Source organism: Vibrio sp. HA2012 (genome assembly GCF_002812955.1).
Classification (GTDB): domain Bacteria; phylum Pseudomonadota; class Gammaproteobacteria; order Enterobacterales; family Vibrionaceae; genus Vibrio.
Window position 1 is genome coordinate 57672 of sequence record NZ_PFXK01000008.1, and the last position, 115343, is coordinate 173014.

Annotated in this window: 110 protein-coding genes and 1 tRNA gene (2 of these 111 cut by a window edge); 48 read left to right on the forward strand and 63 right to left on the reverse strand. The window is 47.1% G+C overall.

The features are described 5' to 3' along the window. From CSW98_RS14440 to CSW98_RS14460, 5 genes are all read left to right on the forward strand, one after another. Window positions 1-112, forward strand: partial view of a tetrathionate reductase family octaheme c-type cytochrome gene (locus tag CSW98_RS14440; protein ID WP_100801183.1) — the 3' end only. It extends 1469 nt beyond the left edge of the window; only the last 112 of its 1581 coding nucleotides appear in the window; its start codon lies off the left edge, out of view; the stop codon is at window positions 110-112. A 12-nt stretch (window positions 113-124) separates the two neighbouring features. After that, complete coding sequence (locus CSW98_RS14445; protein ID WP_198517345.1) at window positions 125-715, forward strand: cytochrome b/b6 domain-containing protein; 591 nt, start codon at window positions 125-127, stop codon at window positions 713-715. Window positions 716-886: 171 nt separating this feature from the next. Next, the gene (locus tag CSW98_RS14450) at window positions 887-1312 is read left to right on the forward strand and encodes an EF-hand domain-containing protein (protein WP_157810393.1); all 426 of its coding nucleotides are present in this window, start codon (window positions 887-889) and stop codon (window positions 1310-1312) included. Between the two features lie 74 nt (window positions 1313-1386). Then, complete coding sequence (locus CSW98_RS14455) at window positions 1387-2724, forward strand: efflux RND transporter periplasmic adaptor subunit (RefSeq protein WP_100801186.1); 1338 nt, start codon at window positions 1387-1389, stop codon at window positions 2722-2724. After that, complete coding sequence (locus CSW98_RS14460) at window positions 2724-5819, forward strand: efflux RND transporter permease subunit (protein WP_100801187.1); 3096 nt, start codon at window positions 2724-2726, stop codon at window positions 5817-5819. Before CSW98_RS14455 ends, CSW98_RS14460 begins: the two co-directional genes overlap by 1 nt. 22 nt (window positions 5820-5841) lie before the next feature. Here CSW98_RS14460 and CSW98_RS14465 read toward each other — a convergent pair whose 3' ends face one another. Beyond that, window positions 5842-7446, reverse strand: coding sequence for a methyl-accepting chemotaxis protein (locus tag CSW98_RS14465; protein WP_100801188.1), 1605 nt, complete (start codon window positions 7444-7446; stop codon window positions 5842-5844). Between the two features lie 119 nt (window positions 7447-7565). Beyond that, a complete protein-coding gene (locus tag CSW98_RS14470; protein WP_100801189.1) occupies window positions 7566-8588 on the reverse strand; it encodes an adenosine deaminase in 1023 nt (340 codons plus the stop codon). Window positions 8589-8687: 99 nt separating this feature from the next. Between CSW98_RS14470 and CSW98_RS17755 the strand changes: the two genes are divergently transcribed. From CSW98_RS17755 to CSW98_RS14490, 5 genes are all read left to right on the forward strand, one after another. Then, complete coding sequence (locus tag CSW98_RS17755) at window positions 8688-8852, forward strand: hypothetical protein (protein WP_232733537.1); 165 nt, start codon at window positions 8688-8690, stop codon at window positions 8850-8852. A gap of 176 nt (window positions 8853-9028) precedes the next feature. Continuing rightward, window positions 9029-9865, forward strand: coding sequence for a transporter substrate-binding domain-containing protein (locus CSW98_RS14475; RefSeq protein ID WP_157810394.1), 837 nt, complete (start codon window positions 9029-9031; stop codon window positions 9863-9865). Between the two features lie 240 nt (window positions 9866-10105). Further along, a complete protein-coding gene (locus CSW98_RS14480; protein WP_100801191.1) occupies window positions 10106-11764 on the forward strand; it encodes a putative transporter in 1659 nt (552 codons plus the stop codon). Window positions 11765-12103: 339 nt separating this feature from the next. Continuing rightward, window positions 12104-12319, forward strand: a complete 216-nt coding sequence (locus tag CSW98_RS14485; protein WP_100801192.1) for a hypothetical protein — start codon at window positions 12104-12106, stop codon at window positions 12317-12319. A 335-nt stretch (window positions 12320-12654) separates the two neighbouring features. Then, the gene (locus CSW98_RS14490) at window positions 12655-14301 is read left to right on the forward strand and encodes a methyl-accepting chemotaxis protein (RefSeq protein ID WP_100801193.1); all 1647 of its coding nucleotides are present in this window, start codon (window positions 12655-12657) and stop codon (window positions 14299-14301) included. A gap of 73 nt (window positions 14302-14374) precedes the next feature. On the opposite strand, the gene CSW98_RS14495 is transcribed toward CSW98_RS14490, so the two are convergent. Both CSW98_RS14495 and CSW98_RS14500 read right to left on the reverse strand, forming a co-directional pair. Further along, complete coding sequence (locus tag CSW98_RS14495; RefSeq protein WP_157810395.1) at window positions 14375-14917, reverse strand: YrbL family protein; 543 nt, start codon at window positions 14915-14917, stop codon at window positions 14375-14377. 149 nt (window positions 14918-15066) lie between these two features. Next, window positions 15067-16110 (reverse strand): GGDEF domain-containing protein, encoded by a 1044-nt coding sequence (locus tag CSW98_RS14500; protein WP_157810396.1) that lies wholly within the window; start codon window positions 16108-16110, stop codon window positions 15067-15069. A 335-nt stretch (window positions 16111-16445) separates the two neighbouring features. Here CSW98_RS14500 and CSW98_RS14505 point away from each other — a divergent pair, with 335 nt between their 5' ends. Further along, window positions 16446-17135, forward strand: coding sequence for a glutathione S-transferase family protein (locus CSW98_RS14505; protein WP_100801308.1), 690 nt, complete (start codon window positions 16446-16448; stop codon window positions 17133-17135). A 49-nt stretch (window positions 17136-17184) separates the two neighbouring features. On the opposite strand, the gene CSW98_RS14510 is transcribed toward CSW98_RS14505, so the two are convergent. Beyond that, a tRNA-Arg gene (locus CSW98_RS14510) sits at window positions 17185-17261 on the reverse strand. A 198-nt stretch (window positions 17262-17459) separates the two neighbouring features. Between CSW98_RS14510 and folD the strand changes: the two genes are divergently transcribed. Then, window positions 17460-18320 (forward strand): bifunctional methylenetetrahydrofolate dehydrogenase/methenyltetrahydrofolate cyclohydrolase FolD, encoded by an 861-nt coding sequence (gene folD, locus CSW98_RS14515; protein ID WP_100801196.1) that lies wholly within the window; start codon window positions 17460-17462, stop codon window positions 18318-18320. Window positions 18321-18384: 64 nt separating this feature from the next. Here folD and CSW98_RS14520 read toward each other — a convergent pair whose 3' ends face one another. Both CSW98_RS14520 and CSW98_RS14525 read right to left on the reverse strand, forming a co-directional pair. Continuing rightward, window positions 18385-19323, reverse strand: a complete 939-nt coding sequence (locus tag CSW98_RS14520; protein ID WP_443083668.1) for a lytic murein transglycosylase — start codon at window positions 19321-19323, stop codon at window positions 18385-18387. Between the two features lie 92 nt (window positions 19324-19415). Next, window positions 19416-19694, reverse strand: a complete 279-nt coding sequence (locus CSW98_RS14525) for a YcgL domain-containing protein (protein WP_100801198.1) — start codon at window positions 19692-19694, stop codon at window positions 19416-19418. Between the two features lie 224 nt (window positions 19695-19918). Here CSW98_RS14525 and minC point away from each other — a divergent pair, with 224 nt between their 5' ends. From minC to minE, 3 genes are read left to right on the forward strand one after another with little or no spacing between them, the layout of a single operon-like run. Beyond that, complete coding sequence (minC, locus tag CSW98_RS14530; RefSeq protein WP_100801199.1) at window positions 19919-20596, forward strand: septum site-determining protein MinC; 678 nt, start codon at window positions 19919-19921, stop codon at window positions 20594-20596. 13 nt (window positions 20597-20609) lie between these two features. Beyond that, window positions 20610-21422 carry a septum site-determining protein MinD gene (gene minD, locus CSW98_RS14535; protein ID WP_100801200.1) on the forward strand — a complete coding sequence of 271 codons (813 nt, stop codon included), beginning with the start codon at window positions 20610-20612 and terminating at the stop codon, window positions 21420-21422. A gap of 1 nt (window position 21423) precedes the next feature. Next, a complete protein-coding gene (gene minE / locus CSW98_RS14540; RefSeq protein ID WP_100801201.1) occupies window positions 21424-21687 on the forward strand; it encodes a cell division topological specificity factor MinE in 264 nt (87 codons plus the stop codon). A gap of 123 nt (window positions 21688-21810) precedes the next feature. Here the strand turns inward: minE and CSW98_RS14545 are convergent, their stop codons facing one another. Beyond that, window positions 21811-23388, reverse strand: a complete 1578-nt coding sequence (locus CSW98_RS14545) for a BCCT family transporter (protein ID WP_100801202.1) — start codon at window positions 23386-23388, stop codon at window positions 21811-21813. A 402-nt stretch (window positions 23389-23790) separates the two neighbouring features. Here CSW98_RS14545 and CSW98_RS14550 point away from each other — a divergent pair, with 402 nt between their 5' ends. From CSW98_RS14550 to CSW98_RS14565, 4 genes are all read left to right on the forward strand, one after another. Beyond that, window positions 23791-24279: a MarR family winged helix-turn-helix transcriptional regulator gene (locus tag CSW98_RS14550; protein WP_100801203.1), complete on the forward strand. Its 489-nt coding sequence runs from the start codon at window positions 23791-23793 to the stop codon at window positions 24277-24279. A 439-nt stretch (window positions 24280-24718) separates the two neighbouring features. Then, on the forward strand, window positions 24719-25702 hold the full coding sequence (locus CSW98_RS14555) for an ABC transporter substrate-binding protein (RefSeq protein WP_100801204.1): 984 nt from the start codon (window positions 24719-24721) through the stop codon (window positions 25700-25702). 81 nt (window positions 25703-25783) lie between these two features. Next, window positions 25784-26683 (forward strand): ABC transporter permease, encoded by a 900-nt coding sequence (locus CSW98_RS14560; RefSeq protein WP_100801205.1) that lies wholly within the window; start codon window positions 25784-25786, stop codon window positions 26681-26683. Continuing rightward, window positions 26676-27902, forward strand: coding sequence for a quaternary amine ABC transporter ATP-binding protein (locus tag CSW98_RS14565; protein ID WP_100801206.1), 1227 nt, complete (start codon window positions 26676-26678; stop codon window positions 27900-27902). Before CSW98_RS14560 ends, CSW98_RS14565 begins: the two co-directional genes overlap by 8 nt. An 88-nt stretch (window positions 27903-27990) precedes the next feature. On the opposite strand, the gene CSW98_RS14570 is transcribed toward CSW98_RS14565, so the two are convergent. The 3 genes from CSW98_RS14570 to prmB all read right to left on the reverse strand — a co-directional run bounded on the left by CSW98_RS14570 (window position 27991) and on the right by prmB (window position 30443). Then, the gene (locus tag CSW98_RS14570) at window positions 27991-28254 is read right to left on the reverse strand and encodes a YfcL family protein (protein WP_100801207.1); all 264 of its coding nucleotides are present in this window, start codon (window positions 28252-28254) and stop codon (window positions 27991-27993) included. Between the two features lie 57 nt (window positions 28255-28311). Next, window positions 28312-29397 carry a chorismate synthase gene (aroC, locus tag CSW98_RS14575; protein WP_100801208.1) on the reverse strand — a complete coding sequence of 362 codons (1086 nt, stop codon included), beginning with the start codon at window positions 29395-29397 and terminating at the stop codon, window positions 28312-28314. Between the two features lie 113 nt (window positions 29398-29510). Then, window positions 29511-30443 carry a 50S ribosomal protein L3 N(5)-glutamine methyltransferase gene (gene prmB / locus CSW98_RS14580; RefSeq protein ID WP_100801209.1) on the reverse strand — a complete coding sequence of 311 codons (933 nt, stop codon included), beginning with the start codon at window positions 30441-30443 and terminating at the stop codon, window positions 29511-29513. Window positions 30444-30504: 61 nt separating this feature from the next. Between prmB and smrB the strand changes: the two genes are divergently transcribed. Then, entirely contained in the window at window positions 30505-31035 is a 531-nt protein-coding gene (gene smrB, locus CSW98_RS14585; protein WP_100801210.1) for an endonuclease SmrB, read from the forward strand. A 15-nt stretch (window positions 31036-31050) separates the two neighbouring features. Here the strand turns inward: smrB and sixA are convergent, their stop codons facing one another. After that, window positions 31051-31521, reverse strand: coding sequence for a phosphohistidine phosphatase SixA (sixA, locus tag CSW98_RS14590; RefSeq protein WP_100801211.1), 471 nt, complete (start codon window positions 31519-31521; stop codon window positions 31051-31053). Window positions 31522-31844: 323 nt separating this feature from the next. Between sixA and CSW98_RS14595 the strand changes: the two genes are divergently transcribed. Then, window positions 31845-34625, forward strand: coding sequence for an insulinase family protein (locus CSW98_RS14595; protein WP_100801212.1), 2781 nt, complete (start codon window positions 31845-31847; stop codon window positions 34623-34625). Window positions 34626-35066: 441 nt separating this feature from the next. After that, window positions 35067-36332, forward strand: coding sequence for a RidA family protein (locus CSW98_RS14600; RefSeq protein ID WP_100801213.1), 1266 nt, complete (start codon window positions 35067-35069; stop codon window positions 36330-36332). Between the two features lie 239 nt (window positions 36333-36571). Here CSW98_RS14600 and fadJ read toward each other — a convergent pair whose 3' ends face one another. After that, window positions 36572-38680 (reverse strand): fatty acid oxidation complex subunit alpha FadJ, encoded by a 2109-nt coding sequence (gene fadJ / locus CSW98_RS14605; RefSeq protein ID WP_100801214.1) that lies wholly within the window; start codon window positions 38678-38680, stop codon window positions 36572-36574. Next, window positions 38677-39987 carry an acetyl-CoA C-acyltransferase FadI gene (gene fadI / locus CSW98_RS14610; RefSeq protein ID WP_100801309.1) on the reverse strand — a complete coding sequence of 437 codons (1311 nt, stop codon included), beginning with the start codon at window positions 39985-39987 and terminating at the stop codon, window positions 38677-38679. The genes fadJ and fadI overlap by 4 nt, the downstream gene beginning before the upstream one ends. 547 nt (window positions 39988-40534) lie before the next feature. On the opposite strand from fadI, the gene CSW98_RS14620 reads away from it, so the two are divergent. Continuing rightward, window positions 40535-41785 (forward strand): outer membrane protein transport protein, encoded by a 1251-nt coding sequence (locus CSW98_RS14620; protein ID WP_100801216.1) that lies wholly within the window; start codon window positions 40535-40537, stop codon window positions 41783-41785. A gap of 70 nt (window positions 41786-41855) precedes the next feature. Here the strand turns inward: CSW98_RS14620 and rnd are convergent, their stop codons facing one another. From rnd to CSW98_RS14650, 6 genes are all read right to left on the reverse strand, one after another. Further along, window positions 41856-42974, reverse strand: coding sequence for a ribonuclease D (gene rnd / locus CSW98_RS14625; RefSeq protein ID WP_100801217.1), 1119 nt, complete (start codon window positions 42972-42974; stop codon window positions 41856-41858). Window positions 42975-43074: 100 nt separating this feature from the next. Further along, window positions 43075-44763 carry a long-chain-fatty-acid--CoA ligase FadD gene (gene fadD, locus CSW98_RS14630; RefSeq protein ID WP_100801218.1) on the reverse strand — a complete coding sequence of 563 codons (1689 nt, stop codon included), beginning with the start codon at window positions 44761-44763 and terminating at the stop codon, window positions 43075-43077. A 154-nt stretch (window positions 44764-44917) separates the two neighbouring features. After that, entirely contained in the window at window positions 44918-45208 is a 291-nt protein-coding gene (locus tag CSW98_RS14635; protein ID WP_232733538.1) for a chromosome partitioning protein ParA, read from the reverse strand. A 48-nt stretch (window positions 45209-45256) separates the two neighbouring features. Continuing rightward, window positions 45257-45958: a tRNA (adenosine(37)-N6)-threonylcarbamoyltransferase complex dimerization subunit type 1 TsaB gene (gene tsaB / locus CSW98_RS14640; RefSeq protein WP_100801220.1), complete on the reverse strand. Its 702-nt coding sequence runs from the start codon at window positions 45956-45958 to the stop codon at window positions 45257-45259. Window positions 45959-45988: 30 nt separating this feature from the next. Next, window positions 45989-47911, reverse strand: a complete 1923-nt coding sequence (yoaA, locus tag CSW98_RS14645) for a DNA repair helicase YoaA (protein ID WP_100801310.1) — start codon at window positions 47909-47911, stop codon at window positions 45989-45991. A gap of 193 nt (window positions 47912-48104) precedes the next feature. Further along, window positions 48105-48302, reverse strand: coding sequence for a hypothetical protein (locus CSW98_RS14650; RefSeq protein ID WP_100801221.1), 198 nt, complete (start codon window positions 48300-48302; stop codon window positions 48105-48107). A gap of 203 nt (window positions 48303-48505) precedes the next feature. Here CSW98_RS14650 and purU point away from each other — a divergent pair, with 203 nt between their 5' ends. Beyond that, window positions 48506-49339, forward strand: a complete 834-nt coding sequence (gene purU, locus CSW98_RS14655) for a formyltetrahydrofolate deformylase (RefSeq protein ID WP_100801222.1) — start codon at window positions 48506-48508, stop codon at window positions 49337-49339. A 158-nt stretch (window positions 49340-49497) separates the two neighbouring features. Then, window positions 49498-49944: a DUF2753 family protein gene (locus CSW98_RS14660; RefSeq protein ID WP_100801223.1), complete on the forward strand. Its 447-nt coding sequence runs from the start codon at window positions 49498-49500 to the stop codon at window positions 49942-49944. Window positions 49945-49949: 5 nt separating this feature from the next. On the opposite strand, the gene motY is transcribed toward CSW98_RS14660, so the two are convergent. Continuing rightward, complete coding sequence (gene motY / locus CSW98_RS14665) at window positions 49950-50831, reverse strand: flagellar protein MotY (RefSeq protein WP_100801224.1); 882 nt, start codon at window positions 50829-50831, stop codon at window positions 49950-49952. A gap of 248 nt (window positions 50832-51079) precedes the next feature. On the opposite strand from motY, the gene rnt reads away from it, so the two are divergent. Then, window positions 51080-51739, forward strand: a complete 660-nt coding sequence (gene rnt / locus CSW98_RS14670; protein WP_100801225.1) for a ribonuclease T — start codon at window positions 51080-51082, stop codon at window positions 51737-51739. 28 nt (window positions 51740-51767) lie between these two features. Further along, window positions 51768-53090 carry a Na+/H+ antiporter family protein gene (locus CSW98_RS14675; protein WP_100801226.1) on the forward strand — a complete coding sequence of 441 codons (1323 nt, stop codon included), beginning with the start codon at window positions 51768-51770 and terminating at the stop codon, window positions 53088-53090. A gap of 68 nt (window positions 53091-53158) precedes the next feature. Here CSW98_RS14675 and CSW98_RS14680 read toward each other — a convergent pair whose 3' ends face one another. Next, complete coding sequence (locus CSW98_RS14680; protein ID WP_100801227.1) at window positions 53159-53488, reverse strand: Grx4 family monothiol glutaredoxin; 330 nt, start codon at window positions 53486-53488, stop codon at window positions 53159-53161. A 299-nt stretch (window positions 53489-53787) separates the two neighbouring features. Between CSW98_RS14680 and sodB the strand changes: the two genes are divergently transcribed. Further along, a complete protein-coding gene (gene sodB, locus CSW98_RS14685) occupies window positions 53788-54372 on the forward strand; it encodes a superoxide dismutase [Fe] (protein ID WP_100801311.1) in 585 nt (194 codons plus the stop codon). Window positions 54373-54445: 73 nt separating this feature from the next. Here sodB and CSW98_RS14690 read toward each other — a convergent pair whose 3' ends face one another. From CSW98_RS14690 to sdhC, 15 genes are all read right to left on the reverse strand, one after another. Further along, entirely contained in the window at window positions 54446-54766 is a 321-nt protein-coding gene (locus CSW98_RS14690) for a hypothetical protein (RefSeq protein ID WP_100801228.1), read from the reverse strand. 49 nt (window positions 54767-54815) lie between these two features. After that, complete coding sequence (locus CSW98_RS14695; protein ID WP_100801229.1) at window positions 54816-55961, reverse strand: tetratricopeptide repeat protein; 1146 nt, start codon at window positions 55959-55961, stop codon at window positions 54816-54818. Continuing rightward, entirely contained in the window at window positions 55961-56614 is a 654-nt protein-coding gene (locus CSW98_RS14700; protein WP_100801230.1) for an energy transducer TonB, read from the reverse strand. The genes CSW98_RS14695 and CSW98_RS14700 overlap by 1 nt, the downstream gene beginning before the upstream one ends. An 8-nt stretch (window positions 56615-56622) precedes the next feature. Further along, a complete protein-coding gene (locus CSW98_RS14705; RefSeq protein ID WP_100801231.1) occupies window positions 56623-57027 on the reverse strand; it encodes an ExbD/TolR family protein in 405 nt (134 codons plus the stop codon). Between the two features lie 9 nt (window positions 57028-57036). Next, window positions 57037-57588 (reverse strand): MotA/TolQ/ExbB proton channel family protein, encoded by a 552-nt coding sequence (locus tag CSW98_RS14710; protein WP_100801232.1) that lies wholly within the window; start codon window positions 57586-57588, stop codon window positions 57037-57039. Then, window positions 57588-58922, reverse strand: coding sequence for a MotA/TolQ/ExbB proton channel family protein (locus CSW98_RS14715; protein ID WP_100801233.1), 1335 nt, complete (start codon window positions 58920-58922; stop codon window positions 57588-57590). Before CSW98_RS14715 ends, CSW98_RS14710 begins: the two co-directional genes overlap by 1 nt. Then, on the reverse strand, window positions 58922-59665 hold the full coding sequence (locus tag CSW98_RS14720; RefSeq protein WP_100801312.1) for a DUF3450 domain-containing protein: 744 nt from the start codon (window positions 59663-59665) through the stop codon (window positions 58922-58924). Before CSW98_RS14720 ends, CSW98_RS14715 begins: the two co-directional genes overlap by 1 nt. A 275-nt stretch (window positions 59666-59940) precedes the next feature. Next, window positions 59941-60813, reverse strand: a complete 873-nt coding sequence (sucD, locus tag CSW98_RS14725; RefSeq protein ID WP_100801234.1) for a succinate--CoA ligase subunit alpha — start codon at window positions 60811-60813, stop codon at window positions 59941-59943. Beyond that, complete coding sequence (gene sucC / locus CSW98_RS14730) at window positions 60813-61979, reverse strand: ADP-forming succinate--CoA ligase subunit beta (protein WP_100801235.1); 1167 nt, start codon at window positions 61977-61979, stop codon at window positions 60813-60815. Before sucC ends, sucD begins: the two co-directional genes overlap by 1 nt. 171 nt (window positions 61980-62150) lie before the next feature. Beyond that, the gene (gene odhB / locus CSW98_RS14735) at window positions 62151-63374 is read right to left on the reverse strand and encodes a 2-oxoglutarate dehydrogenase complex dihydrolipoyllysine-residue succinyltransferase (protein ID WP_100801236.1); all 1224 of its coding nucleotides are present in this window, start codon (window positions 63372-63374) and stop codon (window positions 62151-62153) included. Window positions 63375-63387: 13 nt separating this feature from the next. Further along, window positions 63388-66210 carry a 2-oxoglutarate dehydrogenase E1 component gene (sucA, locus tag CSW98_RS14740; RefSeq protein ID WP_100801237.1) on the reverse strand — a complete coding sequence of 941 codons (2823 nt, stop codon included), beginning with the start codon at window positions 66208-66210 and terminating at the stop codon, window positions 63388-63390. A gap of 138 nt (window positions 66211-66348) precedes the next feature. Next, entirely contained in the window at window positions 66349-67062 is a 714-nt protein-coding gene (locus tag CSW98_RS14745; RefSeq protein WP_100801313.1) for a succinate dehydrogenase iron-sulfur subunit, read from the reverse strand. A gap of 14 nt (window positions 67063-67076) precedes the next feature. Continuing rightward, window positions 67077-68843 (reverse strand): succinate dehydrogenase flavoprotein subunit, encoded by a 1767-nt coding sequence (gene sdhA / locus CSW98_RS14750; RefSeq protein ID WP_100801238.1) that lies wholly within the window; start codon window positions 68841-68843, stop codon window positions 67077-67079. Further along, the gene (gene sdhD, locus CSW98_RS14755) at window positions 68844-69191 is read right to left on the reverse strand and encodes a succinate dehydrogenase, hydrophobic membrane anchor protein (protein ID WP_100801239.1); all 348 of its coding nucleotides are present in this window, start codon (window positions 69189-69191) and stop codon (window positions 68844-68846) included. Beyond that, window positions 69185-69568: a succinate dehydrogenase, cytochrome b556 subunit gene (gene sdhC, locus CSW98_RS14760; RefSeq protein ID WP_100801240.1), complete on the reverse strand. Its 384-nt coding sequence runs from the start codon at window positions 69566-69568 to the stop codon at window positions 69185-69187. Before sdhC ends, sdhD begins: the two co-directional genes overlap by 7 nt. 402 nt (window positions 69569-69970) lie before the next feature. Between sdhC and CSW98_RS14765 the strand changes: the two genes are divergently transcribed. Further along, complete coding sequence (locus CSW98_RS14765) at window positions 69971-71269, forward strand: citrate synthase (protein ID WP_100801241.1); 1299 nt, start codon at window positions 69971-69973, stop codon at window positions 71267-71269. A 106-nt stretch (window positions 71270-71375) separates the two neighbouring features. Here the strand turns inward: CSW98_RS14765 and glyA are convergent, their stop codons facing one another. Then, window positions 71376-72626 carry a serine hydroxymethyltransferase gene (gene glyA / locus CSW98_RS14770; RefSeq protein WP_100801242.1) on the reverse strand — a complete coding sequence of 417 codons (1251 nt, stop codon included), beginning with the start codon at window positions 72624-72626 and terminating at the stop codon, window positions 71376-71378. A 363-nt stretch (window positions 72627-72989) separates the two neighbouring features. On the opposite strand from glyA, the gene CSW98_RS14775 reads away from it, so the two are divergent. Next, window positions 72990-73589 (forward strand): DUF6198 family protein, encoded by a 600-nt coding sequence (locus CSW98_RS14775; RefSeq protein ID WP_100801243.1) that lies wholly within the window; start codon window positions 72990-72992, stop codon window positions 73587-73589. Between the two features lie 164 nt (window positions 73590-73753). Here CSW98_RS14775 and treC read toward each other — a convergent pair whose 3' ends face one another. The 4 genes from treC to gmhB all read right to left on the reverse strand — a co-directional run bounded on the left by treC (window position 73754) and on the right by gmhB (window position 78583). Further along, complete coding sequence (gene treC, locus CSW98_RS14780) at window positions 73754-75415, reverse strand: alpha,alpha-phosphotrehalase (protein WP_100801244.1); 1662 nt, start codon at window positions 75413-75415, stop codon at window positions 73754-73756. Window positions 75416-75488: 73 nt separating this feature from the next. Further along, window positions 75489-76913 carry a PTS trehalose transporter subunit IIBC gene (treB, locus tag CSW98_RS14785; RefSeq protein WP_100801245.1) on the reverse strand — a complete coding sequence of 475 codons (1425 nt, stop codon included), beginning with the start codon at window positions 76911-76913 and terminating at the stop codon, window positions 75489-75491. 154 nt (window positions 76914-77067) lie between these two features. After that, window positions 77068-78012: a trehalose operon repressor TreR gene (gene treR / locus CSW98_RS14790; protein ID WP_100801246.1), complete on the reverse strand. Its 945-nt coding sequence runs from the start codon at window positions 78010-78012 to the stop codon at window positions 77068-77070. Window positions 78013-78031: 19 nt separating this feature from the next. After that, the gene (gmhB, locus tag CSW98_RS14795) at window positions 78032-78583 is read right to left on the reverse strand and encodes a D-glycero-beta-D-manno-heptose 1,7-bisphosphate 7-phosphatase (protein ID WP_100801247.1); all 552 of its coding nucleotides are present in this window, start codon (window positions 78581-78583) and stop codon (window positions 78032-78034) included. Window positions 78584-78873: 290 nt separating this feature from the next. Between gmhB and metN the strand changes: the two genes are divergently transcribed. The 3 genes from metN to CSW98_RS14810 all read left to right on the forward strand — a co-directional run bounded on the left by metN (window position 78874) and on the right by CSW98_RS14810 (window position 81450). After that, window positions 78874-79908 (forward strand): methionine ABC transporter ATP-binding protein MetN, encoded by a 1035-nt coding sequence (metN, locus tag CSW98_RS14800; RefSeq protein WP_100801248.1) that lies wholly within the window; start codon window positions 78874-78876, stop codon window positions 79906-79908. Continuing rightward, window positions 79898-80575 carry a methionine ABC transporter permease gene (locus CSW98_RS14805; protein ID WP_100801249.1) on the forward strand — a complete coding sequence of 226 codons (678 nt, stop codon included), beginning with the start codon at window positions 79898-79900 and terminating at the stop codon, window positions 80573-80575. The genes metN and CSW98_RS14805 overlap by 11 nt, the downstream gene beginning before the upstream one ends. 65 nt (window positions 80576-80640) lie before the next feature. Further along, on the forward strand, window positions 80641-81450 hold the full coding sequence (locus tag CSW98_RS14810) for a MetQ/NlpA family lipoprotein (RefSeq protein ID WP_100801250.1): 810 nt from the start codon (window positions 80641-80643) through the stop codon (window positions 81448-81450). A gap of 37 nt (window positions 81451-81487) precedes the next feature. On the opposite strand, the gene CSW98_RS14815 is transcribed toward CSW98_RS14810, so the two are convergent. The 3 genes from CSW98_RS14815 to CSW98_RS14825 form a co-directional block, all read right to left on the reverse strand. Next, window positions 81488-82144: a PilZ domain-containing protein gene (locus CSW98_RS14815; RefSeq protein ID WP_100801251.1), complete on the reverse strand. Its 657-nt coding sequence runs from the start codon at window positions 82142-82144 to the stop codon at window positions 81488-81490. A 72-nt stretch (window positions 82145-82216) separates the two neighbouring features. Continuing rightward, window positions 82217-82354 carry a type B 50S ribosomal protein L36 gene (gene ykgO / locus CSW98_RS14820; protein WP_100801252.1) on the reverse strand — a complete coding sequence of 46 codons (138 nt, stop codon included), beginning with the start codon at window positions 82352-82354 and terminating at the stop codon, window positions 82217-82219. Next, window positions 82351-82626 carry a type B 50S ribosomal protein L31 gene (locus CSW98_RS14825; protein WP_100801253.1) on the reverse strand — a complete coding sequence of 92 codons (276 nt, stop codon included), beginning with the start codon at window positions 82624-82626 and terminating at the stop codon, window positions 82351-82353. The genes ykgO and CSW98_RS14825 overlap by 4 nt, the downstream gene beginning before the upstream one ends. A gap of 113 nt (window positions 82627-82739) precedes the next feature. Here CSW98_RS14825 and tsaA point away from each other — a divergent pair, with 113 nt between their 5' ends. The 4 genes from tsaA (at window position 82740) to CSW98_RS14845 (ending at window position 85793) form a co-directional block, all read left to right on the forward strand. Then, complete coding sequence (gene tsaA, locus CSW98_RS14830; protein ID WP_100801254.1) at window positions 82740-83438, forward strand: tRNA (N6-threonylcarbamoyladenosine(37)-N6)-methyltransferase TrmO; 699 nt, start codon at window positions 82740-82742, stop codon at window positions 83436-83438. A gap of 90 nt (window positions 83439-83528) precedes the next feature. Beyond that, complete coding sequence (locus CSW98_RS14835; protein ID WP_100801255.1) at window positions 83529-85244, forward strand: proline--tRNA ligase; 1716 nt, start codon at window positions 83529-83531, stop codon at window positions 85242-85244. Window positions 85245-85379: 135 nt separating this feature from the next. Next, window positions 85380-85583 (forward strand): YaeP family protein, encoded by a 204-nt coding sequence (locus tag CSW98_RS14840; protein ID WP_100801256.1) that lies wholly within the window; start codon window positions 85380-85382, stop codon window positions 85581-85583. Between the two features lie 18 nt (window positions 85584-85601). Continuing rightward, a complete protein-coding gene (locus CSW98_RS14845; protein WP_100801257.1) occupies window positions 85602-85793 on the forward strand; it encodes a DUF4250 domain-containing protein in 192 nt (63 codons plus the stop codon). Between the two features lie 71 nt (window positions 85794-85864). Here the strand turns inward: CSW98_RS14845 and CSW98_RS14850 are convergent, their stop codons facing one another. From CSW98_RS14850 to dinB, 3 genes are all read right to left on the reverse strand, one after another. Next, window positions 85865-87223 carry a sodium-dependent transporter gene (locus CSW98_RS14850; RefSeq protein WP_100801258.1) on the reverse strand — a complete coding sequence of 453 codons (1359 nt, stop codon included), beginning with the start codon at window positions 87221-87223 and terminating at the stop codon, window positions 85865-85867. A 207-nt stretch (window positions 87224-87430) separates the two neighbouring features. Beyond that, complete coding sequence (locus tag CSW98_RS14855; protein ID WP_100801259.1) at window positions 87431-88168, reverse strand: DUF2884 family protein; 738 nt, start codon at window positions 88166-88168, stop codon at window positions 87431-87433. A 95-nt stretch (window positions 88169-88263) separates the two neighbouring features. Then, entirely contained in the window at window positions 88264-89340 is a 1077-nt protein-coding gene (gene dinB, locus CSW98_RS14860; RefSeq protein ID WP_269799026.1) for a DNA polymerase IV, read from the reverse strand. A 195-nt stretch (window positions 89341-89535) separates the two neighbouring features. Here dinB and CSW98_RS14865 point away from each other — a divergent pair, with 195 nt between their 5' ends. Beyond that, window positions 89536-90291 (forward strand): Nif3-like dinuclear metal center hexameric protein, encoded by a 756-nt coding sequence (locus CSW98_RS14865; protein WP_100801260.1) that lies wholly within the window; start codon window positions 89536-89538, stop codon window positions 90289-90291. 43 nt (window positions 90292-90334) lie between these two features. Here the strand turns inward: CSW98_RS14865 and CSW98_RS14870 are convergent, their stop codons facing one another. From CSW98_RS14870 to seqA, 4 genes are all read right to left on the reverse strand, one after another. Beyond that, the gene (locus tag CSW98_RS14870; RefSeq protein ID WP_100801261.1) at window positions 90335-91297 is read right to left on the reverse strand and encodes a magnesium transporter CorA family protein; all 963 of its coding nucleotides are present in this window, start codon (window positions 91295-91297) and stop codon (window positions 90335-90337) included. Window positions 91298-91320: 23 nt separating this feature from the next. Continuing rightward, window positions 91321-91911, reverse strand: a complete 591-nt coding sequence (locus CSW98_RS14875) for an HD domain-containing protein (RefSeq protein ID WP_100801262.1) — start codon at window positions 91909-91911, stop codon at window positions 91321-91323. A 76-nt stretch (window positions 91912-91987) separates the two neighbouring features. After that, the gene (gene pgm, locus CSW98_RS14880) at window positions 91988-93634 is read right to left on the reverse strand and encodes a phosphoglucomutase (alpha-D-glucose-1,6-bisphosphate-dependent) (RefSeq protein ID WP_100801263.1); all 1647 of its coding nucleotides are present in this window, start codon (window positions 93632-93634) and stop codon (window positions 91988-91990) included. Between the two features lie 83 nt (window positions 93635-93717). Further along, window positions 93718-94305 (reverse strand): replication initiation negative regulator SeqA, encoded by a 588-nt coding sequence (gene seqA / locus CSW98_RS14885; RefSeq protein WP_100801264.1) that lies wholly within the window; start codon window positions 94303-94305, stop codon window positions 93718-93720. A 94-nt stretch (window positions 94306-94399) separates the two neighbouring features. On the opposite strand from seqA, the gene CSW98_RS14890 reads away from it, so the two are divergent. The 3 genes from CSW98_RS14890 to fcrX all read left to right on the forward strand — a co-directional run bounded on the left by CSW98_RS14890 (window position 94400) and on the right by fcrX (window position 96452). Further along, window positions 94400-95218 (forward strand): alpha/beta fold hydrolase, encoded by an 819-nt coding sequence (locus CSW98_RS14890; RefSeq protein WP_100801265.1) that lies wholly within the window; start codon window positions 94400-94402, stop codon window positions 95216-95218. Window positions 95219-95355: 137 nt separating this feature from the next. Continuing rightward, on the forward strand, window positions 95356-95883 hold the full coding sequence (fldA, locus tag CSW98_RS14895; RefSeq protein WP_100801266.1) for a flavodoxin FldA: 528 nt from the start codon (window positions 95356-95358) through the stop codon (window positions 95881-95883). Window positions 95884-95993: 110 nt separating this feature from the next. After that, window positions 95994-96452 (forward strand): ferric iron uptake transcriptional regulator FcrX, encoded by a 459-nt coding sequence (gene fcrX / locus CSW98_RS14900; protein ID WP_100801267.1) that lies wholly within the window; start codon window positions 95994-95996, stop codon window positions 96450-96452. A gap of 80 nt (window positions 96453-96532) precedes the next feature. Here the strand turns inward: fcrX and glnS are convergent, their stop codons facing one another. Together glnS and nagE are read right to left on the reverse strand one after the other, a co-directional pair. Beyond that, a complete protein-coding gene (gene glnS / locus CSW98_RS14905; protein ID WP_100801268.1) occupies window positions 96533-98203 on the reverse strand; it encodes a glutamine--tRNA ligase in 1671 nt (556 codons plus the stop codon). Between the two features lie 195 nt (window positions 98204-98398). Beyond that, the gene (nagE, locus tag CSW98_RS14910) at window positions 98399-99955 is read right to left on the reverse strand and encodes an N-acetylglucosamine-specific PTS transporter subunit IIBC (protein WP_100801269.1); all 1557 of its coding nucleotides are present in this window, start codon (window positions 99953-99955) and stop codon (window positions 98399-98401) included. 255 nt (window positions 99956-100210) lie between these two features. Between nagE and nagB the strand changes: the two genes are divergently transcribed. From nagB to asnB, 4 genes are all read left to right on the forward strand, one after another. Further along, window positions 100211-101014 (forward strand): glucosamine-6-phosphate deaminase, encoded by an 804-nt coding sequence (gene nagB / locus CSW98_RS14915; protein WP_100801270.1) that lies wholly within the window; start codon window positions 100211-100213, stop codon window positions 101012-101014. A 15-nt stretch (window positions 101015-101029) separates the two neighbouring features. Continuing rightward, a complete protein-coding gene (gene nagA / locus CSW98_RS14920; protein ID WP_100801271.1) occupies window positions 101030-102166 on the forward strand; it encodes an N-acetylglucosamine-6-phosphate deacetylase in 1137 nt (378 codons plus the stop codon). 2 nt (window positions 102167-102168) lie between these two features. After that, window positions 102169-103389 (forward strand): DNA-binding transcriptional regulator NagC, encoded by a 1221-nt coding sequence (nagC, locus tag CSW98_RS14925; protein ID WP_100801272.1) that lies wholly within the window; start codon window positions 102169-102171, stop codon window positions 103387-103389. Between the two features lie 249 nt (window positions 103390-103638). After that, window positions 103639-105303, forward strand: coding sequence for an asparagine synthase B (gene asnB / locus CSW98_RS14930; RefSeq protein ID WP_100801273.1), 1665 nt, complete (start codon window positions 103639-103641; stop codon window positions 105301-105303). A gap of 68 nt (window positions 105304-105371) precedes the next feature. On the opposite strand, the gene rfaH is transcribed toward asnB, so the two are convergent. From rfaH to htpG, 4 genes are all read right to left on the reverse strand, one after another. Continuing rightward, complete coding sequence (gene rfaH, locus CSW98_RS14935) at window positions 105372-105869, reverse strand: transcription/translation regulatory transformer protein RfaH (RefSeq protein WP_100801274.1); 498 nt, start codon at window positions 105867-105869, stop codon at window positions 105372-105374. Between the two features lie 75 nt (window positions 105870-105944). Next, window positions 105945-106892, reverse strand: coding sequence for a ferrochelatase (gene hemH, locus CSW98_RS14940; protein ID WP_100801275.1), 948 nt, complete (start codon window positions 106890-106892; stop codon window positions 105945-105947). A 90-nt stretch (window positions 106893-106982) separates the two neighbouring features. Next, the gene (gene adk, locus CSW98_RS14945) at window positions 106983-107627 is read right to left on the reverse strand and encodes an adenylate kinase (RefSeq protein ID WP_100801276.1); all 645 of its coding nucleotides are present in this window, start codon (window positions 107625-107627) and stop codon (window positions 106983-106985) included. A gap of 183 nt (window positions 107628-107810) precedes the next feature. Further along, a complete protein-coding gene (htpG, locus tag CSW98_RS14950) occupies window positions 107811-109712 on the reverse strand; it encodes a molecular chaperone HtpG (protein WP_100801277.1) in 1902 nt (633 codons plus the stop codon). 303 nt (window positions 109713-110015) lie between these two features. Between htpG and CSW98_RS14960 the strand changes: the two genes are divergently transcribed. Together CSW98_RS14960 and CSW98_RS14965 are read left to right on the forward strand one after the other, a co-directional pair. Further along, window positions 110016-110924 (forward strand): transcriptional regulator, encoded by a 909-nt coding sequence (locus CSW98_RS14960; RefSeq protein WP_100801279.1) that lies wholly within the window; start codon window positions 110016-110018, stop codon window positions 110922-110924. Further along, the gene (locus CSW98_RS14965; RefSeq protein WP_100801280.1) at window positions 110914-111441 is read left to right on the forward strand and encodes a regulatory protein ToxS; all 528 of its coding nucleotides are present in this window, start codon (window positions 110914-110916) and stop codon (window positions 111439-111441) included. Before CSW98_RS14960 ends, CSW98_RS14965 begins: the two co-directional genes overlap by 11 nt. Window positions 111442-111505: 64 nt before the next feature. On the opposite strand, the gene yfcE is transcribed toward CSW98_RS14965, so the two are convergent. From yfcE to CSW98_RS14990, 5 genes are read right to left on the reverse strand one after another with little or no spacing between them, the layout of a single operon-like run. Then, entirely contained in the window at window positions 111506-112054 is a 549-nt protein-coding gene (gene yfcE / locus CSW98_RS14970; RefSeq protein ID WP_100801281.1) for a phosphodiesterase, read from the reverse strand. Between the two features lie 4 nt (window positions 112055-112058). After that, the gene (locus tag CSW98_RS14975; protein WP_100801282.1) at window positions 112059-112463 is read right to left on the reverse strand and encodes a CBS domain-containing protein; all 405 of its coding nucleotides are present in this window, start codon (window positions 112461-112463) and stop codon (window positions 112059-112061) included. Then, window positions 112460-112810: a P-II family nitrogen regulator gene (locus CSW98_RS14980; RefSeq protein ID WP_100801283.1), complete on the reverse strand. Its 351-nt coding sequence runs from the start codon at window positions 112808-112810 to the stop codon at window positions 112460-112462. Before CSW98_RS14980 ends, CSW98_RS14975 begins: the two co-directional genes overlap by 4 nt. Then, window positions 112800-113594, reverse strand: coding sequence for a DUF1538 domain-containing protein (locus CSW98_RS14985; protein WP_100801284.1), 795 nt, complete (start codon window positions 113592-113594; stop codon window positions 112800-112802). Before CSW98_RS14985 ends, CSW98_RS14980 begins: the two co-directional genes overlap by 11 nt. Next, complete coding sequence (locus CSW98_RS14990) at window positions 113591-114325, reverse strand: DUF1538 domain-containing protein (protein WP_100801285.1); 735 nt, start codon at window positions 114323-114325, stop codon at window positions 113591-113593. Before CSW98_RS14990 ends, CSW98_RS14985 begins: the two co-directional genes overlap by 4 nt. Window positions 114326-114504: 179 nt before the next feature. Here CSW98_RS14990 and CSW98_RS14995 point away from each other — a divergent pair, with 179 nt between their 5' ends. Then, window positions 114505-115343, forward strand: the 5' portion of a protein-coding gene (locus tag CSW98_RS14995; protein WP_100801286.1) for a TIGR01777 family oxidoreductase. It continues 76 nt past the right edge of the window; only the first 839 of its 915 coding nucleotides appear in the window; its start codon is at window positions 114505-114507; its stop codon lies off the right edge, out of view.

Here is a 115343-nt window from a genome sequence, read left to right on the forward strand (position 1 = left end):
GACTAAGCAGCCTTTACTGGATACCATCGGCTGGATTGCTGTTCTGCTAACCGCCATCGGTGTCTTAGGCCATGCGCTTGTTCGTATCATCATGAGTTCAAAAAGACAATAAGGAGACATCAGCATGAAACAGATGGTATTTAAACGCTTCGAGCGTTTCTGGCACTGGTCGCAGGCTCTGCTTATTATCCTGATGATGCTTACCGGGTTTGAAATCCACGGCGTCTATACACTGTTCGGTTTCTATACTGCCGTGCTGTACCATGAATATCTGGCTTATACCCTGATGACACTATGGGTATTCGCTATTTTCTGGCATTTCACTACAGGAGAATGGAAACAGTATATCCCGACATTTCAACAATTTCCTGAGGTACTGAGGTATTACGCTTTCGGTATCTTCAGAGGAGAAAAACACCCATATAAAGCAACACCGGAGCGGAAGCATAATCCGCTACAGCGCTTTGCCTATCTGGGATTCCATCTTGTGATGGGACCACTAGTATGGGTAACCGGTCTGCTGAAACTCTTATACAGTGACTGGGAAGCATTGGGACTGGGCTGGCTGGAGTTAAGCTGGGTAGCATACTTCCATCTGGTCGGAGCCTATCTGCTGGTGGTCTTTCTTATCGCCCATGTTTACATGGCAACAACAGGCGCAACTCCGCTTGCATATATTAAGGCCATGATTACCGGTTACGATGAACATAACTGATTTCTCATGTACCGAATAACCTTAAAATGCTCCTGATCTTCTGCCCCGATACGTCGGGGTATTTTTTATACGCTTGACATATATTAGGCTTTACTTAAGTTTACATTATTGCATTATCTATATACAGGATCCGGGTCTATGCTTATAGAGAAGCAAAAAGGAGAGCCTTCTATGAACATCAAGCTAGTGACTACGGTTGCACTGCTAACCCTGAGTATCGCTTCCATGCCATCTATTGCTGCGAAAGGACAGGGAAACAACGGTTCCGGCAACAGTGCCAATACCACAGAATCTCCCGGAAACAGCGCATTCGGCAAGACCCGCGGAAAGGCTGGCGGTAAAAATCGTCAGGTTAATCAGAATGCACAGGCTCCACAATTTAAAACTATTGATACCGATGGTGACGGTATGATCACAGAGGAAGAATTTACAACATTTCGTCAGAGCAGGATCACTGAGCGTGAAGAGGAACAACGTATGCTCAGAAACAGTATCCAGGCCAGAAATTTTTCTGATCTGGACAGTGATGGCGATGGTCTGATCAGTCTTACCGAATTTCAGGAGCATCAGACAAACAGCCGGGCAAATCGCCAGTAACCGCCTACAATAAGAATATAACCCTATTAAGCCCATGATATACATGGGCTTATTCCTGAATAAGAGAACAAAAAATGGCCACATTCAGTTGGAAGCAAAGACTTATGTTTATCCCGCCACTCCTGCTGGGAGGGATACTGATTGTACTGGCACCGGCCATGAAAGCAGAACCTCCCAAAACCGACCCCAAACTTAATAAAAAAGTTGTCCGGGTACTCAAAATGATCCCCCGAAATATTCAGCCAACCGTTATCGGCTATGGGCATACGGCACCGGAACACGAGTGGGAGGCTCAGTCAGAACTCTCCGGCAGTGTGATATGGGTTTCGGACAAACTGAAAAGCGGTGCTCTCGTAAAACAGAATGAACCACTGCTGAAACTGGATCCCTCCTCTTACGAATTAACCATCGCCGAACTGGAGGCAGAGCTGGAAGTGGCTCGTCTGAAAGACAAAACCATCAATGCTTCGCTGGCTATTGCCGAGCAGGATTATCAGTTACAAAAAGCTGAAGCAGGACGAATTGCGCGCCTGAGCACTACCGGACATGTATCCGGAACGGAAAAAGACAAAGCGTTACGGGATCAGTTGAACAGTGAGCAGCAAAGACAAACCCTGACTAATAATCTGGCTATCAATAAAGCAGAGCAACGGGTACTGATCAGCAGACTTAATCTGGCCCGGCGGGATCTTGAACTGACGACTATCCGGGCACCTTTCGATTGCCGTATTACCGAAACCCGCACCGGACTAGCAGATTACGTCAGCAAAGGCACGTCACTCCTGCTGGCAGACAACATCGATTCTGTAGAAATCAGCGCCCAGTTCCCGATAGGAAAGATGCGCCCGCTGCATCGGGCAACAGAAAATACGACTACAGACGATCTGGCACACAGCAATCTTGAAGCGCTGGTCGATCTGAAAGCCGGGGACAACACCATCCGCTGGCAGGGAAAAGTAAACCGCTCAGGAGGTCGCCTCGATGCTCAGACGCAAAGCCAGACCATCATTGTCACCGTAGAAAAGCCTTATGAACAGGCAGTTCCCGGGCATCGGCCTCCGCTTGTCCGTGATACGTTTGTTCAGGTTACGCTCAGAGCTCCGGCACTGAAAAAACAAATGCTGGTTCCGGTGAATGCCTTACATAACGATCAGGTTTATCTGGTCAGTAACGACGGCCGGTTAGAAAAACGGCCGGTTACCGTTGACTTTATTCAGGGACAAATTGCCGTGATCCGTTCCGGACTGGCCTCCGGTGATATTGTGATACTCAGCCAACTAGCTTCTGCAGTAGAAGGCATGGAACTGAAACCTCAGCCGGATAAAAAAATCGCCCAATGGTTAAATGAAGTGACCGGCTACACGGCTCCAGCCTCTGGCAAATCAGGTGCAGATAAACAGGGAGACAGGTAATGCTCAACCTTTTTATTCACCACAAGACCGGTGCCAATGTGCTGATGATTGCCATCCTGCTGCTGGGGCTGTTCGCACTGCCAAAACTACAGAAAGATACTTTCCCGGTAACCCCAACCAGAGACATCGAAATTAAAGTAACCTATCCGGGGGCATCACCAGAGGAAGTGGCCGAGGAGATCTGTTCTGTACTTGAAGATGCACTGGATCAGTTAAACGGCATCGATGAATTCAGTTGCGATGCCCGAGAGAACATGGCCATAGGCAACGCAATAATAAGCTCTGATGGTAATATCGATCAGTTGACGGCTGATATCCAGCAACAGGTCAATGCCATCAGCGACTTTCCGGAAAAAGTAGAGCAGGTCAGTGTCACTAAACTGGATCGTATCGCCAGCGTCGCGAGTGTAGCGATTACCGGTGCCATGTCTCCGGACGATCTCTACCGCTATGCCAGACAAGTAAAACAACGTCTGAAAAGCCACCCGTTAATCGCTCAGGTCACTATCGGCGGATTCTCCGATCAGGAACTGGAAATCAAAATATCCGACCGGACATTAAAACAATATGGCCTGAGTATTTCAGATCTTACCCGTTTGATTGAGCAGCAAAGTGTCAGCCAGCCTGCCGGCATTCTTACCAGTGAACTGGAACAGCTCAGCGTACGTTTTGATCATTTGGGCAACAATGCACAGGAACTGCGCAATATCGTGGTAAAAACCAGTGAACAGGGCTCCCGGCTGACGCTTGGCGATATCGCCCGGGTTGAGCAGAGATTCACTCAGGACGAAGATGCCATTCTGTTCAATGGTGAGAGAGCCGCCCTGCTGCAAATATCCAAAAACTATTTTCAGGACTCTCTCCGGGTTCGGGAGGCCATTCAGCAACTGGTAGAGAAAGAACGCAGAATGGCACCACAAGGGGTCTCTTTGCATATTTCTCAGGATGTGAGTGTGAACATCAGAGAACGATTACGTATTCTGACCAGTAACGGCGTACAAGGGCTGATTCTGGCTTTTCTTGTGATGTGGGCTTTCTTTAATCTCCGTTTCAGCTTCTGGGTAGCAATGGGGTTACCTGTCTCTTTTCTCGGTTCAGTTTTCACCATGTACATGCTGGGCTACACCATCAATATGATGACCATGGTAGGAATGATTGTTGCGATCGGTCTGCTGATGGATGATTCCCTGATTATCGCCGAAAATATTGCGGCCAAAAAACAGGCCGGACTCAATGCTGCGGAAGCCGCTATTCAGGGTGTAAAACAAGTTGTTCCGGGCGTTATCGCTTCCTTTGCGACAACCATGATGGTCGTTGGACCGCTAATGTTCCTGAGCGGAAAAATGGGTGAGGTACTGCGCTATATACCAATTATTCTGCTGATCACCCTGCTTGTCAGCCTGTTTGAAGCCTTTTTGATTCTGCCTTCACACCTGAGCCACAGCCATCTGAATACAGCGCCAAATCCACTCAGGGTTCGCTTTATACTCGGGTTCGAAGCCATACGGGATCGCGTCTTTGTTCCCTTATCAATACGAGCCATTAAGGTACCTTATCTTTCTCTGGGACTGCTGCTGATGCTGGTGATGGCTGTCACTGCAACACTCCCAGCCGGGATGCTGAAATTCAAAGCTATGCCGGCTCTGGAAAGCGATACGCTACAAGCCAGGATCCTGCTTCCTCAGGGAACTCTGCTGCCACGAACTGAAGAAGTCGTAGCGAAAGTGACTGCCGCTCTGAACGAAATCAATACCGATTATAGCGTTCAGTTCCCAGACTCTGAACCTCTTATCCTCAGCCAGACCATTCTGTACAACACCAATATTGATGCTAAGGAGTCCGGTCCGCATATGGCCACCATCAGTGCCGACCTGCTACCCGCACAATTTCGCCGGATCAGCATAAAAAAACTGGTTCAGGAGTGGAAAAAGAAAACCGGTCCGGTTGCAGACGTCACCATGCTTAAATTCACAGATAAAGAAAGAGGCCTTGCCGGCAATGGTATCGATATCCGCATTCAGGGAACCGATATGGAAACGCTGAAAAACGTCAGCCGCTCCCTCCAGAAGTGGCTGAAAAGCTTTGACGGCTTGTTTAACCTGACCGATGACTTACGTTACGGACGCTCGGAAATTTACGTCAAACTGCGGGATGAAGCCGGGGTTATGGGGATCACTGCTGCTCAGGTCGCTCAGACCCTGAGAAATGCCGTCAAAGGCAGCACAGATCTGACGGTGTTTCAGAACGGTGAAGCCATAGATATCAGCGTAAGGCTGGATGAGTTCACCCATAAGGCCAGTCTGCCGGGATTACAGGATCTGGCCGTTACTGCTGCCAATGGCCGGCTGATCCCCCTATCAACTGTCGCAGACTTCGGGCAGAAGCGGACATTTTCCCGTATTAACAGGATAAACGGCCTGAATACGGTCACGGTACAAGGCAATATCAATACTGAAATAGCCAATGCCCGTGACATTATGCAGCAGTTTTACCAAGAATTCGTCCCTGAAAGCCGGCAACGCTTCCCCGATGTCAGTTTCGTCTCTCAGGGACAGGATAAAGAAAGTGCGGATACCGGTTCATCACTGCTGACATTCTTTATGCTGGGTGTTATCGGTATCTACCTGATCCTGACATTTCTGTTTCAGAGCTATAGCCAGCCTATTGCGGTTCTGCTGGCCATCCCTATGGCCTGGATCGGCGTCGTTCTCGGACATCTCGGTCTTGGCCTTGACCTGACAATTCCAAGTTTGGTTGGCTTTGCCACCCTGGCCGGGATCGTGGTAAACGATAATATTCTGCTGGTGCACTTTATCAAAGAAAATATCAGCAAAGGGAGCCGTCTGCCCGAAGCCTGCTCCTCTGCCGTCCGGGACAGATTCAGGGCGATATTTATAACCTCACTGACGACCTTTGCCGGGCTACTGCCATTGCTGACCGAAACCAGCACGCAGGCACAATTTTTAATCCCGCTGATTGCCAGCATTGCCTTTGGCCTGATATCGGCAACATTGCTGGCTTCCATCGTCGTACCTTGCATACTGATGATCTTAGACGACTTAGGGACACACAAATTGACTAAAGATACCGCGTAAGTACTACACGGTATCTTTTACGTTATTTCTTTATTCCCAAATCGAAATCGCTCAGCAGCCCCTGCAGATGACGCGCATTATCATTAATGGTTACAGCCCGGAGTTGCAGCCGGTTTGCATCCTGTTCCGTCATGTTTGCCTGCTCGCTGATGCTCTCTATGTTACGGCTCATATCGACGGCAACCTGGCTCTGTTCTTCTGCAGCCGTAGCAATCTGTATGCTCATATCATTAATCATGTCCATATCACCGGCAATCTCAGCAAAAATTGCTTTCGATGAAGCCACCTTTTTCAGCGCTTCCTGTGCATCGTCATTATTCGCCTCAACCGTAGACGCCGAGCGCTGAATACTCGATGACAACGTATCCAGCATGGTACGGATTTCCTGTGTTGCCCCCTGCGTTCTCTGAGCAAGATGCCGCACCTCATCAGCAACCACTGCGAATCCTCTGCCCTGCTCGCCCGCCCGGGCCGCTTCAATAGCAGCGTTCAGTGCCAGCAGATTGGTCTGATCCGCAATTTCACTGATCACATTGGTTATCTGGCTGATTTGTTCACTGTCAGCGGAAAGAGTATTGATCTGTTGCGTGGTTTTTTTCAGTTCCTGCGAAAAAGCTTCCATAGAAAGTAATGCGTTAGTAACTACGCTATCCCCTTCCTGCACCGTGTTGTGTGCTTCTGCTGTTTTATCCGAAGAGTTCTGTGCATTGCCGGAAACTTCCTTAACCGTGGCGCTCATCTCATTCATTGCGGTGGCAATCTGTTCGGTATGGCTTGCCTGCGTCTGCATATTGCTCAGCATAGAATGGCTGGTTGCAGACAGTTCCTCAGCTGAGGCGATCAGAGCCTGACAAGATTGGGTTACCTGACCCAAAATAGTCTTATTACGCGCCTGAACCAGCTTAACACCAGCCAGACAACGACCGGCTTCATCCATCCGCTCCAGCTCGATATGCTGGCTATAATCACCACTGGAAAGTTCCCGCAGCATCTTACGTACCTGAACCAGAGGCTTAAGCACACCACTGTTGGTTCGCCACCACAGAAACAAAGTCATTAATGCCGGGATCACCAAAACAGCACTTAACAGCCATGAATACTGCATACTCATGGCTCCGGCGACCAGCAATGCCAGCAGACTGATCACTGAGGTCGCTGCGGTGACTTGTCGATGAGTAATACGTTTTATCAGACTGAGTTTCGGTAACGCCATACTGCTGTTGCTGCGCATCTTCGCATACAAACCATCGGCAGCGGCTACCTGTTCACGGGAAGGTTCAGAACGAACCGACTGGTATCCGATCACCTTACCATGCTGCATAACAGGAGTAACAAAAGCATCCACCCAGTAATGATCACCGTTTTTACAACGGTTCTTCACCATTCCCCGCCATGGTTCACCGGAGCGTACCGTTTTCCATAAATCAGCAAATGCTGCCGGTGGCATGTCTGGATGCCGGACAATGTTATGATCTTTACCGATCAGATCTGCTTCCGTAAACCCACTGATAGCCAGAAAAGCATCATTGATATATTTAATTTTGCCATCCAGATCCGTAACAGAAACCAGATCTTCTGTCGTCAGAAAACGTACTTCTTTCTGCGTTACCGGCTGATTGTTTCTCATGACTTATTTACCTACTACTCAATAGTAAAACCAATAGTTCAACATCCAAATACTGACAATACCTTGTACTTTCTTTAGTAGTAATAAAGATGCCAGTACCCTAACCCTAAAGAGGATATTTAAACTGTAATTTCATAAGGATAATGAAAAACGTAATCCGTCACCTGTTCGCGCATGCGGGCCTTTTCGTCATCAGAAACAAAACTGGCCTCAATAGCGTTATAAGTAAACTGAGCGGCTTCTTCATCGGTCATCGGATGAGCTTCTGCCACAGCCAGAAAATTAGCATTCATATACCCGCCAAAATAAGCCGGGTCGTCCGAATTGATCGTCACACACAAACCTTTTCTCAGCAGATCCACAATATTGTGCTGAGACATCTCTGAAAATACTTTAAGTTTGATGTTAGACAACGGACATACCGTCAGTGGCATCCGGTTTTTAATCAGTTGCTGCACCAGTTTACGATCTTCCGTACAGCGTACACCATGGTCAACCCGACTGACACCCAGCATCGATTCCGCATCAATGATATTCTGTGCCGGGCCTTCTTCTCCTGCATGAGCTACCGTCTTAAACCCCTCTTCCAGCGCTTTTTTGAATACCCGCGCAAATTTTTCCGGTGGATTTCCCTGTTCAGAAGAATCAAGACCGACTCCGACGATCTTATCTTTGTGCAGCAGTGCCTGCTCCAGCGTTCTGAATGCCGAATCTTCATCCAGATGACGCAAAAAACACATAATGATCTGGCTGGTGATGCCCAACTCTTTCTGACCCTGCTGCAGTGCCCGGTCAATACCGTTAATTACGGTATCAAAACTGATATCACGCTCGGTATGGGTCTGTGGGTCGAAAAATATTTCTGTATGAATCACATTATCAGCTTTACAGCGCAGCAGATAAGCCCAGGTTAAATCATAAAAATCCTGCTCGGTGATCAGGACATTCGCTCCCTGATAATAAATATCCAGAAACGATTGCAGATTCTCAAACTGATAAGCTTCCCGTACCTGTTCCGGGGTATCAAAAGGGATCTCAATCTGATTTCGTTTTGCCAGCTCAAACATCAGTTCCGGCTCCAGAGAACCTTCGATGTGCAGGTGCAATTCCACCTTCGGCAAATTTTGAATAAATGCTTGCATAAACCACATTTCCTTTTGAATTATTTTCTTTAGTATATAGCGAACAGTCCTCTGTAAAAACAACTGAATTACCCGGTTCATAACATAGAGTAGTCGTATATGAAGAAATGCTGCGGCAATTGCCGACAATTTGAGCGTAACTCCGGTAAACCGGTTGATATGTGCAGTGCCTGGGGTAACCCAACCAAAGCAGACCGAGAGGCCTGCCATTTCTGGATGATGATGGTAAAACAGGGAAAACCTATAACACCAAGGAAACCGTAATCAGGTAGATTATTCAGTATTTCAGAACTATATATACTGTAGTTTTTCTAATTTACCAGATATAAGCACCCCCTATGCACCTCTCCAGACAGACTAGTATGATATCTTTACTCCGAAAAATACTTTTCGGACTGATGTGTTCCTTTTGGCTGTCAGAAGCAAATGCAATACCGGTAGTGCCTGTACAATCCGAGCAGGTTACAGAGGTAATTTATCCTCCGCCACAATCACCACTGGATACCCGGGATAACGATTTTATTGAGATCCTGCGTACAGCTTTAGAAAAAACAACCGATACCTACGGACCGTTTACCCTACATCCCACAGAAGTTGCAATGAATCCCCTCCGCTTTCGACATGAAATTATGGAAGGTCGGGGACCCAATGTTATCTGGGCTTCCGTTTCACAAGAAAGAGAGGAACACCTGCTTTCCATTAAAATTCCACTCAGAAAAGGTATTCTTGGATATCGTCTGCTGCTGATTAACCAGACTGAGCAGCATAAATTTTCATCGGTAACCAATCAGGGAGCACTACTGCAGTTCCGTGCAGGACAAGGCTCCACCTGGATAGACAGCGACATACTCCGAACTAATGGATTTACCGTTGTAACAGGTTCCAGTTATGAGGGTTTATTCCGGATGTTAATGTCGGGACGATTTGACTTCTTTCCTAGAGGTATCAACGAAATCTATCCAGAACTGGAAAAAAGACATACAAAATATCCGAACATGGTTATTGAACCCCATATCATGCTGTATTACCCACTTCCCAAATTCTTCTATGTAAATAAGAACAATAAAAAACTGGCAGAACGACTCCGATACGGACTGAATATCATGCTTAAAGATGGCAGTTTTGACCGTATCTTTATCCAGTATAATCAGCACCATATCGATAACATTCACTCCAGCCACTGGCGAGTCTTTACGTTGACCAACCCTTTCCTTCCGGAAGATATTCCATTTGAGCAAAAAGAGCTTTGGTATGACCTGACAGAAGACAATAACTAAACCTGATCCAGCACTCGCTTTTCAAAAATTTTATTTGCTCTTACGCACATAACCTCGACACATATCTCAGGTCTCTGTTTTTTAAACCTATTATAAGTTTATATAAAACTGGTCTCACCCATTGAGGAATATACCCCTGAACCAGCCATATCCGCCGGAGTACGCCACAAAAAAGGCCTGATAATGCGGAAACAGATTTTTAATAATTTCTGATTTTTAATAACTTCTGGAGGTTTTCTTATGAGCGAAATTGCACTTTCTATCAGCCTGTTGTCGCTGGTAGCAGTGCTGGGATTATGGATAGGAAACTGGCGGATCCGTGGTGTCGGTCTGGGGATTGGTGGCGTACTTTTCGGCGGGTTGTTTGTCGGACATTATGCACAAATCCTACATATCGAACTGGATATGCACACCTTACATTTTATCCAGGAATTTGGCCTTATTCTGTTCGTCTATACGATAGGTATTCAGGTCGGTCCCGGCTTTTTTGCGTCATTACGCAGCTCAGGTCTGAAGCTGAACGGTTTTGCAGCCCTGATTGTCGCACTCGGCGGTTTAATGACCGTTATTATCTATCATCTGTTCGATGTGCCCCTTCCTGTCATACTGGGGGTATTTTCTGGTGCAGTGACCAATACCCCATCCCTGGGTGCTGGGCAGCAAATTCTGGGGGAACTCGGGCTGGGAGAAGAGATGCTTGGCCTGACCGGTATGGGCTATGCCGTTGCCTATCCGTTTGGTATCTGTGGTATTTTGCTGACAATGTGGCTTTTAAGGCTGGTATTTAAAGTTGATGTTGATAAGGAAGCTGAACAGTTTGACGTCAGCAGCGGTCAGAAAAAAGAAGGCCTGCAGACGAAAAATGTGGTGGTAAAAAACCCCAATCTAATCGGCCTGACACTCTCTGAAATCCCGGATCTGACCGAAGGTAACATTATCTGTTCCCGGCTGAAACGGGGAGATGAACTGCTGGTACCCAAAATGGATACCCGGGTTGACTTGAATGACTACCTGCATCTGGTCGGTGATGCAAAAGCACTGAAAAAAGCTCAGTTAGTTATTGGTGAAGAAGTCGAGACCAGCTTGTCGACCAAAGGCACGGAAATGAGGTCACAACGGCTGGTCGTCACCAATGAGCTAGTACTGGGGAAAAAGATCGGTGATTTGGGGCTTAAGGAAAGATACGATGTCGTCGTCTCCCGCCTGAACCGGGCCGGTGTGGAGCTGGTTCCGGGCAGTGAAACCAATCTGCAGTTTGGTGATATCCTGAATCTGGTCGGACGTATAGAAGCCATTGAAGCGGTTAGTGGTCTGGTTGGTAATGCCCAGCAGAAGCTCAACCAAGTACAGATGTTGCCGGTATTTCTGGGGATCGGACTCGGTGTCCTGCTGGGCTCCATTCCTTTTTATCTGCCAGGCCTCCCTGCGGCTATCAAACTGGGCCTTGCCGGAGGCCCGTTAATTGTCGCACTGATTTTATCCCGAATCGGCAGTATCGGCAGACTGTACTGGTTTATGCCCCCCAGTGCCAACCTGGCACTACGGGAAATAGGCATCGTCTTATTCCTTGCCGTTGTCGGACTAAAATCAGGCGGTGGTTTTATTGATACTCTGCTTAACGGTGATGGCTTTAGCTGGATGGGGTATGGCGTCTTTATTACCTTTACACCACTGCTGATTGTCGGACTTATCGCCCGAATTGTCGGTGGCTTAAACTACCTGACTCTATGCGGCATGCTGGCCGGTTCAATGACCGATCCACCGGCGCTTGCCTTTGCGAATGGTCTGCACAGTAGCAGTGGCGCACCAGCATTATCTTATGCAACGGTTTATCCTCTAGTGATGTGCCTGAGAATACTGCTTCCACAGTTGCTGGCTATTTTACTCTGGGCAGGTTAATTTCACCGATTAATCACAGGGTTGGGACTCTCGTTACCAGCCCTGAATGACAGTAAAATGACAAAAAAAACAGTTATCGTATTTTTTTCATCTTTCTTAATAGCGAGACATACTATTTCTGACTACCAGAACTGAAATCCGGAGGATCGTATTCATATTTCTCCTTCTGGGAATGCTTGTTCTGATAAGCAGTTAGTCAGTTCCCTCATACGCCCTGCCCTTTTATTGCAAAATATATAACCAAGACAGAAGGAATTATTAGTATTTTTGCCTGATTTGACGAATTTATAATCGACTTCTATGGTTAATCATTATTAAACCACCACAGAGGCATGCCACATGAAAAGAAACAGTAAAACATACCGTTTGCAGTTAATTAAGGAAACCGTAGAAAAACACGAACGCCTTTCATGTAGTGACCCTATGGTGCGATTTATTCAGTATTTGCTGGAAAAAAAACCGACAAAAGTCGAAGAAACAAATCAGAAACACCGCTTCGCAGGCCATCACTATGATCACCATGCTGGCGGCTGGGTCAGTGACAAATGGTCCTGACACTATACGCTTGAGGTGACTGAGTATAAGAAGGCAGGAAATCTCACCGGCTTCCTGCCTCCATGCCCTATCAGCGAAATCCGGAAATGCTTGTCCCCCTATCAGAACAGTGGAATCATCTTGATTCAGGTGAATTAAAACCATAAAAAACATTCAAAACAAAACATCCAGCCCAAAACAATATAAAACTCTAATATGCGTTTTATCTAATATGTAATTTATGTGAGAATACTTTTTATGTTTACAACATGATAGCAGTTGTAACTTTATCTAATGAAATGCATTTTTCTGCCGCTATTATGTATTAAGACGTTGCCAATAACGAAGGAACCCACATGTTCATCAATAACCTGACGCTAAAAAACCGGCTGATTATCACCGTTGCCATACCATGTATTGCCTTGGTCACCGTAGGGCTTGCCAGCCTGAAAACCATGTCACATATCGCCACCCAAACAGAACAACTGTATCTGAACACCGCCGCACCGATGCGGGCGATGGCAGATGCTGCTACACGTAACATTCGCATGCGGGTAGGCATTGATGTAATGCTGCTTCAGGAAACACCTCTTCGTGATGAAAGAGGCGTCAAAAGCCGGGTAAAAGATGCCCGAACCGAAGATATTCCGGAATTGCGTGCCGCTATGGCTATTGCGGTGGATGCTCAGGTTAATCCTGAACTAAAAAAACGGGTACAGAAGTTATCTGACCTCTTTGAGACTGTGGTAACCAATGAGCTGAATCCTATGCTGGAAGCTCTGGATAGTGGCGATATGGCAACAGCACAGACCATTTACCGTGATAAATATGCCAAAAGCTACGGTGTAATACGCAAAGAAGCCGATGCTCTGCTTGGAAAACTCTTAGAACAAGCAGAAACACAAAACAAAATCAGTATCGACAGCTATACCAACGGGCGCAACACTCAGATTTTGATAATCAGTGTCGGCCTGATTATTTCCTTTGTGATCTCGTCACTGATCGTGATCAATCTGCGCAGCCGGGTAACCGTTCTGCGGGAAACCATTACTGATGCTGCACGGGAGATGTCTCTTTCAACCCGCATCAATCTAGAAGGACACGATGAACTGACTGATATCGGCGACAGTTTTAATCAATTTATGGAGAAAGTGCACAATTCTATTGATCAGGTTGCCCAGAATGCCCGGGAGCTGGCAGTCATGGCTCAGGATGTTTCGGAGCGCGCACACCATACTCAGAATAACTGTACCTCACAACGCGACCGTACCGTTCAGGTTGCTACAGCAATTCATGAACTGGGGGCAACAGTGAGTGAGATTGCAGCCAATGCTGCTCAGGCAGCAGAGGTAGCCAATGAAGCAACACATCGTTCCGGCGATGGTAAAAAGGTAGTTGTACAAGCACGGGAACAAATCGGCGAGCTGTCTATCGAGCTGGATCAGGCAACGACGGTTATTGCATCACTGGCAGAACAGGTTAATGATATCAGCTCAACATTGGATACCATTCGTAATATCTCCGACCAGACCAACCTTCTGGCATTGAATGCGGCCATTGAAGCAGCCCGAGCAGGTGAACAGGGTCGCGGCTTTGCTGTCGTTGCAGACGAGGTACGGACTCTGGCCAGTCGCTCTGCCGATTCAACGGAAGAGATCCAGCAGATCATTGATAAACTGCAGACAGAATCAAAACGTGCAGTCAGTGCTATGGAAAAAGGCCGTACACAGAGCAATCTGGTGGTGGAATATGCCGACAATGCCAACCATGCACTGGAACAGATTAACGATCATATCGACCAGATAAGTGATCAGAATATTCAGGTTGCCACTGCCACAGAAGAGCAATCCAGCGTGGTCGAAGACATCAACCGTAATGTAGAAGAAATCAACCAGCTGACCATGGAAACAACCGATATCGCCGGTCAGCTTAACCAGTCCAGTGCCAGCCTGAAGCATCTGTCATCAGAACTGGATAAATTGGTGAATTACTTCAAACTGTAATTCCCGATTAAACCATATAAAAAGCCCGCGACAGTCATCGCGGGCTTTTTCAATTCTAAACAGGTAATGAAGTTTATGCGTAAGCTGCTTCCACTTCACTCAGCATATTACGAACGGTTTTGCGTGTTTTACGGCGGCCAAAAAATCCCAGACCGGTATACAAAAACGATTTTCTTTTCTTATTGGTAATAACACCATCAATATAATACAGACGATTTTTACTGAAAATAATGTTTCTCAGCCCTTCATCACACATGCAGATAAAGTTACTCAGGCAGTAATGTTCCAGCTCTTTAAGTAACCCGGTGACCTTTTCTTTAGGCAATTGATTATCACGGATGATATCGTACAGATTTCCGCCACACTCGGAATTAATATGCTCATAAACCAGCCCGGTTCCCAGATTGGTTTCAACAAACCCGAAGCACTTAGGCAGATGTTCCAGCGGAACGTCTTTCTTATACAGCTTGTTGTAAAAGCGATACTCAAGTTTATTAATTTTCAGCGGACTGTGGCTATGCATGACTTTAATGCACAGATCAGCGTTATCCGGATGCTGATAGCAGGTTCGTGTTGTTCCTTTACCAAGCATATCAGCCTTGCTTAGCATTATCATAATAAGACTCATCTGACGTTGTATTATTTTTCAGCAGGATTTTAACTGTGTCACACTTTTGAATCCAGTAAAAAAAAGAATTTTTTATGACTTTTTATATCTTTACTTATTTTTGCAACATATCTGTGATCGCAAATCCATAGACATAACTAATAAAAACTGTATTGATTTTTCCCGTTATGCTTCGAAACATACATGGCCTGATCCGCACAGCGGATTAGTTTTTCCAGCGTGTCTCCGTCTTTTCCGAATAAGGAAACTCCAATACTGAATGTCACTGATTGCAGGTAAGCCCCGATCTCGACCTTATCTGAGCAGCTTTCCGATATTCTGTTAAGGATACTTTTTAGTGTGTCCAAATCAGGAACATCACTCAGAAGAAGAAGAAATTCATCCCCGGCATACCGACAGACAGAATATTCATGCTTTTGGGTGCTCCTGTCAGTATGGCGCACACAGTTATCCAGCCTTTTAGCAAAAAGTTGTAAAACTTCATCTCCGGCATCGTGACCGAGTGAATCGTTAATATATTTGAAATTATCTACATCAAGAAAAACAAGAGCCGTCAGTGCGGCGCTGTTTCTCTGCTGTCTCAGCTTACGCGTCGCCCACTCTTCAAAACTCCAGCGATTCGACAGCCCGGTAAGCGGATCGGTATACGCCAGTTCTTCAATACCGGCTGAATAAAGGTCTTTCAGGTACTGATTGGTTTTACGATAATAATAGTTGGAAGTCAGACAACTGATACACATGGCTAAATAGCTGGTATATAAAGGGGCACTTAATGTATCAATCGTAAATGTATACGGTAGTATATTAAGCCACTCTGCCAACAGCATTCCTGCCAGAAAAAGACTAAAAAAGATGGCGTAATGTAATGCACTCTTAAAGCGGTTAATAATAATAACCGTTGCTATAACAGGAAACACCCAGAACAGATGTCTCTCCGGAAGTACGACATGCGCGACTGCCGTAATGATCAAAGCAATATTAACCAGCGTAGTTGAACAAAACCGGGGGGAACGTTTAAGCCGCCATAAGGTGATAAAACAAAGTAACGCACTAATAGAATTAAGCACAACAAATGGATACCGAACCTGTAACACCAGGTTGATAACACTGTAAATCGTCAATAACGCCCCTGGGATAGCACTTGCCGCATAGCAAAGTCTCCTCTGACGTATCTGGCTCATATCAGCCATATCTTTTAGAGTTTTATTCGCCAGCACATCAAGCATAGTTTTGTTATTTATATATCTGAATAGTTATTCGACGCATTCTACTCTTTTGTTTCAAAATGTATATGTAATTCAAGTCATAGAATTGTCAGTAGTAACAAGTTGAAGAAAGCATTTTTAGCCAGTAGAAAGCCGATAAGTAACAATAACTTCAATAGACTATAGCGCCAGAAAGCGCTCTCTCAGCAAATCCCTTTCCCAGTTGCCGTCCCTACCAATCAGGAGTACAGTTCATTAGTCGCATAGCCTTACGGAAAAATATTATGGATTTGAACACTGAGTATAACCCTATGTATCAGCTATATTACTATCCGAACAATGCTAGCCTCGCTCCCCACTTCCTACTCCATCATATGAAGTTAAACTACAAATTGCTGTTGGTTGATAGACAATCAAATTATCAGAAATCACCGGATTATTTAAAGCTCAATCCTGCCGGACGAATCCCGACTCTGATCGCCAATAATCAACCCATTTTTGAAAGTCCGGCTATATGCATACATCTCTGTGAATCACATCCTGAATATGGACTGATTCCCCCCGTTGGAGATCCGTTACGTCCTCTGTTTTTTCAGTGGCTGGCCTTTTTAAATAATACACTTCAAGCTGAATTAATGGTTCGTTACTATCCACACCGTCATACAAATGATGAATCCACAATACCAAACGTTATAGCAGCTCAGGATGAGCGTATTGCAGATGCACTATCTATCATAAACGATCAGTTAGAACACCACAGATACCTGCTCGGAAACGATCTGTCAGCTTGTGATTACTTTCTATTCATGCTGGCCGAGTGGTCATTACCAGTCAAACAGTCGCCATTAACATTTAAGTATCTGGCAAATTATCTGAAACGATTATCTGAAAACCCAACTGTGAAGGCTGTTTGTGAAATCGAAGCCATTGATCTCACACCATTTGAAGAAGTGAATAAAGACTTTGCGAGCGAGCTACCCAGCAGGGTAAGTCACCAATAACAAAAAAGCCTCGACAATACTTAGTATTGTCAAGGCCTTATCGAAATAATGGCACGCCCTACAGGATTCGAACCTGTGACCACCTGCTTAGAAGGCAGGTGCTCTATCCAGCTGAGCTAAGGGCGCGCTGTGGGGTTGAATTATACGAGTTAAGGCACTTAGGTCAACGCCTTTCTCCAACATCGTGATTTGAATGGGCAAAAAAAGACCAGCGATGAAATAAATTATCTTCCGGGCTGAGAAGCAAACGTTTGCCAATAGATATTCCGTCCGATTTTTGCGACAATGCCCGCACTCTCCGTGACACAGGCATTCAGGGATATTATGACTGCACAAAATATTGATGGAAAACTCATCTCACAGACCGTTCGTTCAGAAGTCGCTGCCCGGGTAAAATCCCGCACAGAAGCAGGGCTACGCGCTCCGGGACTGGCGGTAATTCTGGTTGGTGAAGACCCGGCTTCTCAAGTGTATGTCGGCAGTAAGCGTAAAGCTTGCGACGAAGTCGGCTTTATCTCGAAATCTTATGATCTCCCTGCAACGGCAACAGAACAGGATCTGCTTACGCTTGTTGAACAGTTGAACAATGATGCGGAGATCGATGGCATTCTGGTTCAGCTTCCCCTGCCAGCCGGTATCGATAGTACTAAAGTACTCGAGAGCATTCATCCGGAAAAAGATGTCGATGGTTTCCACCCTTATAATGTTGGCCGCCTGTGCCAGCGGATGCCGAAACTGCGCTCCTGCACCCCGAAAGGCATCATGACTCTGCTTGAGCGGTATAATATTGAACTGCGCGGAAAACACGCCGTTGTTGTAGGAGCGTCCAATATTGTTGGCCGTCCGATGACCATGGAACTGCTGCTGGCAGGATGCACCACCACCACTTGCCACCGTTTTACTCATGATCTGGAATCATTTGTCCGTCAGGCCGATCTGCTGGTCGTTGCCGTGGGTAAACCTAATTTTATTCCGGGAGAATGGGTGAAAGAAGGAGCGGTCGTTGTCGATGTCGGTATCAACCGTCTGGAATCAGGGAAACTGTCCGGTGATGTGGAATATGACATTGCCAAAACCAAAGCCAGCTTTATTACTCCGGTTCCCGGTGGCGTTGGCCCGATGACAGTGGCCACTCTGATCGAAAATACCATGATTGCCTGCGAACAATACGACAAAATGAGCTGATGTACCGCCACCGGCATATTCATTTGCCGGTGGCTCTTTGTTGTACCCGACCAGAATTCAGCCCTTAATCTGCTTTAATCCGATCCGCCAGATGACTCACTGCCAGGCCGAAGTAATAAGACCGGTTCCACTTCATAAGCACCTGATAGTTATTGTAAATAAGATAAGATCTGCCGTTTCTGTCATCCGGCATGATCAGCCAGGCATCAATATCATGCTTCAGTGCCGGTAACGGACTTCCATTGGCTTTACGGATCCCAAGCCGGTTCCATTCCCGCAGCGTTCTGGCTTTTTCAGTCTGACGCCCGGCCAGATCAGAAGAAAGAGAATCCGGAACCAGAACTTCCCTTCCCCAGGTATAATTATCATCCCATCCGGATTGCTTCAGATAATTCGCGGCAGAAGCAAAAACATCGGTTCGGGTGTTCCAGATATCTTTACGACCGTCACCATTTCCATCCTGTGCAAAAGCCAGAAACGAGCTGGGCATAAACTGACATTGTCCCATGGCACCAGCCCAGGAACTCTTCATATTTTGAACCTCAATATGCCCCTGATCCAAAATCGTCAGCGCGGCCATGGTTTCCTGACGGAAAAATGACTCACGCCTGCCGTCATAAGCCAGAGTCGATAGTGCATCGATAATATTGTAGTTCCCCATCAACTTACCGAAACTACTCTCGATTCCCCACAGAGCCACGATAAACCGGGGCTGAACTCCGTAGTGTTTACCAATCCGATACAACTCATTGTAGTGTTTGTTATACAAGGCCTTAGCCTGTTTCACTCGCCAGTCCGGTAAAGTACTCACCAGATACTCATCCAGGGTTTGTCTCTTCTCCGGTTGATTCTGATCGGCTTTCACCGCCCTTGGTTTATAACTCACGTTGGCAAAAGCTTTATTCAGGGTCTGCTCTGAGATACCTAACGTGCGCGCTTCCTGTTTAAGCGTCGTGATATAGTCAGAAAATTCCGGTTTTGCCTCAGCGACACCAACAGAGATCCCAAATCCTAGCAGTAGCGTAATTACTTTTTTCAATCCTTTCTCCTTTGATCCTTATCCATTTGTTATTATATTTTTGGATCAGCACTGACTTAATCGCTCTGCCCCGCCATCAGATCCTTAAACTGCTTCAGTACATTTTCCGGTGGTGGTGGCAATTGCAGGAAGAACCCCTGTTCCTGTATCGATTCCCGCACTTTATTAATATCGACCTGAGCTAATTTACGCCCTTCAAGTTTAATTACCATGACAAAAACCGGCTTCCCGAACATTGTCATCAGCTCATTCGGTACTTCGGAGAAGTTATCCTTGGTTGGAATATAGAGGTAAGTCCCCTCTTTATTGGTACTTTTATAAATAGAACACAACATATCAAGCCTTACCATTCATAGCCTATGGTTATTATTTAAACGACAAAGTGTAAGTTTTAAACACTTTAGTGACATTTATACCTAAAACGTTATTTTTTGCAATAACATGACTTGCTGACTCAGATCCTGAGAGATAACATAATCCCCGGATTTTTGGCAGGCGCATAAAATGTCTGCCTGTTTTTTCACTATTTTTAACTTCTACTATCGGGGTATCGGCAACAATGACTCAAACACCAGACCTGAAAGGTAGCAGTTTTACTCTGTCGGTTCTGCATCTGTTCAATAATAACGTATCAGAAACGTTAGCTTATCTCGATGAAAAGGTCGCTAAAGCCCCTTCTTTTTTTGCATCAGCGCCCGTGGTTCTGAACATCACCAAAGTTGAAGACGACATTGATTTCACCGGCCTGAAACAGGGCATCCTTAATATTGGACTGATCCCGGTCGGGGTCACTGGATGCAAAGACAAAAGAACCCAAAACCTGGCGAAAGAAGCCGGGCTTGCGGTAATGTCAGCCGCCAAAACACCTTCTCAGGCTCCGGCAGAAATGGCTCCGGTTAAGGTAATACAAACGCCGGTACGTTCCGGACAACAGATTTACGCCAAAGATAGCGATCTTGTGATCCTGAACCATATCAGTGCCGGAGCAGAAGTGATTGCTGATGGCAGTATCCATATTCACGGCACCCTGCGAGGCAGAGCAATCGCAGGAGCAAGCGGACAAAAAGAAGCAAAAATTATTTGCCAAGATTTACAGGCTGAGCTGGTTTCCATTGCCGGAAATTACTGGCTGAGCGATCAAATTACTGATGAGTTCTGGCAGAAAAAAGTCATGCTCTCCCTGCAGTCTGATGCAGAGCAGAACGATTTTCTTTCCTTCCGGACTCTGGATATATAAAAAGGATTAAAAGATGGCACGCATTATTGTGGTCACCTCAGGAAAAGGCGGCGTAGGTAAAACTACATCAAGCGCCGCAATCGCTTCCGGGCTGGCTCTGAAGGGCAAAAAAACCGCGGTGATCGATTTCGATATCGGTCTACGTAATCTGGATTTGATCATGGGCTGTGAACGCCGTGTGGTTTACGACTTCGTTAACGTAATCAACGGTGAAGCAACATTGAATCAGGCACTGATTAAAGATAAACGTGCTGATAACCTGTTTATACTGCCGGCTTCTCAGACCCGGGATAAAGATGCCCTGACCCGAGATGGTGTACAGCGAGTCTTTGACGAACTGGATGAAATGGGTTTTGAGTTTATTATCTGTGACTCTCCCGCTGGTATTGAACAGGGTGCGCTGATGGCATTGTACTTTGCTGACGAAGCCATCGTAACCACCAACCCTGAAGTCTCATCGGTTCGGGATTCAGACCGTATTCTGGGTATTCTGGATTCAAAATCCCGCCGGGCTGAACAAGGACTGGAACCTATCAGGCAACATCTGCTGCTTACCCGCTATAACCCGTCTCGGGTTAATCTTGGTGAAATGCTCAGTGTCAGTGATGTTGAAGAAATCCTGCATATCAAATTACTGGGGGTTATCCCAGAGAGTCAGGCGGTACTGAACGCGTCCAACAAGGGGGTTCCGGTTATCTTTGATGAGCAGTCTGATGCAGGGCAAGCCTACGATGATACCGTAGAACGCCTGCTTGGTGAGGAAGCGGATTTCCGTTTTCTGACCGAAGAAAAGAAAAGCCTGTTCAAACGACTATTCGGAGGCTAACGTGTCGCTACTTGAATTTTTCCGTCCACAAAAAAAAGCATCCGCCTCGCTGGCAAAAGAGCGCCTGCAGATTATCGTTGCGGAAAGAAGAAGTCAGGCATCGGGGTCTCCAACGTATCTTCCTCAGTTAAAAGAAGATATTCTTCAGGTACTGGCCAAATATGTGCAGGTTGATCCTTCCATGGTGCACGTAGCTCTGGAACAGGATGATGATGATCTGTCCGTACTGGAACTGAATGTTAGGCTACCGGACGACGATAAATAAAGACAGCTCCGGCTACCTCTTTATATCAGACAACAAAATCATACCAGACAGCAAAAAACCCACTCAAAAAAGTGGGTTTTTATTATTTACAGCTTATAAGCAATGCAGAAGCTTACGAATACCTTAGCGGTTAAAGCGTTCTGTACGCATCCCCATCAGGAGGCTGACACACATCAGCAGCAGAATAACCGTAAACGGTAAGGCTGTCGATATGGCACCAGCCTGCAAAGCCTGAATTGCCTGCGTTCCGCCAATCCATAACAGTGCTGCAGCAATGGCACCTTCCATGACCGCCCAGAAAATACGCTGCGGAACCGGAGCATCCACTTTACCGCCGGCAGTGATACTGTCGATCACCAGCGAACCGGAATCTGAAGAAGTAATAAAGAACACCAGTACCAGAATAACAGCAACCACAGACAAAAGCGTACCAAACGGCAGTACATCAAATGCCTGGAACATTGCCAGAGGAACGTCTGTCAGACCATTGGCTCCCAGCTCACCGACACCATGAATCACCTGATCGAGTGCAATACCACCAAACACCGACATCCAAATAACGGTCACCAACGTCGGAACCAAAAGCACAGCCGTAATAAACTCTCGTACCGTCCGTCCTTTAGATACACGAGCAATAAACATACCGACAAATGGCGACCAGGAAATCCACCATGCCCAGTAGAATACTGTCCAGCCCTGGAACCAGGCTTCATCGGTACGACCATGCGGATTACTCAGCGGAATGATATTCTCTATATAAGCCATCAATGTGGTCGGTATCGAACCCAAAGCAACCGCATAGCAGATCATCGCCACCAGTATCAGCAGCAGAAAAGCAACGATCATATTCAGGTTACTCAATACTTTTACGCCACCTTCAATACCGCGAACCACAGAAATAGTCGCCAGCAGAGTAACTCCGATAATAACGATAATTTGCAGTCCAATTCCGGCATCGATGCCAAATACATGGTGAATCCCACTGGCTGCCTGTTGTGCCCCCAAACCAAGCGATGTTGCCAGACCGAACAGAGTCGCAACGACTGCCAGAATATCCACTACATGGCCGGCCCAGCCCCAGGCGCGATCACCCAGTAACGGATAGAAAATCGAACGAATTGAAAGCGGCAGACCTTTGTTATAGGCAAAGAACGCCAGTGACAAAGCAACAACACCGTAAATAGCCCAGGGATGGAGTCCCCAGTGGAACATAGTTGCTCCCAACGCTAGCTTTGCCGCTTCCGGTGTATTCGCCTCTACCCCCAGAGGCGTTTCATACCAACCGGTATAATATGCCACAGGCTCCGCCACACTCCAGAACATAAGTCCAATCCCCATACCAGCAGCAAACAACATCGCCAGCCAGGAGACATAAGAGTGATCCGCCACAGCTTCTTCACCGCCGAGGCGGATCTTACCGAACGGGGAGACAATCAGGCCAAGACAGAAGATAACAAAAATATTTCCCGACCAGATAAATAGCCAGTCAAATGCTCCGATGATCTGCCATTTAATGCCATCCAGAACCGTTTTAGCTGATTCTGCATCACTCACCAGTGTAGCAATCAGAAACAGCAGAATTAAACCAGCACTGATCCCGAACACCGGGTTATGAACATCAAAGCCCCATTTCTGGACGTTATCTTGTCCGACCGTATAGTCCGTACTGTCTATACTGTATTTATCGACACCTTTAGTCATTTTTCCTCTCATGGTTATAACCGCAGGCACAAATGAATATTCCGTTTAACATTAATTTGTACTCTCGGTATTTTTATAAAGACTCCGAAAAAATATATACCATCAGAACGTAAAACCTCAAGCTAAAGCTTAAATATTAACCAATAATACAGTACATAGCGCCACGAACGAACACTTAACGACCAATACAATCTATCAAATCCCTATCTGTGATATTTGTTGTCTAATCATTTCACCACGAAATATTTGCCTGATTTCTCGCTCCATGCCGGTTCAAACCACTATCTCAGGCAATTTATTTGTATTTTGCCGGTTGCCCTCTTTAAAAACGGGACAAAGTCAGTTAACGTCACCCACAAATTATGCTCAGCCATCCCGGTATTAATAAATTGGAGTCTTGCATTGGAAAAGCATGAAGAAGTCTTAGTGTCACTCAGACAAATCATAAGGGCGATTGACCTGCATTCTAAAAAACTGAGTAAAGAGTCTGGCTTAACCGGCCCTCAATTGATCCTGATGCGTTCAATCAAAGAGCTGGGAGAAGTCACGATTAAAGAACTTTCAAAACACACCAATATGAGTCCGGCCACGGCAACGACGATACTTGACCGGCTGGAAAGAAATGGTCATGTGGAAAGAATCCGCAGCCGAGCAGATAAACGTAAGGTGCACGCCCATTTAACCGAACAGGGTGCCACACTTCTTCAATCAGCACCGATGCCGCTGCAGGAAAGTTTTATCAATAAGTTTCAGAATCTGGATGAATGGGAACAGAGCCTGCTTCTTTCCTCAGTACAGAGAATTGCCAGCATGATGAATGCCGAATCCTATGACGCCGCTCCGGTGCTGGAACTGGGTAATATTACAGACCCGAGTGAAACCCAAAAATAACGCCCCACGGCTTCTTCGTCCGGTCACTTCTTTTATATCTCCCTGCAAAGACAGGGGGTTCCCCCTTAATGCGATTTATCCTTCACTGCAACTTGCCCCCAATACAACTTACCATCGATAAAACTCACCCCAACAAAATTAGAGCATAAATCAATATACTTTCGCCTTCTGCATTTTTTCGAATTCAAATGTTAAATATATGCTAAACACCAAAAACCCAGCGCAATATTTGCAAAAAATAAATATTCATAAATACCAATAAGATAAATAGGTTCACTCTCTAATCCTCACGCCACCTCATTAGATAAAACAACAAACCCATAACATCAGCAAGTTCATCCTTGCAATTACTAACACCTCTAATTATTTGTGCTCAAAAAAATAATTAGGTAACCTATAAAGGTCTTTACACAGGAAGATAGTTAAAGGAAGGACCTTTATGAAATTCAAATTAGCTTCACTATTAATGGCGGCAAGCTTTGGTGCTCAGGCCGGTGAATGCGGAACTGTCACTATCGCCGATATGAACTGGAACTCAGCCAGCCTTATCGCCAATATTGACCGTTTTATTCTGGAAACCGGATTTGGCTGTGAAGCCGAACTGATACCGGGAGACACAATGGCAACAGCCACTTCCATGGTCGAAAAAGGCCAGCCAGATATTGCACCGGAACTCTGGACCAACGCCGTCCAGGAAGCCATTGAAAACGGCGTACAGGAAGGGCGTATCAAATACGTCGGCCACTCTCTGGTCGAAGGCGGCGAGGAAGGCTTCTGGGTGCCCGCCTATCTGGTTGAGCAGTACCCAGAACTGAAAACCATTGCCGGCGTAAAAAAACATCCGGAACTGTTTGAACACCCGGAAAATCCGGATGCTGGCGGCTTCTATAACTGCCCGGCAGGCTGGGGATGTCAGATTTCAGCAGCCAACCTGTTCAAAGCCCTGGAACTGGATAAAGCCGGTTTTAAACTGATCGACTCTGGCTCTGCCGCTGGTCTTTCCGGTTCACTGGCTAAAGCCTATGAGCGCAAAGAAGGCTGGTTTGGCTACTACTGGGCTCCTACCGCCGTTCTTGGTAAGTACGATATGGTAAAAGTCGATTTTGGCAGTGGCGTCGATAAAGACGAATACCTTCGCTGTACCAGTGTTGATGGCTGTCTGGATCCGAAAGTTACCATGTATCCGCCATCACCAGTCTATACCATAGTCACCACAGATTTTGCCGCAAAAGACCCTGCAATGCAGGATTATCTAAATAAGCGTGGATTCACCAACGCGGATATGAACCAGTTGCTGGCGTGGATGGAAGACGAGCAGGCCAATGCCGAAGACGCCATGTTCTATTTCCTTGAAAACTACCCGCAGGTCTGGAAAGCATGGCTGCCGGAATCTATTGCTGAAAAAGTAGCTGACGAACTTTAAGCCCTCCTACTCTTTCACTCAACATATCTATATAAAAGAGTAGCTTACGAGTTACTCTTTTCTTTAACTAAGGAATAAAATATGGCTGATAGTAGTTGGTTAAGCCACTTTCCCGAAATGGATCGGTCCGGTTTAAGGCTGATCCGAAAAACACTGGACGGAGCATACAAAAGCTTCTCCCGCGAATACGGCGATGCCATTGAATCGTTCTTCGACCCTCTGCTTTCATTTCTGATCTGGTTCGAAAAGCTGTTGCTGGAAACACCCTGGTGGCTGGTTTTGATCGTTCTTACCGGTCTGGTTTATCTTGCCAGTCGCTCGGCTAAAATGGCCGCTGCCTGTGTCGTTTCATTACTATTAATCGGTTACTTCGGCATGTGGGAAGATACCATGCGCACTCTGAGTATCATTACTGTCTGTACCATTGTGGCCATTGTCGTCGGTATACCCATCGGTATCGCAATGGCCCGCTCAAACCGGACGCAGACTATCGTCACTCCTATTCTGGATATTATGCAGACCATGCCGGCTTTCGTATACCTTATCCCTGTCGTTATGCTACTGGGCATAGGTAAAGTTCCCGGACTGATTGCTGTAGTCATCTATGCTATCCCACCGGTTATCCGGCTGACTAATCTGGGGATCCGTCTGGTTGATGCCGAAGTAATGGAAGCCGCAACGGCATACGGTGCCAGCAAATGGCAGCGCCTTGTCGGTGTGCAGTTGCCCCTGGCAATGCCAACCATAATGGCCGGTATTAATCAGACCATTATGATGGCACTCTCTATGGTCGTTATTGCATCAATGATTGGCGTAAAAGGGCTCGGCCAACCGGTTCTGAAAGCCATCAGCAACCAGTACTTTACCCTGGGGCTACTGAATGGTCTGGCCATTGTTGCCCTTGCCATTCTGATTGACCGCGCGTCACAAGCCTACGGAAAACGCACTCAGGCACACTTGGGAGACCAGAAACATGACTAAGCCACTTATCGAAGTATCAGGGCTGTATAAAGTATTCGGCACCCATCCTGAAAAAGTGATGCCACTGGTGAAACAAGGCCTGAGCAAAGATGAAATTCTGAATCAGACCGGGCATACCGTGGGTCTGAAAGACATCAACCTGAAGATAAACAGAGGCGAAATTTTTGTCATTATGGGGCTGTCCGGTTCGGGTAAATCCACTCTGATCCGGCACTTCAACCGCCTTATCGACCCGACAGAAGGCAATATTTTTGTTGAAGGAACCGATGTGATGCAGCTTACTCCTCAGGAATTGCAGGAGTTCCGCCGCCATAAAATGTCGATGGTGTTTCAGCGATTCGGGCTACTGCCGCACCGTAAGGTTATCGACAATGTCGCTTACGGGCTTGAAGTGCAGAAAGTTGACAAAGACAAACGCCTGCAAGCCGCAACCGAATGGCTGGAGACCGTCGGTCTGAAAGGCTATGAAGATCAGTACCCTTCTCAGCTATCCGGCGGACAGCAGCAGCGTGTTGGTCTGGCCCGGGCACTGTGTACCAATGCCGAAATCCTGCTGATGGATGAAGCCTTCTCTGCCCTTGACCCACTCATCAGGAGCGAAATGCAGGATCAACTGACCGAATTGCAGGAAAAGCTGCATAAAACGATTATTTTTATCACCCACGATCTTGATGAAGCCCTACGCCTGGGTGACCAGATAGCCATTCTGAAAGACGGTGTTTTGGTTCAGCAGGGCACTCCGGATGACATTCTTCTGCATCCGGCAGATGCTTATGTAGAAGCCTTTGTTAAGGATGTAAACCGGGCCAGAGCCCTGAATGTTGAAACAGTTATGCAGCCTCCGGCAATGCGTATCACGGCAGAAACTATCGATGAAGCACTGGCTCAGATGAAAAAATCCAAACACGACTACGGCTACCACATCACAGAAGACGGTTATCAGGGGTTGATCACCCAGAACAGTCTGGAAGAAGCCGTCAACGGTGACGATTCACAAGAAATCAGTGAAGAATTGTACGAAGATGTGCCAACCATTTCACCAGATTCCGCCATCGAAGAAGTGCTGACAGAAAGCATTGCTTCTGACTACTCTTTGCCGGTGGTGGATGAAGAGGGCAACCTGAAAGGGTCACTGGAAAGAGAAAAAGTGGCGGATATTTTTGCCGATAAAGAAACGGTAAAAGAAGAAACCGGCACTCAGACAAACACACAGGATTGATATTTTTTATCAGTCAGAGTATGACCAAAAACAAACATAGCCGGCAGGTGATCCCTGCCGGCTATGCTTTATGTATTATTTACCAGCACTAAAGATCTTGCTGCAGTGTATTCCACAGCGCAGAAACCACGGCTCTGTCTGCCGGAGAAAGCTCACCTTTAGCTGCTTCCAGACTCAGCTCAATGCGCGCTTTCAGTTCCTGAATATCATCCTCTCCAGCCGCTTCACACGCAGCAGCCGACAGGGAGATATGACCTCGTAAATAACCACCGGCGAATAACTCATCATCAGAAGCGGTTTCTACCGCATTGTCGATCTGTTCCAGAAGCTGCTCTTCAAATTCAGTAATCATAACTCTCTCTGCTTAGTGATAACCACCCAGTGGCGGCATCATTGGATTCAGGAACATTCAGATCCGTGGGGTTTCAGTCTGTACACCCTGATTCTGTCCCCGATGACGCAGCAGATGATCCATCAGCACAATCGCCAACATCGCTTCTGCAATCGGCACCGCACGAATGCCCACACACGGATCATGCCGACCTTTTGTGATCAGTTGGGTTGGTTCACCGGTTTTAGTAATCGTTTCTCCCGGTATGGTAATACTGGACGTCGGCTTAAGCGCCATGCTTGCCACAATATCCTGACCAGAGGAAATACCGCCCAGAATGCCACCAGCATGGTTACTGGTGAACCCCTGAGGCGTCAGCGGATCACGATGCTGGCTGCCTTTTTGATTAACAACCGCAAAACCATCACCAATCTCAACACCTTTTACCGCATTGATCCCCATTAGTGCATGCGCAATATCCGCATCCAGCCGGTCAAAGACTGGTTCGCCAAGCCCTACAGGTACATTGGTTGCAACCACCTGCAATTTAGCGCCAACGGAATCCCCTTCTTTTTTCAGGTCACGGATAAGCTGGTCAAACGCCGCAACCTTATCCGCATCCGGACAGAAGAAATCATTCTTTTCGATCTGCGCCCAGTCCACTTTATCGATGGCGATATCACCCATTTGTGACAGGTAAGCACGGATTTCAATACCAAACTCCTGTTTCAGGTACTTTTTGGCAATACCTCCCGCCGCAACACGCATCGCCGTTTCCCGTGCGGACGAACGACCACCACCGCGATAATCACGGTTCCCGTACTTCTGGTGGTAGGTGTAGTCCGCATGCCCGGGACGGAATTTATCTTTAATTTCAGAATAATCTTTAGAGCGTTGATCGGTATTTTCAATCATCAGCCCGATGGATGTCCCCGTGGTTTTACCGTCAAATACGCCGGAGAGGATCTTCACCTTATCCGGCTCCTGACGAGCCGTAGTATAACGCGAAGTTCCCGGACGACGGCGATCCAAATCCTTTTGCAAATCAGTGTCAGTAATGTCAAGGCCCGGAGGACAACCGTCGACGATGCAGCCCAGTGCAATACCGTGGCTCTCTCCGAATGTTGTTACCCGAAAGTGTTGACCTATACTATTTCCTGCCATGTTGTCCTCAGTGCGACTCTCATCTAAAAGTCATATTTCTGTAATTTTTCGTCCGTTCATAGTCGCTTTATAACGAACGCTTGTAAACCCCTAATCCCGGTAATTTCCCCGGCTCAGTCCCTGTACAGAATAAATTCACCGGCGTGTTCCAAAAGCTGCTCTTTTGTCAGCATAAACACCCCATGACCGCCATTCTCAAACTCAATCCAGGTAAACGGGATCTGCGGATACTGATCCATCATATGCACCATTGAATTACCCACTTCGCAGATCAGAATTCCTTTATCCGCCAGATAATCCGGAGCATTAGCCAGAATACGTCGTACCAGCTTCAGTCCATCTGTACCCGCAGCCAGACCCAGTTCCGGTTCATGCGTGAATTCATCCGGCAGACTGTTCATATCTTCCTCATCCACATAAGGCGGATTGGTGACAATCAGGTCATACTGGTCTTTAGGCAAATCCATAAACAGGTTAGAACGAATCGGAAATACCTGCTGTTCCATGCCGTGATCCTGAATATTCTGCTCTGCCACAGCCAATGCACCTTCAGAAATATCCACAGCATCTACCTCTGCTTCCGGGAAAGCATGTGCACAGGCAATCGCAATACAACCACTGCCGGTACAGAGATCCATAATACGCTGTGGCTCCTGAACCAGCCATGGCTGGAACCGGGCTTCAATCAGCTCACCGATCGGAGAACGCGGCACCAACACCCGCTCATCAACAAAAAATTCCAGTCCGCAGAACCAGGCCTTATTGGTCAGGTACGCCGTTGGAATGCGCTCATTAATCCGTCTCACAACCCGTTCAGCAATACGCTGCCGCTCAGTACTGATCAACCGTGAGTTCAGAATATGGGGAGGAACATCAATCGGCAGATGGAGAGTGGGAAGGATTAACTGAACCGCTTCATCCCATGCGTTGTCTGTACCATGACCATAGAACAAACCCGCTGCATTAAAGCGGCTCACCGCCCAGCGAATCATATCCTGAAGGGTTCTGAGCTCCGCAACCACTTCATCTATAAAAATCTTATCCAAATTTGCCTCCAAAAAGCGCTACAATACGCCGATTAACCGAATCCATACTTTATTAATACCAATGAACGACAAAGACAATAGCCTTCATGACGATTTTTCACTGTTTCAGAATGAGGTAAAGGGCGTAAAAAAGTTGCGTCAGGATACCATAATCCAGAAACCAAACAGAGATACTAAGCAAAAAGATGTCAGACGCTCCTTCCGGGAAGCCAAAGATAATGAATTTTTCTTCTCTGATGAGTTTGTTCCTCATCTGAATGAAGACGGTCCGGCACGCTATGCCAGAAGTGATGTATCCAAATTTGAGGTCAAACGTCTGCGACGTGGTGTGTATGTCCCGGACGTTTTTCTCGATATGCACGGTATGACCCAGCAGGAAGCCAAAGCTGAACTGGGAGCCATGATCGCTTATTGTGTCAGAGAAAATATTCACTGCGCCTGTGTGATGCATGGCATCGGCAAACATATTCTGAAAAAGAAAGTACCACTCTGGCTGGCACAGCACCCGGATGTGATGGCCTATCATCAGGCTCCGCTGGAATTCGGTGGCAACGGAGCTGTTCTGGTACTGATGTCAATACCGGAGAAATAGCGTTCAGAAAGGCAGCTATGGATGAATATGCCAGAGCATCTCCCCTTTGCGGCTTTGCGGATCGAACTCCACACACACCAGTCCGGACGTTGGGAACATTGGTGGCATCAACTCAGTAACGAACTGAGAGGTCAGATACCCCACCAGCGGAAGATGAGATACCAGCAAAACCGATTCCAGAGAACGGGCTTGTGCGAGAGCCGTCACATACTCAAATACATGTTCTGCGTTGCCGTACGGAGTAATATCGTCACAGATTTCCAGGCCATTGTCCTTCACGCTGAAAACTTCTGTTATCGCTTCCCATGTCTGCTGTGCCCGGATATAAGGGCTGACCAGTACGGCATCAAACTGACTGAACCCCTGCTCAGCACAAGCTCTGGCCACCGCAATTGATTCTGAACTTCCCCGTTTCGTCAGTTCCCGTTCAGCATCACTGGAAGCGATATGTCCCGCTTCACCGTGGCGCATGATGAATATTTTCATTCCTGAATCCTTCGTTACTTCTGTCTTTGTTGTATAACCCGAGTTGTATAACCTGAAAACTCTCAAGTAAGCAAACACTACTATACTTAGGTATATAAAACAGGTTAACTCTATTTAATCCTAATAGAATTAAATAGATAAATTAGCTCTTTTTGTTATGATAACCCTTGCGGTCAAAAGCAATCTGCCTGATTCTAAAGGCCATTCCGTATCCAGAGATCACCCCGGATACGCAAAACGCCAGAACCTGTTTTACGCAAGATTTACATCAATTGATGTTAGCAGCATCATAATTTTTATACCCTCTGATCTGGAGAATCCCCGTGCACCTGAGCCCGAATGACACGAACAATTACCGCTATGTCAAATTAAACAATGGGTTACGTGCACTCCTTGTTCAGGATCCATCTGCACAAAAATCCGCTGCCGCACTGGCTGTCAATGTCGGACATTTTGACGATCCGGAAAACCGGGAGGGTCTGGCACACTATCTTGAGCATATGCTTTTTCTCGGCACGGAAAAATACCCCAAAATTGGTGAATTTCAAAGTTTCGTGAGTCAACATGGCGGACATAACAACGCCTGGACAGGAACTGAGCACACTTGTTTCTTCTTCGATATCTCGCCAAGCAACTTTAAAGAAGCGCTGGATCACTTCAGCCAGTTCTTTATTGCCCCCCTGTTCAATGAAGAAGCTCTGGACAAAGAACGTCAGGCCGTTGATTCAGAATACCGCCTGAAACTTAAAGACGATATGCGCCGAATTTATCAGGTACACAAAGAGGTCATCAATCAGGCACACCCCTTTGCTAAATTCTCGGTCGGTAACCGGGATACGCTGGAAGACAGGAACGGTCAATCCATTCGGGAAGAAGTACTGGAATTCTACCGACAGAACTATTCTGCCGATCTAATGACTCTGGCCATTATCGACCCGCAGGATCTGGATACACTGGAAACGTTGGTCAACGACAAATTCGGCACGATCGCCAATCAGGAGCTAGCAGGAAAATCGCTGTCCGTTCCTTTTAGTTCAGAAAAAGAATCCGGCTTGCTGGTACAGATTCGCCCGGAAAAAGACACCCGTAAGCTGACTGTTTCCTTTGATCTGCCAAACATGGATGAATACTACAGCATCAAGCCCTTGTCCTACTTCGCCCACCTGCTGGGATATGAAGGGGAAGGCAGCCTGATGCTGTATCTGAAACAGCGCGGCTGGATTACCTCACTGGCCGCTGGTGGCGGAGTTAACGGCAGTAACTTCCGGGAATTTACCGTTAGTGTCAACTTAACCAATGACGGACTGACTGTTACCGACAAGATAATCCGCACGATTTTCCAGTACATTGACCTTATCCGTCATCAGGGCATGAACGAGTGGCGCTATAAAGAGAAAAAAGCGGTACTGGAATCGGCTTTCCGCTTTCAGGAAAAAGGCCGGGCACTGGATCTGGTCAGTCATCTGGTTATCAACCTGCAGCATTATGCTCAGGAAGATATTATTTACGGTGACTATAAAATGGCCGGCTATGATGAGGATTTGCTGCGTTCTATTATCGGCCATTTTACCCCGGAAAACAGCCGCGTCACTCTGATCGCCAAAGGGTTATGCTATAACCGAAAAGCAAAATGGTACGAAACCCCCTACTCCGTAACGCCGTTTACCCCACAGCAATTACTGTTGTGGCGGGATCTTGACCCGGAACCGGAACTGGCTCTGCCGGGAGAAAACCCGTTTATCTGCTATGATCTGGACCCTCAGCCTCTGGAAGGGGAAGCAGAGAAACCCGAGCTGATTGAAGATCTGCCGGGGTTCCGCCTCTGGCACCTGCAGGAAAAAGAATTTCATATTCCGAAAGGCGTGGTTTATGTTGCTATCGACAGCCCCCATGCAGTCTCAACACCCAGAAATATCGTCAAAATGCGTCTCTGTGTAGAGATGTTTTTAGACTCACTGACCAAGCGTACCTACCCGGCGGAAATTGCCGGTATGGGTTATAATATCTATGCCCATCAGGGAGGGATAACGCTAAGTATTTCCGGCTTCAGCCAGAAGCAGCCAGAGCTGCTGAAAATGATTCTGCAACGCTTTGCTGCACGTGAATTCGGTGAGCAGCGGTTTGATATCATCAAACAGCAGATGCTGAGAAACTGGCGCAATTCCGCTAAAGACCGTCCGATATCTCAGCTGTTTAACACTATGACCGGGATATTACAGCCAAATAACCCGCCCTATCCGACCCTGATTGAAGCACTGGAAACTATAGAGATGGATGAACTGTCCATCTTTGTGGAATCGCTACTAGCAGAACTGCATGTAGAGATGTTCGTATACGGTGACTGGACTCGGCAGCAGGCCGTTCTGGTTGGAAACACACTGAAAGATGCGTTGCGGGTTCAGGATCAGCAGTACGAGGAGTCACTGCGTCCGCTGATCATGCTGGGCGAAAATGCGACAACGTTCCAGCATGAAGTGTTCTGCAATCAGGACGATTCAGCGATTGTTCTCTATTATCAGTCACCCAATATTTCACCCCGCAGTACCGCACTATATACACTGGCAAACCATCTGATGTCGGCAACCTTCTTCCATGAAATCCGTACCAAGCAACAGTTGGGATATATGGTTGGTACTGGCAATATGCCGCTGAACCGCCATCCGGGACTGGTACTTTATGTGCAATCACCTAAAGCCGGTCCGGCGGATCTGCTGACAGCCATTGATGAGTTCCTGAATGCCTTTTATATGGTGCTGCTTGAACTTAACGAGTACCAGTGGCACAGCAGTAAACGCGGCCTGTGGCACCAGCTCTCAGCCCCGGACACCAATCTGCGCAGCCGTGCACAACGTTTATGGGTTTCTATCGGTAACAAGGATTATTCCTTCAGCCAACGGGAAGAGGTGCTTCAGGAACTAAAAACTCTTTCCAGAGCCGATATGATCCGCTTTGTGGTCAGCATCCTGAAACCCAGAACCGCAGACCGCCTGATCCTGCACTCTAAAGGCAACGCCCACCGGGATGATGAACCTCTGCGGGTAGGCAGTGAGATAGGCTCCGTAGAAGAGTTCCAGCTCTGGCCAAAAGATGTAGATCTGGGATAACAACTGGCATTCTGAGTTCGTTTGGATTGATGATCTTTCCGGCAAATTTATGCATCAATATCGATAGATTTAGCAAGACTCTGGCCTACTTTTATCTAGTTTGGCCAGTTTATTGTGATCCAACTATCAAATCTGAACTAAACTCAGCCGATCTGACAATCTATACTATGAAATTATATCCACTGTCGGTGAATTATTTTAAATAAAAGAAGTTATTTATCACTTATTCTTGATATATTTATGGATAATTAATCGTAAAATGACTATTTATTCTATCTTTTATCCCCTTCCAGTAAAATTAGACTTGAATATTCATCACATTTAAGACCTATAAATTAACTTACCATTGCGCCACTTTAATCATAATGAATTATTTATTTTAAATACCATTTATTAAATATAAATGTGTATTTTTAATAGTATAAAAAAGGATCATGAAACATGAATGGTATTATTAAAAACTCAAGAAATACAGGCTATGCTCCTGAAAGCTCTGTATCGACACAAACAGTGGCATTTTCTCACTACAACAACATTTCTGCACAGCTTCCTGTCGACCCTAAAACCGGTGCTATCGTTAAAGGTGGTGTTAAAAAGCAGACCGCTCAATGCTTAGAAAACATTAAAGCAATTATCGAAAGCATTAATCACACTATGACTGACGTGGTACGTATCAATGTATACATGAAAAACATCATGGATATCGATTCTATCGATGAAGTCTATTCTTCGTTCTTCCCTGGTTATTTCCCCACCCGTACAGCTCTTGCCGTGGCAGCACTTCCTATGGAAGGTGCTCTGGTACAGATAGATGCCGTGATCACTAACGGTGAAGGCTCTGGTACTCAGACACCTTGCGATTTAGTGAAATTAGTTCGCAATACTGAGGGGGCACCGGTAAGCTCCGTATCGGCACATTCGGTGGCTTTCTCTCACTACAACCACATTTCAGCTCAGCTTCCTGTTGATCCTAAAACTGGTAACATCGTCGTTGGCGGAGCAAAAGAGCAGACCATTCAGTGTCTAAAGAACATTAAAACGATCATGGAAGGCGTGGATGTTCCTTTCGATGATATTGTTAAAATCAATATCCATGTTCAAAGCCTTGATGACATAGAAGCAGTAAACGAAGCGTACACGACATTCTTTCCGGACTCTTCTATCGCAAGAACCGTAGGTTACATGCCCGCACGTTCAGTGGTTGCGGCTTCCGGTCTGCCAATGAACGCACGGGTACAAATCGATGCTACCGTTTCTCATGGTGACGGTACGCCACCACAAGCGGTTGAAGACAGACACGGTCTCGTGATTAAAGCAAACAACACAGATGCTGCACCTAAGAGCCCGTTATCTACCCAGACAGTTGCATTCTCTCACTACAACAACGTTTCAGCTCAGCTTCCTATTGATGCAGCAACAGGGACCGTTGTCGCTGGTGGTGCCAAAGTGCAGGCTGCACAATGTCTGAATAACATTCAGGCTATCGTTGAGAGTATCGGTCACGAAATGGATGATATCGTTAAGATCAACATACAACTTAAAGATATTACAGACCTTGATGCAGTAAACGAAATCTATCCGACTTTCTTTAAAGGTGATATGCCAGCAAGAACCGTGATCGGTGTTACGGAAATCCCAATGGGGGCATTAGTACAGATCGACGCTATTCTTTCTAACGGTGAAGGTACTCCACCAGAAGTCCGATAAATATTAAATAATGACGAACAGAATATTTATTTATTATTCGTCATTACTTATTTTTAATTAAGATTGGTTTTATTCATATTTTCTAATGAAATTAGGATAAACCCAGTCTTTTTATTATTCATTGTGAATTTTTAAGTGGCACAGTAAAAAGTCATTATTCGCTTTGATAAAAAACAACCCAGCCCTGAATAATTCAGTTCAAAAATATCTTCAGACACAGATTAATATTCTCTATAATATTAATAAAACCTGCGGTCTTCTTCCATACGGGAAAGTAAACCAGCACAGGGAGCGAAGCGGTTACCATACCGGTTCGCGTAGTCGTTCATCTTAGTCACCAGCTTTGCTATTCCGTATTGTTCCATGTAGCGGAAAGGGCCTCCGGTAAACGGCGGGAAGCCAATGCCGAAGATAACCCCTATATCTCCGTCTCTGGCACTGCGGATAATACCTTCATCCAGACAACGAACGGCTTCGTTCAGCATTGGGAACAGACAACGAAAGACGATTTCCCGTTCATTCAGTCCCGGCTGGGGAGATAGCTTCAGCAGACGATATACGCTCTTGTCCGGTACTTTTTTCTTTCCTTTGTAAAGATAGAAGCCACGACCGCTTTTTCTGCCTTTTCGCCCATCCTTCAGCATGGTCTCCAGAATATCCGGCCCCTGAAAACGCAAGCCGTATTCACTTACCAGCACAGGCATCATCTTCGCACCAATATCCATTCCGACCTCATCCAGCAGTGAAACTGGCCCGACAGGAAAGCCTCCATTAACCAGAGCCTTATCTATCACTTCCATCGGCACCCCTTCCAGCAGGATCCGTATCGCCTCATAAATATACGGCACCAGAATGCGGTTCACATAAAAACCGGCACGATCTTTTACTACAACCGGCGTTTTGCCCTGCTTACGGACAAAATCAACCACGGTGGCAATTGTCTGTGCCGAAGTACCATCATGGGGAATCACTTCGGCCAGAGACATTTTTTCCACCGGGCTAAAATAATGCACTCCGATAATGTTCTCTGGTCTGGCGGCTTTTTCCGCAATCTTCCGGATCGGCAACGACGATGTGTTACTGGCAAATATCGTCTCTCTGCCCGTGTGCTGTTCCGTTTCAGTAACCATCTGCTGCTTGAGCGACAAATCTTCAAAAACGGCTTCCAGCACGATATCGACCCGGTTAAAGCCGGTAAAGTCACAACCTCCGGACAATTGCAGCATTATTCTCTGCTGCTGTTGGGGCGTCATTCTTCCCCGCTGGCACGCTTGCGTCAGTAAACGGTGACTGTAGCGCATCGCATTCAGAACGCCATCATTAGTGATGTCTTTTATCCGTACAGAAACACCCGCTCTGACTGCACTAACATAAGCAATTCCTCCCCCCATCAGACCACCACCCAGTACACCGATAGCGGTAACAGGTTTAGGCGAAGCTTTTGAGCCGGTCTCTTTTTTCATCGCTGTTGTGGCAAAAAAGAGCGCACGCAGAGCCTTGGATTCCGGTGTTATCACCAGCTCAGAAAAATTCAGGATCTCATTATCCAGCCCTTTGCTGAGTCCATGCCTTAGTCCGAAATCGACTACACTGATGATCTTACCTATCGCCGGATAATTTCCCCTGGCTTTTTGCTGGGCTTTTTTCTCCGCCTGATCCAGAACCAGCCTGCGACCGACCCAGTTACGTGACAACAGATATTCTTTTACCGGTAACCGGCGTTTGGGTTTACGTTGCAGTGCGTATTGACGAGCAGTTTCCGGCAGAATACTTAGCGGAACCACAGCATCCGCCAGCCCCGTCTTACGGGCTTTAAGCGCCCGAACCGGGTTACCTGTCAGCAGCATATCCAGTGCTGGAATAAGACCAATCAGCCTCGGCAGACGTTGTGTCCCCCCCGCCCCGGGCAGAAGACCAAGTTGCACTTCCGGTAACCCCAGGCGGGTACTGTCTGCATTCGAACAAATGCGGTAATCACAGGCCAGAGAGAGTTCCAGCCCGCCCCCCAGACAGACACCATGAATGGCAGCGACGGTTGTAAACGGTAACCGGCTCAGACGGTTAAATACGCGGTGACCGGATTCCACCAGTTCTTTCGCTTCAGCTTCCGTCCGGCAAGCATCGATCATATGTACATCGGCTCCGGCAATAAAACTGTCTGCCTTACCGGAATAAATAATCAGTCCTTTCAGCTCTGCGACACACCGTTCCAGCTCCGTCAGGAGTTCACCCAACTGCTCTATGCTTTCCTGCCGGAGTATATTCATGCTCTCTGCTGGCACATCAACAACAAGCCAGGCGATATGTTCATCATCGATATTCAGAGTCAGCGGCTTATGCTTATTCATACCTCTCCCTCCAGCACTATGGCAGCCCCGATACCACCTGCAGCACAGGCTGTAGCCAGCGCCAGTCCACCGCCTCTGCGCTGCAGCTCTCTCAACGTCTGAACGATCATGCGGGCTCCGGTAGCCGCAAACGGATGCCCGTAGGCCAGAGAGCCACCCTGCACGTTAAATTTATCCATATCGATATCCCCCACTGGCCGGGAACGGCCTAATTGCTCCCGGGCAAACGTCTGACTGCCTAACTGCAGAATATTCACCAGCACCTGAGAAGCAAACGCCTCATGCATGTCAATTAAATCCAGGTCGGCAAGAGTGATACCCGCTCGATCCAGAGCCAGAGGTGTTGCGTACGCAGGGCCAAGCAGCATATCTTCCTGTACCTGATTGGCCGTAAATGCATAAGAACGGATATAGCCAAGCACACTCAGTCCGAGTTCTTTTGCCCGCCCCTCCCGCATCAGCAACATAGCCGCAGCCCCGTCAGTCAGAGGGGTACTGTTTCCGGCGGTTACCGTACCGGAATCACGGTCAAAAACCGGAGATAGTCTGGCATAATTGGCTAATTCTGAATCATGGCGAATATTGTTATCCTGCTCAATCCACTGCGTATAGGGTTCGGGAAAAGCCGTCATCACTTCATTCCGTATATTCCCTTCCCGCCATGCCTGCGCAGCCAGAGTATGTGAACGATGGGCAAAAGCATCCTGATCTGTACGGGATATCGCATACGATTTAGCCATCTGCTCTCCGGTCTGTCCCATAGACAGGCCGGTGGAATATTCTGCAATCGGAGGCGGAACCGGAAGAAGATCTGGAAAGGAAAGAGTTCGGAGAATGTTCAGGCGCTGCCAGAGCGTTCTGGCCCGGTGCAGATCCAACAAGGCAGAGGCCAGTTTTCGGGAGACGCCAACAGGAAGAACTGACGTAGAATCCACACCTCCGGCAATCCCGATATCGACAGTTCCGGACATAATACTTTCAGTAAGACTTACCGCAGCCTGAAAACTGGTGGCACAAGCACGTGTCACACTGTAAGCATCGGTAGTGACCGCCATCCCTGTGCCAAGTACAATCTCTCGGGCAATGTTAGGTGCTGCCGGCATCTGGATCACCTGTCCGAAGACCACTTGTTCGATCAGCCCAGCAGGAATATCACTCCGGGTCAGAAGTTCGTTAACCAGTGTCTTAGCCAAATCAACTGCCGGAACCTGCTTAAATGCGGTTCCCTGCCGGGCAAAAGGGGTTCTTAATCCGTTAACGACGGCTATCCTTTCTCCGCTCCGGGTTTTCACTTCCTGCTTCTGCATCATGTTAACTTCCGGTTTTTAATCGCTATACAGAAAACTATAGGCAAAAAAAAACCACACAAGTAATTGTGTGGTCGGAATTTCTATAAACCAATTAACTTACGCCAATTGAAAATAATCAGTTTCCTGATTAGGAGAAAGTAAAGTCAGCCTTCAAAAGGAAGTGTCATCTTGCTCAACAAAATTAACCCCAAAAGGTTAACTAGATGACAATGAGTACTATAACGATATGACAGCATATTATTTTGAAGTAGATCAATTTATCGTAACTTTAATTCTTTACGCCGCGAATAAAATCGCATAGACAAGAACACGGCGTTCGGCAAACCAGCCAAACACGATTAGAGCTATAACTCTAATTCAGGAAAATTAACTGCCATTTCCCGTATGATTACCACAAATTTGCAGATTTTCCCTTCAAACACCCCTGTGGTCGGATTTCTATCCCAAGTGATAACCACTACCATCAGCGCCCAACTGAGTAATAACTCAGATACAGAATTCATCTCCAGTAAAGAGAGCACCATCTCTCAAAAAGGTACAATCCATGAAAAAACCGTCTCTGTTTAAGAAATCGGTAATCGCAACTGTCGTGGCTCTGGCTTCTCAGCAAGCTATGGCTGCCGGCTTTCAGCTAAACTCTCAGTCCGCAACTGGCCTTGGCCGTGCATTTGCCGGTGATGCCGTTATCGCAGATAACGCTTCCGTTATGGCTAAAAATGCCGCTGCTATGGCATTGTTTGATGAGACGGCACTTTCACTGGGTGTAGTTTCTATTAAGACCCTGATTAAAGTAAAAGATGCGGAATATACTAACGCTACGGGCACAACAACATCTTCAGCCGATTATGATAGTGCAGGCAGTACTTCATATGCGCCAAACCTGCACCTGATTGTGCCACTTAACGAAAAATTCGCTGTTGGTATTAATGCCTATACAAACTTTGGCACCAAAACCGAATTTAATGACAGCTACGTAGCGGGTGAATTCGGTGGTACTACCGATATAAAAAGTATCAACTTTGGCCTAGCCGGTTCGTACCGGATCGATGAGCAGTGGAGTCTTGGTGCCGGACTGGATATTATCTACGGTCAGGGGAAAATGCAGAGAGCCACTGCCAGCGGTGCAAAGCTACTGGATATCGATGCTGATGGCTGGGGTGTCGGTTTCAACCTGGGCACAGTTTATGAAATGGATGATAATAACCGTTTTGGTTTGGCATACCATTATAGTCCTGAACTCAAAGTTAAAGGCGATGTGTACCGAAGCGGAGTGACCTATGACGACGATACTCTGACTCTTCCGCTACCGGATATCTGGGAATTGTCTGGTTATCACCGTCTCGAGGACAGTAAATTTGCCGTACATTACAGTGTACAGTGGATCGGCTGGAATACCTTTGACACACTAAAAGCTAAAGATGCCGGAACAATTAAAACCTATGAGTGGCAAAATGGAATGCACTACTCTATTGGTACAACCTATTACCTGAATAATGACTGGACACTGCGTGCCGGTTATATGTATGACACCAGTGCTCAGGATGAGATCACTTCAATTTCAGTACCAGATTCAGACCGTAACTGGTTCTCAGCAGGTTTTACCTATAATCTGACTGCAAAATCTAATATCGACTTCGGCTTTACCTATCTGCTGGGTGAAGATGTTGATGTTACAGAATCTCAAGATTTTTCAGCTGCTTATGGTGCAGCAGCAGGCACATATGTCAGCCATCTTAACGCCACCACTCACGCCGATGCTATTCTGATCGGTCTGCAGTACAGCCAAACATTCTAAACCGGTTTATTATCTGCTTATTCAAAAAGAGCCGTTACTGCGGCTCTTTTTATTTTCGGCTAATGCCGGACTACTTTATCAGACCATCCAGCTTATTACCCAACAGTTCTTTACGCCAGCCCTGCATCACGTCCGGCAGTCGTTCCGGATTGCGTTCTTTCTTCCATACCCAGCTTAAAAACTGGTTCAACTGTTTTTTGGATGCCAGAAACTCCGTTGCCAGCCCACTGGCCTGTGACGCCTTTTTCACTTCATCCTTTAACAGCTTAAATTGCTGCTTATAACCGGGATAGTCCATCAGGCGGTCAATACTCTCCGGCCACTCTTCTTTAGAGAGCTTTTGTGCCTGCCTGACCATAGCCACAATGCGCTCACCATGACGACGAATCGCCCGGATATCAAATCCTTCCTGCTCCATCTGCTTCAAGCTGGTGATCCCGTAGCGGGCAACCGTCCAGAGATCCTGCTCCTTAAAAACAAAGTTCAGAGCCAGATCCCGGCGTAAAGCTTCTTTTACCCGCCAAGTTGCCAGCGTTTTCAGGATTGCAAGCTGTTCCGGTTTTAGCTGCCATGCCCCCTTGATATCCAGATAAGCCAGTTCAGGGTCTGTCGTTTCTCCCCGCTTAGCCACCGTCAGTTCCGATTCCTGCACAACCGCCTCCCACCAGCCGGCAGAAGAAACCTGTTGCTGCAACTGTTCGAACAACGGAGCAAGATAAAATACATCCGCCGCTGCGTATTCCAGTTGCCGCTCAGAAAGTGGACGAGCCAGCCAATCAGCACGGGACTCACTTTTATCCAGCTCAATCCCCTGATATTCACTGACCAGTGCGGCAAACCCGGTCGACAAACCATGCCCCAGAAATGCAGCCATCAACTGAGTGTCTACCATAGGAAACGGCACACAACCAAATGAATGGCGAAACACTTCCAGATCTTCTCCACAGGCATGCAGCACTTTCAGTACGGCACCATCGCGCAACAAATCAGCAAAAGCACTCATATCTTCAATAGCAAGAGGATCGATAAGCGAAAGACGTTCACCATCAAATAACTGGATCAGTCCCAACTGAGGATAGTAGGTACGGGTACGGACAAACTCGGTATCAAGCATGACCGCTTCTGCCTCCCGGGCAGAGCGACAAACGTGTTCCAGACCGGAAACGGTATCAATTATCTGGTACTTCACAGGGTTCCCATTCAACGGAAAATTAAAATAACAATGCCGGCTGTTTTGCCGGCATATGCGTGTTCAGACTTATTCTTGGCAGAAACTGTATCTGAGTATATCAGGAATTCACTCCTGGTTTCGCTTCAGTTTCTTCACGAAGTGCTCTGCGTATAATTTTACCGACATTACTTTTCGGCAGTTCATCACGAAATTCAATCACTTTCGGTATCTTATACCCAGTAAGATACTGACGACAATGGGTAATAATTTCATGGCTGGTCAGACTGGGATCCCGCCGGACCACATACAGTTTTACCACTTCACCTGTCACTTCATGCGGTTCGCCGACAGCAGCAACTTCCAGCACCTTACCGTGCAAAGAGACCACATCTTCAATCTCATTCGGATAGACATTAAATCCGGACACCAGAATCATATCTTTTTTTCGATCCACCAGATAGATAAAACCCTGTTCATCAAAACGGACAATATCCCCGGTGGACAGCCAGCCCTCAGCATCCGGCACACCGGAAGAGGCATCGCCATGCTGCCAGTATCCCTGCATTACCTGCGGGCCTCTGACCTGCAGTTCGCCAGTCTGATCATAAGGCAAAACCCGACCCGCTTCGTCAACGATACGCACTTCAGTCGAACAGACCGGCAGGCCGACAGAACCGTTATACTCAGGCAGATTGTATGGGTTCACGGCAACCAGCGGCGAACATTCCGTCAAACCATAACCTTCCAGAACAGGAATGCCTGTTACTTTTTTCCAGCGCTCCGCTACGCCCTGATGCACTGCCATACCACCGCCAATCGTCAGATTAAAGCTGCTAAAATCCAGTTCATGGAAATTGTCATCATTCAGCAGAGCATTAAACAGAGTATTCACACCGATCAGCACAGAAAACGGATATTTCTGCAGCTCCCGGATAAATCCGGGAATATCCCTCGGATTGGTGATCAACAGATTCTGCCCTCCCATCTCAATAAACAGCAGACAGTTTACCGTCAGAGCAAAAACATGATAAAGCGGCAGAGCCGTTACAATCAGCTCACGCCCGGCTTTCAGCGCTGGTGCGTAAACCCCTTTGGACTGCATCACGTTGGCAACCATATTCCGGTGGGTAAGCACTGCGCCTTTTGCCACCCCGGTTGTGCCTCCGGTGTACTGCAGAAAGGCAATATCATCCCCAGCAATATAAGGTTTTACGTACTGCTGACGCCGCCCCCTGCGTAGCGCCTTACGAAACGAAACGGCTCCCGGCAGGTGATATTTAGGCACCATGCCTTTGACGTATTTCACAACAAAGTCCACGGCCGTACCCTTGGCTCTCGGCAGCATCTGCCCAATGCTGGTGAGAACGACATGTCTGACGGGAGTGTTGGCAACGATCTGTTCCAGGGTATGTGCAAAACTGGAAACAATCACAATGGTACTGACATCAGCATCGATCAATTGATGCTCCAGCTCGCGTGGGGTATAGAGCGGATTAACGTTAACCGCGATCATACCCGCCCGCAGAATACCAAACAGTGCCACCGGATATTGCAGCAGATTCGGCATCATCAAAGCAACGCGGTCGCCTTTTTTCAGTTTCAGTTCATTTTGCAGATAAGCCGCGAAAGCCCGGCTGCGTTCTTCCAGCTTACGGAAAGTCATCACTGCCCCCATATTCACAAAGGCAGGCTGATCAGCGTATTTGCGTATGGATTCTTCAAACATGTCAACCAGTGACGGGTAGGCGTCCGGATTAATGGTTTCAGGTACATCTTCCGGATAAGAAGCTAGCCACGGTTTATCCACTCTACAACTCCTGATATTAGCTGAATTTTACATATGAGTAAGATTCCGGATACCGATCCGGAACCATTCGTCAGGGCGGAAAACTATACCAAGTCAAGGTCGGATCACCAAGAGAATATCGGGGAAAATAGCAGGAAAAGGGAGGAAACAACGGCTAAATAAAAAGATTCACACCGACAAGTTGCGACAGTTCTTCTTTCCGGGCCTGATTAAATATGTTCATATACTCCTGCATGGCTCTTCTGGAATGCCCTTCCGGCAGATCGTACTGAACCCTTGCTCTCTCAATATCGGCTTCATCCGCACGACGGATAGAGTGAGAAACAGCACGGGCAAGCTGGGTAGGCTGAGCAGCCTCCCCAGAGTTATTTTCCTGTCTGACACCCGGCCGACGGTTCGGCTTTCCGGCCTGAGAAACCGCGCTGGTGTTAATGCCGTTAATCATTACCATTACTGTTCGTCACTATTGTCAGTATATTGTATTCCTGACCCTTTATTCCCGTCCGGGCAGTTTTTTCCATGCGACGTTATCACGCAGATAGACTGGTGAAGCCTCTTCCGGAGCCACTGTATTTCCGGCCGCCAGTGCCTGCTCTGCCAACACGACAATATCCTCAGCCTCAGGGAACAGAACCTCTGTCGGCTCCCGCTTTATCACCAGACCGGATAATGCTTCCTGATACGCATCCCACCCGGTTCCGGCCTGAGCCCAGACAGGCTCATCTGCAGCAACACTAACACATAAGGCCTGCGGCGGAATAACGCACTCTTCATCGACCACCTGCCACGCGCCATTTTCCTGACGCACAAAACGCGCCCAGTACACCTCACTCATCCGGGCGTCAATGGCACAGGCTGCGTGGGTTTTACCGTATTGTCTGTATATTGCCTGAGCCATTGCCGCTAGTGTAGAAATGCCAATCAGCGGGATACCAGCTCCGAATGCTAACCCCTGTGCAATACCGGTGCCAATTCGTACACCGGTAAAACTACCAGGACCCTGACCGAATGCCAGAGCATCCAGTTCAGACAGTGTCAAACCCGCTTCCTGCAGCACTTCTTCCACCATTGGGAGAATTTTGCTTGCATGACCCCGTGGGGAAATTTCACTGCGGGAGTAAATGGTTCCATTGTGTAACAGAGCAACAGAACAATTTTCTGTCGCCGTATCCAGAGCAAGAATCTTTGCGCTCATTAACGCCTCAATCGGTTAGTAAATTATTGACTACAGCCCGTCAGATATCTGATGCAGAAATGCCGATACCTTAGTTAAATCGCGGGTGCGGGGGATGGGAGGAAGACTTTGCAGAAATACGCCACCGTATTCCCGTGTTACCAGACGATTATCACAGATAATCAGCACACCTTTATCATTTTCATCCCGGATCAGACGCCCGACACCCTGCTTCAGGGTGATCACAGCTTCTGGCATCTGAACCTGAATAAAAGGATCCCCCCCCCTTAAACGACAATCCTCAATCCGGGCTTTCAACAGAGGATCATCCGGAGCCGTAAAGGGTAATTTGTCGATGATAACACAGCTTAAGGCATCACCTCTAACATCAATGCCTTCCCAGAAAGCACCGGTTGCCACCAGAAGCGCATTTCCCAACTGCATAAATTCAGCCAGCAATTTCTGCTTACTGGTTTCTCCCTGCATCAGAACCGGAAGATCCAGTGTTTCGCGGAACCGCTCTGCCAGATCACGCATCATTGCATGGGAAGTACAGAGAAAAAAACAGCGCCCCCGGTTCTGCATGATCACAGGTGAAAGCATACTGACCAGCTTTTCAGCCATTCCGGGACTATTAGGCTCCGGCAGGTATCGAGGGACACAAAGACGAGCCTGACGAGCATAATCAAATGGACTCGGCAGAGAAAACTGTTCTTTAGGATCCAGCCCCAGACGATAGGTGAAGTGAGCAAAATTTCCAGACACCGCCAGTGTCGCAGAGGTAAAAATCCACGCCCCTTGCTTTTGCTGTACCTGTTCGCGGAACTTATCCGCGACAGAAAGCGGGGTAATGTGCAGGCTAAAATGGCGCGGCGTCGTATCAAACCAGTAGGAATAGCCGGTAACCGACACATCGCACACCCGCTCAATCCGAGAGCGAATCGTACTGGCCCGCTCAAATGCAGCATCCAGTAGCTGACTGCGTCCCAACGCCAGTTTCAGTACATCTGTCGCCAGTTCCAGCGCATCTTTAACCCGAACGACCTCACGCACGATAGCATCAGATTGCAGAGCTTCGCGCCAGTTTCCCCGGAAACCGGAATCTCCCAGAATTATGCGCAAATCCATCGCCGATTGTACTAGCCGCTCTGCCACTTTCTGCAACTGACGCATATCCCGGGCTTCCGTCCGGTAACCGATCTCGACATCTTTTGCCAGCTCCTGTATCTGCCGGCTGGAAACCGACTGACCGAAATACTGGCTGGCGATATCCGGAAGCTGGTGTGCCTCGTCAAATATAAATACATCCGCTTCCGGGATTAATTCACCAAAGCCGGTTTCCTTAATTGCCAGATCAGCCAGAAACAGATGGTGATTCACCACCACCACATCGGCTTCCAGTGCCTTCCTGCGGGCTTTCAACACAAAACAGTCCTGATAACTCGGGCAGTCTTTGCCCAGACAGTTATCATTATTTGAAGTAATAGCGGGAATAACCGGGCTGTCTTCAGCAATTTCATCACAGTCGCCCAGATCCCCGGTTCGGGTTTCCGATGACCAACTGCGGACTTTTATCAGTTGTGACAGCAGCGTGGGATCCGCTTCATTAGTATGACTTTCCACCATATGACGGCTCAGACGATCCAGACACAAATAATTGGAACGTCCTTTTAACAGAGCAACCTGACCGTAAAAACCCAGAGCATCGACCATCAGAGGGAGATCTCGGTGAAACAACTGTTCCTGCAGGTTTTTTGAACCTGTGCTGATAATGATTTTCTTACCGCTCAGAAGTGCAGGCACCAGATAAGCGAAGGTTTTACCGGTTCCGGTTCCGGCTTCAACCACAAGCTGCGACTGCTCACGGATGGCTTTCTCCACCGCAACCGCCATATCCAACTGAGCCTGTCTTGGCTGGAAACCGGGAATTGCCCGTCCCAGAGCACCATCTGCAGAAAAAGTTTTACAAATCATAACCGGTATAGAACAGAAAAAGATGCCAGGAGTATACCCTAAATAGGCATAGGGTGATGGAGTAAATAAAACGGTGCGAGCCTGCATCTTCAGACCCGCACCGTGAATTCTGTTTATTGCTTAACCGAAATATTGCTTAACCGAAATATTGCTTAACCAAAAGTTACTCAGGTACTGGCTCAATCCTCTCCAATTATTTTCTGTTCAGATATCTGGATAACCATGCCGGGCCTTCAAAGCTCTTTCCATCATCTAAAATTGATTTCGCAGCTTCTGCCGGTGTTGCTTTGCTTTCCCATAACTCGGTCAGCACGCTTTCATCCACGTCATGGCCGACCAATTCACTCACTCTTTCCACGTATAATTTACGTGCTAACAGATCCCGATCCATACACTTTACCTCACAACTTGTGTGTATCTGTTCAACTCAGACCTCATCAGTGTAATAATTGGTTTGAAGCATATTTGTTGAACTCGACTTCATAATAGATTAATTATAAGGGTCAGATTGAGGCTTAGCTCACCCTTTCACTATTAGTGAGCCGCAGAAAATATTTTTACAAAATAAAATAATTATTCACGGAAGTAGACCGAATGGAAAAGAAAACTTTGCTTACCCACTGCAGTGACGCACCGGGTCTGATAGCAAAAATAACCAACATCTGTTACAAGCATCAGCTGAACATTATTCATAATAATGAATTTGTGGATAACGCCAGCGGGCATTTCTTTATGCGTACTGAATTAGAAGGAATTTTTAATGACGAAACCTTCCTTCAGGACCTGGATCAGGCACTGCCTCAGCATGCAAAACGCCGACTAGTGAGCTCCTCACGAAAAAAAGTCGTTATTCTGGTAACCAAAGAAGCTCACTGCCTGGGTGACATTCTGATCAAAGCTTATGACGGCAGTCTGGATATCGATATCGCTGCCGTTATAGGTAACTATGACAAACTGCAGGGGCTGACTGAGAAATTTGATATTCCGTATCATTTCGTGTCACACGAAGGTCTATCCCGCGAAGAGCATGAAGCGAAAATGCTGGAAGTTATCGACCAGTATCAGGCGGATTATGTTGTGCTGGCAAAATATATGCGGGTACTGACTTCGGGGTTTGTCGAGCGCTACCATCACCGTATTCTTAACATCCACCACAGCTTTCTGCCGGCTTTTATCGGTGCTAAACCGTATCAACAAGCCTATGACCGTGGTGTAAAAATCATTGGAGCAACGGCTCACTTTGTCACCAATGATCTAGATGAAGGACCTATCATCAAGCAGGACGTAATTCCGGTTGACCATAATTTCAGTGCAACGGATATGGCTCAAGCCGGACGCGATGTAGAGAAAAACGTACTGAGCAAAGCTCTGAATAAAGTGGTCAACGACCATGTATTCGTGCACGGCAATAAGACGGTTATTTTATAACTGCTATTGCTTGAATACACACACGAAAGCAGCCAGCATGATGGCTGCTTTTTTATTGCAGATAACTGCCGATATATTTACAAAGTAAACACTTTACTTGCAAATAATTATCATTTAGCATCCGGATATCAGGGATAACTAACAAATGGAATAGAACAATGACTACCCTTCCAGACATACATCAATGGGAAAAACATACACTGCTGGCCGATCAGGCTATGGCGGAAAAAGATTACTCACGCGGTATACTGCACTATCAGCAAGCACTCAATGTCTGCGATCAATTAAGTGAAACACTAGACGATTTGGATGAGTTAATCACAATCAGTGTTATTTCATGCCACAACCTGGCAAACTTCTGGCGAGTCAGTGGCGATCCTGAGTTCGAACTGAAATATCTGCAGTTAGCATCAGAAAAAATCCTGACATTGGTTCCTCAATGTCCGAATCATCAGTGCGATGCTTTTATTGATTCGCTCGGATGCTGTAAAAAAGCGTTGATCCACTTTATCAAGCGCCACCCAAATCCAAATGTTGCCCGTTTAGTGCAGAATCTGGATTGCGCCAGCAATTGTGAGATTATTGCCAAATTCAAACTAAACTGAGCGGATTATATCTGGCTGCGTCCCAAAGAAATCACTACCCGGCGATTTTTATCTTTACCGATAGGAGAACTGTTGTCTGCAATTGGCCGACGTTCGCCATACCCCTGAATCTGAATCCGGTTGTCATCCAGCCCCAGTGACTTAAAGTAATCTCTCAGAACAACCGCCCGGCGTTCAGAAAGGTTCTGGTTCACCCCTTTAGCTCCACTGCGATCGGTGTATGTATTAATCAACACCAAATCGATATCCTGATTATGTCTGACATATTCCGCTATTTGTGCCAAACGCTTTTGTGATGCCTTATTCAGTTGATCGCTGTTTCTGTCGTAATGCAGTATGGTGAAAGAGATATCTTCAAAACTATAAGGCAGAAGCTGATTAATACACAGACTGAATGCATTATACTGCTGCTGAAACATCACCGGAGAGAGAGAGACTTCTACAGCCTGATCCCGGCTCTGCCAGTCAGAATAACTGAACGTTGGAAAACGGCCTTTCTCCAATTCGGAGAGTATGCCCCACGCCGTCTGACCACCAATATAGCCGTCAAATTGCTTGAAGAATTTTATGTTTGAAATACGTTCCGCACTTTCTCCCGGACGCCATTGCGGCGGCAGTGAAACCAGACTGACATCCTGCGTGGCACCCATTGGTCTGAGCATTTTCAGTTCAAAATCCAGATTGATTTTTTTACTGGCGTGAGAAGAAAACTCTGCCTGTCCGTAATTCGGGATCGGATGAACCAGACGGCATTCCAGTGGTGTATTTGCCGCCATACTCCACTCTGACTGTTCAGGCATGGCCGCATAGCGCAGGTCTAGCGCCTCAGATATCGGAGATATCAGGGCTGCCGAGATAAAAACACTGGTGGCAATCTGCTTTTTCATCACTACTGGGTACTCACTTCTCAATCCGGTACGGCGAATCCTTGCCGCTTTCGCGTCTGTAGGCGGCTTATTCCGCTATGCTTCCGATCACTGTGTAATGATATAGCAAAAAACCAGCCAACATCGCGTCCGTATCGACTCCTTATCTTATTTCCACACAAAAACCGACCGAAGAACTGCGATTTGCCATTTAGCTCAGAACAAATATTTGTAATAATGCGGCGTTCAATCTCTCTGATAAGCTGAATATGACTGTAGATAAAGAACTATTAACGCTAAAAAGCCGGTTTCGTGGCTATTTTCCGGTTGTAATCGATGTTGAGACAGCAGGTTTCAATGCAAAAACCGATGCACTTCTGGAAATTTGTGCAATCACACTGACGATGGATGAACAGGGTGATCTGCATCCGGCAACAACACTGCATTTCCATATTGAGCCTTTTGAGGGGGCTAATATAGAAAAAGAAGCTCTGGAATTTAACGGCATACGAGACCCTTTTAGTCCGTTACGCGGTGCTGTTACTGAGCAGGAAGCACTAAAAACAATCTACCGGCAAATCAGAAAAGAACAGAAAGACACCGATTGCAGCCGAGCCATTATGGTTGCTCATAACGCAACATTTGATCACAGCTTTGTGATGGCTGCCACTGAACGCAGCCGTCTGAAACGCGTCCCTTTCCATCCCTTTGCAACATTTGATACGGCAGCACTGAGCGGATTAGCTTACGGGCAAACCGTTCTGGCTAAGGCCTGCAGAGTCGCCGGGATGGATTTTGACAATAAAGAAGCCCACTCCGCGCTGTATGACACGCAAAAAACCGCTGAGCTGTTCTGCGGTATCGTTAACCGGTGGAAAGCACTGGGAGGCTGGCCTGTCAATCTGGCGGAAACGGCACAAGAGAAATAAACAAACACAACTAACTATTGAGAAAAATATGAATCCTGTAGTCATTTCTGTATGCATTATGCTACTGCTGGCACTGATGAGGGTCAACGTTGTTGTTGCCCTGACTTTCAGTGCAGTTATCGGTGGCCTTGTCTCAGGTATGGGCCTGAACGAGTCAGTCGCGGCCTTTGAAAGCGGACTGGGGGGCGGTGCAACGATAGCCCTGAGTTATGCCATGCTGGGTACTTTCGCAGTTGCGATATCCAAATCGGGTCTTACCGATCTGCTGGCACAAAAGGTCATTAAACGTATTCATGGTCAGGGGCATGAAGGAGCCAAAACCGGTCTGAAATTTGCGACCATCGGCGCTCTTATTCTGATCACCATGTCGTCACAAAATGTTATTCCGGTCCATATCGCCTTTATTCCAATCTTAATTCCACCTCTGTTAGGCGTATTTGCCAAGCTGAAAATAGACCGCCGTCTTATTGCTTGTGTGCTGACATTTGGTCTGATCACCCCTTATATGGTTCTGCCTATCGGCTTCGGTGGTATCTTTCTGAATAATATTCTTCTGAAGAATTTGCACGATAACGGTCTGACCGGTGTGGTAGCCAGTCAGATTCCAACGGCCATGATGCTGCCGGGATTAGGCATGGTTGCCGGTCTGTTTTTAGCGATTTTGGTAACCTACCGTAAACCTCGTGAGTATCCGGAAACTGAGATGACTCATATCCATACCGATGTAAAAGTGGATAAGAAAAATATCACTATTTCTATCGCGGGGATTATCGTTGCTTTGGGTGCACAGTTAATGACAGGCTCAATGATCATCGGTGGTCTGGCCGGTTTTATGGTGTTCACCATTTCAGGCATGATCAAATGGAAAGAGACCCATGATGTTTTCACCAAAGGTGTACACATGATGGCGATGATTGGCTTTATTATGATTGCGGCCGCCGGGTTTGCTGCCGTAATGAAACAGACCGGCGGAGTGGAAACCTTGGTTGAATCTCTGGCCACCAGTATTGGGGACAACAAAGGCCTGGCCGCTATGCTGATGCTGGTTGTCGGCCTGCTGGTAACGATGGGAATCGGCTCTTCTTTTTCCACAATTCCGATTATTGCCACCATTTATGTACCTCTGTGTGCAGCGTTCGGCTTTTCACCAATGGCGACAATTGCTCTGGTTGGTACTGCTGCTGCACTGGGTGATGCAGGTTCCCCTGCTTCGGATTCGACCCTTGGTCCTACATCCGGCCTGAATGCTGACGGCCAGCATGAACACATATGGGAAACCGTTGTACCCACTTTTATTCATTACAATATCCCGCTGGTGATCTTCGGCTGGATTGCTGCGATGACGCTGTAATCTTACCTGACTTTCACATGCAAAGAGGCCGCTGTTTTTCATTAGCGGCCTCTTTATTTATACCATACTTATTCTGCGGAATTTTTTGCGACCGCTTCTTTAATCAACGGCTGCAGCTCTCCTTTCTGGAACATTTCCAGAATAATATCGCATCCGCCCACCAACTCGCCTTCTACCCACAATTGAGGGAAAGTCGGCCACTGTGCATAGGTTGGTAATTCGGCACGAATATCCGGATTTTGCAGAATATCAACATAAGCAAATTTTTCACCACAAGCCATCAGCGCCTGAGCCGCTTGTGAAGAAAATCCACAACTCGGCAGCTTCGGTGAACCCTTCATATACAGCAGAACCGGGTTTTCACCAATTTGCTTTTTAATCTTCTCAATGGTTTCCATATGTGTTCTCGTCTTATTGTTACTGACTTTACGCCGCCCATTCTACTGGTTTACACAAGAATAAAAAGCCTATTCTGAGTGTGGAATTACTCCCCGACGTCTACACTCCTATTACCAATAATGCTCGTCTGTTTTCCTCAGGCATAGGTAACAAATTCAATATTTTTTTGTTATCGGGGTTTTAATAAAGTAAAAACTTGCTAAAATAAACTTAAGTCAGTCGTAACGACTTATTTATTAAAAATACAATTGGAAGCAAAAAAGGGATCTTCCCTTTGAAATCAATGGAGAAATTTGTAATGGCATTCGAACTACCAGCACTTCCTTATGCAAAAGACGCACTGGAACCCCATATCTCAGCAGAGACACTGGAATACCACTACGGTAAGCACCACAACACATACGTGGTAAAACTGAACGGTCTGATCCCGGGGACTGAGTTTGAAAATAAAACCCTGGAAGAGATCATCAAAACCTCTACTGGTGGTATCTTTAACAACGCAGCACAAGTGTGGAACCACACCTTCTACTGGAACTGTCTGTCACCCAACGGCGGCGGTGAACCAACCGGTGCAGTAGCCGATGCTATCAACGCCACTTTCGGTTCTTTCGCGGCATTTAAAGATAAATTCAACGATATGGCAGTCAATAACTTTGGTTCATCATGGACCTGGCTGGTGAAGAAAGCCGACGGCTCTCTGGATATCGTCAATACATCAAATGCAGCCACACCTTTGACTGACGAAGGCGTTACTCCGCTACTGACAGCTGACCTGTGGGAGCATGCATACTATATCGATTACCGCAACGTTCGCCCTGACTATTTAAGCGGTTTCTGGGCATTGGTTAACTGGGCCTTTGTTGAAGAAAATCTGACAGCGTAAGGTCTGATTACAAATATACAAAAAGCTGGCAATTGCCAGCTTTTTGTATATTCAGGAAATTATATGAGATTTATCACATTTCTGCGGCAATAATCATCGCAATCACAAACAGAATCCTGAATATATCCCATAACAGACTGTCTTTTTCCGGCTCCTCTTCAGATTGACTAACAGGCTCCTGATATTCCGGAGGTATTGCCTTTTCCTGACTGAGATATTGTTCCTGACTAAGATACTGCTGCACGGCCTCTTCCGGATCTCCGGCTTCTATCAGACTGGTCACAATCATATAACCATCGTCTTCCAATGAACGGATGATAGCGATTCCATCCTTTTCATCAATATTGACCGCTCTGAGAGTGCTGTCTTTTTGAGCGATTCTGTATGTATTCATCCCTCACCCCTCTACTGACCTACTAATCAATTGTAGAGCACGGTGTACGTTAAGGTGTGATATTTCTCTCAAGATAATCCAGCCATTCTCTGGCGACTTTACTCTGTGCGACTCTGTAGGCTTGGTTTGCAACCGTCTCTGCAAGGCCGAACTGTTTCAGACGGTAGTGAGCCTGAACTCTGGCCAGCAGTATCTGCTCTGATGGTTTTTTGATCTGATTCAACTGCACTAGTGCCTGCTGATAATGCCCTTCTTGCAGTAGTAACCGAGCGTAAGACCAGCGATGCTGAGTATCTATCGCTACAGCCTTTTCCCAACTGAGCAATGCTCTATCCCATTCACGAGCCTGCTGCCAGTACCTTGCCTGATTCACCAAAAGCCCTGCATCGTTGTTCAGATTATCCAGACGGGCATAACACTTTGCCGCCTGAGCGGGCAGTTGTTGATCTGCATATAAACCGGCCAGTGTTGTTATTTCCGATTGAGTAAGGACAAAGCCAGCACGTTCCATTTGTTGTAGTACCGTCAAAGCCTCTCGGTTCTTCTCTGTGCGTAGCAGCAAGCTATACAACTGTTTCCACCAATCCTGTTCTTGTGGCTCACGGCTGCGCAATTGCTTTGTGGTTTGTACTGCTAATGTCCAGCGTTCGAGACTAATTTCAGCAGCCAGTTGCAGTTTCAGCGCGTTCACCTCCGGCATGGTAATATTTTTCCGATAGGAAGAAATCGCATCCAATACGGATGTCCATTTTTCCAGCGCATAATAAGCCTGTGCAACCCTCAGCCAGTAGGCAGCAAGTTTGGATTTTTCTGTTGTCCTGCGGATAACCGCCTTAAAATTCCCGATAGCCAAATCAAAATGCTGTTGATACAACTGGATTTCTGCCAGCATACGCTGTGTATCCAAATGCTGCTCTCCGTCCAGAGCCTGCTGTTTAACAGCCAACGTTAATGCTTGTTCTGCTTTATCTGATGCGCCCTGTTGCCAATAAAAAATACCCAGCATTCTCTGCACATAAGCCTGATCATAACTGCGTGTTGAATCGATGGTTTCCAGCAGCTTTATCGCTTCACCAGTCTGTTCTTCCTGCTGCTTCTGGAACGCCTCATACACTTTGAGTGCCACATGGCGGGATAATTCTTCAGCCTTAAGCGGTGTCACAAGAACAAACAGTAATATGAATAGGTAGCGCATTATTCCTTAATCCTGAACTCAAGTTTGACCGTCTGACCGGTTCTTTTCACCGCCACGCCATTCACTGTCTGCGGTTGATACTTCCAGCGTTTCAGTGCCCGTAAGGCTTCACGATCAAAGATGCGCGCAGGTTGGCTTTCAACGACTTCGATATCTTCCGGTATTCCGGTTTTATCAATGCTGAACGACAGAATCACATAGCCTTCGATCTTCCGTTGCAGCGCACGCTGCGGATACCGTGGTTCCATTCGGTGCAGCGGCATAACCTGCAGATTCTGACCAATGTTCATCCCCTGAGCCGTTGGCGCTGGCTGTGCCGGAACGTTCGGTGCCGCAACCGCTAGTCCGGTCACAGAGAAATCCATTTCCAATTGCGGTACATCTGGCAACACCGATTCCAGAGGCTGATGTTCCATAGACACAGCTGCCAGTGTTTCCGCCGGAGCAACTTTAGGCTTTTCCGGGGGATCCGGAAGGCGTCTCATTCGCGGTCTAGCCGGATCTTCATGTTCCATCATAAATAGATCAAACCGGACAGCCGATTCAGGATCCGGCGCACGACCAGTATTAACTCCAACCATCCAAACCATAGCACTGAACAGCAGGAATGTACTTACAATGGCCAGAGGTAAGCTCAACAAGAGGCGCTTCATACCATCACCTACTTCGTTGCCGTTGCCAGAGCTATCTTCTGGATACCGGCACCTTTTGCTCCGTCCATGACCTGAACAACCGTGCCGTTAAATGCGTACTTATCCGCCTGGATCACCAGCGAGGCATTCGGCTGCTCCAGCAACATATGTTCCAGCGTAGCCTGTACTCTTTCCACATCCACCAGACGTTTATCGATATACACATCATTGTCTGCCGTTACCGCGATAAAAATCCCTGCGTCTTTCTGACTGGCGGAATGCTCAGCCTGAGGCCGGTTAACTTCCATACCGGATTCACGGACAAAAGAGCTGGTCACAATAAAGAAGATCAGCATAATAAAGACGATATCCAGCATAGAGGTCATATCAACCTGTGCTTCATCCTGCTGTTTTTTACGTTGTCCTAATCTCATTGCCTCTGCCTACTTCGCTCTCATTAACCGTTCCAGATGCAGTGCTCTGGATTCGTTCAGTTTTACCAGCCGGGAATAGGTAAACATTCCAGCCAGTGCAGCCACCATTCCGGCCATGGTTGGCAAGGTTGCCATAGAAATACCGGTTGCCATTAACCTCGGTTGTGCACTCCCCTGAGCTTCCAGTACATCAAATACCGATATCATGCCGGTTACGGTTCCCAGCAGACCGATCATAGGGAACAGGGTGACCAGTACTTTCAACAGGTTCATATACTGAAAAAGCTCGCTGTTTGCCTGTGCCAGCCACGCCGCACGCTGCTGTCTGGCAAACCAGGAGTGACGATCTGTACGTTTCTGCCACAGACTCACCCAGAAATGCCGGCGCTTAGGAAAACTGCAATACAAATAAATCAAACGTTCAAAAACAATCAGCCAGAATAACCCGACAGCCAGTGCCAGCCACCAGAGAACGGGGCCGCCACGGTGCATAAAATCATTAAAGGCATACAAGCTATTCCCCCAGCCCACAGCCTGAATAATGACGTGCAGCCAATCCATCAGACCGTAGCCTCAAGCTGCTGCTCTGCTCTTTCTGCAACCAGACCGATACCCTGCTTCTCAATAACGGCACTGATGTTACCCGCCTGAGAGCTGAGGATATTGTGCAGCAACAACAGAGGCATAGCGGCAATCAGACCAAGAACTGTAGTGACCAGTGCCATCGAAATACCGCCGGCCATCACCCTCGGATCAGCATTACCAAACTGAGTAATCGTCTGGAAGGTTTCTATCATGCCGGTCACGGTTCCCAACAGCCCCAACATAGGAGCCAATGCCGCAAACAGTTTGATCAGAGACAGGCCTTTCTCCAAGTGCTGCTGTTCATCCACTATAGATTCCAGCAGCCGCAGCTCCAGAGCTTCCACATTCAGAGCTTTATCTTCCTGGTACACCTGCAGAATACGTCCGAGAGGATTATTGCCCGGCTGACCGGACTGTTTTAGCTGTAAACGGATCTGAGCCTGAATGCGCAACAGTGAACCCCCTCTGACAAGACCAATCACAATACCGATCACCAGCAGTACCGCAATAATTTTGCCAACAACTCCCCCCTGCGCAAAACGCTCAAGCAGATCCGGTTCATTCGCCAGTTGTTCCAGCAGGCTGCCCCGGGACATATCCACAGCAAACGAGCCGGTATTGTCTGTTAATACCGCACTGCTGGTCGGTACCTGAGGAGGCTGGCGCAGATAATCGGCAGCAGCCTGAATATGACTGTCCCACTTCAGATACCCCTGGTCGCCCAGCAGGCCAAGGCTTCCCATGCGTCTTGCGGTGATGTCCGTATAGACGCCATCACCACTGACATAGCTGACTGGAATATCTTCTACCTGACTGCTGGCTTTGATCTGATCTGCGAGAACCTGCCATAACCCTTCCAACTGCCCGGCAGACGGCAATGTTTTGGCAGCAACAATATCGCTGACCAGTGTCATCTGCGCGGCTTTACCGACAGCAGCCACCGACTGTTTCATTTCAACCAGCAGCTCTTTGGCAACCTGACGCACCACCCCAAACAGTTCGCCCAGACTACCGCTGGCCAGATGCAGTGTCTGTTCTTTTTCTGCCAGTTGCTGTTCATTTTTTCCGAACTGCTCACTGAGCCGATCCGAATCAGCCTGCAACGCAGCGAGTTGCTGTTCCAGCGCACGTTTTTTGGCTTTCAGTTCCGCTTCCGTCTGGCGGAAACCGCCTTCACGCTGCCGGTTTTCCTGCACCTGTTCTGCATAAGCAACTTTGGTATTATCCAGCAGCTGTTCCACAGCAGCACTTGCCGGCAGAGTAATCGCCGTCAGAAGTGTAAGATAAATGAATGAGCGGAGTGATGTCATTATTCTCCCTCCTTAAGCGATACCGGCAAAGTAAGTATATTCGGAGAAGCCTGTTTGTAGGCGATTGCAAACGCTTTATTAATTTCAGATCCCATCGCAGAAGAGAGCTCATCCCACTGCTTCTGCTGGGTATTCCATGACCAGAACTTCTGTTGATCCAGGCTGCGGGCGACCAGAACTGCCCGACCGATATACAGCTGTTCAGCCTCGCGGGTTATCCCGTCAGCACGGATATCACCTTTGAAACTGCCCAGTTTGATCCCATAGTCCAACTCGATCTGATACGCTTCCAGAATACGGCGATATTTCTCGGCATCACTGACATTTGCCTGACTCATCATGGACTTAAGATCATTAAGACGTGCTTTACGTGCCTCAGGCCGGATAGGCTTATCATTGGTAATACTGCTTTCCAGACTGTCCAGCATACGGTACATCAGAGGCACGACACTGCGTTTGGTTATATCAATTTGTGTCAGTTGGTCATCCAGACTACTCAGCTCCTGTTGCTGACTCAGTACTAAGCTGTCCAAATGATCCCGATAGATTTTCAGGCTTGCCACCTCAGCTTCCAGACTTTCAATATCCGCTTTCAAAGTAAAGCTTCGATCACTGCTGGTGTTGATCCGTTGCTGGCTTTTAACCGATTCACTGATATTCTTTTTCTCCAGTGTATTGGCCTGACTAAGATCATCAGCGAAAGCCATGGTGACCAGAAACGGAAAAATACATACGGTCACCATCCGGGAAACACCCCGGGTTAACCTGCTCATAACATCACCTGAAGACATAACAAACTCTTCATCCCATAAATTAAATACGCGAGTCCCGCTTTACAGCCGGTATTTGGTAAAACCCAAGAGCAATGAATAATACCTATTCTCATTTTCATTGCAAATAAAATCCGTACCATCCGGAAAGAATGACAAAGCCCGGACAGTAAAGACCCGGGCTTTGTATGACATCAGATTGTCAATGACTGAAAGTTGCGCCTAACAGTAGATGCTGCGATACGGTGTCACCAACCGGTGATCTCTCTTAGCCCTTTGCCAATATCGGCCAGACTTTTTACCGTTTTTACCCCAGCAGATTCAAGAGCCGCAAATTTATCTTCCGCCGTACCTTTACCACCAGAAATAATAGCGCCGGCATGCCCCATGCGTTTGCCTTTCGGTGCCGTCACACCAGCAATATAAGACACGACAGGTTTGGTGACATGTGCCTTAATAAAGGCAGCAGCTTCTTCCTCTGCTGTACCACCAATTTCACCAATCATCACAATCGCTTCCGTTTCCGGATCGTCCTGGAACAATGTCAGAATATCAATGAAGTTAGACCCGGGGATAGGGTCACCGCCAATCCCGACACAGGTAGATTGACCAAAGCCTTCGTCTGTGGTTTGCTTCACCGCTTCATACGTCAGTGTACCAGAGCGGGAAACAATCCCTACCTTACCTTTCTTATGAATGTGTCCGGGCATAATGCCGATCTTACATTCATCCGGAGTAATAATGCCCGGACAGTTAGGGCCTATCATCATAACACCGGCTTCTTCAAGACGGATTTTTACCTGTAGTAGATCCAGTGTTGGAATACCTTCAGTAATGGTAACAATCAGCTTGATGCCCGCATCAATTGCTTCCAGAATCGCATCTTTACAGAATGGTGCCGGTACATACAGCACCGATGCTGTCGCACCGGTTGCTTCTACGGCTTCGCGAACCGTATTGAAGACCGGTAAACCAAGATGAGTCTGACCGCCTTTACCTGGAGAGACACCGCCAACCAACTGAGTACCGTACTCCAGCGCCTGTTCTGAATGGAAAGTTCCCTGACCGCCGGTAAAGCCCTGACAGATAACCTTAGTGTTTTTATCAATAAGAATCGACATTATTTGCCCTCCGCTGCTGCTACAGCTTTTTCTGCTGCTTCAGTCAGAGAAGTCGCAGCAATAATGTTAAGACCACTGTCTGCCAGCTTCTGCGAGCCGATATCGGCTTTATTACCTTCAAGGCGTACAATAACCGGAATTTCCACACCGACTTCCTGAACAGCACCGATAATGCCGTCTGCAATCAGATCACAACGCACGATACCACCGAAAATATTCACCAGTACCGCTTTTACCTTGCTGTCGGAAAGAATAATTTTGAACGCTTCACTGACACGCTCTTTGGTCGTACCGCCGCCTACATCCAGAAAGTTAGCCGGCTGACCACCATAGGTACTGATGATATCCATGGTACCCATCGCCAGACCAGCACCGTTCACCATACAGCCGATATTGCCGTCCAGAGCCACATAGTTCAGCGCCCATTGTGCCGCATGTGCTTCACGTTCGTCCTTCTGGGAAGGGTCTCGCATTTCTCTCAGTGCTGGCTGACGGTAAAGGGCATTAGAATCAATATTGATTTTTCCGTCCAGACAAAGCAGATTACCTTCGTTGGTAATCACCAGAGGGTTAATTTCCAGCAGAGAAAGATCGTACTGAGTGAACATCTTACCCAGCCCCATAAAGATCTGAGTAAACTGTTTGATCTGCTCACCTTCCAGACCCAGTTTGAATGCCAGCTCACGCCCCTGATACGGCTGAGGCCCGGTAAGAGGATCAATAGCGGCTTTGTGGATCAGTTCCGGCGTTTCTGCTGCAACTTTTTCGATCTCAACACCACCTTCAGTGGAGGCCATAAAAACAACCCGTCGGGAAGAGCGGTCAACAACCGCGCCTAGATACATTTCACTGGCAATACCCGATGCGGCTTCCACCAGAATTTTCGTAACCGGCTGACCATTGGCATTTGTCTGATAAGTAACCAGATTTTTACCCAACCACTTCTGGGCAAATTCGCGAATGGCCTCTTTATCTGTGTGCAGCTCTACACCACCAGCCTTACCCCGGCCGCCTGCGTGTACCTGACATTTTACTACCCATTTATCACCACCAATTTTTCCGGCTGCTTCCGCTGCTTCTTGTGGTGTATCACAGGCATAACCCTCCGGTACGGGCAAACCGAATTCAGCAAACAGCTGTTTGGCTTGATATTCATGCAAATTCATTCTGTCATTCCGTTAGTTTTTCCCATTGCGGGATTTATTATTTCCATAAGACTCATTGCCATGAAACGGCTCAGGCAAGAGAACTTAACGTTTGCAGGGTACGTTCTCATTTTTATATACAGAGCTGGATGATAAGCCAGACCGGCCCTGTATTTTCAGAGCACGGACAGCTTAAACATCCAGTAATAAGCGAGCCGGATCTTCCAGTAACTCTTTAATGGTTACCAGGAAGCCCACAGATTCTCTGCCGTCGATAAGACGGTGATCATAAGAGAGAGCTAGATACATCATCGGAAGTATCTCCACTTTCCCGTCTACCGCCATCGGACGATCCTCGATTTTATGCATACCGAGGATAGCAGCCTGCGGGGGATTGATAATTGGTGTCGACATGAGCGAACCAAATACTCCACCATTGGTAATGGTAAAGTTACCACCTGTCAGTTCTTCAACCGTTAATTTGCCATCTCTGCCCTTAATTGCAAGATCTTTAATGCCTTTTTCTACTTCTGCAAAGCTTAAAGTGTCACAATCTCTTAAAACCGGAGTGACTAAGCCTCTCGGCGTAGATACAGCAATACTGATATCAAAGAAATTATGATAGACAATGTCGTCGCCATCAATAGATGCGTTCACTTCCGGATAGCGTTTCAGGGCTTCTGTAACCGCTTTTACGTAGAAAGACATAAAACCGAGACGAACATCGTGACGCTTCTCAAACTGCTCTTGATACTGCTGCCGCAACTCCATGATGGGTTTCATATTCACTTCATTGAACGTTGTCAGCATCGCCGTGGCATTTTTCGCTTCCAGAAGACGTTCCGCAACCCGCTTGCGCAGACGAGTCATAGGGACACGTTTCTGATTACGGGCTGTCGGCGGTTCTTCTTCCTCAGCAGCACTCTCTGTTGGTTTCTGTTGTCCCTTTGCCTGCTCCGCCTGTTGTCTGACTACCGCATCGATATCTTCGCGGGTAATTCGCCCGCCGACACCGGTTCCTCTAACCTGACTGATTTCAAGCCCGTGTTCGGCCAGAAGACGACGCGTAGCCGGTGTCAGCCAGTCATTGGTTTCTTCCTTAAGTGACGCCCTGTAGCGTTTATCCGGGGAAGATTCAGAAGCCTGAGTACTGTCCAGAGTCGGTTCACCAGCAACAACGCCTGGCTTGATTCTGGCCAGCAACTGTTTAGAAAGCACGGTTGCACCTTCCGCTTCAAGGATCGTTTCCAGTACGCCATCTTCCGGAGCCGGAACTTCGAGAACCACTTTATCGGTCTCAATATCAACAATCACTTCATCGCGTACGACAGTATCACCTTCTTGTTTATGCCAGGTTGCTACCGTTGCGTCGGCAACAGATTCGGGTAAATCTGGAACCAGAATGTCAATTGTCATAGTCGTCTCTTCCTTATTCTTCTAGTTCTGAATCTAAGTTCAATGCCTCATCAACCAAGGCTTTTTGCTGCTTCAGGTGAACGGACATATAGCCCACCGCCGGAGATGCCGACGCAGGACGCCCCGCATATTTAATTTCTTCATCCCGGATCGCGTTACGGAAATTATGCTGGCTACAGTACCAGGCTCCCTGATTCTGCGGTTCTTCCTGACACCAGACGTAATCTTCTACATGGATATAAGGCTCGATCAATTCTCTCAGTTCAAACAAAGGGAAAGGATAAAGCTGTTCAATGCGGATAATCGCCACATCCCGTTGTTCATTCTTGCGTCGCTGTTCAAGCAGATCGTAATATACCTTGCCGGAACAGAACACAATACGCCGAACCTGAGCCGGGTCCAGATCATCCACTTCGGGGATAACCGGTAAAAATGAGCCTTCCGCCAGTTCCTCCAGAGTGGAGACACACAACGGATGGCGTAACAGTGACTTAGGTGACATCACAACCAAAGGCCTGCGCATAGGGCGGATCACCTGCCGACGCAGCATATGGTAAACCTGTGCCGGTGTTGACGGCACTACGACCTGAATATTGGATTCTGCACACAGTTGCAGGTAACGCTCCAGACGAGCAGAGGAGTGCTCCGGCCCCTGCCCTTCATAACCGTGCGGCAGCAGCATCGTCAGACCCGACATCCGTCCCCATTTCTGCTCTCCGGATGAAATAAACTGGTCGATCACTACCTGAGCACCGTTGGCAAAGTCACCGAATTGTGCTTCCCAAATCGTCAGCCCATCCGGTTCAGCCGTCGCATAACCATATTCAAATGCCAGAACCGCTTCTTCCGAGAGTACGGAATCAAACACCTGAAATTTACCCTGATTTTCTCGGATATGAGCCAGAGGCGTATATATACTGCCGTCTTCCTGATTATGCAGCACCGAATGACGATGAAAAAAAGTACCGCGACCGGAATCCTGACCAGAAATACGGATCCGTTTGCCGTCATCCACCAGCGTGGCATATGCCAGTGTTTCAGCCATCCCCCAGTCCAGCAGTTTTTCTCCACTCAGCATGGCCCGGCGATCGGCATAGATTTTTTCTACCCGGCTCTGCAGGATATGACTGTCAGGATGCTGGCAGCTTCTCTCACCCAGTGCCTGCAACCGGTTCTGTTCAAACCGGCTATTCCACTCCATATTCCAGTCATGCCCCAGATAAGGTGACCAGTCAACAGAATGCTTCTCCATCGGCCGCCACTCTTTAACCACCACTTCTCCATGGTCAAGAGCATCCCGGTACTCATTCACCATTTGGGTCGCCCCTTCGATATCGAACTCTCCGCGATCCATCAGCAGATCGGCATACAGTTTACGCGGTGTCGGATGTTTTTTGATCTTCTGATACATCAGTGGCTGGGTCGCATTAGGCTCATCCGCTTCATTGTGCCCGTGGCGGCGGTAGCAGACCAGATCAATCACCACATCACGCTTGAAGGTATTACGATAATCGAGTGCTATCCGGGTAACAAATGCCACCGCTTCAGGATCATCCGCATTCACATGGAAAATCGGAGCCTGTACCATTTTGGCGATATCCGTACAATACATAGTCGAACGGGTATCCCGTGGGTTAGACGTGGTAAAACCGATCAGGTTATTGATCACTATCCGTATCGTTCCGCCGACCTGAAAAGCCCGGGTCCGGGACATATTGAAGGTTTCCTGCACCACTCCCTGACCAGCGATAGCGGAATCGCCATGGATAGTGATCGGCAGAACCATGCTGCCGGTTTTATCCCCCAACCGATCCTGACGGGCACGGACCGAGCCCATAACGACGGGATTAACTATTTCGAGGTGTGACGGATTAAAGGCCAGTGCCAGATGGATATCTCCGCCCGGCGTAGCAAAATCGGCGGAGAAGCCCTGATGATATTTTACATCCCCGGTTCCCCAGCTTTCGCCATGCTTACCGGCAAATTCATCGAACAGATCCTGCGGCCGTTTTCCCAGTACGTTAACCAGCATATTCAACCGACCACGGTGAGCCATGCCGATCACCACTTCTTTAATACCATTGCGTCCGGCGTGGCGTACCAACTCTTTGGTCATTGGGATCAGTGCATCCCCCCCTTCCAGAGAAAAACGCTTTGCTCCGGGGAACTTAGCGCCAAGATACCGTTCCAACCCTTCAGCCGCTGTCAGTTCCTGCAGGAACGTTTGTTTTTCATCCAGAGTGAACGAAGGCTGACCCAACACAGATTCCAGACGCTGCTGTACCCAGCGCTTCTGTTCTGTGTTGATCATGTGCATATACTCTGCACCGATAGAACCGCAGTAGGTTTTTTTCAGTGCCTGATACAGGTCACCCAGACGCATGGTCTCTCCGGCAACCGCAAAAGAACCGACGTTGAAGGTTTCTTCAAAATCATCTTCTGTCAGATTATGAAATTCAGGCTGGAGATCCGCACCCGGCTCTCTTTTCCATATTCCGAGAGGATCCAGATTGGCCGCCTGATGCCCCCGAAACCGGTACGCATTAATAAACTGCAGAACTTTAACCTGTTTTGCATCGACATCTGGGTCATTCACTTGGACACTGTAATGCTTTGTCTCTTTCGCGAGTCGCCGGAAGTAATCCCGAACCCGTGAGTGTGGCTGATCGACCACTTCAGATGACTGCTGCGGCAGCTCATCAAACACACGTTTCCATTCGTCACTTACCTGATCCGGATCACTCAGATACAGTTCGTAGAGTTCTTCTACGTAAGTTGCATTAGCACCCGCCAAGTGTGAAGACTCGAGCCATGCCTTCATCACACCGTTGTGCATACTTTCCCTTAACCAGTTTGTTATTGTTCCCACCCTCTGCTCGGGTGATATATGCCGCAGTTACCGGCAATACTTATTCTTTTTCTCAACCGCTTCGCTTCGTTACTCAACCTGTCAGCCTGTTTCCGGCTATTCGGTTTATATGGTGCGTTTGAGTAATAATAACTTTATGTTACCAATTGCTTTGGCTGGATTTAATCCCTTAGGACAAACACTGACACAATTCATAACAGCATGGCAACGAAAAACGCTAAAAGCGTCTTCCAGATTTGACAGACGTTCCTCTGTCGCGCAATCCCGGCTGTCATTCAGCCAGCGATAAGCCGCCAGTAACCCGGCCGGACCGATAAATTTATCCGGATGCCACAGGAAGGACGGGCATGCCGTGCTGCAGCAGCCACAGATATTACATTCAAACAATCCATCCAGTCGCCCTCTTTCTTCCACGGACTGAATGAACTCTCTGCCCGGTACAGGTTCTGTATCTCCATGCAGATATGGTTTAACTTTGGCATAGTTTTTATAAATTTGCTGCAGATCAACCACCAAATCCCGTATAACCGGCAGTCCGGGAAGCGGACGAATAACAATCTTCTTCCGCCAGTTCAGTTCAGACAATGGTGTCATACAGGCAAGCCGGTTTATCCCGTTGATATTCAGCCCGTCAGAACCACAGCTTCCATCCCGGCAGGCATGACGGAAAGAGAGTGTCGGATCCTGTTCTTTCAGCAATAGCAGTGCATCCAGAAGCATCATATCGGTATCCTCTCCGATCTGGAGTTGATACGCCTGCATATAAGGTTCCGGATTCAGATCCGGATTGTAACGGTAGACCCAAAAGTGCCATTGCATCATCTGTTCTCCCGTCAATAGATCCGAGCCTTAGGCGGAAACACATCCCGGCTTACCGGTTGCAGATTCACGTCGCGTTTCGACATCTGACCGGTTTCCGGGTTGTACAAGGTGTGACACAGCCAGTGCTTATCATCCCTGTCCGGATAATCATCCCGGGCATGAGCCCCCCGGCTTTCAGTACGGTAATTGGCTGCAATAGCGGTGGCTGTTGCCGTTTCCAGCAGATTATCCAGTTCAAGGCACGCCACTCTCTGGGTATTGAAGATCAGAGATTTATCTGCCAGATAAGCCTCCTGCAAACGCTCCCGCAATGTCTGCAACTCTTTCAGACCGGCGACCATGGATTCTCCCTGACGAAATACGGAGAAATACTGCTGCATGCAGCGCTGTATCTCTCTACGTATCTGAGCAGGCGCTTCACCACTCCGGCTTCTCTCCCAGCGGACAGCGCGTTGCAATGCGGTATCCAGATCAGAGCCTGTCGCCTGACGGGCTTCCGTTTGCGATTCCAGCGTCTCTCTCATCCGTTGCCCCGTTTCCCGACCAAAAACCACATCCTCCAGCAGCCTGTTCCCTCCGATACGGTTAGCACCATGTACCGAAACCGACGCGGTCTCTCCGCAGGCAAACAACCCCGGAACATCTTCATCTTTATCCCGGCGATTACGCCGGAGTACCTGTCCGGAAAGACGTACCGGGATCCCGCCCATCATATAATGACAAGCCGGTACTACAGGTACGGGCTCTGTCAGCGGGTCAACACCAGCAAAGCGGTGTATCCGTTCACAAAACTCAGTCAGACGGACTCCCGGTACCGCCTCTCTCAGATGCTCCAGCCTGAGATGAACATAAGACCCCGGAGCAATACCACACCCCCTGCCTTCCCTTATCTCCTGCATAATGGCACGGGACACAATATCCCTTCCGGCCAGACCTCCGGCACTGGGAGCATACCTTTGCATAAACGCTTCACCATGACGGTTCTGCAGATAAGCGCCTTCCCCCCGACAAATTTCAGAGACAAGAATACCACTCCCGGCAAGTGCCGTCGGATGAAACTGCCACATCTCCATGTCCTGCACCGGCACACCGGCCCGCAGCGCCATCCCGATACCATCACCAGTATTAATTCCGGCATTCGTTGTTGATGCATAAATACAGCCCGCCCCTCCGGTTGCTAAGACCGTTGCACTGGCATTGAAATAGCACAGTTCCCCGGTTTCTATCTCCAGGGCGACACATCCCCGAACAATACCATCCTGGTTTCTGACCAGATCGAGCGCATACCATTCAGAAAAGATCGTTGTGCCGTACTTAATGTTCTGCTGATACAGGGTATGCAGCAGTGCATGGCCGGTCGAGTTTCCGGCAATAGCCGTGCGGGCTGCCTGTTCCCCGCCATAATACTGAAACTGACAGGCGGAAGACTGCTGATCTATCCTTCCCGCCGGATCGCGGGAAAAAGGCAATCCCATGTGTTCCAGCTCGATAACGGCATCCGCTGCATTTTTACACATATATTCAATCGCCTGCTGATCACCGAGATAATCGGCTCCCTTTACCGTATCGTACATATGCCACTGCCAGTCATCCGCATGACGATTACCCAGCGCCGCACTTATTCCTCCCCGAGCAGAAGCCGTGCTTGAACGGGTCGGAAAAACCTTACTGAGAATGATACACTTCAGTCCCTGCCGAACCATTTGCAGGGCAGCCCGCATACCGGAGACTCCGGCCCCGACCACCACGACATCACATTCCCGTACAGGTATCCCCATTTATACCCTCCATAAGATAAACAGACCGGAGAAAAAATAGACCAGCAATACACTGATAATAACCAGCTGGCATGCAGCTCTGAGCACAAGAGGCCTTACATAGTCGGTTAATACCTGCCACAGACCGGTCCAGCCATGGATCAACACGCATGTCAGTGCCAGCATAGTCAGAGCCTTGGTTAGTATTCCGGAAAAAAAATCCAGCCAGACATAATAGTTAATCTCACCGGAAAAGATAAAAAAGCCGAGAAGATACAACGAGTAGAACAGAAGGATCACCGCCGTCACCCTCTGCAGCAGACAATCATAGGCTCCGTTACGGCGACAGGCTGAAACAGACTTCAGCATAGCAGCACTCCAGCAACGAATAACGATACCGCAACCGTCATCAACAACACAGAAATGGCTGAAATCCTGACGGCATTCCGGCTATTCCAGACACTGAATTCAATCACCATATGCCGGAGACCACTTAAGGTATGAAAAACAAGCAGCGTCGCCATTATCCAGATCAAATATTTCCCAGCCGGACTGCCGGCTAGTACAGCAACACGCGTAAAGCTTTCCGGAGAAGACAGTGACAGGTTAAGCTGCCAGAGCAGGATACCGACCAGACCAATGCACAATACGCCGCTGATCCGCTGCAGAACCGACATAAGGCCAGTCAGCGAAAAATAAATCCCTCTAAAATCCAGATTAACCGGTCTGACGCTTTTTTTACCCAACGTTTACTCCTTACAGAACGGATCCCCACTCAGGCTGAATGCTTATTATGCTACTTACCCTCCACGTTAACATTTTTGCAACCATTCACTCTCTTTATTTCACTCATTAGTGTAGTATAAAGAATGATTTTCAGTACGCTAGTTAAGCCAGATTCCCCGTGTCAGCCCATAATATAGAGGCTGCGGGCAATAAAAACAGACTCACAATTTGATCAGCGCCAGTCCGGCACCACGCTGTCAGTCACAGTGATGATACGGAACAAATGATTAACTTTTTCATCTAACTAAAAGTGTGATATGTGCACACTACAAACCAGAAAAATTGACTTTGACCGCAATCCTAAGTACAAAAGCGGCACACAAAGAATCCTGGATGGATGAAAATAACAGAAGGAGAATGTTATGGCAGATAAGATTGCAACCCTTCATATTGAAGGTAAAGTACCTATCGAACTACCGATTCTGCAAGGCACTATGGGGCCGGAAGTCATCGATGTTCGTCAACTGGGGGCAAACGGGTATTTCACCTTAGACCCCGGTTTTGTTGCTACTGCATCGTGTGAGTCGCAGCTCACTTATATCGATGGCAACAAAGGAATTCTTCTGCATCGTGGTTATCCGATTGATCAGTTGGCCAATAATGCTGATTATCTGGAGGTGTGCTACATCCTGCTTTATGGAGAAGCTCCGAACCGTAAAGAGTACGAAGATTTTAAGACCATCGTTACCCGCCACACAATGGTACATGAGCAAATCGCCAGTTTCTTTCATGGCTTTCGTCGTGATGCCCACCCTATGGCAATTATGTGTGGTGTTGTGGGCGCTCTGGCTGCCTTTTACCATGATTCACTGGATATCAATAACGACAGTCACCGGGAAATTGCGGCATTCCGCCTGCTCTCTAAAATGCCAACCCTTGCAGCCATGTGCTACAAATACTCCGTTGGTCAGCCGTTTATCTACCCTCGCAATGATCTGAGTTACGCAGAAAACTTCCTGCATATGATGTTTGCCACACCTTGCGAGGAATACGAAGTCAATCCGGTTCTTGCTCGAGCCATGGATAAAGTATTTACCCTGCATGCGGATCATGAGCAGAATGCTTCCACATCCACCGTTCGCCTTGCCGGTTCGTCCGGTGCAAACCCGTTTGCTTGTATTGCTGCCGGTATCGCCTCTCTGTGGGGACCCTCTCACGGCGGTGCTAACGAAGCTTGTCTGCGGATGCTGGAAGAGATTGGTAGTGTTGATAAGATTCCGGAATACATTGCCCGGGCAAAAGATAAAGATGATCCTTTCCGTCTGATGGGATTTGGTCACCGGGTGTATAAAAACTATGACCCACGCGCGACCGTTATGCGTCAGGCCTGTCACGATGTACTGAAAGAGCTGGATATTGAAGATCCGCTACTGGACGTTGCCATGGAGCTGGAACGTATTGCTATTTCCGATGAGTACTTTGTGGAGAAAAAACTGTATCCGAATGTAGATTTCTACTCAGGCATTATCCTTAAAGCTGTCGGTATCCCGGTGACCATGTTCACCGTAATCTTTGCGATGTCACGAACTATCGGCTGGATCGCTCACTGGAATGAGATGCACAGCAATCCGGACAGCCGTATCGGCCGTCCCCGTCAATTATACACCGGCAATACAATCCGTGATTTTAAGCCGTTGCATGAACGGGATCAGAATAGATAAGACTTCCCAATAAAAAAGCCCGCTGAATAAAACAGCGGGCTTTGTTTTCTATGACTAGTGATACGCTATTCTTGCTGATATACCAGAGCATGCTCCGGAGAAATGCTTAAGCGTAAACAGGAAGACGCTTACAGATTTCCAGTACTTTAGCTTTGGTTGCTTCGATCACAGACTCATCATTAATATTGTCCAGTACGTCACACATCCAGCCAGCAAGTGCTTTTGCATCTTCTACCGTAAAACCACGACGAGTGATTGACGGCGTACCAACACGAATACCTGAAGTTACAAACGGGCTGCGAGGATCATTTGGTACGGAGTTCTTGTTAACCGTAATGTTCGCTGCACCCAGAGCGGCATCAGCTTCTTTACCTGTGATGCCTTTGTCAATCAGGTCAACCAGGAACAGGTGGTTTTCCGTAGAACCGGAAACGATCTTATAACCGCGGGCAATAAATTCAGCAACCATTGCTTTTGCGTTAACCACAACCTGCTTCTGATATTCCTTGAACTCAGGCTCCATCGCTTCTTTAAACGCGACAGCTTTACCCGCAATAACATGCATCAGAGGACCACCCTGACCACCAGGGAATACGGCTGAGTTCAGTTTCTTGTACATGTCTTCACCCGCATTAGACAGGATAAGACCACCACGAGGACCCGCCAGTGTTTTGTGGGTTGTGGTTGTTACAACGTGTGCGTGCGGCAGTGGAGTCGGGTATACGCCAGCAGCGATCAGACCAGCAACGTGTGCCATATCAACAAACAGGTAAGCACCGACTTTATCCGCGATTTCACGCATGCGTGCCCAGTCAACGATCTGCGAGTAGGCTGAGAAACCACCGATGATCATCTTAGGCTTATGCTCAAGAGCCAGCGCTTCCATCTCTTCGTAGTTGATCTGACCGTTATCGTCGATACCGTAAGGGATAACGTTGTAGTGTTTACCGGAGAAGTTAACCGGTGAGCCGTGAGTCAGGTGGCCACCGTGTGCCAGACTCATCCCCAGAACGGTATCACCAGGATTCAGTAGCGCCATGTATACCGCACTGTTCGCCTGAGAGCCTGAGTGAGGCTGTACGTTGGCGTACTCACACTCAAACAGTTTGCATGCACGGTCAATCGCCAGAGCTTCAGCTTTGTCTACATATTCACAGCCGCCGTAATAGCGCTTACCCGGATAGCCTTCCGCATACTTGTTAGTTAGCTGAGACCCCTGAGCTTCCATTACTCGTGGGCTGGTGTAGTTTTCTGAAGCGATTAGCTCAATATGCTCTTCCTGACGAAGAGTTTCTTCCTGAATTGCAGCATATAGCTCTGCATCGTAATCAGCGATGTTCATGTCGCGCTTTAGCATCTGTATCTCCTGACTCAGATATTCAAAGTTCCGAAAAAGTACATAAAGTCCGAAAGCAAACGTTTCCGTCACCTTTATAGGTGGCGTTAGTGTACAAAAATAGCCGTTATCAAGAAAGGTAAAGTTTCAATTTCTTCATGCACAATTTTCATGTTCGGGTTGAAAAAGACTCATGTCCCTGCATGGGTATAAATCTGACGTACAGCCGGACAATGTCCAATTACCAGACTGTAAACCAGATAGCTTTACACTGCGTAAAGCACCGATTACATACCTTTGCCTTTAATTTCTATCCCAACCTACCGAAATAAAATGTTTTTATCTAGTATTCTCGCCATTATCCACAAGAAAATTTATCAATAGATGGAAAAACACTCAGTTAAAGAAGATTGGATCGCTATCCTTACCGGCTCATTTCTGACCGCTCAGGGACTTTTCTTTCTCCAGTCGGCCGGTTTACTCACAGGAGGCACTGCCGGACTTGCATTGCTGTTAGCTCAGCTCTTACCGGTTTCTTTCGGAACCCTGTACTTTCTGAGCAATTGCCCATTCTATATTCTGGGCTGGCAACGTTTCGGTAAAAGTTTCGCGATAAGAAGCATCATCTCCGGTGCAATGGTTTCCGTCATTACGGATCATCTCAGCCTCGTTATTCACCTTGATATGATCAACGATATCTATTGTGCCACCGCCGGTGGATTACTGATGGGGCTGGGAATGCTGGTCCTGTTCCGGCACCGTTCCAGTCTGGGCGGTTTCAACGTTATGTGCCTGGTTATTCAGGATAAGATGGGGATTTCAGTAGGTAAAACACAGATAGTGATCGATGCCTCTATCGTCATTGCTTCATTTTTCTTTGTTACCCCATGGGTTCTTGCACTGTCTGTTGCCGGTGCTGCCATCATTAATCTGGTGCTGGGCATGAATCATAAACCAAGTCGGTATATTGTCAGCTATGGTTAAGAAGCGCATTGCAGTCATGCTCTACGGGTAACATTCAGAACAATCAAATCGATATCAGGCACAGACGCGCATAATTCCATCCCTGGTGCGGAGAATCGGCTTACCGGTATCGATTTGATTGTAGTCAGTGTCAGTCAGAGATGCACAAATACATAAGATGCATTCTACCCAAGCAAAATAATCCGCGTCTCATAAGGTCTCAGCATCAGCGGCTCTGTCGCAGATTCAGGATAATTTCCCAGTAACAAGGTTCCCGCCGCAGCCAAATACTCCTCGGGTAACGGACAGAGTACGCTTTCTGCATAGTAGTTATTCAAACACAGCAAAGTTTGGTTTTCATCTTTTCGCGCGTAACAAAATAACTGCTTATGCTCCGGCAACAGATCGATATAGTCACCGGTGGTGATTACCGGAAGTTCTTTACGCATTCGGATCAGTTTCTGATAGAAATAGAACACGGAATCCGGATCATCCACTGCATGCGCTGCATTAATTTCCTGATAATTTCCGGCCACTTCAAGCCACGGCTGTCCCTGAGTAAATCCGGCATGCTTTTCACTATTCCACTGCATCGGCGTGCGGGAGTTATCTCTGGATTTCTGAGCCAAAATTGTCAACATGTCTTCTTTACTTACGCCATCACGGTTAACCATAATGTCGTACATGTTAATACTTTCCACATCCCGGTACTGACTGATATCCGTGTAGTGAGGGTTGGTCATACCAATCTCTTCCCCCTGATAAATATAGGGTGTCCCCTGCATCATGTGCACCGATGCCGCCAGCATCTTGGCCGATTCAACCCGGTAGTGCCGGTCATCACCCAAACGACTCACTACCCTTGGTTGATCGTGATTACACCAGAATAGAGCCCCCCAGCCTTTACCGTTCAGCCCTGTCTGCCATTCATTAAAGATCTGTTTCAGTTGGATAAAATCAAACGGCGCTTTCGTCCATTTTTCACCGTTGGCATAATCCACTTTCAGATGATGAAAGTTAAATACCATCGACAGCTCTTTACCATCATTGGCCGAATACTGCTGACAGTGTTCCAGCGTAGTCGATGACATTTCCCCTACGGTAACTGAACCATACTTCTGAAACACCTCACGACTGATTTCCTGCAAATATTCATGCACCCTTGGACCATCGGTATAAAAACGGCGGCCATCGCCAGTATCATCATTGGCAAAATCCTGCTGTTTAGAAATCAGATTAATCACATCCAGACGAAACCCATCGACGCCTTTTTCTGCCCAGTAGCTGATAATACGTTTTACCTCTGCCCGAACCTGCGGATTTTCCCAGTTCAGATCCGCCTGCTCTTTGGCAAACAGGTGCAGGTAATACTGATTAGTCGCTTCATCCAACTCCCAAGCATTACCACCAAATTTTGACTGCCAGTTATTAGGCTCATGCCCGTTTACCGGATCTTTCCAGATATAGTAATCACGGTATGGACTGTTTTTGTCACTCAGAGCGGACTGAAACCATTGGTGAGCCGTTGAGGTGTGATTAACAACGATATCCATAATAATGCGGATCCCTTTCTGATGGGCTTGAGCCAACAATTCATCAAAATCCGCCATACTGCCGAAATCCGGATTAATCGTATAGTAATCAGCAATATCATAGCCATTATCCACCATCGGAGATTTATACACCGGGGTTAACCAGATCGCATCAATGCCCAGCAATTTAAGGTAATCCAGTTTAGAAATAATACCTCTGATATCTCCGGTTCCCTTACCTTCGCTGTCACAAAAACTTTTCGGATAAATCTGGTAGATGGTCGCACTACGCCACCATTCTGCTTGTACTGACATCTTGTGTTACTCACTTACGAAACATAAAAAAGAAATGCAGAGTGGCCGGTTACAGCCACTCCTCAAAAGAAAATTACGCACTGGCAACCGTCAGTTCACCTTTGGATTGCGCACGTTTATAGAAGAAAAGTGTCAGTGCAGCCGGAAGCAGGATAGCCACCAGCATAGCAATGGAATACACCAGCCAGTACTGAGGCTGAATAGAAAGAATACCCGGCAGGCCGCCCACACCGATACCATTCGCCATCACACCGGCACTACCACAAATGGCAGCAGCAACAGCAGAACCGATCATGGCACTCAGCATAGGGAATTTGTATTTCAGGTTGATACCATACATGGCCGGTTCCGTTACCCCAAGGTAAGCGGAGATAGCCGCCGGAACAGAGATTTCACGCTCATCAGTTTTGCGGCTGATAAGGATAATCCCTACCACGGCGGAAGCCTGAGCAATATTAGACAGTGCAATCAGAGGCCAGATGGGCGTGCCACCCAGATCCTGCATCAGTTGCAGATCTACCGCATTGGTGGTGTGGTGGACACCGGTAATAACCAGCGGCGCGTAAAAGAAACCAAACACCATCGCCCCCAACACAGCGAAATCACCCGTCATCGCTGCTTTCGCTGCATAAGCTACACCGTCACCAATCACACGTCCGAACGGACCGATAAGCGCATGTGCCAGAATAACAGACAGAATGATCGAAACAAACGGTACAATGACCAGATACAGATAAGCAGGAACAATACGTTTCAGATTGGTTTCGATAAATGCCAGTACAACACCAGCCAGCATTGCCGGAATAACCTGAGCCTGATAGCCCACTTTCTCAATCACAAACAGACCAAAATCCCACGCTTCCGGCACCTGTTTACCAATCAGATAAGCATTCATCAACTGCGGAGAGACCAGTGTCACCCCCAGAGTGATCCCCAGTATCGGCGTGCCACCCAACTTTTTCACTGTCGACCAGCACACACCTACCGGCAGGAAGAAAAAGATAGCTTCACCAATCAGCCACAGGAATGAGTGAACGGTAGCCCAGAACTGACTAATTTGTGTCAGGCTCTGGCCGTCAAACATCTTGATGTCACCAATAACGTTACGGAAGCCAAGGATAAGGCCACCGGTGATAATAGCCGGAAGCAGCGGGACAAAGATTTCAGCTAAATGGGAGATCCCACGTTCCAGTAAATTCATGTTCTGACGAGCAGCCAGTTTGGCCTCATCTTTCGATGCCGCTTTTTTACCGGCCAGCTCGATCAACATGGCATAAACCTGATCCACTTCAGTACCGATCACGACCTGAAACTGACCGGCATTGGTAAAACAGCCTTTTACCAGACCGATAGTTTCCAGCCCTTTAACATCGGCCCTATCTGTATCATTCAATACAAAACGCAGACGCGTCAGACAGTGGCTAACACTGGCAATATTATCGCTGCCACCCACCAATTCAATCAGACGCTGAACGTCTTTTGGTGCAATTTTACTCATAATTCTCTACCCGTTATTGATAATATAAGTTTATACCACAAACAAAATGGGAACAGTCCCAAGAACTGATTACATAATGCACGGGAAGAAAAAAAGATAAAATGGGAACAGTCCCATTAATTGAATGGGATCACAAAAAAGATACGCAATGTATTTACGCTTCGGGAGATAACGTCAGGTGTACTCTTTCCGTTTCGCCAGAAAGCTGCTTAATCAGTTGTGCTGCCGCCATCTTTCCGGCTGTCTCATAGCCGGGGTCAACACTGTAGGTATTCGGGAAAAGAAATGACAGCAAATCATTGCCGCCGACACCGGTTACAGCAACATCTGAACGCCCCAACTCCTGCAGACGTTTGATCACCCCCAGAGCAATAGTATCACTGGCACAAACCACCGCCTGCGTATCCGGCTGAAGAACCTTATCCACCAGGTGATAGGCACTTTCATGATGCAACTGCCCGGTCTGATAAACCGGCTGAATATGCCTGGCTCCACACCACTGCAGATAAGCATTTAAACGCAGCTCACCCGTTGTTTTATCCGCAGGATCAACTCCGATATAAGCAATATTGTGCTTTTTCTGTGCCAGAACATGTTCGAGTGCCAGAACAATAACACCATGATTATCGTAATTGATGGATGAAACGGACTCCGCTTCCATGGCGATCACCACCATGCGCTCTTTCCAGCGTTCCACCATCTGGCTTTCCAGCCCAGTAAAGCCAAACAGAATAACACCGTCCACAGTGCGCCGTTTCAGCACATTCAGATGTTCCATTGTTTTGGCTACGTCAAACTGGCTTTCCATAATCACGACATCATATCCGGCAGCATACAGTGCCGGCAGAATACCGCTTACCGCTCGGTTTTCCGAAGGAGAATCCAGACGAGAGATGATCACACCAATCACCTTCTGACTGCCGCCCCGCATCAGTTGAGCCGATTTGGAAGGGACATAACCGGATTCGGCGATCACCTGCTCCACTCTGATGCGGGTTTCCGGTTTAACTTTCGGATCATCAGTCAACACCCGGGAGACGGTAGATTTGCCCACTCCGGCCAGTTTTGCGATATCAAGGATAGTGAGTTTCTTACTCATACGAACCGAACATTTCCTTCTATCTTGCCAGATAGGCAGGAACCTCTTTAATACTGTCAAGCACCGCGGAGGACAGAGCTTCCCCCTGTTCAGTAAGCGGTTTACCGGTACGCACCAGTATCTTAGTACCGACACCAGCGGCTTCAGCAGCCATCATATCTTCTGCCTTATCCCCCACCATAACAGAATTAGCCATATCGATTTTCAGATAATCTCTGGCAGAGATAAACATACCCGGTTTAGGCTTACGACAGTCACAGTCCTGCTTATATTCACCAATCCCATGTTCCGGATGATGCAGACAATAGTAGATACCATCAAACTCCACACCATGATCAATAAAATTCCAGTCCATCCACTGAGTCAGAGAAATAAAACGTTCTTCGCTAAACATATCCCGGGCCACACCGGACTGGTTTGTTACCAGCACCAGCAGATATCCCATTTCTTTCAGCTTCTTGGTGGCTTCAAAAACCCCATCAATAAACTCAAAATCATGCTCATCATGAACATAGCCATGATCGACGTTAATCACCCCATCACGGTCTAAAAACACGGCAGGTTTAGCCAAAATCCTTTCCTCATAAGCAGTTGAACCAGAGAGTCAAAAGAATTATTGCACGCTTTATAACTTGCAGGAATAGAAAATTACTAATTAAACGAACTGATTTGGCATTTTAGACGTCTAGACGTAAAAATTTCTATTGACTTAAAATCTCACACGCAATAGCATCATCTACTAAGTGAGATACAGCTCAACATTTTATTCTATTCTTTAAGGCCAATCACACTTTCTGTGTTACAGAAACCCGGAATATACGTGATATAGCCTTGGTCTGCAGACCCAAAATAGGTTTTTACATGATTGAAATTACTCAGGTTAATAAGGTTTTCTATCAGGGCAGTGAAGAGATTCATGCGCTGAAAGATATCAATCTGCATATCGCACAAGGTACTATTTTTGGTGTTATCGGTTCATCCGGTGCTGGTAAAAGTACCCTGATCCGTTGCGTTAATATGCTGGAAACGCCGACCACAGGCTCCGTTATCGTGAACGGAGTTGACCTGACCAAACTGTCGCAGTCTGAACTGTGCAAAACTCGCCGTAATATCGGTATGATTTTCCAGCACTTTAACCTGCTGTCATCCCGTACGGTATTTGAAAACATTGCCCTGCCGCTGGAACTGGCAGGAGCAGAAAAAGCACATGTAGAGAAAAAAGTTTCCGACCTGTTGGTTCTGGTCGGGCTGGAAGACAAGCGTGAAACCTATCCGTCAAATCTGAGTGGCGGACAGAAACAGCGTGTAGCCATTGCCCGTGCTCTGGCATCTGATCCGAAAGTACTGCTGTGTGATGAAGCCACCAGTGCACTGGATCCGGCAACCACCCAGTCTATTCTGGAATTGCTGAAAAAAATCAACCGGGAACTGAATATCACCATGTTGCTGATCACCCATGAAATGGATGTGGTGAAAAGCATCTGCCATGAAGTTGCCATTATTGGTGGTGGTGAACTGGTAGAAAAAGGGACCGTAGGTGAGATCTTTGCACACCCGAAAACGGAACTGGCACATGATTTTATCCGTTCAACGCTGGATCTCTCTATTCCGGAAGATTATGCCGTACGTCTGCAGGAAACACGCAGTGAAGGCAGCAGTCCTCTGGTGCGTATGGAGTTTACCGGTGCAACAGTGGATGCTCCGCTGATGAGCCAAATCTCACGTAAATTTAACATTGACGTGAGTATTCTCAGCTCCGATCTGGATTATGCTGGTGGGGTGAAATTCGGCATGATGGTCGCCGAGCTGTTCGGAAATAAAGAAGACGATGAAGCCGCTCTTGAATACCTGAAAGAGCACAATGTAAAAGTAGAGGTACTCGGATATGTCCTTTAATACGATCACCGCTTGGCTGAGCCACAACAGTAACCTGCTGTTAGGTGCAACCTGGGAAACCGTCTACATGGTTGCTGTTGCCGGTATTATCGGCTTTGCTGTCGGTATTCCTCTTGGCGTCATCCTGCATATCACAAAAAAAGGCGGACTGACTGAAAACCTGCGCCTGAATACGATTCTCGGTGCGGTAGTCAACATCGGCCGTTCCGTTCCGTTTCTGGTTTTGATGGTTGCCATCATTCCGGTAACCAAACTGCTGGTCGGTACCTTTATCGGGACGACCGCAGCTATTGTACCTCTGACTATCGGTGCCATTCCTTTTGTGGCTCGTCTGATCGAAGGCGCCCTGCTGGAAGTACCATCCGGTCTGGTGGAAGCGGCCCAGTCTATGGGTGCCACACCGACACAGATCATTACGAAAGTTCTGTTGCCGGAAGCCCTGCCGACCATCCTTAACTCTGTCACGATTACGATGGTAACACTGGTCAGCTACTCGGCAATGGCTGGTACTGTCGGTGGTGGTGGTCTGGGTGATGTTGCCATCCGTTACGGTTTCCACCGCTACGATATTGCCGTTATGGCCGTCACTGTGGTGATGCTTATCGTACTGGTACAGTTTATTCAGTCAATTGGTGATGCTTTGGTTCGCCGCTTTGACCACAGATAACAGTCGTTCATTTATATCACTTATTAAACCAACAAAAACTAAAAGCGTTACTCAAGGAGAGAAACATGACATTTAGCCTGAAGAAATTATTGACTATCGCAGCAGCGGCTTCTGCCCTTGTACTTGCCGGCTGTGGTGAAAAAGAAGCCGATAACAGCAAAATCAAAGTGGCGGTTATCGCAGGTGCAGAGGCTCAGGTTGCGGAAGTTGCCGCCAAGATTGCTAAAGAAAAATACAATCTGGATGTTGAGCTGATTACATTTACCGATTACGTCACCCCGAACGCAGCAACAGATGATGGCTCTGTCGATATTAACGCATTCCAGCATAAACCTTATCTGGATCAGCAGATTGCAGACCGTGGTTACAAGTTGGCTATTGCTGGTAACACCTTTGTGTATCCGATTGCCGGTTACTCTAAGCAGGTAAAATCGGTTGATGAAATTACCGAAGGTGCCCGTATTGCTGTACCAAACGACCCGACTAACCTTGGCCGTTCACTGCTGCTGCTGGAAGCTCAGGGTCTGATCAAACTGGCTGATGGCGTAGGTCTGACTGCAACGGTGCGTGATGTTGTTGAAAATCCGAAAAATATCGAGATCGTAGAACTGGAAGCACCACAATTGCCTCGCTCTCTGGATGATGTCACTCTGGCTATTATCAACACCACTTACGCCAGCTCTATCAACCTGACTCCGGAAAAAGACGGTATCTTCGTGGAAGGCAAAGAATCACCTTATGTGAACCTGATTGTTGCACGTGAAGACAACGTAGATGCTGAGAACGTAAAGAATTTCGTTAAAGCTTATCAGACTGAAGAAGTGTATCAGGCAGCGTCTGAAATCTTCAACGGCGGAGCGGTAAAAGGCTGGTAACAGTCCCCTCCCTATATCTCAAAGTAAATCAGACGGGTTATCCCGTCTGATTCATAAACACCTTACTGAATACCTCATATCTCAGTTCATCATCAGCCTCAATATTCGGCTCAAATTTAATACCAACATACGTCAGATCCTGAACTCTACGAATATTGGCCACTGTACATTTAGGATACGGTTCAGGGACATGCTCCAGAGGAGAATCTATCTTTATCTCATCACCAACCTTCAGAGCGACCGGTTTTTCAAAACAGAGTCCGCAGCCAGACAGCGACACATCAACCACCCGGGAACCGACACGTGAGCCGGATACGGAGACATGGGTATCCAGATTCAGTTTATAACGACGATTTTCACGTAACTTTCTGGATTCGATATAGCGTGGAAACTTAACAAACATCAGCCAGGTAACCAGCTGTTTAACACAGAGGATCTTACTTCTGAAGGCAATAATATGCCCATCACAAGTGTCCGCAATGCCCCGGATAACCACATCGGCATTATTCAATCGTCTGGTGATCAGCTCGCCCATGGTCTTAGCCCCCAGTTCAAAGATAAGAAACTGCCCTTCTTTCATACCGATAAAATTGCACTGAATGGGGTATTCATCGTTAGGGCCAAATGCAATAGCACCGGAAAGTTTCATTCCGATCTGAAGGTAATGATGCGCATCACTCGCGTCTAAATTCATGTCTGCCCAACCTGATTTCGCTCTTGTTTTAGCTAAGTTTAGGTGATGGGCAGAGATTTGCTTTCTGCAGGATTATTTTTTCTTCTTACCCTGTACAGCCTTAAAACGTGGGTTAGATTTACAAATCACATACACCCGGCCTCTTCTTTTTACTACCTGACAGTCAGGGCTGCGTGTTTTTGCACTCTTCAGGGAACTTAATACTTTCATTGCTCATTCTCCTCTTTTTTACCTGAACCCAGATTGCCAAAACGACGATTAAAGTTCGCAACCCGGCCTTCTTTATGCGCTACGCGCTGTTTACCCGTATAAAACGGATGAGATTCCGATGAAACTTCCACAGTAAAATAGGGATACGTTTTTCCGTCTTCCCATTCAATAGTTCGCTCGGTCTGTAAGGTCGAACCAATTAAAAAATATTTATCAATACTGGTGTCATGGAAAACAACAGTCCGGTATTTCGGATGAATGCCCGCTTTCATACCTTTCCTTAATTGTTATGTTATAACTTTCGCGAATGATAATATTTATCATTGGTAGAGACAAGCATTTTTTGTGGTATCGTGTGAGTATGTAAAACAGATTCGGGAATACAATGCGTCACCATATCGAGCCAGTCGGAATTGTCGAAACGCCTTTTAAAGAAAAATTTGCCGTTCCCCGCCAGCCGGGACTGGCTCCCAGTGCAACAGCCAGGCTAAAACTGACCGGAGAGGCTAACTCACCGGAAGCGATTCGGGGGATAGAACAGTTCAGCCACCTGTGGTTGCTGTTTCTGTTTGATCAAAATCTGGAATCCGGCTGGACTCCCACCGTTCGTCCGCCTAGGCTTGGCGGCAATGAAAGGATTGGAGTATTTGCTTCCCGTTCACCATTCCGTCCTAATGGTATCGGTATGTCTGCCGTTGAACTGAAAGGCGTACAACAAAAAGGCAACCAGATATGGCTTGAACTCGGCAGTATCGATCTGGTTGATGGAACCCCTGTTGTCGATATCAAACCGTATATCCCTTACTCCGACGTCATTGGTGATGCCCATGGCGGTTTTGCCCGCTCTCAACCCGATATTCTGGATGTCGTATTTTCCAATCTGGCCTGTGAACAGCTCAGATTCCATCCCAATCACAAGCAGGTCTATGCCGTTATCAAAGAAGTGCTGGGGCAAGACCCCCGTCCAGCCTATAAAAAAGGCAAACCAGATGATAAAGAATACGCGGTGAATTTGTTCGATCTGAATGTAAAATTCAGATATCAGGGTGAATTAATTACCGTGACAGCAATAGAACGCTTTTGACAAGCTCTTTAGGCTGCTATTATTAGCGCCCTGATTTTGATTGCTGCATCCGCAGCAATTTTCTTTAAACCTACTAAGCGGATACCATAAATGCGTACCAGTAATTATCTTCTTTCTACTCTGAAGGAGACTCCAAACGACGCAGAAATCGTGAGCCATCAGCTCATGCTACGTGCGGGTATGATCCGTAAGCTGGCTTCAGGTCTGTATACCTGGCTGCCTACCGGTCTGCGCGTGCTGCGTAAAGTCGAAAACATCGTTCGTCAGGAAATCGACCATGCAGGGGCAATTGAAACCCTGATGCCCGTTGTACAACCGTTTGAACTATGGGAAGAGACAGGTCGTTCTGAGAAGATGGGGCCGGAACTGCTTCGCTTTACTGACCGCCATGTGCGTCCGTTTGTACTTAGCCCGACCGCAGAAGAAGTGATTACTGCTCTTGTGCGTAACGAGGTGAGTTCTTACAAGCAGCTACCGCTGAATCTGTACCAAATTCAGACTAAATTCCGTGACGAAAGACGTCCCCGCTTTGGCGTGATGCGGGCACGTGAATTCTCGATGATGGATGCTTACAGCTTTGATATCGACAAAGACGGACTGCAAAAATCTTACGATGCAATGCACAGTGCTTACTGTAAAGCATTTGACCGCATGGGACTGGATTATCGCCCTGTTCTGGCGGACAGCGGTGCTATCGGCGGCAGCGGTTCTCAAGAATTCCACGTACTGGCAGAAAGTGGCGAAGATTTGATCGCCTTCTCTACTGAATCAGATTACGCAGCCAACCTTGAAAAAGCAGAAGCGATTACACCAGCAACTGAGCGGGCAGCACCGACTCAGGAAATGACACTGGTTGATACACCCAATGCAAAAACCATTGCTGAACTTGTGGAACAATTTGATCTGCCGATTGAAAAGACAGTTAAGACCTTGTTTGTCAAAGCTTCTGATGAAGTTGACGCCGACATCATTGCACTGATCATCCGGGGTGATCATGAACTGAATGAAGTCAAAGCCGAAAACTTAAAAGAAGTAGCCGCACCGCTTGAGATGGCAACAGAAGAAGACATTCGTGCCCTGATCGGTGCCGGCCCGGGCTCCCTGGGTCCTGTCAATCTGAAACTACCCTTTATCGTTGACCGTACTGTCGCGGTTATGAACGACTTTGGTGCCGGTGCCAATATCGATGATAAACACTACTTTGGTATCAACTGGGGTCGTGATGTTGAGCTTGGTCAGGTCGAAGATCTGCGTAACGTCGTAGAAGGTGACCCAAGCCCTTGTGGTAAAGGAACGCTGATGCTGAAACGTGGTATCGAAGTTGGCCATATCTTCCAGTTGGGTACCAATTATTCTGAAAAAATGAACTGCGGTGTTCTTGGCCCAGATGGCAAAAATGTCATTCTGGAAATGGGTTGTTACGGTATCGGTGTATCCCGTGTTGTTGCTGCGGCTATCGAACAGAATCACGATAAATACGGCATCATCTGGCCGGACGCTATCGCACCATTCCAGGTGGCCATCGTTCCGATGAATATGCACAAATCTGAGCGTGTTCAGGAAGCCGCCGAAAACCTGTATGCAGAACTGACTGCCGCTGGTATCGATGTACTATTTGATGACCGTAAAGAGCGTCCGGGGGTGATGTTCTCCGACATGGAACTGATCGGCGTCCCACACACAGTCATCATCGGTGACCGTAGTATGGATGAAGGGAACTTCGAGTATAAGAATCGCCGCAGCGGTGAGAAAAACCCGGTTGCTATGACAGAAATTGTTGCGCATATTAAGTCTCAATTGGTTTAAGCCTCGATTAATGTCAAAATTCAAAGGGTTGCCACTGAGCAGCCCTTTTTTACAGGAAAAGTCTCTCGAATTTTTTGTCTTTATACATGAGCCTGTGTATATTGCGATGAGTTCTCATTTAGTATGGAAAATATTATGAAAGTATACGATTGTTGCGATTTGGTTCGTGAACTGTACGCTCAGATTGGTGGTGGTGACCAGGGATATATTCCTAAAGCGATCACTTGTGCACTAAAGGCTCTGGATGATATCGCCAGAGATACTTCACTGCCTCAGAACGTTCGGGAAAAAGCCGCATTTGCTGCTGCAAACCTGCTTATCTCTGACTTTGAAGATTAATAACACAGAGGCACGACGATGGATTTAAGTAAGTTTGAACAGATGGATACCATTATGCTGATGAGTATCGTGAACCTTAAACTAAGAGACGATTTTAATGGTGATCTGAACGAACTGGTCAAGTTCTTTGATATCGACCGGGCGGCACTGGAAGCAAAACTGGCAACAGCCGGATTTGAATTTCTGGCAGACGCCGGGCAGTTCCGGTAATCAAAAGTGTATAACTCCCAGTCTTTACCGGGAGTTATACTTTATAATAGTCTCAGTTACCGTTGATTGACTTACCCGAATGATGCCCAGATCACTGTCGCCACAAGAAGCGGGCAAACAAATTTCACATACAGCGGCCACACCTTACCAAACCAGCTTTGCTGAAACTCCGGGAACCCCTGCTCAAGTTCTTTTACTTTAGAGTGACGATTCCATACCCAACCGCCGAACAGACAGAACATCAGTGCTGCGGTTGGCTGAAGATACTGAGTTGCCACGGTCACTACCAGCCCGAACAGAGCACCAAAGTGATACACAATGACCACACTGAAAGCAGCAATTAACCCGCCCAACCCCCATGATGTCGGGGTGCGCTTAGTATTCAACCGCTCACTGACCAGAGCCACCGGACACTCAAGCATAGAAATAGAAGACGTCAGAGCCGCAATCACCAACAACAGGAAAAACACAATCGCAAACAACTGTCCAAACAGCCCAAGACTGTCAAACATCATGGGTAATACGGTAAATACCAGCGTATCAGAACTGAGCAGAGAACCGTCTGCAGCATAAATCTGCACGCCTTTCTGCATTGCGACAAACATCGCCGGCATTACAACCAGACCGGCAATAAAAGCCACCGCAGTATCCACCAGCGTAACACTCATCGCCATCTTAGGCAGGTTCTCTTTCTTACTCAGGTAAGACCCGTAAATCAGCATGGAACAACCGCCAATGGTCAGGGAAAAGAAGCCTTGGCCCATGGCTGCCAACAGCAGCTTTCTGTCCAAAACCCGGGAAAAATCCGGGATCAGATAATGTTTCAGTCCTTCGACCGCCCCATCCTGCAGCATAATGTATACAAACAACAAACCGAACAGAACGAACAAAGCCGGCATCAGGCGGGTAGACCATTTTTCAATACCCTGTTTTACCCCACCCTGCACAATCAGGATCGTCAATACATAAAATATCACCGTCCCCAGCAGGTTGCGCTCAACGCTGAAACCTTTAAACCATGCCGTTAATGCTTCCATACCCAGAATATCGGTAACCGCCCCGAACAGAAAGCAGATCAGCCAGCCGCCAACAATACTGTAAAACGCCAGTACCGCACTCGGTACACTCAGCCCAACCCAACCAACAAGTCCGCCGATATGCTTTCCGGCAGCACTGTGGGTCAGAGATTTCATACTATCGACAGGGTTTGCCTGACCATAGCGGCCGATAGCCATCTCTACAACCAGCATAGGAAACGCCACCACAAGGATCAGTACCAGATAAACCAGCAGGAAAGCCCCGCCACCGTTACTGGCTGCCTGTGTCGGAAAACCCCATATATTACCAAGTCCTACAGCCGCACCGGCAGCAGCAAGGATAAAACCTAAACGGGAACCGAAACTTTCCCGGGATTGATCAGATTGACTCATAAACTATACAACCACAACAACAAACTAGTTAGCTAGTACAGTAATATAAAGTGTGGCCACACACAATAGCCTTTAGTACAAACACCATACACAAGAAAGATATTTTAGAATTTTAACCTGTAAAAATTCTCTTACAGAGCGCCCGGAAACAGAGGCGAAGGAGCACATTCCTCCGCCTGAAAAAGGGGAAAACGATTGAAAGCTCCGTCAGATAAGAAACACCGGATACTCTTTCAGTTGCGGAATTTTTTCCTGGAGTGATTGTTCTTCTTCAGCCATGACATCCAGTGAATCACAGTAATCGTCGGCTTTTTCCTGTATCTCTTCCTGACTGAAGCGCTTTTCAAGCTTGCCCTGCAGTTCAAGCATCTGATCTTTAAGCTGAGTAAAGTTAATCCCCCCGTCCTGTTTCATGTTTTCTGCAACCACATTAAATGCACTGGACAAAAATTCATCGGTAAAGAGTGCTTTCATCTCGGCAAATTGTTCACTCCAGCCCGCAGCACCTTCAGAAAAACTCGCTTCCTGAAGCACATACTGCCCATCAGCCAGATGCTTCTCTTCCTGCTGCCGATAAAACTCTTCCAGCGCCCGGCGTACATTATCAAATGCATCACTGTTACCGATTGTCTCCGCCACATCATCCAGAATGGCATTAGCCATATTCAGCCCATCTCTTGCCAGCTCTCTGATTTTTGGCAGGTACAGGTTCATTTTTTCCCGGTACTGTTTTACCGCTTCGCGTTGCATCGTATCCAGATCCAGCTTTTCACCATTGATAAAGACATTATTCTCCTCATCGATCATCACCTTCGGTGTTCCTGTCTGGTAAATCTCAACCTGTTCTCCATCCAGATGCACTTCATTCTGAATATCAACCCGGCACTGCTGTGCCTGAACCCCCAGACTCAGTAACATCCCTAGAGCCAATGCTGCTATTTTCATACCTACCTCAGTTACACAACACGCAGTTATTATCCGCTCCGACAATAACAGATTTTACCGGGAAACATCGAGACTTTTAGGTCTTCAGTTTTCTCTCAGATAAGTCTTAGCTGCTTATTCAGTTCCTCTGGCCGGAGCATAACATTCAGACCCAACAGCCGGATTTCTCTTCCTTTCTGCCGTTTAAGTATCTCGCTAAGCAGGCATTTAAAATCGTCCAGTTCCAGATGATTATGTATATGTTCAATGGTTGTCTGCTGGAAATCAGCAAATTTTACCTTTATTCCCTGTTTGGTGATTTCTTTCTCCGGACTGGCTCTCTCCAGCCTCCGTTCCAACTCAGGAAATAAACGGCTTTCAATCACTGACCAGCATTCCGCATAGCTGGAAATATTATGGGTAAAGGTTCTTTCTACCCCTACGGATTTTCGTTCCCGCTCAGTTTCCACTTCCCGGTCATCAATGCCATGACTCCGTTTCCAGAGAGAAGCCCCTAAACGGCCAAACTCCAGCAACAGTTTCCGGTAATCACTATTTTTAATGTCTTCACAACGATAAAATCCGGCCTGATTCAGCCTCTCCAGGCTGACTTTTCCCACTCCGGGGATCTTTTCCAGAGGCAATTTATCAACCACCTCCTGTACAGCTTGCGGTGGGATCACAAACAATCCATCGGGTTTATTCATATCTGAAGCCACTTTGGCAAGAAATTTTACCGGAGCAACCCCGGCGGAAGCGGTCAGATGCAGTTCCTGCCGGATATCCCGGCGTATGGCTTCTGCGATAAAGGTTGCTGAGCCGCGGTGCAACGAACAATGAGTAACATCCAGATAAGCTTCATCTAAAGAAAGGGGCTCAATCAACGGGGTATAACGTTCAAAGATAGCCCGGATCTGTCCGGAGACCTGCTTATAAACATCCATCCGTCCATGCACAACCAGTAAGTGAGGACACAGTTTCATCGCCTGTCCGGTCGGCATGGCAGAACGCACGCCATACTGACGCGCTTCGTAATTACAGGTACTGATCACGCCACGTTGTTTCTGATGACCACCAACAGCCAGTGGCCGCCCGCGATATTCCGGGTTGTCCCGCATCTCAACAGCAGCATAAAAACAATCCATATCCACATGGATAATCTTACGCACGGGCGCATTTTCTGTTACTCGCACTATGTTATCTCTGACAATAACCAAACGGATACGGAGGATGACTCTGAAAAAGCAAATACACATCCTCGTCGACTGAATTAAAGCATATATCAGCACTGTTTATTTATCCAGTATTTTGCATTCTGCCGCTTAACGTATACACTCTGAGGCCAGAAGCCCAAACGCCCTGAAATCAGAACACTCAGAGGATAAGCCATGAATCATCTGCAACTCGAAACCCTGTTGAATAGTAAGCTCTCACCAGAGCTGATCAAAGACTACTGTCCGAACGGACTGCAGGTTGAAGGCCGTCCGGAGGTGCGTACCATAATTACAGGTGTCACTGCATCAAAGGCATTGATTGATAAAGCCATAGAACTGAATGCAGATGCTATTCTGGTCCATCATGGTTACTTCTGGAAAGGAGAACCACAGTCAATCCGCGGTATGAAAGGTGCACGAATTAAGGCACTGATTAAGAACAATATCAACCTGTATGCATACCATCTTCCGCTGGATATTCATCCAGAACTGGGCAATAACGCCAAACTGGCCGAACTGCTGGAAATAAGAACAGAAGGCGGGCTGGAACCAACACCACAATCGGTTGCAATTTACGGTTCACTGGTAACACCGCTAACCGGAGCCGAGCTGGCTGAACGTATAGAGAAAACCCTCAACCGAGCCCCTCTGCACATTGCTCCGGAAACGAATAAACTGATCCGGACGGTTGGCTGGTGCACCGGTGGTGGCCAGGATTACATCGAGCTAGCAGCACAAAAAGGGCTGGATGCTTTTATCTCAGGAGAGATCTCTGAGCGTACTACTTACAGCGCCCGGGAGCAGGATATTCATTACTTCAGCGCCGGACACCATGCCACCGAGCGCTACGGAATTCAGGCTCTGGGAGAATGGCTAACCAGCGAACACGGTTTTGATGTAACCTTTATTGATATCGATAACCCGGTTTGAACCGGTAATCCGGTACAAACCGCCAGTCTCGTGCAAAAAAGCATTAGAGCCAGCGTTTTTTCCGGAACAGAACCAGAAGACTGATTCCAATACCAAGCATCACCATCCATACAATAAAATAGCCGGACTGGAATTTAAGCTCCGGCATATTTTCAAAGTTCATACCGTAAATACCGGCAATGAATGTCAGCGGCACAAATATGGCGGTAATCACGGTGAGAACCTGCATGGTTTTGTTCAGTTGATGTGAACTCAGTGAAATATAACCTTCAATCAGATCCCCGCACAGATCGTAGTACATATTGCACAGACTCTCTATGCGCTCAAATTTATCGTGCACATCCCGGAAACTGTGCTTGATTTCATTCTCTTCGATATTGATAAACCGACTGCTGCCATCCAGCATCTGTTCAGTGAGCTTGGTGTGATAACTAAAGGTTCTCAGCAGCTTTCTCAGGTGTGATTTCAGCAGAATCAGCCGATGCATTACCTGATCATCCGGATGTGCCAGCATAGAATCTTCCAGCTCACTGATATCATTTTCTGCTTCCAGAATCACATCCACATACCGCTGAGCCGAAGCATTCATAATCCGGCTTAACAAGAGTGCTGGCGTCACAATTAACTGCGACAATTTAGGGTGTTCCCACAATGCATTCACTCCCACCGATGACATGGTACGTTTGGTGATCAACAGGGAATTATTGACGAAAAAGGCCAGCGACATAGTATTAACATCCAGCAGCCCCTGATTAGAGCTGAATCCGCGGTACAGAATAAAACAGTTCTCTTCAAACTCTTCCATTTTAGGCGGATGACGAAGCCTCTGCGAATCCTGAATAGCTAGACGGTGACAGCCAAGCTGCAACAATATATCTTCTTCCTGCCCAGACAGCTCACCATCAATATCTATCCACAAACGGCCCCCCTGTTGCCTATATGTATCAATATGTTCCGACCCTCCATAAAGAAGAGTATCACCGGTAAAATACGCCGTTCTGATCATCTCACCACTCCTGAAAATATCTGCTAAGGCTTCAGCCAACCCTTCTCGACAGCGTCATTAATGATCTGCATCGCTTTCTCCCACAATACAGCAGAACCCTGTTCAATCCGACCGTTGATATTAATGACCTGTTGCTTTGCTACTCCGTGTTCCTGCCAGCTCTGACCATTATTATTGTAGTTCATCAACATAGGGATAATTCTGTCCAGGGCTTTGGCAAATTTCGCTTCAGCCGTTTCAGCCTGTTCAAATTCAAGCCAGATAGCTTTCAACTCGTCTCCCTGATCAGACGGAAGCATCCCAAATAAACGTTCTGCCGCAGCCAGCTCTTTCTCTTCCTGATCCGCAAGGGCAACCGTATCGTAAACAAAGGTATCCCCAGCGTCGATTTCCACAATATCATGCAACAGCAGCATCTTGACCACCTTACTGATATCCACCGGCTCATTGGCATGCTCTTCCAAAATAAGCGCCATCAATGCCGTATGCCAACTGTGCTCCGCACTATTCTCCCGCCTCTGATTCTCACCGAGCAACCGGGTCCGCCGCAATACCGATTTCAGTTGGTCCAGTTCCATAACCAGAGCCAGTTGTTTCTCTAACCTGATGTTCATTCTCTCTTCTGCCTTATTCTTACATGTAAAAAAAACCGGCACACAGGCCGGTTTTTACTATCATAAGTAAAATCAGTTACAGACCGGCGTCTGCAAATACCTGATTAACAATATCCTGAGCTTCCTGTTCGATCATTTTCAGATGAGCCTCACCTTTGAAGCTTTCACAATAGATCTTATAAATATCTTCCGTACCTGACGGACGGGCAGCGAACCAGCCATTGTCCGTTGTAACTTTCAGACCACCAATAGCTGCACCATTGCCCGGAGCATGAGTCAGACGAGCCGTAATCGGATCACCGGCCAGTGTCTCTGCAGACACCATTTCCGGAGACAGTTTCTTCAGAATATTTTTCTGCTCACCATTAGCAACAGCCTGAATCCGGTTATATTTGGACTCGCCATGTTTAGCCGCCAGCTCTTCATAATATTCCTGAGGATTCTTCCCCGTAACAGCCGTGATTTCAGCGGCCAGCAGACAAAGGATAATGCCGTCTTTATCCGTTGACCAAGGTGTACCGTCTTTACGCAGGAAAGAAGCCCCGGCACTCTCTTCCCCACCGAAACCAAACTTTCCGCTGTACAGACCATCAACAAACCACTTAAAGCCAACCGGCACTTCACACAGCTCACGTCCAAGATCCGCAACTACACGGTCGATCAGTGCACTGGACACCAATGTCTTGCCGACAGCCACATCCTTACCCCATCCCTCACGGTGACGGTAGAGATAATCGATACAAACAGCCAGAAAATGGTTAGGATTCATCAATCCTTTAGGGGTGACAATACCGTGACGGTCATAATCAGGATCGTTACCAAATGCCAGATCGTATTCATCTTTCAGCGCCAGCAGTCCGGCCATGGCATAAGGTGAAGAACAGTCCATCCGAACGACACCATCTTTGTCCAGAGACATAAACTGGAAAGACGGATCCACGGCTTCACTGACCAGTGTCAGGTTCAGATTGTAGTACTGACCGATCTGACGCCAGTAATCAATTCCGGAACCACCCAGCGGATCCACACCGATTTTCAGGTTTGCTTTCTGGATCGCTTCCATATCGATCACATTCACCAAATCCTCGATATAAGGTTTAACCAGATCTTTTTCTGTCAGAAAATCACTGGCCTTCGCTTCCGCAAGAGGCAGACGCTTCACGCCCTGCATTCCTGAAGCAATAATGTCATTGGCACGGTCTTCGATCGCCTGTGTCAGTTCTGCTTCAGCCGGACCACCATGGGTTGGATTATATTTGATCCCACCGTCTTGTGGCGGGTTATGTGATGGTGTGATAACGATGCCATCAGCTTTATCTTCATGTTTCGTGTTATACGTCAGTATGGCGTGAGAAATACCCGGAGTCGGTGTATAGCCATTATTCTCCTGAGCAATCACCTGAACACCATTGGCAATCAGTACTTCCAGAACCGAAGAAAATGCCGGTTCGGAAAGCGCATGGGTATCTTTGCCGAGGAAAAGCGGTCCCGTTGTTCCCTGCTCGGCTCTGACTTCAGCGACTGCCTGCGCAATAGCCAGAATATGGTTTTCGTTAAACGTCGATTTATCCGCGGTACCACGGTGTCCGGAAGTTCCGAACTGAACCTTATGCTCAGGATTACCCGATTCTGGTTGCAGCAAAAAATAATTAGCCACTAACGCCGGAATATTGTGTAAATCTTCCTGTAAAGCCTTCTGTCCTGCGCGAGGGTGCATAGCCATTGTTATTATTCCTTTTATCTCAAGTCAAAAAAACAAAACCTTATAACATGGTGATAACATACTATAAGGTTTGGTATATTTTGTTAAATTGAACTACAAACTTTTTCAATCAAATCAGCCTGAAATCCCATTCGGTGCATCAGTTGCTCAACCATCTGCCGTTTTCGGTTAGTATTGTTATTGGTTATGACCCAAAACGGTGTATTAGGAATCAGCCTCGGCTTAGTCGTTTTTCCGCTGGCTAACAGTACATTTTCATTATCTGCGAAATAAACTCTCGTTCTGCCCTTAACCTGAGCCGCTTCGGCAAAGCTGGCCCGATCAATATAATACAAAGAAGAAAGCACCAGCATAAATCGGTCAATCGCTTTATTTGTTGCCGCAAATTCATCCGAAATCAGCAGAGAGCGCATCGTTTTAACACCATCTAACGCACCTTGTGTTCCGAATTCTCTTCCGGTCACAACAGCGGCCGGTACAACAGCTTCTGCCTGTACAGTTACCGCAGGCTGGCTTTCCGTATCGACAGTCACCGGTAACGCCATTTCAGACTGCTCGGACATACCGCCAGTCAATAAACGTCTTAAAATGTCCGATGCACTTTCGCCAATATGCTGGGTCTGGCTGGCTATATAACGGTATAGATCCTCATCAACCTCAATTGTCTTCATTCGCTTTTCACAATCTCATTGTTTTAAACTCTTGATGATTATAACCATATCTAACATGATACTCTACGCTAATCCCATCACGAATTAAGAGAAAATGTCAGCATTACTGAATTACAAGCAAAACGGAACCGGTCACACCATCCTGTTAATTCATGGCCTGTTCGGCAATATGGATAACCTGGGGCTGCTGGAGAGAGAGCTGGTGTCCGACTACAGGGTAATCAGTCTGGATCTGCGCAACCACGGGCATTCTTTCCATTCAGACCAGCACAACTATCAGCTTATGGCGGAAGATGTGGTCACACTTATTCATACACTGGCGCTGGAAGATGTCACTCTTATCGGCCACTCAATGGGCGGAAAAGTAGCAATGAAAGTGTCCGATCTGATACCGGAAACCATCCGCTGTCAGGTGATCATGGACATGGCTCCGGTCGCCTATAAAAAACGAAAACATGATGCTGTTTTCGCCGGGTTAAATGCCGTATCGGCGGCATCCCCAAGTTCCCGAGCAGAAGCAATGGCGATTCTGGCTGAACATATCAATCTGGATGGCGTCAGACAATTTTTAGGCAAGTCACTATACCGACACCAAAATCATTTAAATCGACACCAAAATCATTTAAACCCGCAACAAAACCATTTTATTTGGCGATTTAATGTCCCGTCACTGGAAAAGAACTACCTTTCCATCCTAGACTGGGAAACAATAGCTTTGTGTCATGTACCTACACTATTTTTGAAAGGGGCAGATTCCGATTATCTTCTTGCTGAATATCAGGATGCCGTTACTGCCCAGTTTGCCCATGCAAAGGCCCACGTCATTGCTAATACCGGACATTGGCTGCATGCGGAAAAACCCGCACAAGTAACAAGGGTAATCAAACGTTTTCTGAACCAGCAGAATAGGTAATCGAGCATTGTTTCAAGAACGCTTCGCATTAACTTTTACAAACAAAAATGGTATAGTGTCTACACAAATTTGGTAATTGAACAGATAACCCGCCCACAAGGCCGACGTTAACAGATAAACAGAGCAGGTAAAAATATATGGCAAGTGTAGGTCTCTTCTTTGGCAGTGACACTGGTAATACAGAAGCTGTAGCAAAATTGATTCAAACTAAGCTAAGCGAAAAACTGGTTCACGTACAAGATATCGCGAAAAGCAGTAAAGAAGATGTCGACAATTTTGATCTATTAATTCTTGGTATCCCGACCTGGTATTACGGTGAAGCCCAGTGTGACTGGGATGATTTCTTTCCCGAGCTGGAAGCCATTGACTTTTCTACCAAACTGGTGGCGATCTTCGGTTGTGGCGATCAGGAAGACTATGCAGAATATTTCTGCGACGCCATGGGGACAATTCGTGACATCGTAGAAGCTAAAGGCGCTACGGTTCTTGGACACTGGCCGACAGAAGGCTATGAGTTTGAAGCCTCCAAGGCACTGATTGACGATAACACTTTCGTGGGTCTGTGTATTGATGAAGACCGTCAGCCGGAACTCACCGAAGAGCGTGTAGCCAAATGGGTTGGTCAAATTTACGAAGAAATGTGTCTGGCGGAGCTGGAAGACTAATTATTTGAACTCTTACCATAAAAAGATCACCAAACAAGCCTACTATTACAGATAAAGCCTGTTTAAGATCAGTATGGAACAGAGAGCACAAATCATATACGGAAGATATTATGTCAGATAATAATAAAGCATTAAAAGATGCCGGATTAAAGGTAACGTTACCTCGACTTAAAATTTTAGAGGTACTGCAGCAACCACAATGCCAGCATATCAGTGCTGAGGATCTTTATAAGCTACTGATCGATCAGGGAGAAGAAATCGGTCTGGCAACTGTTTACCGGGTATTAAACCAGTTTGATGATGCCGGTATCGTTACCCGCCACCACTTTGAAGGCGGAAAATCCGTTTTTGAACTTGCAACCCAGAAACACCATGATCATCTGGTCTGTCTTGATTGTGGTGCAGTTATTGAATTTTCGGATGATGTGATTGAACAGCGTCAGAAAGAAATTGCGGCTAAATATAATATTGAGCTGACAAACCATAGCCTGTATCTGTACGGCAAATGTATCGGCGGAGAATGCAAAGGCGACCACCATAACGCCACCAGTGCCCACAAACGTAAATAAGCATTCATGATAAACAAAAAAACCAGCTCCCGAAGGTGCTGGTTTTTTTATTCGTCTAATCGTTGACCGGACACGTCATACTAATTGGCTTCAATTTTTGCCCACGTATCACGCAATCCGACAGTACGGTTAAAGACCAGCGCATCCGGTTTGGAATCCTTAATATCCGCACAGAAATACCCCGTACGTTCAAACTGATAACCGGCTTCAGGTTCGGCCTCAGCAAGACTCGGCTCGACCACACCACGTTTAACAACTAATGATTCAGGGTTAATCGTTGCCGTAAAGTCATCGGCAGCCGCCGGATTCGCTACAGTGAACAAACGGTCATACAGACGAATTTCAGCAGGCAGACCTTTCTCTGCAGATACCCAATGAATCACACCCTTGACCTTACGACCATCTTCCGGATTTTTACCCAGAGTATCGGCATCATAGCGACAGAAAATTGTTGTGATATTGCCTTCCGCGTCTTTTTCCACACGTTCAGCTTTCACAACATAGGCACCACGCAGACGAACTTCCTTACCCAGTACCAAACGCTTATATTTCTTGTTCGCTTCTTCACGGAAATCTTCACGCTCGATCCAGATTTCACGGGTAAACGGAACCTCCCGGGAGCCCATTTCCGGCTGATTAGGATGGTTCGCGACTGACAGATTTTCGACCAGACCCGCTTCAAAATTCTCAATAATCAGCTTAACCGGATCCAACACAGCCATTGCCCGTGGCGCATTGTCATTCAGATCATCACGAATACAGGATTCCAGCGAACCGAACTCAATCATATTTTCCTGTTTAGTCACACCAATACGCTTGCAGAACTCACGAATAGACGCAGGCGTAAAACCACGACGACGCAATCCGGAAATTGTCGGCATACGCGGATCATCCCAGCCATTAACCAGCTTCTCGCTAACAAGCTGATTCAGCTTACGCTTGGACATCACTGTATATTCCAGATTCAGACGACTGAATTCATACTGATGTGGACGACAATCGATAGTAATATTCTCCAGAACCCAATCGTAAAGACGACGGTTATCCTGGAACTCCAGTGTACAGATCGAGTGAGTGATCCCTTCCAATGCATCCGAAATACAGTGAGTAAAATCATACATTGGATAGATGCACCATTTATCACCAGTCTGATGGTGTTCTGCAAAACGCACCCGGTAAAGAACCGGATCACGCATCACCATAAACGGTGAAGCCATATCGATTTTAGCCCGCAGACACGCCTGCCCTTCATTAAAACCACCGGCACGCATTTTCTCAAACAACGTCAGATTTTCTTCCACACTACGGTCACGATAAGGGCTGTGTTTTCCCGGCTCTTTTAATGTTCCGCGATATTCACGGATCTGCTCGGGACTTAGCTCTTCAACATACGCTAAGCCTTTATTAATTAATTCAATGGCGAATCCGTGCAGCTTGTCAAAATAATCCGATGAATAACAGATATCACCAGACCATTCAAAGCCTAACCAATGCACATCATTTTTAATCGACTCAACGTACTCGATGTCTTCTTTCTCAGGGTTTGTATCGTCAAAACGCAAATTACATTGTCCCTGATAGTCCTGAGCAATACCAAAGTTCAGACAGATAGATTTTGCGTGACCAATATGCAGGTAACCGTTCGGCTCCGGCGGGAAACGAGTATGCACGCTGCTATGTGTACCATCTGCTAAGTCTTTATCAATAATCTGGCGGATAAAATTCGATGGTCGAGCCTCAGCTTCACTCATCTAAGCACCTCTAGTTTAGTATTGTCAGAATTAAACGCTAATGATCCACATTTCTGCCTGATTACACAACCAGAACCTTTCATTTCCGAAAAAAATCCCTTTAGTTAAGCCCCAAAGGACTATCAGACCCCAAAAATCTGTACAAAAAATGCCCCCCGGGTCGGGAGGCATTCTGTTTCTCAGAAAAATAAACCGTTATGGCAGTTTCACATCGGTAAGGTCATCCGATGCTGGAATATTTTTCATCTCACCAGCAACGATTTCAGCCAGAGGGCCAAGAATAACCTGCAGGTTATTTTCACCCAGTTTAACCACACCTTTAGCCCCCAGCTTCTTCAGTACTTCTTCATTAGCAACTGAACGGTCTTTCAGCGTCAGGCGCAGACGAGTGATACACGCATCAATCGCAGTCAGGTTGTCATGTCCACCCAGAGCCTTCAGGTACTGACGAGCCAAATCACCTTTACCTGCGACACCTGCATTACTTTCACCTTCGTCTTCATCTTCACGACCAGGTGATTTCAGGTCGAACGTACGGATAGCAAAGGTAAATACGACGAAATACAGCACCGCAAAACACAGACCAATAATAAACAGTGTCATTGGCTTGGTTGACAGTCCCATGTTCAGCAGGAAGTCGATCAGACCAGCAGAGAAGCCGAAGCCATGCAATACGCCAAACATATTGGCAATAACCAGAGCCAGACCAGTAAATACCGCATGCAAAGCATACAGAGCCGGTGCAAGGAAGACAAACATGAATTCCAGTGGTTCGGTAATACCAGTCAGGAATGAACAGAATGCAACAGAGAACAGTGCACCGCCGATCTGGTGACGTTTCTCTGCCGGAGCAGCAAAGTACATCGCCAGAGCCGCGCCCGGAAGACCGAACATCATGATTGGGAAGAAACCGGCCATAAAGATACCAGCACCTTTATCGCCACCAAAGTAACGGTTCAGGTCACCACTCTTCATGTTTTCTGTTACTTCTTTAACAACCGCAGTCACATCAGGAGTCACCGTATTTGCAAAACTGAAAGTATGTTCCTGACCAACAACCAAAGTTTTAGCGATGGCCGGATCAACACACAACTGAGTCGCATCGTTAAGCGCCGGAATAGCGGCAACTATGATCTCCTGACAAGTGCCCATGCCAAACCACATATAAGAGTTCAACACATGGTGCAGGCCAACAGGGATCAGAGCTCGGTTAAGAACACCATAAGCAAACTGACCGATCGAACCGGAAGTAGAAACCGCATGCGCCAGTGCATCCAGGCCATTCTGAATACCCGGCCAGACGATACCTGCAATACCACCGGCAATCAGTGCAAACAGACCGGCCATAATCGGCACCAGCCGTTTACCGGAGAAAAACGCCAGCCACTCAGGAAGGCGAGTCATATGGAATGCATTATAAGAATGACCGGCAATAATACCGCCGATAATACCGCCAAAGAAAGACATGTTGATATCGGCATTAATGGTTGTCGCCGTTGCCGTCAGAACAAAGTAAGCCACCGCGCCTGCAATACCGGCAGCGCCAGCACCGTCCACAGACAATCCGACCGCAATACCTAAACCAAACAACAGTGGCAAATTACCGAAGATTGCACCGCCAGCCTGGGCCATAAAAGGAATGTCTAAAAGATCGCCCTGACCTAGACGTAAAAGAAGAGCTGCAACCGGTAAGGTTGCGATAGGAAGCATAAGCGCTTTGCCCAGCTTCTGTGCGTATCCAAGAATATTCACCTTAAGTTCCCCCTATAGGATTTGTACTGGATATAGCAGAAGACTTATTTCAGCCTTCCAATTTAGTCACTTTAAGTTTATGAAATTAATTTTGCCCCGCAAATTAAAACCGGTGCATTTGTGATCAAAATCACCACTCAAAACTCTTTTTCGGTGATTTTGCTAGCAAGATCATAAAACTTATTTTATGATTCGAAAAAATAAAACCAATGGCTAAACTTTAACCGTTATCAGAACGAAATTAGAGGTATCATCATGAGACTAATCCCGCTAAAAACTGCCCAAAACGTTGGTCTGTGGTCAGCACGTCATATTGTTAACTGCATTAATAAATTCAAACCAACGGCAGAGCGTCCTTTTGTGCTTGGGCTGCCAACAGGCGGAACACCACTCACCACATACAAGCACCTGATTGAACTTTATAAAGCTGGCGAAGTAAGTTTCAAACATGTTGTCACCTTCAACATGGACGAATATGTCGGTTTGGATCCAGAGCATCCGGAATCCTATCGCTCATTTATGTATAATAATTTCTTTAATCATGTTGATATTCAAGAAGAAAACATCAACCTGCTTAATGGTAACACCGGCGACCATAATGCAGAATGTCAACGTTACGAAGCTAAAATCAAATCCTACGGAAAGATCAACCTGTTTATGGGCGGTGTCGGTAATGACGGACATATCGCATTTAATGAACCCGCATCATCACTCTCTTCCCGTACACGTATTAAAACACTGACTGAAGATACCCGCATCGCTAACTCAAGATTTTTCGACGGAGATATCAGTCAGGTGCCTAAATTTGCGCTAACGATCGGTGTCGGTACACTTCTGGATGCAGAAGAAGTCATGATCCTAATCACCGGACACAATAAAGCACAGGCGCTGGAAGCTGCTGTTGAAGGTTATGTCAATCATCTGTGGACAGTGACAGCTCTGCAGTTACATCCTAAGTCAGTTATTGTATGTGACGAACCTGCAACTCAGGAGCTCAAGGTAAAAACGGTAAAATACTTCCAGGAACTTGAAGCCGATAATATTAAAGATCTTAAGTAATAAGGATACATAACCATGTATGCTCTGACTAACTGTAAAATTTATACTGGCAGCGATGTATTAAGCCATCACGCTGTCATTATTAAAAATGGTCTCATTCATGCCTTATGCCCGGAAACTGATCTGCCTGAAAATATCGACATCCGGGATCAACAAGGTGCCAACCTGAGTCCGGGCTTTATTGATTTGCAACTCAACGGCTGTGGCGGCGTCATGTTTAATGATGAAATTACAGCCGATACTCTGCAAATCATGCATAGAGCCAACTTAAAATCTGGCTGTACTAGCTTTTTGCCTACCCTAATCACCTCTTCTGATGAGGATATGCGTCAGGCAATCACCGCAGCCAGAGAGTATCAGAACACCTATCCGCATCAGGCTCTGGGCCTGCATCTGGAAGGGCCATATCTGAATATTGAGAGAAAAGGTATCCACAACACGGATTTCATCCGTAAATCTGATTCAGATATGATCGATTTTATCTGTGAAAACAGCGATCTGGTCACCAAAGTCACTCTTGCTCCAGAAAAAAATGATCATGACCATATCCGACGCCTGCGTGATGCCGGTATCGTGGTCTCCATCGGACATACCAACGCGACCTATGCAGAAGCTCGCAAAGGTATCGAATCGGGTATCACATTTGCTACTCACCTGTTTAATGCTATGTCACCCATGACCGGGCGTGAGCCGGGTGTGGTCGGAGCGATTTATGATTCCCCGGATGTATATACAGGCATTATTGTCGACGGATTCCATGTCGATTATGCCAACGTTCGTATTGCTCATAAAATCAAAGGCGACAAGCTGGTATTAGTGACAGATGCCACAGCCCCGGCCGGTGCTGACATGGATCACTTTATTTTTGTTGGTAAGAAAGTATATTACCGGGATGGCAAGTGTGTTGATGAGAACGGCACACTTGGCGGCTCGGCGCTAACAATGATTGAAGCGATTCAAAATAGTGTCGAGCACGTTGGTATCGCACTGGATGAAGCTTTACGCATGGCCACCCTGTACCCGGCCCGGGCAATCGGACTGGATCACAAACTTGGCCGTATCAGAACGGGAATGGTAGCAAACCTGACCGTATTTGACCGTGACTTCAGTGTCCTTGCGACAATAGTAAACGGACAGTACGAGCATAATTAACTATGAATGGCGGACAAATTGGTAATGTAGATTTAGTAAAACAGCTTAACAGCGCAGCGGTTTACCGTTTGATAGACCAGCAAGGGCCTATCTCCCGGATCCAGATTGCGGATGTCAGCCAACTGGCTCCGGCCAGCGTTACCAAAATAACCCGCCAACTGCTTGAACGCGGCCTCATTAAAGAGGTCGCTCAACAAGCATCGACGGGTGGACGACGGGCCATTTCTCTGACAACTGAAACGGAACCCTTTCACTCAATCGCCGTTCGTATCGGCCGGGATTATGTCCAGTTCAGTCTGGTCAACCTCAGTGGACGAGAGCTGATCACAGAGCATCATGCATTCCATTACACCAACCAGAACGAGCTTCTGGAAGGCCTTATCCGGCAACTTCGCCGTTTTATCAATTCACATACCACATTGATTGAACAGCTTATTGCTGTCGGTATCGCCTTACCCGGACTGGTTAATCCGGAAACCGGTATTGTCGAATATATGCCGAATACCGACATTGATGAACTGGCTCTGGGTGATGTGATTCGTGATACCTTCAATATCGAGTGCTATGTCGGAAACGATATCCGGGGAATGGCGCTTGCCGAACATTTCTTTGGTGCCAGCAGAGATTGCCAGGATTCTATTCTGGTCAGTGTTCACCGGGGTACAGGATCCGGCATTATTGTAAACGGACAGGTTTTTCTCGGCTTCAACCGTAACGTAGGCGAAATCGGCCATATCCAGATTGACCCACTGGGAGAGCAGTGCCAGTGTGGAAATTTCGGCTGTCTGGAAACGGTTGCCGCCAATCCGGCTATCCTCAAGCGTATCCGGAGCTTGCTTGAAAAAGGCTATCAGTCCAGCCTGTCCGGTATAAAAGATCTCACCATGACGGATGTCTGCACACATGCTTTACAAGGTGATACTTTGGCTAAAGAGAGCCTGATCCGGGTTGGTAATGAGCTGGGCAAAGCCATTGCCATCACCATCAACCTGTTTAACCCGCAAAAAATTATTATCGCCGGAGACATCAATCAGGCACAAGATATAGTGTACCCGGCGATCCGACGCAATGTAGAAGCCCAATCGCTGAAAAAATTTCACTGCAATCTGCCGATCGTTCCTTCGGCACTGGAAGGACGTCCGACGATGGGAGCATTCGCTATGGTCAAACGCTCGATGCTGAATGGGGCACTATTGCAGAAACTGCTGGAAGATGAAGTCTGATAGCAATACTGACTGATAGCAGAAGACATTGAAGAGAGTGATCGTTCACTCTCTTTTTTCAGCTTTATCAGATAAAACACGGTTAAAAAAAGACCCAACATAGATATTATTTAACAAATATGGAAATAATTAAATAATATCTACCATCAAGGCGTTTTTATTTATTTTCCCATCATAAAAGGTTGCTTTTTTTAGTGAGAGTGGCAAATTGAACCCATCAAGCAGTTTACAGAATAGGATTTGTATCTCATGTGTTCAATTTTTGGCATCTTAGACATCAAGAGTGATGCAACTGCACTTCGTCCGGTTGCTCTGGAAATGTCGAAAAAACTTCGCCACCGTGGACCGGACTGGTCTGGTATCTACTCTTCAGATAAAGCCATTCTGGCGCACGAACGTTTGTCTATCGTGGGTCTGAACAGCGGCGCACAACCACTTTACAGCAAAGATAAAAAACACATTCTTGCTGTTAATGGCGAAATCTATAACCATAAAGATATCCGGGCTAAATACGCTGACAAATATGAGTTTCAGACCGATTCTGACTGTGAAGTCATTCTGGCACTTTACCGTGAAATGGGTGAAGCACTGCTGGAAGAACTGAACGGCATCTTTGCTTTCGTTCTTTATGATGAAGAAAAAGACGAATATCTGGTAGGCCGTGACCATATCGGTATTATCCCTTTGTATCAGGGAGTTGATGAACACGGTAACTACTATGTGGCTTCGGAAATGAAAGCCCTTGTTCCTGTATGTAAAACGATCAGTGAGTTCCCTCCGGGTTCTTTCTACAGTTCAAAAACTAAAGAGCCTCAACGCTACTACCAGCGTGACTGGATGGATTTTGATGCAGTGGCCGAAAATCCGACCAGCAAAGAAGAGCTGACTCAGGCTCTGGAAGATGCAGTAAAACGTCAGCTAATGACCGATGTGCCATACGGTGTATTGCTTTCAGGCGGACTAGACTCTTCCATTACCTCTGCGGTGGCTAAGCGTTTTGCTGCCATGCGTATCGAAGATGATGAACAATCCGAAGCCTGGTGGCCTCAGTTGCACTCTTTTGCTATCGGCCTTGAAGGTGCTCCGGATCTGAAAGCAGCACGAGAAGTAGCCCATAAGCTGGGTACCGTTCACCACGAAATGACCTATACAGTTCAGGAAGGTCTGGACGCTATCCGTGACGTTATCTACCACATCGAAACCTATGATGTAACAACGATTCGAGCTTCAACCCCGATGTTCCTGATGGGGCGTAAGATTAAAGCCATGGGGATCAAAATGGTACTTTCTGGTGAAGGTGCTGATGAAATTTTTGGTGGCTATCTGTACTTCCATAAAGCACCCAATGAACGCGAATTCCATGAAGAAACCGTACGTAAGCTGATGGCACTGAACATGTTTGACTGTGCCCGCGCCAACAAATCGCTGGCGGCATGGGGAGTTGAAGGACGTGTTCCATTCCTGGATAAAGAATTTATTGATGTTGCTATGCGCCTGAACCCTAAAGATAAGATGTGTGGCAACGGCAAAATGGAAAAACATATCCTGCGCGAATGTTTTGAGCATTATCTGCCGGATTCCATCGCCTGGCGTCAAAAAGAGCAATTCTCTGATGGTGTGGGTTATAACTGGATCGATTCACTGAAAGAAGTTGCGGCAGCTAAGGTAACCGACCAACAGATGGAAACCGCTCAATACCGTTTCCCGTACAATACGCCAACAACCAAAGAAGGCTATGTGTACCGTGAAATATTTGAAGAGCTGTTCCCGCTGGCATCGGCAGCCGAATGCGTTCCGGGTGGTCCGTCTGTTGCGTGTTCAACAGCAAAAGCCATCGAATGGGATGAAGCATTCAAAAATATGATTGATCCGTCCGGCCGTGCCGTTCAGTCTGTACATAATGAAGCCTACTAAGGCCTGATGAATTAAAAAGCCTGCCTCTGGTATCAGATGGCAGGCTTTTTTCATTTCAAACAGGCACCCTATTTCAACTCAATATCCCTGTTATCGATACTGACAGGAACCGTCTGATTGATAAGTTTAATCAGCAAAATAGAGCGTTTCTCTCCGTCCGCCTCATGATACAAAGCTTCCACTCCGGAAAACTGCCCTTCTTTAATGTGTACCGGCTGACCTTTTTCCGGCAGAAATCCTGTCAGCATAACCTCACCACTTTCTTCATGCAGTCTAAGTTCATGCACCAGCTCACCGCGCACTTCCTGTGGATAGCGTCCCTGACGGATAAAATCCACCACTCCCCGGGTTGAACGTATTGTCGTAAACGATGGCCCTTCTTCATAATCAAAACGGACAAAAACATACGAAGGAAACAAGGGTTCATGAATACGCTGTCTTTTTCCTCTGACAATCTTTTCTACTTCAATTTCAGGGTAATAGCATTCAACACCCTGATTCTCCAAATGACTTTTTGCCCGGTTCTGATCGCCCCGTTTGCAATAAAGTAAATACCAACGTTTCATTATGATTTCTTTCTTATCTATAAACTGCGCAATATGTTACAGGGGAATGCCAACAATTGGAAAAGAATCTCCGTTTTACTCTGTCAGCGCCGCCATCATTTCTATATGTAACGGATCGTCATTCAGACAAGGGATATAATGATACTCCCCCCCTCCTGATGTCTGGAACAACCGCCGGTACTCGATGGCCACCTCTTCCAGTGTCTCCAGACAGTCAGCCGAGAATGCCGGAGTAATGATATCCAAATGCCTGATACCTTCCCCCGGTAAAGCTTGTAACCGTTTGTCCGTATATGGTTTTACCCACTCTTCCCGGCCAAAGCGCGACTGATAACTCATCCCAATCTGCCGCTCACTAAGCCCCAGTTCTGATGCCAGTAAGCGGGTTGTCTCTTCACAATGCTGCGGATATATATCCCCATTATCAGCATATCGCTGCGGGATCCCATGATAAGAGCAGAGCAGGTAATCACTCTGGCCAGTTACCGCCCACTGCCGGCGAATGCTGTCCGCCAGCGCTTTGATATACAAAGGGTGATGATGATAACTGGAAATCACCCGGCATTCAGGTTTCTGTGCCAATTTCTTCAGTGCTCTCCCCAGAGCATCTTCTACTGCTCCGGTCGTGGTTCCGGAATACTGAGGGAAAAGCGGCAATACCGTGATATGTGTGACCCCTTCGGCCATAAGCGCCTGGATACCAGACAGAACCGATGGGTTGCCATAAGTCATTCCCAGAGCAACCGGAATATTGCGCCTGTTTCCCAGTATTTTCGCCTGACGCCGCGAGTAAACCAATAAGGGGGAACCCTCATCCATCCAGACTGCGCGGTATTTTTCAGCAACTCTGGAAGAACGGCGCGGTAGTACGATACCATGCAATACCGGACACCAGATCCAACGGCTTAAATCCACCACCCTGCGGTCATGCAGAAACTGACTTAGAAAGCGTTTAACCGCAGACGTCGTCGGAGCATCCGGAGTACCCAGATTAACCAGCAGGATACCCTGATTTATTTCCATTATCATGTCACCTGACTTCAGTAAAAAACAAAAAGCGACCCTTTCGGATCGCTTTAACTATAACAAAAATAAACAACTTTACCCGGCAAATTATGCCAGTGCTTTCTCAATGTCAGCACTCACTTCAGCGACCTGCTTGGTTCCGTCGAATTTCAGATACCGACAATTTCCGGCTTCCGCTTCCTTACCGTAATAAGCGATAAGAGGAGCTGTCTGATCATGATAAACCCCCAGACGCGCACGTACGGTTTCTTCTTTATCATCATCACGGACAACCAGATCTTCACCGGTGACATCATCCTTACCTTCAACTTTAGGCGGGTTGTACACCACATGGTAAGTTCTGCCGGAAGCCAGATGAGCACGACGGCCGGCCATACGCTCAACAATAACGTCATCTGCAACATCAAACTCGATAACATAATCAATGGCGACACCCATCTCTTTCAGACCATCAGCCTGAGGAATGGTGCGCGGGAAGCCATCCAGCAGGAAGCCTTTTCCACAGTCATCCTGAGCAATACGCTCTTTGATCAGGCCAAGAATGATATCATCAGAAACCAGCTGACCAGCATCAATAACGGCCTTAGCCTGCATACCCATCTCAGTACCGGCTTTGATTGCAGCACGTAGCATGTCTCCGGTAGAGATTTGTGGAATACCGTATTTTTCCATGATGAACTGAGCTTGTGTACCTTTACCGGCACCCGGAGCACCTAGAAGAATGATGCGCATTTTTTATCCTCTTAATTTTTCCATGTTATACCGAAGCTTACTGCTTCTGCTTCAACGCCTGCGATAAGTTTCGGTATAAGGTTATGTATGAGTACCTGAGCCGGTACTCAAACCAAGAAATTCAAGCCCGCGATTCTATCACAGAATGCGGGCTTTGCTTACTACCAGCAAGTAAAACGGTAATTACTTATTCAGAAGCTGGTTGACGGCTCCGACAAATTGAGTCGGATCTTCCAGAGAACCTCGTTCAGCCAGCATCGCCTGACCCAGCAGCACTTCAACCCAGCGTCCGAAGGCTTCTTCATCAGATTCATCCGCCATACGTTTCACCAGTGCATGCTCAGGGTTAATTTCAAAGATATATTTTACCTGAGGGACTTCCTGACCAGCCGCTTCCAGCAGTTTTGCCATCTGTGTACCCATCTCGAAATCATCCGTCACGACAACCGCTGGTGTTGATGCCAGCTTAAAGGTGGTCCGAACCTCTTTTACCCGGTCACCCAGATACGTTTTGGTTCGTTCAACAACAGATTTAAACTCTTCCTCTGTTTCTTTGTGCTTTTCTTTTTCCGCTTCATCTTCAAACTGACTGAGATCCAGGCCAGCCTTAGTGATAGACTGAAACGCCTTACCATCAAACTCCGTCAGGTAGTTCATCAGCCATTCATCAATGCGATCATACATCAGTATCACTTCGATACCTTTGGCACGGAACTGTTCCAGATGCGGACTGTTTTTAGCCGCGGCATAGCTATCCGCTGTCAGATAGTAAATCTTATCCTGACCTTCTTTCATGCGCTCAACGTAAGAAGCCAGCGCAACAGATTGCTCAGCAGAATCCACATCCGTAGAAGCAAAGCGCAGCAGGCCGGCTATTTTTTCTTTGTTGGAAAAATCTTCAGCAGGCCCTTCCTTCATGACCAGCCCGAACTCTTTCCAGAACGATTTATACTTATCGTCATCATTCTTAGCAAGACGTTCAAGCATAGTAAGCACTCGCTTAGTACATGCATTACGCAGAGACTGAGTGACCTTGTTATCTTGCAGGATTTCACGAGAAACGTTCAATGGAAGATCATTGGAATCGATAAGACCACGAACAAAACGCAAATACGTCGGCATAAACTGTTCGGCATCATCCATAATAAAGACACGCTGAACATAAAGTTTCAAACCGCTTTTATGGTCGCGGTTCATCATATCCCAAGGGGCTTTAGCCGGAATATAAAGCAGGCTGGTGTAATCATTTTTACCTTCAACCCGGTTATGGCTCCAGATCAGAGGATCAGCAAAATCGTGCGATACATGCTTATAAAACTCCTGATATTCGTCCTCAGCAATATCTGCTTTATTGCGGGTCCACAGAGCCTGAGCTTTGTTAATCTGCTCCCACTGGCCTGTTTCTTTTTCTTTACCGTCCTCGTCTTTATCTTTCGTCCAGATAGAAACCGGGATACCGATATGGTCGGAATATTTACTGACGATATCACGCAGACGCCATTCGGAAAGGAATTCCTGCGCATCTTCCCGCATGTGCAGGATGATATCTGTACCACGGGATTCCTTACGGATATCTTCAATCGTGTATTCGCCTTCACCGGCAGAATGCCACTGCACGGCCTGATCTGCATTCAGACCTGCGGCACGGGTACGAACGGTTACCGCATCGGCAACAATAAATGCAGAGTAGAAACCAACACCAAACTGACCGATTAGCTGAGAATCCTTACTCTGATCATCAGATAATTTAGCAAAGAAATCAGCGGTACCTGATTTAGCAATCGTGCCTAAATGCTCGATAGCCTCTTCACGGCTCATACCGATACCGTTATCCGATACTGTCAGTGTTTTTGCCTGCGGGTCGAAAGCCAGTTTAACGCCAAGATCGGCATCACCCTGATACAACTCCGGATCAGACAGAGCCTGGAAGCGTAGCTTATCCGCTGCATCAGAGGCGTTAGAAATAAGCTCGCGAAGAAAAATTTCTTTGTTTGAGTACAGAGAATGGATCATCAGGTGCAGCAGTTGTTTTACTTCTGACTGGAAGCCACGGGTCTCTTTATTGTGAGTTGCTGTTTCGCTCATTTTTACTCCATGAGTTTTTTCATATCAAAACCATTGTCAAATATGGGGACAAGAGTGAAGAAAAAAAAGCCCTGTCCGGAGTCGGAAGAAAAAACTATTAAACTGTACACATGGAAAACCAATTCGTGTATTCTACAGTTATTATACAGGTGGATAGCAAATGTTCTAAAAGTGTAAATAAAGATAAAGAACATACCTCCCGGCCCGAAGATTAGTTATTCTCCAGAATAGCCCTCGATAGTAATCTGTAGGTTTCATCGCATTCTGACACGGGTATGAAACCGATATTGGAAAGAGATATTAATGAGTAACGCAGGCACTAAATTTGTTCTCTCACAACGATTTATATTTGACCCCAACAGCAACACCTTAGTCGATAAGGAAAACGATAACGAAACGGTTCGTCTTGGCACGAATGAGAGTCGTATTCTAATGATGTTTTCCGAACGCCCGAACGAAGTGATATCCCGGGATCAGTTACATGAATTCGTCTGGCGGGAACAGGGATTTCAGGTGGATGACTCCAGCCTGACTCAGGCTATTTCGACACTGAGGAAGAACCTGAATGACTCAACCAAGGCACCTGAATTCATCAAAACCGTGCCAAAACGGGGTTATCAGTTTATTTCGACCGTTGAAAGAACATCCATTCTGGCAACAGGCAGCAAACCGGTCAAAGAGCTCCCGGAACCGGCCTCTTCCGGCGATCAGCATAACACGGATACCGATGCTGAAAATACAGCAACATTGGCTGAAAAACCTTTTTCACCCACGGCTGAGATCCGCTTCTCTGCTGATCCAGCTTTGAAAAAGAAAACGCTTCGCCAGCGGTTTTGCCCGCAGACCAAGTATATTTTTATTCTGGCGTTGTTACTGCCTTTCTTTATTCTGGCAGTCATCAACCCTGCACCTTCAAAATTCAGGCTGATCGATACTATTGACGATATTCCGCTGAAAACCACCCACGGCCATCCGCCGCTGGACAGCTGGAAACCGCTGATCCGGGCCTGTTACCAGTCCTACGCAGCCCGGTTCCCGGATAAAGAAAAACCGCAGGAAATCATTGTCACTGCCGGGGCGCAGAGAAATCTGATCCTCAACTATATTCACCCAGAAGGATATTCGTTTAAAAATATCACCGTACACCTTTTTGCCAATCAGGCTGAGTTGAGTGAACTTTGTCAATCAGGAGCAGAGCAAGATGTTAAATAAAAGAATCGCCTATTTTCTGCTTGCTGTTTCCGTCCTGTTCAGCAGTTGGATCTACTGGGGGACAGACCTGAAAACCAAACAGACACTCACCTCAAGAGAATGGTATACAAACACAGTGTTTATTGCCTCTCGGGAAGCAGGAAAAGCGATGCCGGAACTCAGCGAGATCAGTAAAATCCACGGACGCGATACACTGAAATTTCTGCCAAACGGTTCTTATATCAAAGCATCTGTGATGAATTTTTACGATCAGAAACATGAAATGTTCATGGAAATGGAGCTGTCTGAATCGGGGCAGTGGGAACTCAGTGACAACTATTTGCTCGTTCATCCGGATAATGTGGTTGATACCACACCGAACAAAGCAGGTAGAAGCTTCAGCGATGAGCAAATGGGGGTCATCAAAGAGCTTTACATGCTGGACGCACAGGAAAGCAAACGCATTGATATTATTAATAATACATCAATACTGCTGACCAGTCTGGATCACGGCTCGATTATATTATCCTCTAACTGACACCAGACAAAACGGGATGAACAACGTCATACCAGACTCCGTTCATCCCACTCTGCGACACACCCTATAATTGTACTTCTGCCAGTACGCTATCATCATCAAATGCAATCACCTTCAGCCATCCGTTATCCAGCAAGCCATAACTGGCCGGAAAACCACCTTTCGGAAAGGTTACTGAGCCGGGGTTATAGATAATCTGTTCTCCCTGATACTCCGCCACGGGTATATGGGTATGTCCGTGCGCAATCACGTCTCCCTGTTTCAGTGGCGGACGGTTATCTGCATGATAGGTATGACCATGAGTCAGGAACAGACGCCGGGAAGAATCCAGCAATACCCAGGCATAATCCATCATCATAGGAAAACTCAACAGCATCTGATCCACTTCACTGTCACAGTTACCCCGAATCGCAATAATCCGCTGTGCATGCAGATTTAGCCGATTAGCCACTTCCGGCGGATTATAGCCTTCCGGTACAGGATTACGCGGTCCGTGGTTCAGAATATCCCCCAGCAGTAAAAAATAATCAGCACCAGAGGATTCAAATGCCCGTATGGTTTTTTCTGTTGCCGGCAGGCAGCCGTGCAGATCAGAGGCAAAAAAAAGCTTCATAACATTAAGTATCCAGAGCCATACCGTTCACAACGATATTATTATAACTGACCATACCGAGCAGCTTTCCATTTTCTATAACCGGAGCCCGGCTGATGCCAAAGCGCTCAAATAAACGGGCGCAATATTTCACATTCATATTCGGATCAACAGACAAAGCAGGCTTTGTCATCACCTCATAGATATTGGTTCGGTCACAAGAACGATTTTTCGCCAGTACCTTTTTAGCGATATCATTCATCAGCACAATACCATACTCATCGTTCTCATGACGTTTATCCACAATAAGCGCTTTAACCACATGCTGACGGGCAAGCTGAATCCCTTCTTTTACCGTCGTGAGACCATCAACAACCACATAAGTATTCGTCATTACATCCCGGACACGAATGATATTTTGCTTGTTCATAACTCTTCCTCAACGATAGGCGTTAATGTTTGCACCTGATGAGCGACCCCAACAGCGTCCTCAATATCAATCTGAATAGCAATCCCCTGTCCGGATTCCTGATCAAACTCCCCGACATCACGGATCTTCTCTAAAATATGCCGGGACAAATGTTCTTCCACCATAAACAGCAATACATCTTTTTGCACCTCCAGTGTCAGGCCAAAAAAGGTTTTCTTCTGATTCAGCCCTTCCCCTCTCGCATTATTAATAACCGTTGCACCCGTCGCTCCAGCGGAACGTGCCGCATCCAGTACTGCATCGGTTTTAGTATCTTCAACAAACGCGATGATTAGTTTAAAGCGCATTCTCACTCTCCTTCGACGCTGAACGATAATTCAGCCATTGTGTTATCTGGGCATATCCCATCACTGAGATAATAGGAAACAGGCTGGCAAACGCTATCAGACCAAAGCCATCAATGACCGGATTTCTTCCCGGCACAGTTGAAGCCAACCCCAAACCTAAAGCAGTAACCAGTGGTACGGTGACTGTCGATGTGGTTACCCCTCCGGAATCGTAAGCCAGAGGAATAATAAGTTTAGGAGCAAAATGGGTTTGTATTACAACCACGATATACCCGCCTATGATGTAATAATGAATCGGATCACCAACAACAATCCGGTAGCAACCCAGAGCGATTCCGATAGCCACACCCAATGCAACCGCGATTCTTAACCCGTTTACCCTGATACTGCCGCCAGACACCTGATTGGCCTTAATGGCAACGGCAATAAGTGAAGGCTCTGCAATTGTGGTACTAAAACCAATTGCAAATGCAAACAGATACACCCAATAATAATCAACCCAAGTAAGTGATTCTGTTCTGCTGATCTTAAATTGTTCAAGAAAATCCGGGGCGGTAAGCTGATGAGCCATCATTTCTCCGAGAGGAAATAACGCCAGCTCCAGCCCGAGCAGGAACAGAGACAACCCCAGAATAACGTAAAAAAAACCTAAAATAACTTTAGCCAGATTCGCTACCGGCCGACGCAGTACCGCAATCTGAAAACCGAAAATAATACTGGCGATAGGGAGGACATCCACTACAGTCTGAAGCAGAGTATCAGTAAACCGACTCAGTTCAATCATGCTACGACCATCCCATAAATCATGACAAACATCATCGGCAGAAGAGAGGCAAAAGCGATCAAGCCAAACCCATCCAGCATCGGGTTCCGTCCTTTAATAGCCGATGCCAGCCCAACACCGAGCGCCGTGACCAGAGGCACCGTGATGGTAGACGTGGTAACCCCGCCTGAATCGTAAGCAATACCGATAATGGAAGCGGGAGCAAACCCGGTCAGAATTACTACGCCGATATACCCGGCAATGATCATAATATGGATAGGCCAACCCCGTAGGATCCGGATAACCCCAAGTACAATGGCCACACCGACTGACAAGGCAACTGTAATTCTCAGGCCTAATGCGTAGCTATCCATCGCTTTCGTCGATGGGGAAATAATACCGCCAACAGCAGCTACATCCGCCGCTTCAGCCGCAACCGCCGTCAGAGCCGGTTCAGCAATCGTCGTCCCGAACCCCAGACAGAAGGCAAACAGCACCAGCCAGAAAACGCTCCCTTTTCTGGCAAACGCCTGTGCCATTGACTCGCCAATAGGAAACAAGCCCATGTTCAGGCCAATAATAAAGAATGTCAGGCCAAATACGACCAGCATCAATCCAAACAGCACGGAAAGGATGTCCGGCAGAGGTTCCTGCAGAACCACTATCTGAAAGAAAGCGATAACGAAAACAATCGGCAGTAGATCACGCAGACTATCCAGCATTGCTTTAAATAAAGCCAGTAGTGCTGCCATTCTTGCCTCCTGTCCATTCCGCTGCGGTTAACAGTAAGAGTAAGCGACTTACATTCATCTTTCAATCGGTTACAGTATAGCCTCGGACTTTTCTTTGCCTTCCGGTGAAAATGAGGCCAGACTCAGAAAAAAGATATTAGCTATAATCATACGTAAAGGTGAACAGATAAGGACGATCAATGCGCATTTTGCTTACCGGTGGTAGTGGTTTTATCGGCTCTGAACTAGTCAGGCATCTGACCATGCATGAGATCGTGCTGTTAACCAGAAATATTCCCCAGACCCGGGATCGGCTTCACCACATCAATCACGGGCATCTCTCATACATCGACACACTGGATAGCCTTTCTGATCTGAATCATTTTGATGCGGTCATTAATCTTGCCGGAGAACCCATCGCAGGTAAGCGCTGGAGCCCGGCGCAGAAGCAAAAAATATGCGACAGCCGCTGGGACATTACACAACAGATCGTCGAACGGATACATGCCAGCACTCACCCTCCTTCTGTCTTGATCAGTGGATCTGCTGTCGGCTATTACGGTGACCAACAGGCTCACCCTTTTGATGAGTCTCTGCATATCTGCCATCCGGAATTTACCCACCATGTCTGTTCCAGATGGGAAACACTAGCCATGCGAGCCAGTACGCCAGACACACGAGTCTGTATTTTACGCACAGGTGTCGTACTCGGACTCAGCGGAGGAGCCCTAAAAATGATGCTTCCGACCTATAAACTCGGCGCTGGTGCCGTATTAGGTCGTGGCAACCAGTACATGCCGTGGATCCATATTCAGGATATGCTTCGGGGGATCGAGTTTCTTCTGAACACTTCCCACGCCAGCGGATACTTCAACTTAACAGCACCTCACCCGGTACAAAACAGGGAGTTCAGCCAAACACTGGCAAAAACACTTCACAGACCCTGTCTGCCTTATACGCCAAAATGGCTGTTGAAAATTTTACTGGGAGAAGCCAGTGCACTTCTGTTTGATAGCATCAGAGCAAAACCTAAGCATCT

What these genes read in the sequence shown, in the direction of transcription:
- CSW98_RS14445 (WP_198517345.1), top strand. Translation starts at nt 125, where the DNA reads ATGAAACAGATGGTATTTAAACGCTTCGAGCGTTTCTGGCACTGGTCG.
- CSW98_RS14450 (WP_157810393.1), top strand. Translation starts at nt 887, where the DNA reads ATGAACATCAAGCTAGTGACTACGGTTGCACTGCTAACCCTGAGTATC.
- CSW98_RS14455 (WP_100801186.1), top strand. Translation starts at nt 1,387, where the DNA reads ATGGCCACATTCAGTTGGAAGCAAAGACTTATGTTTATCCCGCCACTC.
- CSW98_RS14460 (WP_100801187.1), top strand. Translation starts at nt 2,724, where the DNA reads ATGCTCAACCTTTTTATTCACCACAAGACCGGTGCCAATGTGCTGATG.
- CSW98_RS14465 (WP_100801188.1), bottom strand. Translation starts at nt 7,446, where the DNA reads ATGAGAAACAATCAGCCGGTAACGCAGAAAGAAGTACGTTTTCTGACG.
- CSW98_RS14470 (WP_100801189.1), bottom strand. Translation starts at nt 8,588, where the DNA reads ATGCAAGCATTTATTCAAAATTTGCCGAAGGTGGAATTGCACCTGCAC.
- CSW98_RS17755 (WP_232733537.1), top strand. Translation starts at nt 8,688, where the DNA reads ATGAAGAAATGCTGCGGCAATTGCCGACAATTTGAGCGTAACTCCGGT.
- CSW98_RS14480 (WP_100801191.1), top strand. Translation starts at nt 10,106, where the DNA reads ATGAGCGAAATTGCACTTTCTATCAGCCTGTTGTCGCTGGTAGCAGTG.
- CSW98_RS14485 (WP_100801192.1), top strand. Translation starts at nt 12,104, where the DNA reads ATGAAAAGAAACAGTAAAACATACCGTTTGCAGTTAATTAAGGAAACC.
- CSW98_RS14490 (WP_100801193.1), top strand. Translation starts at nt 12,655, where the DNA reads ATGTTCATCAATAACCTGACGCTAAAAAACCGGCTGATTATCACCGTT.
- CSW98_RS14495 (WP_157810395.1), bottom strand. Translation starts at nt 14,917, where the DNA reads ATGATAATGCTAAGCAAGGCTGATATGCTTGGTAAAGGAACAACACGA.
- CSW98_RS14500 (WP_157810396.1), bottom strand. Translation starts at nt 16,110, where the DNA reads ATGAGCCAGATACGTCAGAGGAGACTTTGCTATGCGGCAAGTGCTATC.
- CSW98_RS14505 (WP_100801308.1), top strand. Translation starts at nt 16,446, where the DNA reads ATGTATCAGCTATATTACTATCCGAACAATGCTAGCCTCGCTCCCCAC.
- folD (WP_100801196.1), top strand. Translation starts at nt 17,460, where the DNA reads ATGACTGCACAAAATATTGATGGAAAACTCATCTCACAGACCGTTCGT.
- CSW98_RS14525 (WP_100801198.1), bottom strand. Translation starts at nt 19,694, where the DNA reads ATGTTGTGTTCTATTTATAAAAGTACCAATAAAGAGGGGACTTACCTC.
- minC (WP_100801199.1), top strand. Translation starts at nt 19,919, where the DNA reads ATGACTCAAACACCAGACCTGAAAGGTAGCAGTTTTACTCTGTCGGTT.
- minD (WP_100801200.1), top strand. Translation starts at nt 20,610, where the DNA reads ATGGCACGCATTATTGTGGTCACCTCAGGAAAAGGCGGCGTAGGTAAA.
- CSW98_RS14545 (WP_100801202.1), bottom strand. Translation starts at nt 23,388, where the DNA reads ATGACTAAAGGTGTCGATAAATACAGTATAGACAGTACGGACTATACG.
- CSW98_RS14555 (WP_100801204.1), top strand. Translation starts at nt 24,719, where the DNA reads ATGAAATTCAAATTAGCTTCACTATTAATGGCGGCAAGCTTTGGTGCT.
- CSW98_RS14560 (WP_100801205.1), top strand. Translation starts at nt 25,784, where the DNA reads ATGGCTGATAGTAGTTGGTTAAGCCACTTTCCCGAAATGGATCGGTCC.
- CSW98_RS14565 (WP_100801206.1), top strand. Translation starts at nt 26,676, where the DNA reads ATGACTAAGCCACTTATCGAAGTATCAGGGCTGTATAAAGTATTCGGC.
- CSW98_RS14570 (WP_100801207.1), bottom strand. Translation starts at nt 28,254, where the DNA reads ATGATTACTGAATTTGAAGAGCAGCTTCTGGAACAGATCGACAATGCG.
- aroC (WP_100801208.1), bottom strand. Translation starts at nt 29,397, where the DNA reads ATGGCAGGAAATAGTATAGGTCAACACTTTCGGGTAACAACATTCGGA.
- smrB (WP_100801210.1), top strand. Translation starts at nt 30,505, where the DNA reads ATGAACGACAAAGACAATAGCCTTCATGACGATTTTTCACTGTTTCAG.
- sixA (WP_100801211.1), bottom strand. Translation starts at nt 31,521, where the DNA reads ATGAAAATATTCATCATGCGCCACGGTGAAGCGGGACATATCGCTTCC.
- CSW98_RS14600 (WP_100801213.1), top strand. Translation starts at nt 35,067, where the DNA reads ATGAATGGTATTATTAAAAACTCAAGAAATACAGGCTATGCTCCTGAA.
- fadJ (WP_100801214.1), bottom strand. Translation starts at nt 38,680, where the DNA reads ATGAATAAGCATAAGCCGCTGACTCTGAATATCGATGATGAACATATC.
- fadI (WP_100801309.1), bottom strand. Translation starts at nt 39,987, where the DNA reads ATGCAGAAGCAGGAAGTGAAAACCCGGAGCGGAGAAAGGATAGCCGTC.
- CSW98_RS14620 (WP_100801216.1), top strand. Translation starts at nt 40,535, where the DNA reads ATGAAAAAACCGTCTCTGTTTAAGAAATCGGTAATCGCAACTGTCGTG.
- CSW98_RS14635 (WP_232733538.1), bottom strand. Translation starts at nt 45,208, where the DNA reads ATGATTAACGGCATTAACACCAGCGCGGTTTCTCAGGCCGGAAAGCCG.
- tsaB (WP_100801220.1), bottom strand. Translation starts at nt 45,958, where the DNA reads ATGAGCGCAAAGATTCTTGCTCTGGATACGGCGACAGAAAATTGTTCT.
- yoaA (WP_100801310.1), bottom strand. Translation starts at nt 47,911, where the DNA reads ATGATTTGTAAAACTTTTTCTGCAGATGGTGCTCTGGGACGGGCAATT.
- CSW98_RS14650 (WP_100801221.1), bottom strand. Translation starts at nt 48,302, where the DNA reads ATGGATCGGGATCTGTTAGCACGTAAATTATACGTGGAAAGAGTGAGT.
- purU (WP_100801222.1), top strand. Translation starts at nt 48,506, where the DNA reads ATGGAAAAGAAAACTTTGCTTACCCACTGCAGTGACGCACCGGGTCTG.
- CSW98_RS14660 (WP_100801223.1), top strand. Translation starts at nt 49,498, where the DNA reads ATGACTACCCTTCCAGACATACATCAATGGGAAAAACATACACTGCTG.
- motY (WP_100801224.1), bottom strand. Translation starts at nt 50,831, where the DNA reads ATGAAAAAGCAGATTGCCACCAGTGTTTTTATCTCGGCAGCCCTGATA.
- rnt (WP_100801225.1), top strand. Translation starts at nt 51,080, where the DNA reads ATGACTGTAGATAAAGAACTATTAACGCTAAAAAGCCGGTTTCGTGGC.
- CSW98_RS14675 (WP_100801226.1), top strand. Translation starts at nt 51,768, where the DNA reads ATGAATCCTGTAGTCATTTCTGTATGCATTATGCTACTGCTGGCACTG.
- CSW98_RS14680 (WP_100801227.1), bottom strand. Translation starts at nt 53,488, where the DNA reads ATGGAAACCATTGAGAAGATTAAAAAGCAAATTGGTGAAAACCCGGTT.
- sodB (WP_100801311.1), top strand. Translation starts at nt 53,788, where the DNA reads ATGGCATTCGAACTACCAGCACTTCCTTATGCAAAAGACGCACTGGAA.
- CSW98_RS14690 (WP_100801228.1), bottom strand. Translation starts at nt 54,766, where the DNA reads ATGAATACATACAGAATCGCTCAAAAAGACAGCACTCTCAGAGCGGTC.
- CSW98_RS14695 (WP_100801229.1), bottom strand. Translation starts at nt 55,961, where the DNA reads ATGCGCTACCTATTCATATTACTGTTTGTTCTTGTGACACCGCTTAAG.
- CSW98_RS14700 (WP_100801230.1), bottom strand. Translation starts at nt 56,614, where the DNA reads ATGAAGCGCCTCTTGTTGAGCTTACCTCTGGCCATTGTAAGTACATTC.
- CSW98_RS14705 (WP_100801231.1), bottom strand. Translation starts at nt 57,027, where the DNA reads ATGAGATTAGGACAACGTAAAAAACAGCAGGATGAAGCACAGGTTGAT.
- CSW98_RS14710 (WP_100801232.1), bottom strand. Translation starts at nt 57,588, where the DNA reads ATGGATTGGCTGCACGTCATTATTCAGGCTGTGGGCTGGGGGAATAGC.
- CSW98_RS14715 (WP_100801233.1), bottom strand. Translation starts at nt 58,922, where the DNA reads ATGACATCACTCCGCTCATTCATTTATCTTACACTTCTGACGGCGATT.
- CSW98_RS14720 (WP_100801312.1), bottom strand. Translation starts at nt 59,665, where the DNA reads ATGGTGACCGTATGTATTTTTCCGTTTCTGGTCACCATGGCTTTCGCT.
- sucD (WP_100801234.1), bottom strand. Translation starts at nt 60,813, where the DNA reads ATGTCGATTCTTATTGATAAAAACACTAAGGTTATCTGTCAGGGCTTT.
- sucC (WP_100801235.1), bottom strand. Translation starts at nt 61,979, where the DNA reads ATGAATTTGCATGAATATCAAGCCAAACAGCTGTTTGCTGAATTCGGT.
- odhB (WP_100801236.1), bottom strand. Translation starts at nt 63,374, where the DNA reads ATGACAATTGACATTCTGGTTCCAGATTTACCCGAATCTGTTGCCGAC.
- sucA (WP_100801237.1), bottom strand. Translation starts at nt 66,210, where the DNA reads ATGCACAACGGTGTGATGAAGGCATGGCTCGAGTCTTCACACTTGGCG.
- CSW98_RS14745 (WP_100801313.1), bottom strand. Translation starts at nt 67,062, where the DNA reads ATGCAATGGCACTTTTGGGTCTACCGTTACAATCCGGATCTGAATCCG.
- sdhA (WP_100801238.1), bottom strand. Translation starts at nt 68,843, where the DNA reads ATGGGGATACCTGTACGGGAATGTGATGTCGTGGTGGTCGGGGCCGGA.
- sdhD (WP_100801239.1), bottom strand. Translation starts at nt 69,191, where the DNA reads ATGCTGAAGTCTGTTTCAGCCTGTCGCCGTAACGGAGCCTATGATTGT.
- CSW98_RS14765 (WP_100801241.1), top strand. Translation starts at nt 69,971, where the DNA reads ATGGCAGATAAGATTGCAACCCTTCATATTGAAGGTAAAGTACCTATC.
- glyA (WP_100801242.1), bottom strand. Translation starts at nt 72,626, where the DNA reads ATGCTAAAGCGCGACATGAACATCGCTGATTACGATGCAGAGCTATAT.
- CSW98_RS14775 (WP_100801243.1), top strand. Translation starts at nt 72,990, where the DNA reads ATGGAAAAACACTCAGTTAAAGAAGATTGGATCGCTATCCTTACCGGC.
- treC (WP_100801244.1), bottom strand. Translation starts at nt 75,415, where the DNA reads ATGTCAGTACAAGCAGAATGGTGGCGTAGTGCGACCATCTACCAGATT.
- treB (WP_100801245.1), bottom strand. Translation starts at nt 76,913, where the DNA reads ATGAGTAAAATTGCACCAAAAGACGTTCAGCGTCTGATTGAATTGGTG.
- treR (WP_100801246.1), bottom strand. Translation starts at nt 78,012, where the DNA reads ATGAGTAAGAAACTCACTATCCTTGATATCGCAAAACTGGCCGGAGTG.
- metN (WP_100801248.1), top strand. Translation starts at nt 78,874, where the DNA reads ATGATTGAAATTACTCAGGTTAATAAGGTTTTCTATCAGGGCAGTGAA.
- CSW98_RS14805 (WP_100801249.1), top strand. Translation starts at nt 79,898, where the DNA reads ATGTCCTTTAATACGATCACCGCTTGGCTGAGCCACAACAGTAACCTG.
- CSW98_RS14810 (WP_100801250.1), top strand. Translation starts at nt 80,641, where the DNA reads ATGACATTTAGCCTGAAGAAATTATTGACTATCGCAGCAGCGGCTTCT.
- CSW98_RS14815 (WP_100801251.1), bottom strand. Translation starts at nt 82,144, where the DNA reads ATGAATTTAGACGCGAGTGATGCGCATCATTACCTTCAGATCGGAATG.
- ykgO (WP_100801252.1), bottom strand. Translation starts at nt 82,354, where the DNA reads ATGAAAGTATTAAGTTCCCTGAAGAGTGCAAAAACACGCAGCCCTGAC.
- CSW98_RS14825 (WP_100801253.1), bottom strand. Translation starts at nt 82,626, where the DNA reads ATGAAAGCGGGCATTCATCCGAAATACCGGACTGTTGTTTTCCATGAC.
- tsaA (WP_100801254.1), top strand. Translation starts at nt 82,740, where the DNA reads ATGCGTCACCATATCGAGCCAGTCGGAATTGTCGAAACGCCTTTTAAA.
- CSW98_RS14835 (WP_100801255.1), top strand. Translation starts at nt 83,529, where the DNA reads ATGCGTACCAGTAATTATCTTCTTTCTACTCTGAAGGAGACTCCAAAC.
- CSW98_RS14840 (WP_100801256.1), top strand. Translation starts at nt 85,380, where the DNA reads ATGAAAGTATACGATTGTTGCGATTTGGTTCGTGAACTGTACGCTCAG.
- CSW98_RS14845 (WP_100801257.1), top strand. Translation starts at nt 85,602, where the DNA reads ATGGATTTAAGTAAGTTTGAACAGATGGATACCATTATGCTGATGAGT.
- CSW98_RS14850 (WP_100801258.1), bottom strand. Translation starts at nt 87,223, where the DNA reads ATGAGTCAATCTGATCAATCCCGGGAAAGTTTCGGTTCCCGTTTAGGT.
- CSW98_RS14855 (WP_100801259.1), bottom strand. Translation starts at nt 88,168, where the DNA reads ATGAAAATAGCAGCATTGGCTCTAGGGATGTTACTGAGTCTGGGGGTT.
- CSW98_RS14865 (WP_100801260.1), top strand. Translation starts at nt 89,536, where the DNA reads ATGAATCATCTGCAACTCGAAACCCTGTTGAATAGTAAGCTCTCACCA.
- CSW98_RS14870 (WP_100801261.1), bottom strand. Translation starts at nt 91,297, where the DNA reads ATGATCAGAACGGCGTATTTTACCGGTGATACTCTTCTTTATGGAGGG.
- CSW98_RS14875 (WP_100801262.1), bottom strand. Translation starts at nt 91,911, where the DNA reads ATGAACATCAGGTTAGAGAAACAACTGGCTCTGGTTATGGAACTGGAC.
- pgm (WP_100801263.1), bottom strand. Translation starts at nt 93,634, where the DNA reads ATGGCTATGCACCCTCGCGCAGGACAGAAGGCTTTACAGGAAGATTTA.
- seqA (WP_100801264.1), bottom strand. Translation starts at nt 94,305, where the DNA reads ATGAAGACAATTGAGGTTGATGAGGATCTATACCGTTATATAGCCAGC.
- CSW98_RS14890 (WP_100801265.1), top strand. Translation starts at nt 94,400, where the DNA reads ATGTCAGCATTACTGAATTACAAGCAAAACGGAACCGGTCACACCATC.
- fldA (WP_100801266.1), top strand. Translation starts at nt 95,356, where the DNA reads ATGGCAAGTGTAGGTCTCTTCTTTGGCAGTGACACTGGTAATACAGAA.
- fcrX (WP_100801267.1), top strand. Translation starts at nt 95,994, where the DNA reads ATGTCAGATAATAATAAAGCATTAAAAGATGCCGGATTAAAGGTAACG.
- glnS (WP_100801268.1), bottom strand. Translation starts at nt 98,203, where the DNA reads ATGAGTGAAGCTGAGGCTCGACCATCGAATTTTATCCGCCAGATTATT.
- nagB (WP_100801270.1), top strand. Translation starts at nt 100,211, where the DNA reads ATGAGACTAATCCCGCTAAAAACTGCCCAAAACGTTGGTCTGTGGTCA.
- nagA (WP_100801271.1), top strand. Translation starts at nt 101,030, where the DNA reads ATGTATGCTCTGACTAACTGTAAAATTTATACTGGCAGCGATGTATTA.
- nagC (WP_100801272.1), top strand. Translation starts at nt 102,169, where the DNA reads ATGAATGGCGGACAAATTGGTAATGTAGATTTAGTAAAACAGCTTAAC.
- asnB (WP_100801273.1), top strand. Translation starts at nt 103,639, where the DNA reads ATGTGTTCAATTTTTGGCATCTTAGACATCAAGAGTGATGCAACTGCA.
- rfaH (WP_100801274.1), bottom strand. Translation starts at nt 105,869, where the DNA reads ATGAAACGTTGGTATTTACTTTATTGCAAACGGGGCGATCAGAACCGG.
- hemH (WP_100801275.1), bottom strand. Translation starts at nt 106,892, where the DNA reads ATGGAAATAAATCAGGGTATCCTGCTGGTTAATCTGGGTACTCCGGAT.
- adk (WP_100801276.1), bottom strand. Translation starts at nt 107,627, where the DNA reads ATGCGCATCATTCTTCTAGGTGCTCCGGGTGCCGGTAAAGGTACACAA.
- htpG (WP_100801277.1), bottom strand. Translation starts at nt 109,712, where the DNA reads ATGAGCGAAACAGCAACTCACAATAAAGAGACCCGTGGCTTCCAGTCA.
- CSW98_RS14960 (WP_100801279.1), top strand. Translation starts at nt 110,016, where the DNA reads ATGAGTAACGCAGGCACTAAATTTGTTCTCTCACAACGATTTATATTT.
- CSW98_RS14965 (WP_100801280.1), top strand. Translation starts at nt 110,914, where the DNA reads ATGTTAAATAAAAGAATCGCCTATTTTCTGCTTGCTGTTTCCGTCCTG.
- yfcE (WP_100801281.1), bottom strand. Translation starts at nt 112,054, where the DNA reads ATGAAGCTTTTTTTTGCCTCTGATCTGCACGGCTGCCTGCCGGCAACA.
- CSW98_RS14975 (WP_100801282.1), bottom strand. Translation starts at nt 112,463, where the DNA reads ATGAACAAGCAAAATATCATTCGTGTCCGGGATGTAATGACGAATACT.
- CSW98_RS14980 (WP_100801283.1), bottom strand. Translation starts at nt 112,810, where the DNA reads ATGCGCTTTAAACTAATCATCGCGTTTGTTGAAGATACTAAAACCGAT.
- CSW98_RS14985 (WP_100801284.1), bottom strand. Translation starts at nt 113,594, where the DNA reads ATGATTGAACTGAGTCGGTTTACTGATACTCTGCTTCAGACTGTAGTG.
- CSW98_RS14990 (WP_100801285.1), bottom strand. Translation starts at nt 114,325, where the DNA reads ATGGCAGCACTACTGGCTTTATTTAAAGCAATGCTGGATAGTCTGCGT.